This is a genomic window from Mycolicibacterium sichuanense, from assembly GCF_033741125.1.
Taxonomy (GTDB): domain Bacteria; phylum Actinomycetota; class Actinomycetes; order Mycobacteriales; family Mycobacteriaceae; genus Mycobacterium.
In genome coordinates this window covers 111457-224609 of the sequence record NZ_JAWQPU010000003.1, presented here as the reverse complement: position 1 = coordinate 224609, position 113153 = coordinate 111457, and the positions used below count along the sequence as shown (strand labels likewise).

The 113153-nt window shown below is 67.5% G+C and carries 115 protein-coding genes, 4 tRNA genes and 1 riboswitch (2 of these 120 only partly in view); of the genes, 59 read left to right on the top strand and 60 right to left on the bottom strand.

All coding sequences use genetic code 11. From position 1 onward, the window contains the following. Positions 1–929 carry the 3' portion of an NAD(P)-binding protein gene (locus SBI80_RS11480; protein WP_318974679.1) on the top strand. 442 nt of this gene lie to the left of the window's left edge, so 929 of the gene's 1371 nt are visible here — the last part of the coding sequence; its start codon lies off the left edge, out of view; it ends in the stop codon at positions 927–929. On the opposite strand, the gene SBI80_RS11475 is transcribed toward SBI80_RS11480, so the two are convergent. The 11 genes from SBI80_RS11475 to SBI80_RS11425 all read right to left on the bottom strand — a co-directional run bounded on the left by SBI80_RS11475 (position 869) and on the right by SBI80_RS11425 (position 13961). Then, a complete protein-coding gene (locus tag SBI80_RS11475; RefSeq protein WP_318974678.1) occupies positions 869–1306 on the bottom strand; it encodes a hypothetical protein in 438 nt (145 codons plus the stop codon). The genes SBI80_RS11480 and SBI80_RS11475 overlap by 61 nt on opposite strands. Positions 1307–1350: 44 nt before the next feature. After that, positions 1351–2805: a purine-cytosine permease family protein gene (locus SBI80_RS11470; RefSeq protein WP_318974675.1), complete on the bottom strand. Its 1455-nt coding sequence runs from the start codon at positions 2803–2805 to the stop codon at positions 1351–1353. Beyond that, entirely contained in the window at positions 2798–3670 is an 873-nt protein-coding gene (locus SBI80_RS11465) for a nitrilase-related carbon-nitrogen hydrolase (RefSeq protein WP_318974673.1), read from the bottom strand. Before SBI80_RS11465 ends, SBI80_RS11470 begins: the two co-directional genes overlap by 8 nt. Then, on the bottom strand, positions 3667–5025 hold the full coding sequence (gene hisD / locus SBI80_RS11460; RefSeq protein WP_318974671.1) for a histidinol dehydrogenase: 1359 nt from the start codon (positions 5023–5025) through the stop codon (positions 3667–3669). The genes SBI80_RS11465 and hisD overlap by 4 nt, the downstream gene beginning before the upstream one ends. Before the next feature lie 94 nt (positions 5026–5119). Next, a complete protein-coding gene (locus SBI80_RS11455) occupies positions 5120–6076 on the bottom strand; it encodes a LysR family transcriptional regulator (protein WP_318974669.1) in 957 nt (318 codons plus the stop codon). A gap of 4 nt (positions 6077–6080) precedes the next feature. Further along, a complete protein-coding gene (locus tag SBI80_RS11450; RefSeq protein WP_318974667.1) occupies positions 6081–7901 on the bottom strand; it encodes an ABC transporter ATP-binding protein in 1821 nt (606 codons plus the stop codon). Continuing rightward, a complete protein-coding gene (locus SBI80_RS11445) occupies positions 7898–9868 on the bottom strand; it encodes an ABC transporter ATP-binding protein (protein ID WP_318974666.1) in 1971 nt (656 codons plus the stop codon). The genes SBI80_RS11450 and SBI80_RS11445 overlap by 4 nt, the downstream gene beginning before the upstream one ends. After that, entirely contained in the window at positions 9855–11735 is a 1881-nt protein-coding gene (locus SBI80_RS11440; RefSeq protein ID WP_318974665.1) for an ABC transporter ATP-binding protein, read from the bottom strand. The genes SBI80_RS11445 and SBI80_RS11440 overlap by 14 nt, the downstream gene beginning before the upstream one ends. A 114-nt stretch (positions 11736–11849) precedes the next feature. After that, entirely contained in the window at positions 11850–12395 is a 546-nt protein-coding gene (locus tag SBI80_RS11435) for a chromate transporter (RefSeq protein ID WP_318974664.1), read from the bottom strand. Beyond that, on the bottom strand, positions 12392–12979 hold the full coding sequence (locus tag SBI80_RS11430) for a chromate transporter (protein WP_318974663.1): 588 nt from the start codon (positions 12977–12979) through the stop codon (positions 12392–12394). Before SBI80_RS11430 ends, SBI80_RS11435 begins: the two co-directional genes overlap by 4 nt. Beyond that, positions 12972–13961 carry a phospholipase D-like domain-containing protein gene (locus SBI80_RS11425; protein WP_318974661.1) on the bottom strand — a complete coding sequence of 330 codons (990 nt, stop codon included), beginning with the start codon at positions 13959–13961 and terminating at the stop codon, positions 12972–12974. The genes SBI80_RS11430 and SBI80_RS11425 overlap by 8 nt, the downstream gene beginning before the upstream one ends. 126 nt (positions 13962–14087) lie before the next feature. Between SBI80_RS11425 and prrA the strand changes: the two genes are divergently transcribed. Beyond that, positions 14088–14798, top strand: a complete 711-nt coding sequence (gene prrA, locus SBI80_RS11420) for a two-component system response regulator PrrA (protein ID WP_318974660.1) — start codon at positions 14088–14090, stop codon at positions 14796–14798. A 3-nt stretch (positions 14799–14801) separates the two neighbouring features. Further along, positions 14802–16148 (top strand): HAMP domain-containing sensor histidine kinase, encoded by a 1347-nt coding sequence (locus tag SBI80_RS11415; protein ID WP_318974659.1) that lies wholly within the window; start codon positions 14802–14804, stop codon positions 16146–16148. A 1-nt stretch (position 16149) separates the two neighbouring features. On the opposite strand, the gene arfA is transcribed toward SBI80_RS11415, so the two are convergent. Further along, the gene (gene arfA / locus SBI80_RS11410; protein ID WP_318974658.1) at positions 16150–17028 is read right to left on the bottom strand and encodes a channel-forming protein ArfA/OmpATb; all 879 of its coding nucleotides are present in this window, start codon (positions 17026–17028) and stop codon (positions 16150–16152) included. A gap of 2 nt (positions 17029–17030) precedes the next feature. Further along, entirely contained in the window at positions 17031–17393 is a 363-nt protein-coding gene (locus SBI80_RS11405; protein WP_318974656.1) for an FKBP-type peptidyl-prolyl cis-trans isomerase, read from the bottom strand. A 31-nt stretch (positions 17394–17424) separates the two neighbouring features. Between SBI80_RS11405 and SBI80_RS11400 the strand changes: the two genes are divergently transcribed. Next, complete coding sequence (locus SBI80_RS11400) at positions 17425–17685, top strand: DUF2630 family protein (protein WP_318974654.1); 261 nt, start codon at positions 17425–17427, stop codon at positions 17683–17685. Positions 17686–17702: 17 nt separating this feature from the next. Here SBI80_RS11400 and SBI80_RS11395 read toward each other — a convergent pair whose 3' ends face one another. The 7 genes from SBI80_RS11395 to pdxH form a co-directional block, all read right to left on the bottom strand. Continuing rightward, a complete protein-coding gene (locus SBI80_RS11395; RefSeq protein WP_318974652.1) occupies positions 17703–18122 on the bottom strand; it encodes a MarR family winged helix-turn-helix transcriptional regulator in 420 nt (139 codons plus the stop codon). Next, on the bottom strand, positions 18112–19569 hold the full coding sequence (locus SBI80_RS11390; protein ID WP_318974650.1) for an MFS transporter: 1458 nt from the start codon (positions 19567–19569) through the stop codon (positions 18112–18114). Before SBI80_RS11390 ends, SBI80_RS11395 begins: the two co-directional genes overlap by 11 nt. A gap of 73 nt (positions 19570–19642) precedes the next feature. Continuing rightward, entirely contained in the window at positions 19643–20956 is a 1314-nt protein-coding gene (locus SBI80_RS11385; RefSeq protein ID WP_318974648.1) for a citrate synthase, read from the bottom strand. Between the two features lie 62 nt (positions 20957–21018). Further along, positions 21019–21705 (bottom strand): TetR/AcrR family transcriptional regulator, encoded by a 687-nt coding sequence (locus tag SBI80_RS11380; RefSeq protein WP_318974647.1) that lies wholly within the window; start codon positions 21703–21705, stop codon positions 21019–21021. Continuing rightward, the gene (locus SBI80_RS11375; protein ID WP_318974645.1) at positions 21698–22375 is read right to left on the bottom strand and encodes a TetR/AcrR family transcriptional regulator; all 678 of its coding nucleotides are present in this window, start codon (positions 22373–22375) and stop codon (positions 21698–21700) included. Before SBI80_RS11375 ends, SBI80_RS11380 begins: the two co-directional genes overlap by 8 nt. Positions 22376–22419: 44 nt before the next feature. Then, complete coding sequence (locus tag SBI80_RS11370) at positions 22420–23679, bottom strand: MFS transporter (protein ID WP_318974644.1); 1260 nt, start codon at positions 23677–23679, stop codon at positions 22420–22422. A 2-nt stretch (positions 23680–23681) separates the two neighbouring features. Then, positions 23682–24341, bottom strand: coding sequence for a pyridoxamine 5'-phosphate oxidase (gene pdxH / locus SBI80_RS11365; RefSeq protein WP_318974642.1), 660 nt, complete (start codon positions 24339–24341; stop codon positions 23682–23684). Positions 24342–24424: 83 nt separating this feature from the next. Here pdxH and SBI80_RS11360 point away from each other — a divergent pair, with 83 nt between their 5' ends. Together SBI80_RS11360 and SBI80_RS11355 are read left to right on the top strand one after the other, a co-directional pair. Beyond that, positions 24425–25552, top strand: coding sequence for a citrate synthase 2 (locus SBI80_RS11360; protein ID WP_318974640.1), 1128 nt, complete (start codon positions 24425–24427; stop codon positions 25550–25552). Further along, on the top strand, positions 25549–26160 hold the full coding sequence (locus SBI80_RS11355) for a maleylpyruvate isomerase N-terminal domain-containing protein (protein ID WP_318974638.1): 612 nt from the start codon (positions 25549–25551) through the stop codon (positions 26158–26160). Before SBI80_RS11360 ends, SBI80_RS11355 begins: the two co-directional genes overlap by 4 nt. Positions 26161–26175: 15 nt before the next feature. Here SBI80_RS11355 and SBI80_RS11350 read toward each other — a convergent pair whose 3' ends face one another. Beyond that, positions 26176–27438, bottom strand: a complete 1263-nt coding sequence (locus SBI80_RS11350; protein ID WP_318974636.1) for an HNH endonuclease signature motif containing protein — start codon at positions 27436–27438, stop codon at positions 26176–26178. Positions 27439–27555: 117 nt separating this feature from the next. Between SBI80_RS11350 and SBI80_RS11345 the strand changes: the two genes are divergently transcribed. Then, the gene (locus SBI80_RS11345; protein WP_318974634.1) at positions 27556–28008 is read left to right on the top strand and encodes a VOC family protein; all 453 of its coding nucleotides are present in this window, start codon (positions 27556–27558) and stop codon (positions 28006–28008) included. A 12-nt stretch (positions 28009–28020) separates the two neighbouring features. On the opposite strand, the gene SBI80_RS11340 is transcribed toward SBI80_RS11345, so the two are convergent. Both SBI80_RS11340 and SBI80_RS11335 read right to left on the bottom strand, forming a co-directional pair. After that, positions 28021–29688 carry an FAD-dependent oxidoreductase gene (locus SBI80_RS11340; RefSeq protein WP_318974632.1) on the bottom strand — a complete coding sequence of 556 codons (1668 nt, stop codon included), beginning with the start codon at positions 29686–29688 and terminating at the stop codon, positions 28021–28023. A 9-nt stretch (positions 29689–29697) separates the two neighbouring features. Beyond that, entirely contained in the window at positions 29698–30726 is a 1029-nt protein-coding gene (locus SBI80_RS11335; RefSeq protein WP_318974631.1) for an AurF N-oxygenase family protein, read from the bottom strand. 219 nt (positions 30727–30945) lie between these two features. Between SBI80_RS11335 and serC the strand changes: the two genes are divergently transcribed. Together serC and sepH are read left to right on the top strand one after the other, a co-directional pair. Further along, positions 30946–32052 carry a phosphoserine transaminase gene (serC, locus tag SBI80_RS11330; RefSeq protein ID WP_318974630.1) on the top strand — a complete coding sequence of 369 codons (1107 nt, stop codon included), beginning with the start codon at positions 30946–30948 and terminating at the stop codon, positions 32050–32052. Between the two features lie 77 nt (positions 32053–32129). Beyond that, the gene (gene sepH / locus SBI80_RS11325; protein ID WP_318974629.1) at positions 32130–32924 is read left to right on the top strand and encodes a septation protein SepH; all 795 of its coding nucleotides are present in this window, start codon (positions 32130–32132) and stop codon (positions 32922–32924) included. A gap of 8 nt (positions 32925–32932) precedes the next feature. Here sepH and SBI80_RS11320 read toward each other — a convergent pair whose 3' ends face one another. Genes SBI80_RS11320 through SBI80_RS11310 form a run of 3 tightly spaced genes read right to left on the bottom strand, consistent with a single transcriptional unit; the run spans position 32933 to position 34525 of the window. Next, entirely contained in the window at positions 32933–33214 is a 282-nt protein-coding gene (locus SBI80_RS11320; protein WP_318974628.1) for a DUF2537 domain-containing protein, read from the bottom strand. Further along, a complete protein-coding gene (locus SBI80_RS11315) occupies positions 33211–34065 on the bottom strand; it encodes a TrmH family RNA methyltransferase (RefSeq protein WP_318974627.1) in 855 nt (284 codons plus the stop codon). The genes SBI80_RS11320 and SBI80_RS11315 overlap by 4 nt, the downstream gene beginning before the upstream one ends. 28 nt (positions 34066–34093) lie before the next feature. Further along, positions 34094–34525, bottom strand: a complete 432-nt coding sequence (locus SBI80_RS11310) for an Rv0880 family HTH-type transcriptional regulator (RefSeq protein ID WP_318974626.1) — start codon at positions 34523–34525, stop codon at positions 34094–34096. Between the two features lie 50 nt (positions 34526–34575). Here SBI80_RS11310 and SBI80_RS11305 point away from each other — a divergent pair, with 50 nt between their 5' ends. Then, positions 34576–34842, top strand: coding sequence for a DUF2530 domain-containing protein (locus SBI80_RS11305; protein ID WP_318974625.1), 267 nt, complete (start codon positions 34576–34578; stop codon positions 34840–34842). Positions 34843–34878: 36 nt separating this feature from the next. Next, complete coding sequence (locus SBI80_RS11300) at positions 34879–35331, top strand: SRPBCC family protein (protein ID WP_318974623.1); 453 nt, start codon at positions 34879–34881, stop codon at positions 35329–35331. Here the strand turns inward: SBI80_RS11300 and SBI80_RS11295 are convergent, their stop codons facing one another. Continuing rightward, positions 35332–36111: a DUF3027 domain-containing protein gene (locus SBI80_RS11295; RefSeq protein ID WP_318974621.1), complete on the bottom strand. Its 780-nt coding sequence runs from the start codon at positions 36109–36111 to the stop codon at positions 35332–35334. A 194-nt stretch (positions 36112–36305) separates the two neighbouring features. On the opposite strand from SBI80_RS11295, the gene SBI80_RS11290 reads away from it, so the two are divergent. Both SBI80_RS11290 and SBI80_RS11285 read left to right on the top strand, forming a co-directional pair. Beyond that, positions 36306–37850 carry an MFS transporter gene (locus tag SBI80_RS11290; RefSeq protein WP_318974619.1) on the top strand — a complete coding sequence of 515 codons (1545 nt, stop codon included), beginning with the start codon at positions 36306–36308 and terminating at the stop codon, positions 37848–37850. Further along, entirely contained in the window at positions 37850–38338 is a 489-nt protein-coding gene (locus tag SBI80_RS11285) for a DUF2771 domain-containing protein (protein WP_318974617.1), read from the top strand. The genes SBI80_RS11290 and SBI80_RS11285 overlap by 1 nt, the downstream gene beginning before the upstream one ends. 12 nt (positions 38339–38350) lie before the next feature. On the opposite strand, the gene SBI80_RS11280 is transcribed toward SBI80_RS11285, so the two are convergent. After that, positions 38351–39328, bottom strand: a complete 978-nt coding sequence (locus SBI80_RS11280) for a glutathione S-transferase family protein (protein ID WP_318974615.1) — start codon at positions 39326–39328, stop codon at positions 38351–38353. Positions 39329–39383: 55 nt separating this feature from the next. Further along, complete coding sequence (locus SBI80_RS11275; RefSeq protein WP_318974613.1) at positions 39384–39794, bottom strand: cold-shock protein; 411 nt, start codon at positions 39792–39794, stop codon at positions 39384–39386. A gap of 130 nt (positions 39795–39924) precedes the next feature. Here SBI80_RS11275 and SBI80_RS11270 point away from each other — a divergent pair, with 130 nt between their 5' ends. The 4 genes from SBI80_RS11270 to SBI80_RS11255 all read left to right on the top strand — a co-directional run bounded on the left by SBI80_RS11270 (position 39925) and on the right by SBI80_RS11255 (position 43321). After that, positions 39925–40314 carry a YccF domain-containing protein gene (locus SBI80_RS11270; RefSeq protein WP_318974611.1) on the top strand — a complete coding sequence of 130 codons (390 nt, stop codon included), beginning with the start codon at positions 39925–39927 and terminating at the stop codon, positions 40312–40314. Continuing rightward, positions 40311–41372, top strand: coding sequence for a GTP 3',8-cyclase MoaA (moaA, locus tag SBI80_RS11265; RefSeq protein WP_318974609.1), 1062 nt, complete (start codon positions 40311–40313; stop codon positions 41370–41372). The genes SBI80_RS11270 and moaA overlap by 4 nt, the downstream gene beginning before the upstream one ends. Before the next feature lies 1 nt (position 41373). Beyond that, complete coding sequence (locus SBI80_RS11260) at positions 41374–41646, top strand: MoaD/ThiS family protein (protein WP_318974608.1); 273 nt, start codon at positions 41374–41376, stop codon at positions 41644–41646. A 246-nt stretch (positions 41647–41892) separates the two neighbouring features. Further along, a riboswitch (cyclic di-AMP (ydaO/yuaA leader) is annotated at positions 41893–42067 on the top strand. A 9-nt stretch (positions 42068–42076) separates the two neighbouring features. Continuing rightward, positions 42077–43321, top strand: a complete 1245-nt coding sequence (locus tag SBI80_RS11255; RefSeq protein WP_318974606.1) for a transglycosylase family protein — start codon at positions 42077–42079, stop codon at positions 43319–43321. Here the strand turns inward: SBI80_RS11255 and SBI80_RS11250 are convergent. From SBI80_RS11250 to SBI80_RS11235, 4 genes are read right to left on the bottom strand one after another with little or no spacing between them, the layout of a single operon-like run. Then, positions 43318–43746: a molybdenum cofactor biosynthesis protein MoaE gene (locus tag SBI80_RS11250; RefSeq protein ID WP_318974604.1), complete on the bottom strand. Its 429-nt coding sequence runs from the start codon at positions 43744–43746 to the stop codon at positions 43318–43320. The genes SBI80_RS11255 and SBI80_RS11250 overlap by 4 nt on opposite strands. Continuing rightward, complete coding sequence (locus SBI80_RS11245; RefSeq protein WP_318974603.1) at positions 43743–44222, bottom strand: MogA/MoaB family molybdenum cofactor biosynthesis protein; 480 nt, start codon at positions 44220–44222, stop codon at positions 43743–43745. The genes SBI80_RS11250 and SBI80_RS11245 overlap by 4 nt, the downstream gene beginning before the upstream one ends. Next, positions 44219–44731: a cyclic pyranopterin monophosphate synthase MoaC gene (gene moaC, locus SBI80_RS11240; protein WP_318974602.1), complete on the bottom strand. Its 513-nt coding sequence runs from the start codon at positions 44729–44731 to the stop codon at positions 44219–44221. Before moaC ends, SBI80_RS11245 begins: the two co-directional genes overlap by 4 nt. Positions 44732–44733: 2 nt before the next feature. Continuing rightward, positions 44734–44925, bottom strand: a complete 192-nt coding sequence (locus SBI80_RS11235) for a hypothetical protein (RefSeq protein WP_318974601.1) — start codon at positions 44923–44925, stop codon at positions 44734–44736. A gap of 63 nt (positions 44926–44988) precedes the next feature. Here SBI80_RS11235 and SBI80_RS11230 point away from each other — a divergent pair, with 63 nt between their 5' ends. The 3 genes from SBI80_RS11230 to SBI80_RS11220 are packed head-to-tail and all read left to right on the top strand — an operon-like array spanning position 44989 to position 49275. Beyond that, on the top strand, positions 44989–47244 hold the full coding sequence (locus SBI80_RS11230) for a helicase-associated domain-containing protein (RefSeq protein WP_318974600.1): 2256 nt from the start codon (positions 44989–44991) through the stop codon (positions 47242–47244). Between the two features lie 31 nt (positions 47245–47275). After that, positions 47276–48925 (top strand): DNA repair helicase XPB, encoded by a 1650-nt coding sequence (locus SBI80_RS11225; RefSeq protein WP_318974599.1) that lies wholly within the window; start codon positions 47276–47278, stop codon positions 48923–48925. Next, positions 48922–49275, top strand: a complete 354-nt coding sequence (locus SBI80_RS11220) for a VOC family protein (RefSeq protein ID WP_318974597.1) — start codon at positions 48922–48924, stop codon at positions 49273–49275. Before SBI80_RS11225 ends, SBI80_RS11220 begins: the two co-directional genes overlap by 4 nt. Before the next feature lie 7 nt (positions 49276–49282). Here the strand turns inward: SBI80_RS11220 and SBI80_RS11215 are convergent, their stop codons facing one another. Next, positions 49283–58462, bottom strand: a complete 9180-nt coding sequence (locus SBI80_RS11215) for a cadherin-like domain-containing protein (protein ID WP_318974595.1) — start codon at positions 58460–58462, stop codon at positions 49283–49285. Here SBI80_RS11215 and SBI80_RS11210 point away from each other — a divergent pair. Further along, complete coding sequence (locus SBI80_RS11210; RefSeq protein WP_318974593.1) at positions 58446–59396, top strand: hypothetical protein; 951 nt, start codon at positions 58446–58448, stop codon at positions 59394–59396. The two genes, SBI80_RS11215 and SBI80_RS11210, sit on opposite strands and share 17 nt — an antisense overlap. Before the next feature lie 808 nt (positions 59397–60204). Here SBI80_RS11210 and SBI80_RS11205 read toward each other — a convergent pair. Next, positions 60205–61194, bottom strand: coding sequence for an LLM class F420-dependent oxidoreductase (locus tag SBI80_RS11205; RefSeq protein ID WP_318974591.1), 990 nt, complete (start codon positions 61192–61194; stop codon positions 60205–60207). 163 nt (positions 61195–61357) lie between these two features. Between SBI80_RS11205 and SBI80_RS11200 the strand changes: the two genes are divergently transcribed. Next, positions 61358–62089, top strand: a complete 732-nt coding sequence (locus SBI80_RS11200) for a GAF and ANTAR domain-containing protein (protein WP_318974589.1) — start codon at positions 61358–61360, stop codon at positions 62087–62089. Between the two features lie 93 nt (positions 62090–62182). Here SBI80_RS11200 and SBI80_RS11195 read toward each other — a convergent pair whose 3' ends face one another. The 3 genes from SBI80_RS11195 to SBI80_RS11185 form a co-directional block, all read right to left on the bottom strand. Further along, positions 62183–64330 (bottom strand): 3-hydroxyacyl-CoA dehydrogenase NAD-binding domain-containing protein, encoded by a 2148-nt coding sequence (locus SBI80_RS11195; RefSeq protein ID WP_318974587.1) that lies wholly within the window; start codon positions 64328–64330, stop codon positions 62183–62185. A gap of 11 nt (positions 64331–64341) precedes the next feature. Further along, entirely contained in the window at positions 64342–65553 is a 1212-nt protein-coding gene (locus SBI80_RS11190; RefSeq protein WP_318974585.1) for an acetyl-CoA C-acetyltransferase, read from the bottom strand. A gap of 210 nt (positions 65554–65763) precedes the next feature. Next, the gene (locus SBI80_RS11185) at positions 65764–66867 is read right to left on the bottom strand and encodes an oxidoreductase (RefSeq protein ID WP_318974584.1); all 1104 of its coding nucleotides are present in this window, start codon (positions 66865–66867) and stop codon (positions 65764–65766) included. Positions 66868–66922: 55 nt separating this feature from the next. Between SBI80_RS11185 and SBI80_RS11180 the strand changes: the two genes are divergently transcribed. Next, on the top strand, positions 66923–68092 hold the full coding sequence (locus SBI80_RS11180; protein WP_318974582.1) for a pyridoxal phosphate-dependent aminotransferase: 1170 nt from the start codon (positions 66923–66925) through the stop codon (positions 68090–68092). Here the strand turns inward: SBI80_RS11180 and SBI80_RS11175 are convergent, their stop codons facing one another. The 3 genes from SBI80_RS11175 to SBI80_RS11165 form a co-directional block, all read right to left on the bottom strand. Beyond that, the gene (locus SBI80_RS11175; RefSeq protein WP_318975219.1) at positions 68093–70099 is read right to left on the bottom strand and encodes a YhgE/Pip family protein; all 2007 of its coding nucleotides are present in this window, start codon (positions 70097–70099) and stop codon (positions 68093–68095) included. Between the two features lie 2 nt (positions 70100–70101). Beyond that, the gene (locus tag SBI80_RS11170) at positions 70102–70728 is read right to left on the bottom strand and encodes an ATP-binding cassette domain-containing protein (protein ID WP_318975218.1); all 627 of its coding nucleotides are present in this window, start codon (positions 70726–70728) and stop codon (positions 70102–70104) included. Between the two features lie 83 nt (positions 70729–70811). Continuing rightward, positions 70812–71720, bottom strand: coding sequence for an LLM class F420-dependent oxidoreductase (locus SBI80_RS11165; protein ID WP_318974580.1), 909 nt, complete (start codon positions 71718–71720; stop codon positions 70812–70814). An 87-nt stretch (positions 71721–71807) separates the two neighbouring features. Between SBI80_RS11165 and SBI80_RS11160 the strand changes: the two genes are divergently transcribed. Genes SBI80_RS11160 through SBI80_RS11145 form a run of 4 tightly spaced genes read left to right on the top strand, consistent with a single transcriptional unit; the run spans position 71808 to position 75328 of the window. Then, the gene (locus SBI80_RS11160) at positions 71808–72632 is read left to right on the top strand and encodes an ABC transporter ATP-binding protein (protein ID WP_318974578.1); all 825 of its coding nucleotides are present in this window, start codon (positions 71808–71810) and stop codon (positions 72630–72632) included. Continuing rightward, complete coding sequence (locus tag SBI80_RS11155; protein ID WP_318974576.1) at positions 72629–73393, top strand: ABC transporter permease; 765 nt, start codon at positions 72629–72631, stop codon at positions 73391–73393. Before SBI80_RS11160 ends, SBI80_RS11155 begins: the two co-directional genes overlap by 4 nt. Continuing rightward, positions 73390–74193: an ABC transporter permease gene (locus SBI80_RS11150; RefSeq protein WP_413232710.1), complete on the top strand. Its 804-nt coding sequence runs from the start codon at positions 73390–73392 to the stop codon at positions 74191–74193. The genes SBI80_RS11155 and SBI80_RS11150 overlap by 4 nt, the downstream gene beginning before the upstream one ends. 31 nt (positions 74194–74224) lie before the next feature. Then, complete coding sequence (locus tag SBI80_RS11145) at positions 74225–75328, top strand: ABC transporter substrate-binding protein (RefSeq protein WP_318974573.1); 1104 nt, start codon at positions 74225–74227, stop codon at positions 75326–75328. A 9-nt stretch (positions 75329–75337) separates the two neighbouring features. Here SBI80_RS11145 and SBI80_RS11140 read toward each other — a convergent pair whose 3' ends face one another. Beyond that, positions 75338–75778 (bottom strand): SRPBCC family protein, encoded by a 441-nt coding sequence (locus tag SBI80_RS11140; RefSeq protein WP_318974571.1) that lies wholly within the window; start codon positions 75776–75778, stop codon positions 75338–75340. Positions 75779–75915: 137 nt separating this feature from the next. Between SBI80_RS11140 and zwf the strand changes: the two genes are divergently transcribed. From zwf to SBI80_RS11125, 3 genes are read left to right on the top strand one after another with little or no spacing between them, the layout of a single operon-like run. After that, the gene (zwf, locus tag SBI80_RS11135; protein ID WP_318974570.1) at positions 75916–77436 is read left to right on the top strand and encodes a glucose-6-phosphate dehydrogenase; all 1521 of its coding nucleotides are present in this window, start codon (positions 75916–75918) and stop codon (positions 77434–77436) included. Positions 77437–77447: 11 nt separating this feature from the next. Beyond that, a complete protein-coding gene (locus SBI80_RS11130) occupies positions 77448–77801 on the top strand; it encodes a UBP-type zinc finger domain-containing protein (RefSeq protein ID WP_318974568.1) in 354 nt (117 codons plus the stop codon). Positions 77802–77807: 6 nt separating this feature from the next. Further along, the gene (locus SBI80_RS11125; RefSeq protein ID WP_318974566.1) at positions 77808–78887 is read left to right on the top strand and encodes a cation diffusion facilitator family transporter; all 1080 of its coding nucleotides are present in this window, start codon (positions 77808–77810) and stop codon (positions 78885–78887) included. Here SBI80_RS11125 and SBI80_RS11120 read toward each other — a convergent pair. The 5 genes from SBI80_RS11120 to SBI80_RS11100 all read right to left on the bottom strand — a co-directional run bounded on the left by SBI80_RS11120 (position 78884) and on the right by SBI80_RS11100 (position 81515). Continuing rightward, the gene (locus SBI80_RS11120) at positions 78884–80446 is read right to left on the bottom strand and encodes a phytoene desaturase family protein (RefSeq protein ID WP_318974565.1); all 1563 of its coding nucleotides are present in this window, start codon (positions 80444–80446) and stop codon (positions 78884–78886) included. The two genes, SBI80_RS11125 and SBI80_RS11120, sit on opposite strands and share 4 nt — an antisense overlap. A 51-nt stretch (positions 80447–80497) precedes the next feature. After that, complete coding sequence (locus tag SBI80_RS11115) at positions 80498–81103, bottom strand: TetR/AcrR family transcriptional regulator (protein ID WP_318974564.1); 606 nt, start codon at positions 81101–81103, stop codon at positions 80498–80500. A gap of 122 nt (positions 81104–81225) precedes the next feature. Then, a tRNA-Phe gene (locus tag SBI80_RS11110) sits at positions 81226–81302 on the bottom strand. A 31-nt stretch (positions 81303–81333) separates the two neighbouring features. Continuing rightward, positions 81334–81410, bottom strand: a tRNA-Asp gene (locus SBI80_RS11105). Positions 81411–81442: 32 nt separating this feature from the next. Further along, a tRNA-Glu gene (locus SBI80_RS11100) sits at positions 81443–81515 on the bottom strand. Between the two features lie 147 nt (positions 81516–81662). Between SBI80_RS11100 and SBI80_RS11095 the strand changes: the two genes are divergently transcribed. Further along, positions 81663–81738 (top strand) — tRNA-Lys (locus SBI80_RS11095). A gap of 21 nt (positions 81739–81759) precedes the next feature. On the opposite strand, the gene SBI80_RS11090 is transcribed toward SBI80_RS11095, so the two are convergent. Both SBI80_RS11090 and SBI80_RS11085 read right to left on the bottom strand, forming a co-directional pair. Further along, positions 81760–82932 (bottom strand): site-specific integrase, encoded by a 1173-nt coding sequence (locus tag SBI80_RS11090; RefSeq protein WP_318974563.1) that lies wholly within the window; start codon positions 82930–82932, stop codon positions 81760–81762. Then, complete coding sequence (locus SBI80_RS11085; RefSeq protein WP_318974561.1) at positions 82919–83506, bottom strand: helix-turn-helix domain-containing protein; 588 nt, start codon at positions 83504–83506, stop codon at positions 82919–82921. The genes SBI80_RS11090 and SBI80_RS11085 overlap by 14 nt, the downstream gene beginning before the upstream one ends. 308 nt (positions 83507–83814) lie before the next feature. Between SBI80_RS11085 and SBI80_RS11080 the strand changes: the two genes are divergently transcribed. The 14 genes from SBI80_RS11080 to SBI80_RS11015 all read left to right on the top strand — a co-directional run bounded on the left by SBI80_RS11080 (position 83815) and on the right by SBI80_RS11015 (position 90797). Then, positions 83815–84012 (top strand): helix-turn-helix domain-containing protein, encoded by a 198-nt coding sequence (locus SBI80_RS11080; protein ID WP_318974560.1) that lies wholly within the window; start codon positions 83815–83817, stop codon positions 84010–84012. A 101-nt stretch (positions 84013–84113) separates the two neighbouring features. Continuing rightward, a complete protein-coding gene (locus SBI80_RS11075; protein ID WP_318974559.1) occupies positions 84114–84599 on the top strand; it encodes a hypothetical protein in 486 nt (161 codons plus the stop codon). Beyond that, a complete protein-coding gene (locus SBI80_RS11070) occupies positions 84596–84802 on the top strand; it encodes a hypothetical protein (RefSeq protein ID WP_318974558.1) in 207 nt (68 codons plus the stop codon). The genes SBI80_RS11075 and SBI80_RS11070 overlap by 4 nt, the downstream gene beginning before the upstream one ends. Before the next feature lie 35 nt (positions 84803–84837). Beyond that, on the top strand, positions 84838–85122 hold the full coding sequence (locus tag SBI80_RS11065; protein WP_489685602.1) for a DUF2742 domain-containing protein: 285 nt from the start codon (positions 84838–84840) through the stop codon (positions 85120–85122). Then, positions 85119–85280, top strand: coding sequence for a hypothetical protein (locus tag SBI80_RS11060; protein WP_318974555.1), 162 nt, complete (start codon positions 85119–85121; stop codon positions 85278–85280). The genes SBI80_RS11065 and SBI80_RS11060 overlap by 4 nt, the downstream gene beginning before the upstream one ends. Further along, positions 85277–86713 (top strand): DUF3631 domain-containing protein, encoded by a 1437-nt coding sequence (locus tag SBI80_RS11055; RefSeq protein ID WP_318974553.1) that lies wholly within the window; start codon positions 85277–85279, stop codon positions 86711–86713. Before SBI80_RS11060 ends, SBI80_RS11055 begins: the two co-directional genes overlap by 4 nt. Further along, positions 86710–87045 carry a hypothetical protein gene (locus tag SBI80_RS11050; RefSeq protein WP_318974552.1) on the top strand — a complete coding sequence of 112 codons (336 nt, stop codon included), beginning with the start codon at positions 86710–86712 and terminating at the stop codon, positions 87043–87045. The genes SBI80_RS11055 and SBI80_RS11050 overlap by 4 nt, the downstream gene beginning before the upstream one ends. Beyond that, entirely contained in the window at positions 87042–87383 is a 342-nt protein-coding gene (locus SBI80_RS11045) for a hypothetical protein (protein ID WP_318974550.1), read from the top strand. The genes SBI80_RS11050 and SBI80_RS11045 overlap by 4 nt, the downstream gene beginning before the upstream one ends. After that, entirely contained in the window at positions 87380–87823 is a 444-nt protein-coding gene (locus SBI80_RS11040) for a hypothetical protein (protein WP_318974548.1), read from the top strand. Before SBI80_RS11045 ends, SBI80_RS11040 begins: the two co-directional genes overlap by 4 nt. A 146-nt stretch (positions 87824–87969) precedes the next feature. Beyond that, entirely contained in the window at positions 87970–88815 is an 846-nt protein-coding gene (locus tag SBI80_RS11035; protein WP_318974546.1) for a phage major capsid protein, read from the top strand. Beyond that, complete coding sequence (locus SBI80_RS11030; protein WP_318974545.1) at positions 88815–89030, top strand: hypothetical protein; 216 nt, start codon at positions 88815–88817, stop codon at positions 89028–89030. Before SBI80_RS11035 ends, SBI80_RS11030 begins: the two co-directional genes overlap by 1 nt. 147 nt (positions 89031–89177) lie before the next feature. Further along, entirely contained in the window at positions 89178–89516 is a 339-nt protein-coding gene (locus SBI80_RS11025) for an HNH endonuclease (RefSeq protein ID WP_318974542.1), read from the top strand. 367 nt (positions 89517–89883) lie between these two features. After that, entirely contained in the window at positions 89884–90339 is a 456-nt protein-coding gene (locus tag SBI80_RS11020) for a Panacea domain-containing protein (RefSeq protein ID WP_318974541.1), read from the top strand. 206 nt (positions 90340–90545) lie between these two features. Continuing rightward, on the top strand, positions 90546–90797 hold the full coding sequence (locus SBI80_RS11015) for a hypothetical protein (RefSeq protein WP_318974540.1): 252 nt from the start codon (positions 90546–90548) through the stop codon (positions 90795–90797). Between the two features lie 421 nt (positions 90798–91218). Here the strand turns inward: SBI80_RS11015 and SBI80_RS11010 are convergent, their stop codons facing one another. Further along, positions 91219–93030, bottom strand: coding sequence for a sensor domain-containing protein (locus SBI80_RS11010; RefSeq protein WP_318974538.1), 1812 nt, complete (start codon positions 93028–93030; stop codon positions 91219–91221). Between the two features lie 398 nt (positions 93031–93428). Here SBI80_RS11010 and SBI80_RS11005 point away from each other — a divergent pair, with 398 nt between their 5' ends. Further along, positions 93429–93938, top strand: a complete 510-nt coding sequence (locus tag SBI80_RS11005; protein WP_318974537.1) for a hypothetical protein — start codon at positions 93429–93431, stop codon at positions 93936–93938. 7 nt (positions 93939–93945) lie between these two features. Here SBI80_RS11005 and SBI80_RS11000 read toward each other — a convergent pair whose 3' ends face one another. Continuing rightward, positions 93946–94989 (bottom strand): oxygenase MpaB family protein, encoded by a 1044-nt coding sequence (locus tag SBI80_RS11000; protein ID WP_318974536.1) that lies wholly within the window; start codon positions 94987–94989, stop codon positions 93946–93948. 69 nt (positions 94990–95058) lie between these two features. Between SBI80_RS11000 and SBI80_RS10995 the strand changes: the two genes are divergently transcribed. Beyond that, on the top strand, positions 95059–95643 hold the full coding sequence (locus tag SBI80_RS10995; protein WP_318974535.1) for a TetR/AcrR family transcriptional regulator: 585 nt from the start codon (positions 95059–95061) through the stop codon (positions 95641–95643). On the opposite strand, the gene SBI80_RS10990 is transcribed toward SBI80_RS10995, so the two are convergent. Then, positions 95644–96093, bottom strand: coding sequence for a hypothetical protein (locus tag SBI80_RS10990; protein WP_318974534.1), 450 nt, complete (start codon positions 96091–96093; stop codon positions 95644–95646). Positions 96094–96219: 126 nt separating this feature from the next. Beyond that, positions 96220–96681 carry a hypothetical protein gene (locus SBI80_RS10985; protein WP_318974533.1) on the bottom strand — a complete coding sequence of 154 codons (462 nt, stop codon included), beginning with the start codon at positions 96679–96681 and terminating at the stop codon, positions 96220–96222. Between the two features lie 238 nt (positions 96682–96919). On the opposite strand from SBI80_RS10985, the gene SBI80_RS10980 reads away from it, so the two are divergent. The 4 genes from SBI80_RS10980 (at position 96920) to phoU (ending at position 102136) form a co-directional block, all read left to right on the top strand. Then, positions 96920–97924 (top strand): acyl-ACP desaturase, encoded by a 1005-nt coding sequence (locus SBI80_RS10980; protein ID WP_318974532.1) that lies wholly within the window; start codon positions 96920–96922, stop codon positions 97922–97924. Between the two features lie 62 nt (positions 97925–97986). After that, positions 97987–99120, top strand: a complete 1134-nt coding sequence (gene dusB, locus SBI80_RS10975) for a tRNA dihydrouridine synthase DusB (protein ID WP_318975216.1) — start codon at positions 97987–97989, stop codon at positions 99118–99120. 216 nt (positions 99121–99336) lie between these two features. Beyond that, a complete protein-coding gene (locus SBI80_RS10970; protein ID WP_318974531.1) occupies positions 99337–101376 on the top strand; it encodes an LCP family glycopolymer transferase in 2040 nt (679 codons plus the stop codon). 94 nt (positions 101377–101470) lie between these two features. Beyond that, the gene (gene phoU / locus SBI80_RS10965; protein WP_318974530.1) at positions 101471–102136 is read left to right on the top strand and encodes a phosphate signaling complex protein PhoU; all 666 of its coding nucleotides are present in this window, start codon (positions 101471–101473) and stop codon (positions 102134–102136) included. On the opposite strand, the gene SBI80_RS10960 is transcribed toward phoU, so the two are convergent. Beyond that, complete coding sequence (locus SBI80_RS10960; protein WP_318974529.1) at positions 102133–102648, bottom strand: MarR family winged helix-turn-helix transcriptional regulator; 516 nt, start codon at positions 102646–102648, stop codon at positions 102133–102135. The two genes, phoU and SBI80_RS10960, sit on opposite strands and share 4 nt — an antisense overlap. An 81-nt stretch (positions 102649–102729) precedes the next feature. On the opposite strand from SBI80_RS10960, the gene SBI80_RS10955 reads away from it, so the two are divergent. Then, complete coding sequence (locus SBI80_RS10955; protein WP_318974528.1) at positions 102730–103704, top strand: quinone oxidoreductase family protein; 975 nt, start codon at positions 102730–102732, stop codon at positions 103702–103704. Here SBI80_RS10955 and pstB read toward each other — a convergent pair. The 6 genes from pstB to SBI80_RS10925 form a co-directional block, all read right to left on the bottom strand. Next, positions 103701–104477: a phosphate ABC transporter ATP-binding protein PstB gene (pstB, locus tag SBI80_RS10950; RefSeq protein WP_318974527.1), complete on the bottom strand. Its 777-nt coding sequence runs from the start codon at positions 104475–104477 to the stop codon at positions 103701–103703. The two genes, SBI80_RS10955 and pstB, sit on opposite strands and share 4 nt — an antisense overlap. Before the next feature lie 25 nt (positions 104478–104502). Next, a complete protein-coding gene (gene pstA, locus SBI80_RS10945; protein ID WP_318974526.1) occupies positions 104503–105417 on the bottom strand; it encodes a phosphate ABC transporter permease PstA in 915 nt (304 codons plus the stop codon). After that, positions 105414–106463, bottom strand: coding sequence for a phosphate ABC transporter permease subunit PstC (pstC, locus tag SBI80_RS10940; RefSeq protein WP_318974525.1), 1050 nt, complete (start codon positions 106461–106463; stop codon positions 105414–105416). The genes pstA and pstC overlap by 4 nt, the downstream gene beginning before the upstream one ends. A 48-nt stretch (positions 106464–106511) precedes the next feature. Then, positions 106512–107654, bottom strand: coding sequence for a phosphate ABC transporter substrate-binding protein PstS (gene pstS, locus SBI80_RS10935; protein WP_318974524.1), 1143 nt, complete (start codon positions 107652–107654; stop codon positions 106512–106514). Positions 107655–107776: 122 nt separating this feature from the next. Next, positions 107777–108661, bottom strand: coding sequence for a mycothiol synthase (gene mshD / locus SBI80_RS10930; RefSeq protein WP_318974523.1), 885 nt, complete (start codon positions 108659–108661; stop codon positions 107777–107779). Next, on the bottom strand, positions 108658–109443 hold the full coding sequence (locus tag SBI80_RS10925; RefSeq protein ID WP_318974522.1) for a winged helix-turn-helix transcriptional regulator: 786 nt from the start codon (positions 109441–109443) through the stop codon (positions 108658–108660). Before SBI80_RS10925 ends, mshD begins: the two co-directional genes overlap by 4 nt. 185 nt (positions 109444–109628) lie before the next feature. Between SBI80_RS10925 and lmeA the strand changes: the two genes are divergently transcribed. From lmeA to SBI80_RS10895, 7 genes are all read left to right on the top strand, one after another. Next, on the top strand, positions 109629–110426 hold the full coding sequence (lmeA, locus tag SBI80_RS10920) for a mannan chain length control protein LmeA (RefSeq protein ID WP_318974521.1): 798 nt from the start codon (positions 109629–109631) through the stop codon (positions 110424–110426). Continuing rightward, the gene (locus SBI80_RS10915; protein ID WP_318974520.1) at positions 110423–110848 is read left to right on the top strand and encodes a thioredoxin family protein; all 426 of its coding nucleotides are present in this window, start codon (positions 110423–110425) and stop codon (positions 110846–110848) included. The genes lmeA and SBI80_RS10915 overlap by 4 nt, the downstream gene beginning before the upstream one ends. A 41-nt stretch (positions 110849–110889) precedes the next feature. Beyond that, a complete protein-coding gene (locus SBI80_RS28230) occupies positions 110890–110982 on the top strand; it encodes a putative leader peptide (protein ID WP_413232709.1) in 93 nt (30 codons plus the stop codon). A gap of 88 nt (positions 110983–111070) precedes the next feature. Then, a complete protein-coding gene (locus tag SBI80_RS10910) occupies positions 111071–111535 on the top strand; it encodes a DUF4395 domain-containing protein (RefSeq protein ID WP_318974519.1) in 465 nt (154 codons plus the stop codon). A gap of 36 nt (positions 111536–111571) precedes the next feature. Continuing rightward, entirely contained in the window at positions 111572–112405 is an 834-nt protein-coding gene (locus SBI80_RS10905; protein ID WP_318974518.1) for a sulfurtransferase, read from the top strand. A gap of 1 nt (position 112406) precedes the next feature. Continuing rightward, positions 112407–112709: a DUF1416 domain-containing protein gene (locus SBI80_RS10900; RefSeq protein ID WP_318974517.1), complete on the top strand. Its 303-nt coding sequence runs from the start codon at positions 112407–112409 to the stop codon at positions 112707–112709. A 209-nt stretch (positions 112710–112918) separates the two neighbouring features. Then, positions 112919–113153, top strand: the beginning of a protein-coding gene (locus tag SBI80_RS10895; RefSeq protein ID WP_318975214.1) for a heme-binding beta-barrel domain-containing protein. 398 nt of this gene lie beyond the right edge of the window; 235 of the gene's 633 nt are visible here — the first part of the coding sequence; it begins with the start codon at positions 112919–112921; the stop codon falls past the right edge of the window.

Here is a 113153-nt window from a genome sequence, read left to right as displayed (position 1 = left end):
TCGCGCCATCGATGCGGCCACCGCCGTACCACGTGGCGACGGGTGTGGACTGCGTGGCTCCGAACGCGTTGCCCACCAAGCCGTTTCGTGATCAATACGTCATCATCGGCGGCGGCAAGACGTCGATGGACTCCTGCCTGTGGCTGCTGCGCCACGGCATCGCACCCGAGCGGATCACCTGGGTCAAGCCCCGTGACTCCTGGCTACTGGACCGCGCGGCGGTGCAACCTGGCCGAGCGTTCGCCCGCCGCGTGCTGGCCGACCTGTCCGCGCAGTGGCGTGCCATCAGGGCCGCCGACGACGTCGACGACCTCTTCACCCGGCTCGGCGAACGCGGCTGCCTGCTGCGCATCGACGAGACGGTCAGACCCACCATGTATCGGTGCGCGATCGTCTCCCGCGACGAGCTCGCGAAGCTGCGGCTGATCGGCGACGTCGTCCGCATGGGTCGCGTCCAGGCGCTGGAACCGGGCCGCATCGTGCTCGACGGTGGCATCCGCGACACCGATCCGGGAGCCCTCTACGTCGACTGCACGGGCGACGGGATCGGCACCCGCGAGTCGACGCCGGTATTCGCCGGCGACCACATCACCCTGCAGTCCCTGCGCACGTGCCAGCCCACCTTCAGCGCCGCGTTCACCGCCCACGTCGAGGCGATGGGCCTCGACGACGACACCAGGAACGACTACTGCCGGCCGGTGCCCCACCCGACCCGTCCGCTGGACTGGGCAACCATGACGCTGCAGTCCAATCGCAACCAGCTGAGGTGGTTCGACGACCCCGAGCTGATGACCTGGCTCAGCGGGGCCCGCCTCAATGCCGCCAGCCACATGGGCGCCGGAGCCGACGACGCGCGTGACGCGCTACTTCAGATCGCGCCGCGGCTGGTCGAGGCCAACGCCAAGCTCGAGGCCCTGCTTCGGGTCTGAACCCACAGCACTGCGGCGGCGATGGCGGCCTCGACGATCGAGAGGCTGGTCGCCACCAGCATCAGCGTCGGCATCGGTCCGGCCCGCACGACCGAGGTCACGTCCACCACCTGGCCGTGGTGATGACCCGGCATCGACCAGTGCACCGCAACCATGCCGAGGTTCATCACCGCCACGACGCACCACGCCCGCAGCGAGCCGGCCATCCACAACTCCCGCGCGCAATACAGGCACGCCACCGCCATCACGATGACGAGCGTTGCGACGCCGACGTTCTCGACCGAGCCCACCATCAACCCATGCAGGACCGCCGAACCCACCGCGAGCGCCGCGCAGGCCCGTCGTCCAAGGGTGGAGGGCCAAGCGGCGGCGAACATGGAGTCAACTCTGGCACCAGTGCGCCGCCACCGCCACCCCTGCGTCAGGTCTCGACCGGCGCGGTCCGCCCCGAGAAGCTGACGGCTTCGATGCCGTGGTCACGGGAATCGGCTTCGGCCCTTGCGATTTCGGCGTTCAGGTCCAGCGATCGTGCCATCGCCACGTAGGCCACGGCCGAGGCCGCCAGCCCGACGAACAGTGCGATGTCGACCCCGCCCATCGCCGAGGCGATCGGACCCGTGTACCAGACCGTCACCACGAACGGGATCATCGCGACGATGCCGACGAGGTAGGCGACCAGCCCCCGCCAGCCCCAGGTGCCGTAGACGCCACCCTTGGGTACGAAGATCTCCCGGACCGCATAGTGACCGCGCCTCACGAAGTAGTAGTCGACCAGGTTGACCGACGTCCACGGCACCAGCAGGTACAGCAGAACTACCAGGAAGCTGCCGAAGTTGGCCAGGAATTCACCGGTGGACAGGATCGCGCCGAGCAAACCGGCCGCGGCGATCAGGCTGCAGGAGACGACCCGCAGCCGCCGCGTCGGACGCACGGCCCGGAACGAGTCGAGCATCGTGATCAACTCCAGCGACGCGGCGTAGATGTTCACGGTGATGACCGTGATGAGGCCCGGTAGCGCAGCCACCAGGAGCCAGGTGCCCGAACCGGGCAGCAGACCATTGGCGGCCTGGTTGACCGCATCCAGCGGAGAGGCTCCCGCGAATAGCGCGGCGACCAGGGCGCCGAGCGCCATCAACCACACCGCACCGACGAACACCCCGGCGTAGGTGTACCACAACGCCTTTCGCGGGCTCGTCTGCGGCGGCAGGTAGCGGGAGTAGTCCGACACGTACGGCGCCCACCCCAGGGCGTAGGCCGCCGCCGCCCCGAACTGCACCAGGAACGCCGCCCAGGTGAAGCCACCGAAGCCCAGCTGCCCGGCGGGGATCTGCGACCAGATCAGTGCCGCGACGGTGAACACGCCGAACGTCGCCAGGAACACCCACGTCAGCCAAGTCTGGAAGCGGTGGATCCAGTGATAGCCGTAGATGGCCAGCGCCAGGGCGAGCCCGGTGATCACCACGAACCACAGGTCGCGCAGGTCGGTTCCCGTGGTCAGGGTCAGGACGTCCGCGGCCAGGATCTGATTGAAGACGTTGAACCCCACGATGCTGAACACCACGACCGCGCAGATCACCACGACCCCGCGGTAGCCGAACTGGGCCCGCGACTGGATCATCTGCGGCAGCCCGAGCTGCGGCCCCTGCGCGGAGTGGAACGCCGTGAAGACCGTGCCGACCGCCGCCCCTGAGACGATGGCGAGCAGGGAGGTGAGCAGTGACGCCCCCAGTGCCGCACCGACCATGCCGGTCGCGAGCGTGGTCAGGTTGGCGTTGGACATGAACCACAGTGGAAACAGCGTGGCCGGTCTGCCCCGCCGTTCGTCCAGGGGGATCCAGTCGATCGACTTCGATTCGATCGCGGGCGTGTCAGACATGGATTTCTCGCTTCTCGCTCGTACTGCCGGATGACCGGGGCACGCCGCTGTCCCCGTCGATGATGTCGCCGTAGAGTTCCGGACGGCGATCTGCGAACAGATCATTGTGCGCACCAAGGGTTTTGTCGCGTGACAGCTCGACATCTGCACTGGCGGCCGTACCCCCACCGACGGTGGCGGCGATCCACCCGTCGGCATCGATGATGGCCGTGCCACCCGTCCATTCGACACCCCGCTCGCTGCCGTGCCGGTCGGCGATGACGATTGGCAGCCGCGACGATCGGGCCGACCCCATCGCCTGAATGGTCTCCGGCGGGTGCTCACCGTCGGGACGATTCACCAGGGGCCAGTTCACCGGCAGCGCCAATATCTCGGCACCTGCCAGCGCCAATCTGCGTGGTAGCTCCGGGAATTCGGCGTCGTAGCAGATGGCTACGCCGAGCCGGCCGAACGCGGTCTCCACGACCATCCCCGCCTCGGGCCCCGGCGTGAAGACCTCGTTCTCGGCACCCCACAGGTGTGCCTTGCGATAGCAGCCCAGCACCCCGGTGTCATCGAGTACCAGGGCCGAGTTGAACAACCGCTCGCCGTCGGTCTCGCAGAAGCCGAGCACCGCCACGGCGCCCGCCGGTACGGCGGCGGCCAACGCCGCCAGCCGCGGGTCGTCGGCCCGCATGGCCAGCGAACGGGCCTCGGCCGCATCACGAAACACGTAGCCGCTGGTCGCCAGCTCCGTGAAGACGACCAGATGCGGACCGTCTGGATCAAGGCCCTGCAACGCGGCACGGATGCGGGCGAGGTTGGTGTCCACCGCGCCGAACTCGATCTCGACCGTCACCGCGGAGACCCGCACCCTCGTACTCATCGCCCTCGATCGACCGCAGGGGTGCCGTCGAAGGCACCCGAGTGCCGCCCGATCTCGTCGATGCGAATGGTCGCGGTGGCTTCGTGAGCCGCCAGCCCCTCGAATGCGGAGATACGTTCGACCGCTGGTGCGAGCGCCGCCGTGGCGTCGCGGCCGGCCCGCTGATACGTCAGCGGCTTCAGGAAGCGGCCCACCGACAATCCGGCGTTGTAGCGGGCCGTCTTTCCAGTCGGCAGAACGTGATTGGGGCCGGCGATCCCCTTGTCGGAGTACGCCACGGTGCTCCACTTGCCCAGGAACAGCGAACCGTAGTTGCGCAGTTCCTTGAGGAAGTAGTCGTCGTCGGCGGTTTGCACCTCGAGATGCTCGGGACCGAGGACGTCGGCGACCGCCGCCGCCTGGGCCGCATCGGTCGCCACGATCACCGAGCCGAAGTCACGCCACGCCGCACCGGCGATCTCCCGGGTGGTCAACGTCGCCAGTTGCCGGTCGATGGCCTCGATGACGTTGCGGCCCAGTGCCTCCGACGTGGTGATCAACGCCGCCGGCGAGTTGGGCCCGTGCTCGGCCTGGCCGAGCAGGTCCGCGGCCACCCACTCCGGGTCGGCCGTCTCGTCGGCCAGCACCGCGACCTCCGACGGTCCGGCGAGCAGATCGATGCCGACCCTGCCGAACAGCTGGCGCTTGGCCTCGGTGACGTAGGCGTTGCCCGCACCGACGACCATGTCGACGGGGGCGTCGTCGAGCAGCCCGAATGCCATGGCGCCCAGGGCCTGCACCCCACCGATGGCGAACACACGGTCGGCGCGGGACAGGTACGCGCCGTAGAGCACCGCGGCGTGTGCCCCGTGCTCACCGGAGGGCGGCGTGCAGGCGAGCACCGTCGGGACGCCGGCCGCCTTGGCGACGCCGACGGTCATGAACGCGCTCGCCAGCAGGGGGAAGCGACCGGCGGGCAGGTACGCACCAACCCGCGCGACCGGGATGTACTGCACCCCGCCCGAAAGGCCTGGGGCGAGCTCGATCTCGAAGTCGGTCATCCGTTCCCGCTGAGCGACGGCGAACCGGTGGGTGCGCTCATGACCCAATTCGAGCGCCTCACGCACGTCGGCCGGCAGGGCGTCTCCGCTCTTGCGCAGGTCGGCCGCGGCCACCTCCAGGTCACCGGTCCAGCCGTCCAGGTCCCTGGCGTAGGCACGGACGGCATCGAGTCCACCGCGCTCGATGGTGCTCAGCATCTCCGAGACCCGCTCGACGACCTTCGGGTCGCGTTGCGCGGGCGGGCCGTCCACGGCGGGTCGCTTCAACCAGGTCAGCGGGCCGAGGGCGCGGGCCTCGGTAGGGGTTATCTGCATGACGGAGGACGCTAGGCCGGAATTCACCATAGGACTAGAGGGTGAGATCCTCATCCAACCATAGGGTTCTCCTATGCAAGGCCAACGGCCCAGGTCAGCGTCCTCTGCGTGCCACCCGCGGCAGCGAACCGTCGTCGTCGGGGACGCCCAGCTCGCGAATGGTGTCCTCGGCCAGCCGGGCGAACTCCCTGGTGGCGTTCGACAGCGGCCGCGCCCGGTGCTGCGCCAGCGCGATCACGTCGTAGAGCGGCTCGGCGAACGGCGCAGTGAACAGACCCCGAGGACAGGCCACGCTGTCGATCACCGCGCCGCTGGCGATGCTGTCGCCGACGCGGTTGGCCACCAGTTTGAGCGCCGACTCCACGTGCTCGAGCTCGATCATCGGCTCCAGCCGCAACCCTGCCAGCTGAGCGCGTTCGGCCAGCTGGCGCCGCGTCGGGTCCTTCCAGCCGTAGTGGGCGTCGTACAGCACCAGATCGGCCGCGGCGAACTGCGCGATGGTGACGGGCTCGGCGGTGCGTGCGGGATCGGCGCTGACGTAGAACACCTCGTCGCGCAGCAGCGGACGCACGGTCAGGTCTTCGTCGTCGATCGGCAGGATGAGGATGCCCGCCTCGATCTCCCCGGCCTGGATCGCCGCGGCGGTCTCGGCCGAGTTCTGCCCGACCAGCCGCACCCGCACCGCGGGGTAGCGCGAATGGAACGTCTGAACCAGACTCGACAGCAGGTAGTAGTCGGCATTGCGGGGCACGCCGAAGGTCGCGGTACCGCCGCCGAGCGAACCGAGCGCCCGCACGGCCCTGGTCCCCGTGTCGGTGGCCTGCACGACCTGTTCTGCATAGGGCAGCAGCTCCCACCCCGCGGCGGTGAGCGCCAGCCGGCGACTGCCGCGGACGAAGAGCTGCGCGGCCAGCTCGTCCTCCAGCCGGCGCACCAACTCCGAAATCGACGCCTGGGCAACGCCGAGCGCCTCTGCCGCCGCGGTGAACGAGCCGAGCCGGTGGGCCTCCAGGAATGCACGCAGCTGGTTGAGGGTCACGTTGACTGTCATGCGGTCAGGCCAGCGACTCGACCCACGCGCGATGCAGTGCCGCGTACCGGCCGTCGCCGAGGATCAACTCGTCGGGCGTCCCGTCCTCGACCACCCGGCCATGCTCGAGCACCAGGACCCGATCGGCAACCTCGACGGTGGACAGCCGGTGTGCGATCACCACCGCCGTCCGGTCGGCCAGCACGGTGGCCAACGCCCGCTGCACCAGGCGCTCACTGGGGATGTCGAGCGAGGACGTCGCCTCGTCGAGGATGAGGACGGCGGGGTCGGCGAGAAACGCCCGTGCGAAGGCGATCAGCTGACGCTGACCCGCGGACAACCGGCCGCCGCGCTTGGCGACGTCGGTGTCGTACCCGTCGATCAGGGCATCGATGAAGCGGTCGGCACCGACGGCCTGGGCAGCCGCGCGCACCTCGGCGTCGCCGGCATCCGGGCGGCCGAACCGGATGTTGTCGGCGATGGTGCCCTCGAACATGAAGTTCTCCTGGGTCACCATCACCACGTGCCGACGCAGCTCGGCTTGTGCCACGTCGCGAAGATCGACGCCATCTAGGGTGACGGCGCCCGAGGTGGGATCGTAGAACCGGGCGATCAGCTTGGCGATGGTGGTCTTGCCCGCGCCGGTGGTACCCACCAGCGCCACGGTCTGCCCCGCCGGCACGCGCAGGTCCAGGCCGGGCAGCACCGGCCGGCCGGGGACGTAGGAGAACTCGACCTCGCGAAACCCGATGTCGCCCTTGACGTTGCCCAGCTCGACTGGCCGGTCGGGATCCTGGATGCCCGGCGCCTCGGCGAGCACGCCGGCGATCTTCTCCAGGGTCGCCGCGGCCGACTGGAAGGTGTTGAAGAACTGCGAGATCTCCTGCATCGGCTCGAAGAAGATACGCAGGTACAGCAGGAAGGCGGTCAGCGTGCCGAGCGTCATCTCACCGTGCAGCACCCGGTAGCCGCCGTAGAGCAGCACGCCACCGGTCGTGACGTTGCCGACCAGGCGCACGCCCGGCATGAACACGGCCAGCAGCTTGAAGGCTCGCTCGTTGACGTCCTTGTAGTCGTCGGCGACGTCGGTGAAGATCTGCTGGTTGCGCGGTTCGCGCCGATAGGCCTGCACGGCCTTGATCCCGGTCATCGTCTCGACGAACTGCACGATCACCAGCGCCGCGCGCTCGCGCACCAGCTTGTACGTCTTGGCCGACTGCGTGCGAAACCACCACACCAGCACGACCAGGATCGGGAAGGCGCACAGGCACATCAGGCCCAGTCGCACGTCGAGGGTGACCAGCAGCACCGCGGTGCCAAGCAGCGTCAGGATCGCGGTGATGAGACCGTCGAACCCGGTCTGCAGCATGTCCTGGATGGCTTCGACGTCGTTGGTGGAGCGGGCCACCACCCGACCCGAGGTGTACCGATCGTGGAACGCCACGTCGAGGCGCTGGAAGTGCCGAAAGATCCTGCGCCGCAACTCCAGCAGCACCTCTTGACCGATCCGCCCGGAGCGCCGCAGGAAGAACATCCGGCTGACGGCCTGTAGGAGCACCACTCCGCACAGCGCACCGACGATCAGCAGCAGCTCGCGGGGTGACCCACCGTCGACGATCGGCGGGATGCCGTGGTCGATGCCGCGCTGTACCAGCAGCGGCAGCGACAGCCGCGCCGCGTTCTCCACGACGATGACGATGGACAGCAGCGCGACGACGGTGGCGTAGGGCCGCAACAGCGAACCCAGCAGCGCGCGTGCCTCGCGCCGCCGGGAGATCGACTCGTCGATCGGGAGGTCGTCGTCGTCGTTGCTGACGGCGCGACCCCGCCAGTCGATGGTGCTCATGACCGCTGCTCGGATTCCGAGGCGACGTAGTCGCGGTCCTCGTCGCGCGGACGCTCGAGGTACAGGTGGTCCAGCCGTTGGCGTTCCTCGTCGCGCTCCCAGTCGCAGTCGCGTTCGGTGCCGTCGTCGAACTCGTCGTCGGCGGCCAGCAGATACCGGTACTGCGGGGCGTCGGCCAGCAATTCGGCGTGGGTGCCCACCCGGGTGATGGTGCCGCCCTCGAGCAGCGCCACCCGGTCGGCGAGCAGCACCGTCGACGCCCGGTTGGCCACGATCACGCCCGTCACCGATTGCTCCTGCCCCGCGGCCCCGCGCGTCCGCAGCACCCGGCTCAGCGCCTCGGTGACCACGGCCTCGGTGTGCACGTCGAGCGCCGACAGCGTGTCGTCGAGCACCAGGATCGACGGTGCCGCGAGCAGCGCCCGAGCCAGCGAAAGCCGTTGACGCTGACCGCCGGACAGGCTCATGCCCTGCTCGCCGATGCGGGTGTCCAGACCGAACGGGAGGTCGTAGACGAACTGCGCCGCGGCGACCTCGACGGCCTTGGCGAGCTGCTCCTGCGTCGCATCCGGCCGGCCCAGCCGCAGATTCTCGGCCACCGACATGGAGAACAGCGTCGGATCCTCGAAGGCCGTCGCCACCGCCTGCCGCAACGCCGGCAGCGACAGGTCGCGGATGTCGTGCCCGTCGATCAGGATCGCACCCTCTGAGACGTCGTACAGCCGCGACAGCAGCGACACCAGCACCGACTTGCCCGACCCGGTCGCACCGACCAGCGCGAGCGTCTCACCCGCCTCGACGGTCAGGTCGAGATGGCGAAGGACCCACTCGTCGGAGTCGGGAAACCGGAAGCCGACGTCGACCAGTTCGAGGCGGCCACCGCGCGGCGTGACCTGCACGGGTCCGTCGGTGATCTCCCATGGTGCGTCGAAGATCTCGACCACCCGATTGGCCGCCGTCATGGCCTCCTGGGTCATCGACAGCAGAAAGCCCAGCGACGCGATCGGCCACACCAGCGACAGCATCATCGTGATGAACGCGACCAGCGTGCCCATGGTCACCAGGCCACTGCCCGCCGCGTAGGCGCCGAGGCCGAGCACGACGATGAGGCTCGCACTCGGAATGGCCTCCAACAGCGTCCAGAACTTCGCCGACACCCCGACCTTGGCGACCTCGGTGGCGAACAGGGCGGTCGCGCGCTGGTCGAATCGGTCGTACGCGTACTGCTCGCGACCGAACGACTTGACCACCCGGACGCCCAGCGCCTGCTCCTCGACGTGGGTGGCGACGTTGCCGGACTGGTCTTGCGCGGCCCGCGAGAGCTTGGTGAACTGGCGCTGGAAGTGCAGCACCGTCGCGGTGATCGGCGCGATCGACACCACGACCACGACACCCAGCGGCCAGTACATCACCAGCAGGATGCCCGTCACCACCACGATCTGAATGACGTTGAGCAACAAGAACAGTAGGCCGAACGACAGGAATTGGCGGATGGTGCTCAGATCGTTCATCACCCGCGACAGCAGCTGGCCCGACTGCCACTTGCCGTGAAACGACATCGGCAGGATCTGCAACCGCGCGTACAGGTCCTTGCGGATGTCGGCCTCGACCCCCATGGTGGCCCGCGAGACCAGCCAGCGCCGGACGAACCACAGCACCGCCTCCGACACCAGCAGGGCCATCGCGGCCGACCCCAGCACCCACAGCTGGCGCTGGTCCTGATGGCGCACCGGACCGTCGATCACGGCCCGGGTCATCAGCGGGATCGCCACGGTGGCCACCAGGCTGAGCAGCGCGGCGATCAGCATCGCCGTCCACCGCACGCGGTACGGCTTGAGATACGGCAGCAGCCGCAGGATGTCCGAGGAGGACCTGATCCGACGGGGCGGCGGAGCCAGCGCGGGTTCGGAGCGCAGCCCCGGCGTCGTCACGGTGCGGGCCGGCCCGCCCGCGTCACGCGGCGGCATCGCTGTCGCGGAACTGGGTTTCGTACAACTCCGTGTAGCGCCCATGGCGGGCCAGGAGCTGCCGGTGCGTACCGCGTTCGACGATCTGACCGTCCTCGACGACGAGGATCACGTCGGCCGCGCGGATCGTGGACAGCCGGTGGGCGATCACGATCGAGGTGCGTCCGTCCAGCGCCTCGGCCAGCGCCTGCTGCACGGCCGCCTCGGACTCGGAGTCCAGCGACGCCGTCGCCTCGTCCAGCACGACGACTCCCGAGCGGCCGAGCAGCAGCCGCGCAATCGTCAGCCGCTGGCGTTGGCCGCCGGAGAGCCGGTAGCCGCGCTCCCCCACCACGGTGTCCAGCCCGTCGGGCATGTCGGCCACGACCTCGGCCAGCCGCGCCCGGCGCAGGGCCTCCCAGATTTGGTCGTCCGATGCGCCGGGGGCCGCGAGCACGAGGTTGGCACGAATCGATTCGTGGAACAGGTGGCCGTCCTGGGTCACGACGCCGACCGTATCCTTCAGCGACGCGAACGACACGTCGCGTACGTCGATGCCGGACAGCCGCACCGCGCCGGAGTCGACGTCGTAGAGCCGCGCCGCCAACGAGGCGATGGTCGACTTTCCCGCCCCGGAGGATCCGACCAGCGCCACCATCTGACCCGGCAGCGCCGTGAACGAAACCCCGTGCAGCACTTCGTCACCGCCACGGTCATCCAACACGGCGACCTCCTCGAGGGAGGCGAGCGACACCTTGTCGGCCGCCGGGTAGGAGAACCGGACGTCATCGAAGTCGACCCGCACCGGTCCGTCGGGAACGGCCATCGCATCTGCCTTCTCCCGGATCAGCGGCACCAGGTCGAGCACCTCGAAGACCCGCTCGAAACTGACCAGCGCGCTGGCGATTTCGACGTGAGCGTTCGCCAACGCCGTCAGCGGCGCATAGAGCCGGGTCAGCAGCAGCGCGAGCGAGACGATCGCGCCGGCCTGCAGGTGCCCGCCGATGGCCAGCACGCCGCCAAGGCCGTACACCAGGGCCAGCGCGAGCGCCGACATCAGCGTCAGCGAGTTCATGAAGGTGGCCTGCAGCATCGAGGTCTTCACCCCGATGTCACGCACCCTTCCGGCCCGCGCGGCGAATTCCTCGGACTCGCGGGCAGGGTTGCCGAAGAGCTTCACCAGCGTGGCACCCGGAGCCGAGAAGCGTTCCGTCATCTGGGTATTCATCGTCGCGTCGTGGATCGCTGCCTCGCGGCTCAGCGCGGCCATGGTGCGGCCGATGCGTCGTGCTGGCAGCAGGAACAGCGGCGTAAGGACCAGAGACAGCACCGTGATCTGCCAGGAGATGCTGAGCATGACGCCGAGCGTCAGGGCCAGCGTCACCACATTGGACACCACCCCGGAGAGGGTGTCGGAGAACGCGCGCTGCGCGCCGATCACGTCGTTGCCGAGGCGGCTGACCAACGCGCCGGTGCGCGTGCGGGTGAAGAACGCCACCGGCATCCGCTGCACGTGGTCGAACACGGCCGAACGCAGATCGAGGATCAGACCTTCCCCGATCGTTGCCGACAACCATCGCGTCAGCAGGCCGACGCCAGCTTCGGCCAAGGCGACGAAGGCGATCACGGCCGCGATGACGACGACCGTCGCGGGACGCCCGCCATGCACGATGGCGTCGACCACCCGGCCCGCCAGCACCGGCGTCGACACCGCCAGCAGCGCTCCCACCACGCTGATCGCGACGAATCCGCCGAGCCTGCGATGGTGCCGCGCCGAGAAGGTCCAGATGCGCTCGAGCAGGGCACGGTTGGCCAGCGCACGGAGGTCACCCCCGCGCGCCGACTTCTGCCGGTACAGGGCCCGGCTCGCCGCGTATTCCATGCTCATGTGGTCACCGTAAAACCTCAACGATTGCTGAGGTCAAATCATTACCCCCGGCTCCCGGCTGCGAATTGGCCGCGGGAACCCCCGCTTGCTGCGGGTAACCGCGCCGAAACCGCCCTAAACGATCCCCAGGTAGCCGATCACTCCGGCGACCGCGACGATGACGAGCGGGTTGATCTTGGTGCGGACGAAGACCAGCGTGCAGGCCGCCGTCAGCAGGTATGCCCGCCAGTCATGGTCGGCGGCGCGGCTCATCACCAGAGACGACGCCAGGATCAGCCCGACCGTCAACGGCGCGAAACCCTTCTCGACGGCGATCCGCCAGCTCGACTGCTCGGCCTTCTCCCAGAACAACGTGATGGCATAGACCAGCGACGCAGCGGGGATCACCATGGCTACGGTGGCGACGACGCCCCCGAGAATGCCGCCGAGCACGCCCCCGACCGGTAGCCCGGCGGCGTAGCCGACCATGCCGACGATCAGGATGCTGGGACCCGGCGTCGTCTGCGAGATGGAGAACAGATCGGCGAACTGCGTATCGCTGAGCCAGTGGTGCTGGTGCACTGAGCGCAGGTGCATCTCGGGCAGTACCGCGTTGCCGCCACCGATCGACATCAGCGACAGCGAACCGAACAGCACGATCAGCTGCAGATAGGTGCTCACGAGCTGGCTTGCTGGCTGCGCCGCCGGGGCCACGCCCAGAGCAGGCCGAGCGGCGCGACGATCGCGAGGGTGCCGAGCAGGGGCCACCGCAACACGCCGTTGAGCACGAAGGCCGTGAGGAACAGCGCGACGGGAACCACGCCGGTCAGGCACTTCTGGCCGGTCTTGATCACCATCGCCAGGGTCAGCGCAACCGCCGCCGCCGACGCGCCGTGCAGCACCCCCTTGACCGCTGGCACCTCCTTGAACGTGAAGTACAGCCACGCCAGCGCCAGTACGATCCCCAGCGGCATCAGGCAGAGCCCGACGACGGCGGCAACGGCGCCCGGCACCGCCCGCATCTTGGTGCCGGTGAACACGGCCATGTTGACCTGATTGGCGCCGGGCAGGATCCGGCACATGGTCATCGCGGACAGGAACTCCGCCTCACCCATCCACTTCTTGTCGACGACCAGCACCTCCCGCGACCACGCGGACAGTCCACCGCCAAACGACGCGAGCGCGATGTGGTTGAAGGTCAGGGCCAGCTCGAACAGCGAGACCCGCTCCGGCGTCGGCGCAGCGGCCGGTCCGGATTCACTCATGGACCAGTTCGGGGTCGTGCGGGAAGTCGTCTTCGTGGTGACTTTCGGGATGCAGCGGGTCCGGCGGTTCGTAGGCGTGCGACAGTGCCCAGTCCTCGTCGAAGACCGCCTTCAATCGCGCAATGACCGCAGGATCGTCGACCGTGATGCCGAGCTCCCGGCGCAGGTCGAACGCGCTGCGGTCGATGTTCATCGAACCCACCAGCGCGCGTTCGCCGTCCACGATCAGCAGCTTGGCGTGCACGCGCAGGTTCTTCTGCTTGTGCACCTTGGCGCCGAATCGGCGCAGTGTGCGCAACGAAGCGAAGGTGTCGAGCACGTCCCACTCACTGATGCCGTGCTTGCCTCCGCACAGCACGTGCACCTTCACCCCGCGGTCGATCGCCGCCGCCAGGTGATCGGTGATCACCGCGTCGACGAACTTCGGGTGCTGGACGTCGATGCGTTGGGTGGCCGTGTCGATGAACCGCGCCATGTGCAGCCGCGAGTTCGAATTGCTCCACAGCAGACCCTCGTACGCGGCGGGCACCCAGTCGTCGTGGTTCCAGTCCGCCTCGAACACCTCGACGATCTGCGCGACGTGCACCGGATCGGAGACGATCACGCCGTAGTCCCTGGTGGCGGTGAAGTACTTCAGGCACATGTTGAAGGTCGCGACCAGCGCCGTCTGCCCGTCGACGACCATCGACTTCTCGTGGGTCACGTAGAACTTCGGATTGGCCCACTGCACGGCGATCCCGGCGGCGGAAAAGCGTTCGTAGGTCTCGTCGTTCGCCCGGTCACCACCGGAGCGCGCCGCGTTCAACATCACCCGGACCTCGACACCGGCCTGCTGGCGGTCCAGCACGGCTTCGATGAGGGTTTCGTCGGTGAAGGTGAACTGCTTGATCAGCAGTGACTTCCGCGCCGACGCGATGAAGTTCACGACGGGGGCGAGTCCGTCGTCCGGCTCGACGATCAACAGGGGCCCACTCGGCTGCACGAGAGTTGAAGCTAGCACTGCATACCACCCATCCGCTTTGCCAACGCGTAAATTTGCGCGGGCCAGTGCCCGCCGACAAGCACGCGCCTACCGCATCGGGGTACCGACATCAGGCAAGATGAGCCCATGGAGATGGGAGCCAGCGGTGCCGCGTCCCCCCGAGTACTCGTGGTGGACGACGATCCCGACGTGCTGGCCTCGCTGGAACGCGGGTTACGACTGTCGGGCTTCGACGTCTCGACCGCCGTCGACGGCGCCGAGGCGCTGCGCAGCGCCACCGAAACCCGGCCCGACGCGATCGTTCTCGACATCAACATGCCGGTTCTCGACGGCGTCAGCGTCGTCACTGCACTACGCGCCATGGACAACGACGTACCGGTCTGCGTGCTTTCGGCCCGCAGCTCGGTCGACGACCGGGTCGCCGGTCTGGAGGCGGGCGCCGACGACTACCTCGTCAAGCCGTTCGTGCTCGCCGAGTTGGTGGCCCGGGTCAAGGCCCTGCTGCGACGGCGCGGGGCGACGGCGACGTTCTCCTCGGAGACCATCTCCGTCGGGCCGCTCGAGGTCGACATCCCCGGCCGGCGCGCCCGGGTCAACGGAGTCGACGTCGACCTGACCAAGCGCGAATTCGACCTCCTCGCAGTGCTCGCCGAGCACAAGACCGCCGTGCTGTCGCGCGCCCAGCTGCTCGAGCTGGTGTGGGGTTACGACTTCGCCGCCGACACCAACGTCGTCGACGTGTTCATCGGGTACCTGCGCCGCAAGCTCGAGGCGGGCGGGGCACCCCGGCTGCTGCACACGGTCCGCGGCGTGGGATTCGTACTGAGGCAGCAGTAGGCCATGAACATCCTGTCGCGCGTGTTCCGGCGGACCCCCTCGCTGCGAACCCGCGTGGCCTTCGCGACGGCCATCGCGGCCGCCATCGTGGTCGGGATCGTCGGGGTGATCGTCTGGATCGGCATCACCAACGACCGCAAGGAGCGCCTCGACCGACGGCTCGACGAGGCAGCGGGGTTCGCCATCCCCTTCCTGCCCCGGGGCCTGGACCAGATTCCCAAGTCGCCCAACGACCAGGACGCCATCATCACGGTGCGGCGCGCCGGCGGGCAGGTCACCTCGAACTCCGACGTGACGCTGCCGGAGCTGCCCGCCGGGTACGCCGACACCACGATCGACGGGGTGCGCTACCGGGTGCGGACGGTGCAGCTGAACGGTCCCCAGGGGCCGATGACGGCCGCGGTCGGTGCCACCTACGACGCGACGATCGCCGACACCAACAACCTGCACCGCAGGGTGATCATGATCTGCTCGGGCGCGATCGGTGCGGCTGCGGTGGCGGGTTGGCTGCTGGCCGCCTTCGCGGTCCGGCCGCTGAAACGCCTTGCGCAGCAGACGCGCGCCATCGACGTCGGCGGTGAGGCCCCGGACATCGACGTGCGTGGCGCCACCGAGGCCGTCGAGATCGCCGACGCCGTCAACGGCATGGTGCAACGCATCTGGGAGGAGCAGGACCGCACCAAGGCCGCGCTGGTCTCGTCCCGTGACTTCGCCGCCGTCACGTCGCACGAGCTGCGCACCCCGCTGACCGCGATGCGCACCAACCTCGAGGTGCTCGCCACGCTGGACCTGGCCGAGGATCAGCGCAAGGAGGTGCTCGGCGACGTGATCCGCACCCAGACGCGCATCGAGTCGACGCTATGGGCCATCGAAAGGCTGGCCCAAGGCGAACTCTCGACCTCCGACGACCATGCGCCCGTCGACATCACCGAGCTCCTCGACCGGGCCGCGCACGACGCGATGCGGGTCTACCCCGATCTCGACGTCTCACTGGTGCCGGCGCCGACGGTGATCATCGTCGGCCTGCCCGCCGGTCTGCGACTTGCCGTCGACAACGCGATCGCCAACGCCGTCAAGCATGGTGGCGCGACCCGGGTGCAGCTGTCGGCGGTGAGCTCGCGCGCCGGGGTCGAGATCGCGATCGACGACGACGGCGTCGGCATCCCCGAGGAGGAGCGCACGGTGGTGTTCGCACGCTTCTCACGCGGGTCGACCGCGTCACACTCCGGTTCCGGGCTCGGCCTGGCCCTGGTGGCCCAGCAGGCCGAATTACACGGCGGCACAGCCTCATTGGAGGAGAGCCCACTGGGTGGGGCGCGGTTGCTGCTGCGCCTGCCCGGCCCGTCCTAGCTCAACCGACCACGATCTCGACGCGGCGATTCTTGGCGCGGCCGGCTGCCGTCGAGTCGTCCGCCACCGGGTTGGTGGCGCCGGCTCCGCGCGACGTCACCTCGGCGGCTGGGACGCCGGCCGACACCAGGGCGTCGGCCACGGACTGGGCGCGTCTGGCGCTCAGCGGGACGTTGATCGCGTCGCCGCCCGTGCCGTCGGTGTAGCCGACGACGGTGAGCTTGGCGCTCGGGCACGTCTTGACCTTCTCGGCGATCTGGCCGATCAGCCCCCTGGCATCGGGCGCCGGCGTCGACTGGTTGGTGGCGAAGCGGATCGGCGTCTGGAGTACCGCGGCGACGTCGGCACCGAGCGTGCCGCACGACGATCCGGCACCCGGAGCGCGAATCTGGTTGACCACGTTCACGTTTGGCCACGTCTGCGCCACCGCAGCCGCGGCGGCGTCTCGGTCGGCCGCTACCGAGGCCGTGCCCGTCAACGTCGCGGTGTCACCGGCGAGCACGACGGAGAATCCCTGAACTCCCATGGCCGAGCCGAACAGCGCCCCGAGGCCGCCGATGTCCGGCGCCCGGACTCCCGGCACGACGACGAGGTCGGCGACGATGACGGCTCCGGGCATTGCCTGCTTGATGGTGTCCGGCAGCGACGTCCGCATCGTCTCGTCTGGCACTTCCCCGCGCAGGCTGAAGCCGTTGCCGGTGCGGGCGATCGTCATGGCGCCGAACGGTGCCGCCGGCTGGGAGGCAGACGTGCTGGCCGGCGCGCTGGCCGGTGAAGTGCCCGACGGCGGAGTCAGGCTTGGCGTGGAACCGCAACCGCACAGCACCATCGGTGCGACCGTGACGACGGCCAGCCGCCATCGGATGCCCGCCGTTGGCATCCTCAGCGGACGTCGAGCAGGTCGATCACGAAGATCAACGTCTTGCCCGACAACCGGTGTCCCGATCCGGCGGGGCCGTAGGCCTTGGCCGGCGGGATCGTCAGCTTGCGGCGACCGCCGACCCGCATCCCCGGGATCCCGTCCTGCCATCCCTCGATGAGTCCGCGCAGCGGAAACTCGATGGACTCGTTGCGGTTCCAGGAGCTGTCGAATTCCTCGCCGGTGTCGTACTCGACGCCCACGTAGTGAACGGTGACGGTGCCGCCCGGCACGGCCTCGGCGCCGTCACCGACGACGACGTCGGTGATGACGAGGTCGTCGGGGGCAGGACCGTCTGGAAATTCGATCTCGGGTTTAGTTGCCACGGTTGACACCGTAGTCGGGCAGACTGGAGCCGTGACTACGGACTCGAACAAAGACGCCGACATCCTCGCCCAAGTCCATGAACTGGTCGCCGAGGAAAAGGAACTCCGGTCGAAGCTTCAGCATCGCGAGATCTCCGAGACCGAGGAGCATCGCCGGCTGCAGCGCCTCGAGGTCCAGCTCGACCAATGCTGGGACCTGCTGCGGCAGCGCCGCGCGCTGCGTGAGACGGGCCAGGATCCCGACCAGGCGACCGTCCGTCCCGAGAACGAGGTCGAGGGCTACTTGGGCTGAGGCATGACGGCAGGGGCCTAGCCTGCGGTGAGCTTGTCCAGGATCGCGGCCAGCTTCCGCAGCTCGTCGGGGGCCAGCGCCGCGAACGGAGGCGGCGCGGGATCCTCCACCGCATCGATCTCGGCGACCACCCGGCGGCCCTCGTCGGTCAGCGAGATGACCTTGCACCTGCGGTTGGTGGGATGCGCCGTCCGCACGACCAGGCCGCGGTCCTCGAGGTCGTTGACGGCGACGCTGGTGGCCGGTGCGTCCATCGTGGCGGCCTCGGCGATCTCCTTGGCCGTCATGGGCTGCCGCGCCAGCCGGCGCAGCACCCGCACCCTGCTGAACGGCAATCCCGTGGTGTCGATGACGTCGCGCTTCCAAGCGTCGCGGTTGTCGAACACCACCGCGGCCATGGTGCGCCACACGTCGTCGGCGAGGGGATCACCCGGCATGGACACTCACCTTCGGCTGCGCGCTGCCTGCGATCAGCGGGGCGAGCCGCTCGGCGGAGCGCAACGCCCGCTCCGAGGTGGAGAACAGGCCGATGCCCGAGATGACGACGCCGAGTCCGACGCAGACATACCAGAGCGGACGGGCCGAGTCCGCGAAGTCCGCGCCGGTCCGTGCCAGCGCCGCGCCTGCGATCGAACCGCACAGGGCCACACCGATGCTCACGCCGATCTGCCGGCTGGTCGACGTCACCGCCGACGCCGCGCCGGCCCGGTCCAGGGGCATGCCGCTGACGGCGGCGTTGGTGATGGGCGCGTTGACCATCGAGAAGCCGATGCCGAAGACGGCGAAGATCCCGAGCAGTCCCCACACGGGCGTGGTCTTGGTCAGCAGTGACAGCAGCGCCGAGGCGGCGGTGATCAGGACGCCGGCGATCAGTAGCGACGGCCGCGCGCCGAAACGGCCAACCATCCGTCCGGAGATCGGCGAGAAGACCAGCGCGCCAATGGCGATCGGGGCATAGATGAGCCCGGTGTGCATCGCGGAGTAACCGCGTTCGGACTGCAGGTACAGCGACATCATGAACAGGAACGCCCCCCACGCCGAGAACGCACAGATCGCGGTCAGCGTAGCGCCGGCGAACGGGATGCTGCGGAAGAAGCGCAGATCGATGAACGGGTCGTGCCGCCGGGACTCGAAGCGTAGGAAGGCAACGAAGGCGAGCACCGCGACGACGGCGACCGCGATCACACGGGGGTTGGTCCAGCCGTATTCCGGACCCTCGATGAGGGTGAACACGACGCCGAACAGGAACAGCACCGCCAGGCCCTGGCCGATCGGATCGATGTTGCGCATGGTCTTGGACTTGGTCTCCGGGACGAAGATCGCCGTGAGCACGACGGCCGCCGCGCAGATCGGCAGGTTGATCCAGAAGACCGCGCGCCAGCTCACCAGCTCGATCAGCAGACCACCGACGACGGGGCCAAGCGCCATCGAGATTCCGACCACCGCACCCCAGAAGCCCAGTGCCCTCGCTCGTTCGACACGCTCGGTGAAGACCTGCGAAATGATGGACAGAGCAACGGGATTGAGCATCGATCCGCCGACGGCCTGCAGCAGTCGCGCGATGATCAGCGTCTCGATGTTGGGTGCCAGGCTGCACAGCAGCGAGCCGACGGCGAACACCACCAACCCGATCTGGAACACGCGCCGGCGGCCGAACCGGTCACCCGTCGCACCCGACAGCATCAGCAGCGAGGCCAGCACCAGCGTGTAGACGTCGACGACCCACTGCAACTGCGAGGGCGAGGCGTGCAGGTCGGTGCGAATGCTGGGGATCGCGACGTTCACGATCGTCGCGTCCATCGACACGATCAGCAGACTCAGACAGCAGGACACCAGGATGATGACCTTGCGCCGGGGCGTGAGCGCATCGATGGTTGTATTCACACAACTATTGTGAACCCACAACCATTACCCATGCAAACGACTGTGGCGCAGCCGACGTTCGCGGAGGAAGCGGCTAGCGCTGACCCATGTCGGCGTAGTCGCGCTCGGTGTACCCGGTGTAGATCTGCCGCGGGCGACCGATCTTGCTTGGCGACTCGTGCATCTCACGCCAGTGCGTGATCCAGCCCGGCAGGCGGCCGAGGGCGAACAGCACGGTGAACATCCGCGTCGGGAAGCCCATCGCCCGGTAGATCACGCCGGTGTAGAAGTCGACGTTCGGGTACAGCTTGCGCTCGACGAAGAAGTCGTCGGTCAGCGCGACTTCCTCGAGCTGCTTCGCGATGTCCAGCAGCTCGTCGTTGACGCCGAGCTTGCCAAGGATCTTGTCGGCTTGCTCCTTGACGATGCGCGCCCGCGGGTCGTAGTTCTTGTACACGCGGTGCCCGAAGCCCATGAGCTTCACGCCCTCTTCGCGGTTCTTGACCTTCTTGACGAACGTGCTGACGTCGTCGTCGCCGGTGCGGATCTTCTCCAGCATCTCCAACACGGCCTGGTTGGCGCCGCCGTGCAGCGGACCCCACAGCGCGTTGATGCCGCCGGAGATCGACGTGAACAGGTTGGCCTGCGAAGAACCGACCAGGCGCACGGTCGACGTCGAGCAGTTCTGCTCGTGGTCGGCGTGCAGGATCAGCAGCAGGTCCAGCGCGCGGACGATCTCGGGGTCGACCTCGTAGGGCTCGGCGGGGAACCCGAACGTCATCCGCAGGAAGTTCTCGACCAGCGTCAGTGAATTGTCAGGGTAGAGGAACGGCTGGCCGACCGACTTCTTGTAGGCGTACGCGGCGATCGTCGGCAGCTTGGCCAGCAACCGGATCGTGGAGAGCTCGACCTGGTCCTTCTCCAGCGGATCGACCGAATCCGGGTAGTACGCCGAGAGGGCGTTGACCGCGCTGGAGAGCACCGGCATCGGATGCGCGTTGCGGGGGAAGCCGTCGAAGAACCGCTTGAGGTCCTCGTGCAGCAAGGTGTGCCGCTGGATCTGGGTGGTGAACTTCTCGAGCTGATCGGCCGTCGGCAGCTCGCCGTAGATCAACAGATAGCTGACCTCGATGAAGGTGGACTTCTCCGCGAGCTGCTCGATGGGGTAGCCGCGGTAGCGCAGGATGCCGGCGTCGCCGTCGATGTAGCAGATGGAGCTCTTCGTCGACGACGTGTTGACGAAGCCACCGTCGAAGGTGGTGTAACCGGTCTTGGCCAGCAGCGAGCCCAGTGCGATGCCGTCGGATCCCTCCGTCGCCTTCACGATCTCCAGGTCGATCTCGCCCCCCGGGTAACGGAGGGTGGCGACCTCGTCCGAATCCTGGCGGGAACTGGAGTCTTCGGGCACGTTAACCCCTTCTACGGTTTGTCGGCCGGAGCGAGCTGTCCGTCACTAGTGGAAGGTAGTCGCTATCGGTTTCCGGCGCTCGTGGGGGGTTGCCCGTCGAGGGCTCCACCGACCGCCGCCAACGGCACCCAGGTGTGGCGGAACAGTTCCACCGTCGCGGCCAGCCGCTCGCAGATGACCTCGGGTTCGAACGGGTCGTTGCCCGGCTGGCCAAGCCCGGCGAACGAGTCGGCGAAGATGACCGCCCAGACGTCGGTCGCCAGCGTGACGGCGCGATCCCCCGCCGGAACGCCCATCCGGCGCGCCATCACCCGCATCGTGGCCTGGTTGGTGACGTCATGCCGAAGCGCCAGCGCCGACGCCCGGTAGGACACCGAGGCGTTGATGATCTGGATCAGCATCGCCAGACGGCGGAACCCCGGCGTCTCGTACCCGTTCCGACTGTCCAAGACGTCCACCGATGCGGCCAGCAGATCGTCGTAGACGGTGCCGCCCGGGGGCAGCCGGTCCATCGCCTCGGCGATCAGGTCGTCGAGGTCATCGGTGATGGCGGCCACCACCGCCTGCTTGGTAGGAAAGTAGCGGTTGAACGTCCGCGGCGAGACGTCGGCAGCCGCGGCGATCTGCTCGACGGTGGTGTTGTCGTAGCCGCGCTCCAAGCACAGCTCGGCGGCGGCCTCGATGAGCGACACCCGGGTGCGGAGCTTCTTGCGCTCCCTCAGACCCCGAGGCGGGAACGTATTAGGCATACACCGGCTCGTAGTCGTCGCCTGTGGGCGGACCCTGCAGGTCGGAGGTCATCGCGGCGACCTGCTTGGACGCCTCGTTGATCCGGTCGACCATGATGTTCGGCCCCAACCGGACGGTCTTGGTGTTCGCGATCAGGTCACCGCACGCGTTGACGATGGTGGCCGAGAAGAGCATGGTCGCCAACTGCACGCGCCGGTTGTCGACGGGCACCCCCATCCGCTTGGCCAGCACCGCCGCCGTCACGTCGTGCCGGAACTCCGAGGCGGCGCGCTTCAACGCCTCGGAGGCGTTGAAGACGCGCTGCATGAGCACGATGCGTTCAGAGCTGAGCCGACCCGGCTGCCGCTCCGCGACGCGGGTGAGGAACGCCACGTGCGCGCGCCGCATCGCCTCGATCGGACCCACGTGCGACGGCACGGCCTCCAGTTCGACGGCGACCCCCTCGGAGTAGTCCTCCAGCAGGGTCAGGAACACTGCGTCCTTGGTCGGGAAGTAGCGGCTGAACGTTCGGGGCGAGACACCGGCCGACGCGGCGATCTGCTCGACGGTGGTCTGTTCGTAACCCCGATCGAGGCAGAGTTCCACCGCAGCGTCGACGAGCACGGCACGCGTCCGGAGTTTCTTGCGTTCGCGCAGACCAGGCGGCGAGCCGCTCGACACGTCGATCACGAGACGATGTTAACTCCGGCGTGGCCAGGAAACCTGCAGCCTCGTCAGGTTCGGTATCGGACGAACGCGGGCACCAGCAACGCCGCGATCACCACCCCGACGACCACCAGCGCACCTCCACCGGCGGCGGCCACCGTGGTACCGACGACTGCCGCCGATGCGCCATGCACGGCGTCGGCGAGCCGTGGACCACCCGCGACGACGACGGTGAAGACGCCCTGGAGGCGACCTCGCAGCTCATCGGAGGCGGCCTGCTGCAGGATCGTGGACCGGAACGCCGAGGACACCATGTCGGCGGCACCGCCGATGGCAAGGAACGCCAGCGCCACCCAAAGCAACGCGTTGGCCCGGCCACCCGCAAAGCCGGCCGCCAGCCCGAAGCCGACCATGGCGACCCCCCACACCACGATGGCGACCACCACCGCGAAGCCCTGCCGCCTGATGCGTGGCAGCCAACCCGAGAAGACCCCGCCCGCAACGGCGCCGACGGCGATGGCCGCCGACAGAAACGCCATGGCGGTGCCGCCCTCGACGGGCCCGCCGAAGCTCTGGTGCGCCATCTCCGGGAACAGCGCCCGAGGCATGCCGAAGATCATGGCGATCAGGTCGACCACGAAGGACATCAACACGACGCGGTTGCCTGCCAGATAGCGGAAGCCGTCGAGGACGGCCGCGAAACCCCACTTCGAGGTGCCCTCCGCGAGGCCGGTCGGGGGCATCTTGGCCAGCCGAATCGTCGCCCAGATCGGCGCCACGCACGTCAGGGCATCGATGGCGTAGAGCGTCGACAGGTCGACGAAGTGCAGCAGGACGCCGGCCAGCAACGGCCCCACGATGGCGCCGAACTGCATTACCGTCATGTTCAGCGAGTTGGCGGCGGGCAACTGCTCGTACGGCAGCATCCGCGGAATCGCCGCCGAGCGCGTCGGGCTGTTGATCGCGAAGAAGGCCTGCTGAACCGAGAGCAGGCACAGCACCACCCACACGTCGTTCAGGCCGAGGGCGGCCTGCACCCACAGCAGGATCGAGGACACCGCTAGCCCAACGGACGCGATGATCAACAGCAGCCGGCGATCCATCGCGTCGGCCCAGGCACCGCCCCACAACCCGAAGACCACCAGCGGCACCAGCGCGAAGAGGCCGGCCAAACCCACGTAGGCGGAGCTCTGGGTCAGCGCGTAGAGCTGAACGGGGACGGCGAAGATCGTGAGGTTGGCACCAATGACCGTGACGATGCCCGACAGCCACAGCCTGCGGAAATCCGGCGTCCGCAGCGGTGTGGTGTCGGCGAAGACCCCCGCCACCCTCAGGGCTGCAGTCGCTCGACGACCGGTCCCGCCACGCGGATCCGGTTGTGCACGCGATTCTCGCGACCCTGCCAGAACTCGACCGACTCGGGTGCGATCACGTAACCACCCCAGTTCGGCGGTACCGGCACCTCGGCGACACCGGTGAACCGCTCGGTGACCTCTGCGAGCTGACCGAGCAGCGCCTCGCGCGAGGCGACCGGCTGCGACTGGTGCGACGCCCACGCGCCCAGCTGCGAACCGCGCGGCCGCTTGGCCCAGTAGCTGGCCGTCACCTCGGGTGCCACCTTCGTCACCGGGCCGCGGACGTGGACCTGGCGACCCAGCGCGAACCACGGAAAGGTCGCCGACGCATACGGCGTGGTAGCCAGGTGCTCACCCTTGGCGGAGCCGTAATTGGTGTAGAAGGTGATGCCCGATTCGTCCACGCCCTTGCACAACACGGTGCGGGTATCGGGTCTTCCTCGGGCGTCGACCGTGCCGACGACGATGGCGTTGGGCTCGGCGATCCCGGCGCGTTCGGCATCGGCCAACCAGCTGCGCAACAGGACGATCCAGCCGTCGGCCACCCAATCGGCGTCGAGATCCGCACTGCCGTCCTTCTCCGGGGACCCGTATTCCACCCGCATGCGCGCCAGGTGTTCGTCACTCGAACTCACGCGGCAAACGCTACGCCCGGCAGGCCAGGGTTGGGTTACCGACCGGTAGCGGTCGACGGTGGCCGTGGTGCGAGAATCTGCTCATGACCGACGCGTCCAACATTCCCGAGGGATTCGTAGAGGGGCTCGAAGGCGTCGTGGCCTTCACCAGCGAGATCGCCGAGCCAGACAAGGATGGCGGCGCACTGCGTTACCGCGGCGTCGACATCGAGGATCTGGTGGCTCACCACGTCACGTTCGGTGACGTCTGGTCGTTGCTCGTGGACGGCAAGTTCGGCCGGGGTCTGACGCCCGCCGAACCCTTCCCACTGCCCATCCACACCGGTGACGTCCGCGTCGACGTCCAGGCCGGACTGGCCATGCTCGCCCCGATCTGGGGTTACCAGCCACTGCTCGACATCGACGACGAGACCGCGCGCAATCAGCTGGCGCGGGCATCGGTGATGGCACTGTCCTACGTCGCGCAGTCGGCCCGCGGCATTCATCAGCCCGCGGTTCCGCAGCGCAACATCGACGAATGTGCCACCGTGACAGAGCGTTTCATGACGCGCTGGAAGGGTGACCCCGACCCGCGACACGTCGAAGCCATCGACGCGTACTGGGTGTCCGCGGCCGAGCACGGCATGAACGCCTCCACCTTCACCGCCCGGGTCATCGCCTCGACGGGGGCCGACGTCGCGGCCTCGCTGTCGGGAGCCGTCGGCGCCATGAGCGGTCCGCTGCACGGCGGTGCGCCCGCCCGCGTGCTGCCGATGATCGAGGAGGTCGAGCGCTCCGGTGACGCCCGCAGCGTCGTCAAGTCGATACTCGACCGCAAGGACAAGCTGATGGGCTTCGGCCACCGCGTCTACCGGGCGGAGGATCCGCGAGCCCGGGTGCTGCGCGCGACGGCCGAGCGACTGGCTGCGCCCCGCTTCGAAGTGGCGGCCGCCCTCGAGCAGGCCGCGCTCGCCGAGTTGCGCGAGCGCCGCCCCGACCGGGCGATCGAGACGAACGTGGAATTCTGGGCCGCGGTGATGCTCGACTTCGCCGACGTCCCCCCGAAGATGATGCCCGCCATGTTCACGTGCGGCCGCACCGCCGGGTGGTGCGCGCACATCCTCGAACAGAAGCGGCTCGGCAAGCTGGTTCGGCCCGCGGCCATCTACGTCGGGCCGGCGCCGCGCAGCCCGGAGTCGGTCGAGGGTTGGGACCAGATCACGACGTCGTGACCACCAGGACGACCTTCCTCTCGGCGGCCAAGGCGTTCGCCGAACTGGTCCATGTCATCCCCGAATCAGCTTGGGACGGACCGGGTCTCGGCGAGTGGGACCTGCGGGCACTGGTCGGGCACGCGTCGCGCTCGCTGACCACCGTCAGCACCTACCTGAGGACTCCGGCCGAGCAGGAGGACGTCACCAGCGCGGCCGACTACTACGCCCGGATCCGTGATTACGCATCGAGCGCGGGCTCGGCGGCCATCGTCGAACGCGGGCGCCAGGCCGGTCGCGATCTCGGGGAACGGCCCGCGGTTGCCGTCGACGCGCTACTCGATCGGGTGGTCGCCGACCTCGCCGAGGTCGATGATCCACTGATCGAGGTGATCGGCGGCCTCGGCATCCGGTTGGAGAACTACCTGCCGACGCGGGTGTTCGAACTCGCCGTGCACGGTCTGGACATCATCGGTGCCGCCGGGCTGGACGCCGCGATGCCCGACGAGGTGGTGACGGAGGCGACGACGCTGGCCGCCCAGATCGCCGCGTCGTCCGGTGCGGGCGCGCCGGTGCTGCTGGCGCTGACCGGGCGCACGGGACTGCCCGCGGGGTTCTCGGTCGTCTAGCCGGGCTCGGTCGTCTCAATTGGCTTCTCGCCGTGGTGGTTCGTAGGGGTCGTACCACCACCAGTCGGCGCGTTCCCCGAGCGGGCCGGTGCACGGCGGGACATCCGGCGGAGGTGTGGTCGGCGGGCGGGCCAGCGAGGCGTTGGTCAACGGGGTGCCCTCGGCGTCGGTGACGATCAGGTCGTCGGCGGTGCCGGCGATCGTGATGCCGCCCCGGTGGTGCAGCCGGTGGTGGTAGGGGCAGACGAGAACGAGGTTCTCCAGCTCGGTGGGGCCGCCGTCCTCCCAGTGCCGCACGTGATGAGCATGCAACCCGCGGGTGGCCCCGCACCCGGGGACCACACAACAGCGGTCGCGGTGTTCCAGGGCTCGGCGTAGGCGGCGGCTAGCCTGGCGGGTCTCGCGTCCCGCACCGATGACCCGGCCGTGGCGTTCGAACCAGACCTCACACGTGGTGTCACAGAGCAGCATCCGGCGTTCGTCGTCGGAGAGCAGTGACCCCAGATGCCAGGCCGCCGAACGGTTCTCCACGTCAAGGTGCACGACTACGGTGGTGCGTTGCCCGTGTGGACGGTGGGCCACGTCGGTGTCCCAGCCGGCCTGCACCACACCCAGGAACGCATCGACCCGATCCGGGAACGGCGGCACCCGCACGTCATCCCCGCCGGCATCGCGGTCGTCTTCATCGTCGCTGCCGTCGCCGTGGTCGCGTCTCCACTGCGCGATCAACGCGTCGTGGTGCGACTGCACCGCGGCATCGAACACCGCCGCCTCAGAAGGTGGCAGGGTGATCCGCCACGTCGTACCGCGGTCGCCTTCCCTGCGGACGAAGGAGCGCTCCGGCTCGGGCTTGGGTCCCAAATCCGGGCGGGGTTCCAGCTTCACCGCGGTCCGCAGCTGGGTGACCGTCGCGACCACGGCCAGCTCGGCGTAGTGATCGTCGGAGCCCGATGCCGCCCCGGCGGCGATGACCCCGATCTGATCCAGCGAGAGGCGGCCCTGGACGGTGGCTTCGGCCAGGCGGGGGAATTCGTGCAGCCGGCGCGCCACCGTCACCAGGTTCGCCGCGTTGTGCGGGGAGATGCCCAGCTTCCACGCCACCAGCGCAGGCACCGAGCGCGCGCCGGTGGAGCCCCAGATGGCGTCGCGGTCGATCTCGGCGGCGATCTGCGCCAGCCGGCCGTCGATGGCGTTGCGTTGCCCGGCGAGTTCCTCCATCTCGGCGAACAGCACCTCCAACCGCTCCTGAGGAGCCAAAGAGGTTGCCGCCGTGGACATGACTCCATCACAGCACGAGCCACCGACAACACCGGCCGGCGCCAAACGAGCCGTCCGATGAGTTTCGGTGGCGACCCCGGTCCACACTGGTGACCAACCCCCATCGAAAGGATCGCCATGGCCATCGAAGACGTCCAACCGTCCCTGTCCCCACACCTCGTCGTGGACGACGCCGCCGCGGCGATCGACTTCTACGTCAAGGCCTTCGGTGCCACCGAGCTGGGCCGGGTGCCCCATCCCGACGGGCGCCTCGTCCACGCCGCGTTGACGCTCAATGGATCGACCGTGATGCTCGCCGACGACTTCCCGGACTTCAACGACGGGAAGTCGAGCACGCCCAAGGCCTTGGGCGGCACGCCGATCACCATCCACCTGCAGGTCCCAGACGTCGAAGCGTCCTTTCAGCGCGCACTCGACGCGGGCGCAGAGGTCGTCGCGCCCTTGGCGGACCAATTCTGGGGTGACCGCTACGGCGTGCTGCGGGACCCGTTCGGCCACCAGTGGTCCCTCGGGCAGCCGGTGCGCGAGGTCAGCATGGAGGAGATCGCCGCGGCCATGGCGAGCCAATAGCTGCGGCAGTCGCTAGCGGCGCAACCCCGCGAGCAGGCGCTCCCCGAGCGACGGCGCCGGGGCAGTGGCAGTGGCAGCCGCGGCGAGCATGTCGGGGATAGCGACGAACTTGTCGCGCGGCCGCTTCTCTCCGCCGCGGGCGACCTCCGCCCGGTCGATGGCACGCCAGCCGGCCGCGTCCACCACCTCGGGCTGCCGGGCCCTGACGAGTTTCGTCAGCGCCGATTGACTTCCCCGCGGATCGGGCAGCACCCCGTCGTTGTAGTCGTCTACCAGATGTCGCACCGTCTCGGCCGCGCACGACTTGTTGGTGCCGATGAAGCCGGTGGGCCCCCGCTTGATCCACCCGGCCACGTAGGCGCCGCGCAGACCCACGACCCGGCCACCCTCATTGGGGACGACGGCAGCGCTCTCGTCGAACGGCAAGTCACGAATCGCCTTGCCGCGGTAGCCAATCGAGGTAAGTACCATGCCTGCCTCGAGGCGTTCGACGTCGTCGGTGCCCGTGACCGTGAACTCGATGCCCTCGACCCGCTGATCGCCGAGCAGTCGACGGGGGGTCAACCCGTAGGCCAGCCGGATGCGGGGACGAGTCGCCGGCGTCGTCGCGACCGCGAGCTTGGCCAGCACCTCGAGCTTGTTGCGGGTCAGCGGGTCCGACTCGGAGAGGAGGTCTTGCAATACCCGGTCGTGATCCCGCGCCGACAGCACCACCTCGTGCGTTGCGTTCAGACCGATGAGCTCGGGCAGGGTGAACGCCGATGCCGCCGGGCCCCGTCGGGCCGCCACCACGACCTCGCGTACCCGCGACTCGCGCAGGGCCGCCAGTGCGTGATCGGAGACATCGGTACGGGCCAGGTCGTCCGGGTCGGTGGTGAGCACCCGCGCGACGTCGAGGGCCACGTTGCCGTTGCCGACGATGACGATGCGCTCGGAGCCGAGATCCACCGGCAGGCCCACGAAGTCGGGGTGGCCGTTGATCCAGGCCACCACCTCGGTCGCGGTGCCGGTACCCGTCAGATCCATCCCCTCGATGTCGAGACGACGGTCGTTGGGAGCACCGACCGCATAGAGGACGGCGTGGTGATGCTCGGCCAGTTCGGCGTGCGAGACGTGTTCGCCGACCTCGACGTTGAGGAAGAACGTGAACCCCCGCAGGTCCGCCACGCGGTCGAAGAGCTTGGTGACGCGCTTGGTGGACTGATGATCGGGCGCCACCCCGGACCGCACCAAACCATATGGCGTCGGCAGCTTCTCGAAGACGTTGACCCGCACGCCCTGCTGGGTCAGCAGTTCGTCGGCGGCATACATCGCCGCGGGCCCCGACCCGACGATCGCCACGGTCAGCGGGCCGCTCGCCCGGCGGTGCACCATCGGCGCCTCGAGCACCGGCGCCAGCTTCGAGGTCGGCGGCAGTTTGCCCTCGCGCTTGGGATAGAACGCCGCGTTGAGTTCGACGAACACCTGCTGCTTCTCGTCGAGCTTGCTGTCGGGCGCAATCGCACCGACGGGACACGCGCTGACGCACGCACCGCAGTCGACGCAGGCGACCGGATCGATGTACAGCATCTCGGCCGTGGCGAACCCCGGCTCATCCGGCGACGGATGAATGCAGTTGACCGGGCACGCGTAGACACAGGACCCGTCGCTGCAACACGACTGGGTGATGACGTGGGGCATCGTCGTGACCTAGGCGGCACTCACCAGGTGCTGACGCTGCGGCTCGCTGCGGTAACGGCTGGCCTTGCCGTAGATCCTGCAGATCCGCCAGACCAGCTTGGCGACGGGGTTCATCAAACCCGTTTCCTCGCAAAGCATCCGGACGTCGCCGAACATGTCGCGCAGCATCTGACGCGACTCGGGTGACTTGAAGAAGATCTCCTTGCGGACCGACCGCGGGATGTCGAATTCCTTCCAGAAGGCACGGGGCGGCACGATGATCGCCGAGCACAGGACCCGCATGACGACAGGCACGTAGATCGACAGCCAGAAGCGCTTGCGACGCGACAGTGTGGGGACCCGCTTGTGCAGGTATTCGTGCGCGAAGGAGATGTGCCGCGCCTCCTCGGCGACGTGGATCGCCATGACGCGCTCCATGATCGGATGCAGTGCCTTGCCCTCGCGCAGCACGTTCTTCTGCGTGTGGTCGATGGGCTCCTCGCCGGCGAGGATGCCGAACCAGAAGGGGATCGGCAGCGGGCCGGCGACCAACGGAATCGTTGGTTGAACCCACTTCAGGAGCGTCGGCATGCCCGGGACGTCGGCGCCGATGCGGTTGACCATCTCCTGGAACATCAGCGTGTGGTTGCACTCCTCGACGGCCTCGTGCAGACAGTAGCGATACTCCGGTGAGCCGTTGGGCGTCCAGAACGCGTACTCCATCAGGCCGCGAATGAGGATCGATTCGAAGTGCAACCCCACCTTGGCCACGTTGGCCTGCCGCCACATGCCGATCTCGATCTGCTTCTCAACGGGCTGGGCGCGGTACCACTCGTGCTTGCCGATCGGATCGGTCATCGGCAGAATCCAGCGCTCGTCGTTGGGCACGACGGCGAACTCCGGCGAGTCCCAGTCGATGTCGGTGAACGGATTGAAGTTGCGTCGCACCGAGCCCTCGGACAGCGTCTTGAGCGTCTCGACATACTGGGTGTCGTCGAAGACGTCCATGTTCTTGCGCCAGCGTCGGATGATGCGCGTACGTGCAGTCTTGACAGCCACTCGAAGCCTCCCAGCGGGTTTACATTCGTATGCTTGCTGTCCAGTAACAGTACCCGTGGTCCCAGTAATTAACCAGGGACTTTCCTGAGATGTGCCTCAGCGGGGTTATCCGCATCACATGTGAACCAGCTCACAGTCGAATGGCCTGCCCCCCACTCGAACACCCGCGGCGCCTCCTGCCGATCGGCCCGTCCACCGGCTTCACTACGCTGGGGAGCCATGGCCGAACTCGAAATCCCCGCCGACCTCAAGCCCGCCGACGGACGGTTCGGGTCCGGGCCGTCGAAGGTGCGCCCCGAGCAACTGCAGGCGCTGCTGGACTCCAGCCACCTGTTCGGCACCTCGCACCGCCAAGCGCCGGTGAAGAACCTCGTCGGCCGCGTCCGCGACGGGATCCGCGACCTCTTCTCCGTGCCCGACGGCTACGAGGTCATCCTCGGCAACGGTGGGTCGACGGCCTTCTGGGACGCCGCCGCGTTTGGTTTGATCGACGAGCGCTCGCTGCACCTCACGTTCGGCGAGTTCAGCGCCAAGTTCGCGTCCGCCGTGGCCGCCAATCCCTTCGTCGGTGACCCGATCATCGTCAAGGCCGATCCGGGCAGCGCGCCGCAGCCGCAGTCCGACCCGTCGGTCGACGTCGTGGCGTGGGCGCACAACGAGACCTCGACGGGTGTCGCCGTGCCGATCCAGCGCCCGGCAGGTGACGCCCTGGTGGTCATCGACGCGACCTCGGCGGCCGGCGGCCTGCCGGTTGACATCGCCGACACCGATGCCTACTACTTCGCCCCGCAGAAGAACTTCGCCTCCGACGGTGGACTGTGGTTCGCCATCACGAGCCCGGCCGCGCTGGCCCGGGTCGAACGCATCGCGGCTGCAGGTCGCTGGGTCCCCGACTTCTTGTCACTGCCCATCGCCATCGACAACAGCCTGAAGAACCAGACCTACAACACCCCGGCGATCGGCACCCTGGTGCTGATGGCCAACCAGCTCGACTGGCTGAACGGCAACGGCGGCCTCGACTGGGCGGTCAAGCGCACGGCCGACTCGTCCCAGCGGCTGTACTCGTGGGCCGAGGCGACCAGCTACACCACCCCGTTCGTCGCCGACCCCGCGTTGCGTTCGCAAGTGGTGGGCACCATCGACTTCAGCGACGAGGTGGACGCCGCTGCCGTGGCCAAGACACTGCGGGCCAACGGCATCGTCGACACCGAGCCATACCGCAAGCTGGGCCGCAACCAGCTTCGGGTGGCGATGTTCCCGGCCGTCGAACCCGACGACGTGAGCGCCCTGACCGCGTGCGTGGACTGGGTCGTCGAGCGTCTCTGACACCGCCAGCGTGTCAGCCCGGTTACGGGCCGATAACGAAGTAGGGTGGGCCGTTGAGCCGCCCTAGGAGGTCGCACATGCGGGAACTGAAGGTCGTCGGACTCGACTTCAACGAGACCGGGGCCGGCACGCGCATCATCTGCGAGCGGGTCGACTCCGGCGAGAAGTTCGTCCTCCGTCCCGATGATCGCCTGCGCGCCGCCCTCAACGGCGATCGCGCTGCCGCCATGCCCCCTCAAGTCGATGTCGAGGTTCCGAACGTGCTGACGCCCAAGGAAATCCAAGCCAGGATCCGCGCCGGCGCATCCGTCGAACAGGTGGCCAGCGCGGCAGGCGTCGAAATCAGCCGCGTCGAACGTTTCGCCCATCCCGTGCTGCTGGAACGCTCGCGCGCCGCGGAACTTGCGACCGCATCGCATCCGGTGCTCGCCGACGGCCCGGCCGTCCTCACCCTGCTCGAGACGGTGACGACGGCGCTCGTCGCGCGTGGACTCGACCCCGACGCCACGTCGTGGGACGCCTGGCGCAACGAGGACGGACGCTGGACCGTGCAGCTGTCGTGGAAGGCCGGCCGGTCCGACAACGTCGCGCACTTCCGCTTCGTCCCCGGCGCCCACGGTGGCACCGCAACGGCCTTCGACGACGCGGCAGCCGAGCTGATCGATCCCGAGTTCGACCGGCCGCCGCTACGCTCCGTGACGCCGGTGCCGACGCTGGATCTGTCCTTGCCCGAGCCCGTGCCGGCCGTCGAGGTAACCGCCGAGCCAGAGCCGACCAAGCCCGCGCCCAAGCCCCGCACCCGCAAGCGCAAGCCCGAAGTGCCCGGCTGGGAGGACGTCCTCCTCGGCGTGCGTTCCGGCACCCAGCCCTGACTAGGCGATCAACCCAGGACGCCCCCGAGGGCCATCGCGAGCAGCGCCAGCCATCCGATCGCCACTCCCAGGCCGCTGCCGAGCACGAACCAGCGCCACACCGGTCGGGCCCGCCACCCCCACACCGTTGGTGCGAGCCCTCCGACGGCTACCAGGTTGAGCCCGACGGCGAGCAGTGGATTGACCCGGGTCAAACCCATGCTGAGCACGATGATGGCGCCTGCCGTCACCGCGGCGACGAAGGCGGCCACCGTCAGCCCGGTGCCCCAGGGCGTGGCGTCGTCGTTCACTGGCTCAACCCTTCCCCGGTCACCGCGCGTCCGACCTCCGCGCCGAGCCTAGCTCGCTCGTAGAAGGCAAGGGCCGCAGCGGTAGCCACGTTCAACGAGTCCGTTCCCCGCGACATCGGGATCCGCACCCGCACGTCACTGGCCCGCATCGTCCGCTCGTCGAGCCCCGGGCCCTCGGCCCCGACCAGGATCGCCACCCGGTCCTCGACCAGCGTCGCCATCGCCGCGGCCAGCGTGCGGGCGGCCGGGTTGGGGGTCATCGCGAGGACGCGAAATCCGCTGTCTCGCAATACTTCCAGATCCGCAGGCCAATGGGCGGACCAGGCGTAGGGCACCAGCAGGGCGTGTCCCATCGATACCCTCACCGCGCGACGGTAGAGCGGATCGGCGCACCCGAGACCGAACACGATCGCGTCGACGTCGAGACCGGCCGCGTTGCGGAACACCGAACCGAGGTTCTCGTGATCGTTGACGCCCTCGAGCACCGCGATGGTGCGCGCCCCGTCGAGCACCTGCGCCAGCGACGACTCGGGCGGCCGGGGCGCTGCGGCCAGCACCCCGCGGTTGAGATGAAAGCCGATGACCGCGGCCATCACCTCCGCGCTGGCCCGGTAGAACGGGGCATCGGACACGTCGAGGTCGCTGCCCAGCTCGCCGAGCCGGCGGTCGGTACCGAGGAAGGCCCGCGGCCGAAAGCGCGACGCCAGCATCCGCTGAACCACCAGCACGCCCTCGGCGATGACGAGACCCTTGCCGCTGGGCAGGTCCGGCCTGCGGTCGATGCTGTTGAGATCGCGAAAGTCGTCGAGCCGCGGATCGGCGGGATCGTCGACGTCGATGATCAGCGCCATGCCCACGTCACCAACGGGACGGCGCGGCTCAACTTCCTTCGTCCACGATCGCGGACATCAGCTCGGCGGCCTCCACGAGCGTCTTGCGCTGCGCGGGCGCGAACGCCGCCAGCCGCTGCTGCAGCCACTCCTGGCTGGCGCGACGTTCGACGTCGAGCAGCTCCTGCCCGGAGCGCGACACCGACACCAGCACCTGGCGGCCGTCGTCGGGGTGCGCGCCCCGGTCGACGAAACCCAGCTCGGCCAGCGACGCGATCACCCTCGTCATCGACGGCGGTCGGACCCGCTCGCGCAGGGCGAGCGCTCCCGGTGTCATCGGGCCCTCCTTGGCCAGCGTCGCCAGCGCGGACATCTGCGAAAGGGACACCGGAGAGTCGGGCCGCCGGAACCGCAACTGCCGCGCCAACCGCACGACGGCCAACGAAAGATCGCTGGCCAGGCGTGCGTCGGGGTCGGTCACGACGCAAACAGTACCGATACCGCTGTCCGAATCCACTAGGTTGGTCCGCAATGGACGCCACGCCCCCGCCGCATGACGATCCGCCGGTAGCGCCGGCGCTGCCGGAAGTCCTGCTCCGGCCGTGGCCGGTCATCTACGTGATCGCCGCGGGCTGGCTAATCGCCGCGGTGTTGGCCTTCACCGTGCCAGGGCTGCACGACTGGCGCCCAGTGACGGTGGCCGGGCTCGGCGTCGGCGTGTTGGGCACGTCGATCTTCCTGTGGCAACGTAGTGCCGTGCGCCGCGGTGCACGTGGTGCGCAGAGCGGCCTCCAGTGAGATGACTTCAGCGACGAAGACGAAGGAGTAGCAGTCATGGCCGAGGCCCTGTTGCAGGCCCAGATCGACATCGACGCATCGCCGGAGCGGGTGTGGTCACTGGTGTCCGATTTCGAGCTGATGCCGAAGTGGAGCCCGCAGTGCCGGCTCATGAAGGCCTTCGGTCCGCTGCGCCCCGGGACCAGGACCATCAACGTCAACCGTCGCAAGCTGCTGCTGTGGCCGACGACCTGCCGGGTCATCGAGGTCATCCCGCAGCGGAAGTTGGCGTTCCGCGTCAACGAGAACAACACCGTCTGGACCTACGAGCTGGAGTCGACCGATACCGGAACCCGCCTAATCGAGAGCCGGCACGCCGAGAACGGGGTGAAGCCGGTGTCGAATCTCCTGGTCAACGCCGTGATGGGTGGCGTGCCGAGCTTCGAGCGGGAGTTGGTCGACGGGATGAACGCCTCGCTGCGCCGCATCAAGGCCGCCGCCGAGGGCTAGTCAGCCCTCCGGCTGGGTCAGGTCGAGCACACCGTCGTCGTACGGGTCGAACATTGGCGAGCCGATGGTCGCCGGCTGTGGGGTGTCGGAGTGCGCACCGCAGCCGTACTCCCCCGCGACGACGTGCCCGTCGGCCGACATCTCGTTGGCGCAGACGCCGAACAGCGTGCCAAGCGAACCGGCCAGCGACAGGTAGTAGGCGCAGTCACGGCACACCTTGCGGGTGGCCCGCGCCATCGCCGAACCGGGGCCGTAGTCCCCGTCGTACCAGCGTTCGGCGGCCTCCATCCGGCCCAACTGGCTGAGCACCTGGCGCTTGCCGAAGCCGACCTCGGCGGCGAGTTCGTCGAGCTCCTCATCACCCGAGGACAGATAGCCCGGGACCAACCGCGGGTCGTCGACCGGGGTGGCGAGCAGGTCACCGGGGCTCAGGTCACCCGGCTGCACGCGGTCCTGCCACGGCACCCACTGGGGCGCCAGGAGTGCCGTCGGACCGGGCACCAGGACGACCTCGCTGATCGTGGCGTGGTCGGCCCCGGGGTACGCCGCGACCACCACGGCCCACTGCCACCCCTGGTAACCCGGCATGCTGGCGAGGAACCGGTGGGTGGCTGCGTAGGGATCGTCGAAGTCGACGCCGAGGTATTCGCCGACCAAACCCTGTGCGTCGCCGCCCTCGAATTCGAGGATCGCGGTGCGCGCAGCGTCGACCGCTGCCGCCAGCACGGCGGTCAGATCCGACTCTGGGGCCTGCTCGGCCGGTTCGATCATGCTGTCCATCGCGCTCAATACTGCCTGACGACCCCAGAGCAAAGCCACACCGGCCGCCCTGCGGGCGACGGTCGGTCCGATGGGGAACAATCAGTGACGTGACCGGATCGCGGCGTGACCCCCCATCGGGGCCCGATGAGTTCCGTGACCGCGGCTACCATCCGCCCCGTCCCCCGGCCGATCATCGCGGGGAGCATCCCGGCATGGCCAACTACCCCAGCGGCCCGACCGGTCCGACGCGGCAGTCGAGTGCCAACCGCTGGCTGCCGCCCATCGAGGAGGGACGTCGCAGCTACGAGTCGGCGTCGCAACCCGGTGGCGTCGGGCAGTCCGCCGGCCGGCCTCGGGGCCCCGCCGAGCGCGGCCGCGAGATGGGCTCCAAGATGTACGGCCTGTTCCAGAAGGCCGCGACCGCCGACGGTGCCGACAAGTCGGGGCTGACGGCGCTGACCTACCCCGTGATGGCGAACTTCGCGGCCGACTCGGCGATGGCCGTCGCGCTGGCCAACACGCTGTTCTTCGCGGCGGCCTCGGGTGAGAGCAAGAGCAAGGTGGCGCTGTACCTGCTCATCACCATTGCGCCGTTCGCCGTCATCGCCCCACTGATCGGCCCGGCACTCGACCGGCTGCAACACGGCCGCCGCGTCGCGCTGGCCATGTCATTCGCCGGGCGGACGGCGCTGGCCGTGGTCCTCATCGCGAACTACGACGCGGCGACGGGCAGCTTTCCGCCCTGGGTCCTCTACCCGTGCGCGCTCGGAATGATGGTTCTCTCGAAGTCCTTCAGCGTGCTGCGCAGCGCGATGACTCCTCGCGTGCTGCCGCCCACCATCGACCTCGTCCGGGTGAACTCCCGCCTGACCATGTTCGGATTGCTCGGCGGCACCATTGCCGGAGGCGCCGTCGCGGCCGGGGTCGAGTACGTTTTCGGGCTCTTCCACCTGCCCGGTGCGCTGTACGTGACCGTCGCCGTGACCGTGGTTGGGGCGGGACTGTCGATGCGCATCCCCAGGTGGGTCGAGGTCACCGAGGGCGAGGTGCCCACCACGCTGAGCTACCACGGCACCGACGAGCACTTCCGCCGTCCAAGTCCGGAGGTCACCTCCAAGACACGACAACCGTTGGGCCGCAACATCATCACCTCACTGTGGGGGAACTGCACCATCAAGGCGATGGTCGGCTTCCTGTTCCTGTACCCGGCGTTCGTCGCCAAGTCCCACGACGCCAGCGGCTGGGAACAGCTGCGAATCCTCGGCCTGATCGGCGCCGCAGCGGGCATCGGCAACTTCGTCGGCAACTTCACCGCCGCGCGCCTGCAGCTCGGCAATCCGTCGCGGCTGGTGGTGCGCGCGGCGACCGCGGTGACGGTGATGGCGCTGGCGACGGCGGTGTTCGGCAACCTGTACGTCGCCGCCCTGGCCACACTGGTGACGTCGGGGGCAAGCGCGATCGCGAAGGCCTCGTTGGACGCCTCGCTGCAGGACGACCTGCCCGAGCAGTCGCGCGCATCGGCGTTCGGGCGCTCGGAGTCGTTGCTGCAGCTGGCGTGGGTCGCTGGCGGTGCGATGGGCGTGTTGATCTACACCGACCTGTGGGCCGGCTTCACCGGGATCACCGCGGTGCTCATCCTGGGTCTGGCACAGACGCTGGTCAGCGAGGGCGGCGACTCGCTGATCCCTGGCCTGGGTGGCAACCGCCCGGTGTTCGCCGAGCAAGAGAATCGCAGTACGGCATCGGCGGTGCGGTAGTGAAGCGCGTGATCGTGATCCTCGCCGCGGTGGCCGTGGTGGCCTCGCTGGCCACCGGCGTGCTCGTCTGGCAGCTCAGCCGCACCCCTGCCCCGAAGCATCCCGAGATCAGCGCCTACACGCACGGCCAACTGGTGCGGGTCGGGCCGTATCGCTTCTGCGACGTCTTCGAGATCACCGAATGCGACGTGCCGAAGACCGTCGGAGAGCTCGACGTCACCTCCCGCGACCCGGTGCAACTGTCGGTCCCGCCCGCCATCGCCAGGGCGCCGTGGGTGTTGATCCGCGCCTACGAGGGAGGGGCCGAGCCCACCGTCGACGAGTTCCGCCCCGACACCAAACTCGCCGTGACCATCCCCACCGTCGATCCCCGGCGAGGGCGGCTCACCGGCATCGCGGTCCAGTTGCCGACGCTGGTGCGCGACGAGCAGAACAACGAGTTCCCGTGGCCGCACGCGGAATGGTCGGTTGCCACCGTCTGGCCCTAGACCAAGTCTGACCTAGCCCTCTCGTGGCGGGCCCGGCGGGGTGCCATCGCCGAATGGTCTGCCGCCCAGCGCTTCTCGGCCGTGGGGTGTCGTCCAGTTGGACAGATCCGGCCCCTTGGGCACGATTCCGGTCGGGTTGATGTCGGAATGCACGATGTAGTAGTGCTGCTTGATCTGGCCGAAGTCGACGGTGTCGCCGAAGCCCGGCGTCTGGAAGAGATCCCGCGCGTAGGCCCACAGCACCGGCATCTCGGCGAGCTTCTGCCGGTTGCACTTGAAGTGGCCGTGGTACACGGGATCGAAGCGCGCCAGCGTGGTGAACAGCCGAACGTCGGCCTCGGTGATCGTGCCCCCCACCAGGAAGCGTTGGGAGGCAAGCCTTTCCGAGAGCCAGTCCAGCGCTGTGAACAGCCTGTCGTAGGCGGCCTCGTAGGCGGATTGCGAACCGGCGAATCCGCAGCGATACACCCCGTTGTTGACCTCGGTGTAGATCCGCTTGGCGACCTCGTCGATCTCGGCCCGCAGCGGTTCGGGGTAGAGCTGCGGAGCACCGGGTCGGTGGTAGGCCACCCACTCGGTGGACAGGTCCAGCGTCATCTGCGGAAAGTCGTTGGTGACCACCGCACCCGTCGGGACGTCGACGATCGCGGGCACCGTGATGCCCTTGGGGTAATCCGGGAACCGCTTGAAGTAGGCGTCCTGCAACCGAGGGATCTTCAGCACGGGGTCGAGACCGCCAGGATCGAGGTCGAACGTCCAGCTGCGCTCGTCATGCGTCGGTCCGCAAAAGCCAATGGACAGAACGTCCTCCAAGCCCAGCAGCCGACGCACGATGATCGCGCGGTTGGCCCAGGGGCAAGCCCGGGCCACCACCAGCCGGTACCGGCCCGGCTCGACCGGATAGCCGTCGCGGCCGTCAGCCGTGATGCGCGTCTCGATGTACTTGGTGTCGCGGTTGAACTCGCCCGCTGGGGCTACGTAGGAGGCCACGGGTCCATTGTTCCCCCGGGGCGGGAAGTCAAGCACCCGTTCCCGCGGAGCCGAACTACGCGTCGAGCTCCTGGGCGACTGCCTTGACGACCTCGGAGATCCGGCGCGCCGTCTTGCGGTCGGGGTAGCGGCCCTTGCGCAGCTCGGGCTGCACCGAACCCTCCAGCAGGGTGATCATGTCCTCGACCATGCCGTGCAGTTCGTCGGGAGTGTGCTTGTGCTCGGGCGCGGACGCCTCGCGACGGGCCCGGGCGACGCTCGGCGGCGGCTCGATCACCTTGAGGCTCAACGCCTGCGGACCCCGGCGGCCGGCGGCAATGCCGAACTCGACCTTCTGACCGGCCTTGAGCTCCGCAACCCCGGCAGGCAGCGCAGAAGAGCCCACGTAGACGTCCTCGCCGTCCTCCTGGGACACGAAGCCGAAGCCCTTCTCGGCGCTGTACCACTTCACCTTGCCGGTCGGCACTTGTCTCACCCGCTCGTCTCGCAATGAACGCGTCCCGCCGATGCAGGACGCGAATGTTTTCGATCCTACAAGTCCACGGCGATGACCTCAGCCTGCGGTCAGTAGTCTGGGAATCCCCGTTGGAGGAAAGATGCGCCTGATCCTGAACATCGTCTGGTTGATCTTCGGTGGCCTATGGCTGGCGCTCGGCTACTTCCTGGCTGGCATTCTGTGCTTCATCCTCATCGTCACCATCCCGTTCGGCTTCGCCGCCTTCCGCATCGGCATGTACGCCCTGTGGCCGTTCGGCCAGACCGTCGTCGACAAGCCGGGACCGCGTCCCGGCGCACTGATCGGCAACGTGATCTGGGTGGTCCTGTTCGGCATCTGGCTGGCCATCGGTCACGTGCTGAGCGCGATCGCGATGGCCATCACGATCATCGGCATTCCCCTTGCGCTGGCCAACCTCAAGCTGATTCCGGTGTCGTTGTTCCCGTTGGGCAAGGAGATCGTGCCGTCGAATCAGGGAGCGTTCCCATGACGGTGACCGCGCTCGGGCTGCCCGCCATCCGGACGGTGGCGCCGCTGGCCGGCGCCGCGCCCGCAAGCGGGCCGCTGCTGGACACCTACGGCAGGGCCGCGACGGATCTGCGGGTGTCGCTCACCGACCGGTGCAACCTGCGGTGCACCTACTGCATGCCGGCCGAGGGTCTGGACTGGCTGCCCGGGGACGATCTGCTGCGCCCCGACGAGCTATCGCGCCTGCTCACGATCGCCGTCACCCGCCTCGGCATCACCAACGTCCGCTTCACCGGCGGCGAGCCGCTGGTCTCGTCCAAGCTCGAGGGCGCCATCGCCGCGGCCACCGCGCTGGCACCGCGGCCACAGACGTCGGTCACCACCAACGGCATCGGGTTGGCCCGTCGCGCCGCCGGCCTCAAGGCCGCCGGCCTGGACCGGGTGAACGTCTCGCTGGACACCGTGGATGCTGCCCGCTTCGCCAGGATCACCCGTCGTGACCGGCTCGGCGACGTGGTCGAGGGTCTTGCGGCCGCGGCCGACGCCGGCCTGACACCGGTCAAGGTCAACGCCGTGCTGGATCCGGTGACCGGTCTCGACGATGCGCCTGCGCTGCTGGCCTTCTGTCTCGACCATGGCTACCAGCTGCGCATCATCGAGCAGATGCCGCTCGACGCCGGGCATCACTGGAGTCGCGATCGGACCATCGACGCCCAGCAGATCCTCACCGCCCTGCGCCGCGACTTCGACCTGACCCCCGACCCGGCCCCCCGTGGCTCGGCGCCGGCCGAGCTATGGCAGGTCGACGGTGGACCGGCAACCGTGGGAGTGATCGCCTCGGTGTCGCACGCCTTCTGTGGCGCCTGCGACCGCACGCGCCTGACCGCCGACGGACAAGTTCGCAGCTGCCTGTTCTCCCGCGAGGAGACCGATCTGCGGCGCCTGATGCGACGTGGGGCCGACGACGACGCCATCGAGGCGGCCTGGCGCGCGGCGATGTGGGCCAAGCCGGCGGGTCACGGCATCAACGATCCGGGCTTCGTGCAGCCGGACCGCCCGATGAGCGCGATCGGGGGCTGAGGTGACGGCACAGACGATCCCCGTGACCGTGCGGTACTACGCCGCGGCGCGCGCGGCGGCCGGAGTGGAGACCGAGACGGTCGCGGTCGTCGCGGGAGCCACGGTGACCGATTTGGTGGCGGAGCTACGCACCAGGGATCAGCAGCTGGCCGTCGTCCTCCAGCGGTGCTCGTTCCTATGCGATGGAGTCGCCGTACGCGATCTGCACGGAACCCAGAAGCCGCTCACAACAAACCAGACCGTGGATGTATTACCGCCCTTCGCGGGCGGATGAGCGTGATTTGCGTCACATCACGAAAAGATTACAAAGTGTCACACGCGCTGATCACCGCCAAGATCGCCTGGGTAAACGTCCCGCCGTGCTGCCGTTTTAAGGTCCTCACAATATTTGCTGAAGAGGGAAACGCCGGTACCCGCCTGAAGTGACGGGAGTCGAAGTACCCGTTACGGTCTGATTCCAAGCCACTCGACCCTAATCAGTGGCCCGCCATGCCTAGTTACGCCGAGCTCCATCCGTTGGGCATGGTCAGGACCTACCTCAGGGATGGAGGCGGGGGACCCACCGGTCCACCGATTCATAGGGACCAGGAACCGCAAGGTTCCTTGGGGTGAAGCCGAAGCCGCGAGGCGGAGGCCGGGCGACCTCTCAAGCCCGAACCCGACAGCTGACCTCGTAGGCGTGGACGAGAGGACCTTCTACACCTATGAGTGGACGGCATCGCAAGACCACTACATCGGCCAAGAGTGTCGCCAAGATCGCCTTCACCGGAGCGGTTCTGGGTAGTGGCGGCCTGGCGCTCGCGGGGCACGCAGCCGCGGCGACCGACGGCGAATGGGACCGGGTAGCCGGCTGTGAATCCGGCGGAAACTGGGCCATCAACACCGGCAACGGATACCAGGGCGGGCTGCAGTTCTCGCAGAGCACCTGGTCCTCGCACGGCGGTGGCGAGTACGCCCCCGCTGCGCACCTGGCGACCAAGGACGAGCAGATCGCCGTCGCCGAACGCGTGCTGGCCACTCAGGGCCGCGGCGCCTGGCCCGTGTGTGGCACCGGCCTCTCCAGCGCCACCCCCCGCAACGTCGTCGCCGACTCCGCGCCGCTCGACAACCCCGAGCTCGGAGGCAACGTTCCTCCGCCCCCACCGGCCGACCCGCCGCTGGACGCCCCGGCCCCGGTCGACGCAGCCCCGCTCGACGCGCCGCTGCCCCCGCCGCCCGCCGATCCGATCGCGCCCCCGCCGCCCGCAGATGCGGTGAACGTGTCCCTGGACGCCCCTGCACCGCCCCCGCCGGCCGATCCCATACTCCCGCCGCCGGATGCCGCGGCACCGCTGGACGCCCCCGTGGCCGCTCCGGCCCCCCAGGACGTTCCCGCCCCGCCGGTCGTCGAGGCCGCCGACTGGGACGTCACCCCGCAGGGCCCGGCCCCCGCCGACCAGCCCCAGGCGTGGGCACTGCACGGCGCACCGCTCCCGCTCGATCCGGTCCTGCCGCCGGCTCCGGCTCCCTCAGCGGACCCCGCCGCACCCGTCCCCGTCGCGGCTCCCGCTCCCGACCCGCTGGCACCGCTGAACGGCGTCAACGTTCCGGCGCCCGCCTACAACGCCGCCAACCAGCTGGTATCCGGGGAGATCCCGACGCCGCCGAACGGCATCCCGCACCTCGCCAGCCCGGACGCCCCGCCTCCCGGTTCGACCATGGATCCCAATGCGGCCGGCCCGGGTGACAGCCCGAACGTCAGCTACCTGAAGGATCTGTGGCAGGCCGTCCAGAACCACGACATCAGCGGCAAGGAAGCCCTGGTCATGGGTCTGGCCCAGCGCGGCATGGACACCCCGATCCCCGGTCAGGCTCCCGGCCCCAACGTGCCCGTCACCCCGGGCGACGCCCCGGCCCCGGCACCCGCCGATCCGGCACTGCTGCCGGCGGCACCCGCCCCGACCGCCTAGGCCGAACCGACCCATTCGTCGGAGCCATCGGCGAATAGCTGGTGCTTCCACACCGGTAGGCGGGCCTTCACCGTGTCGACCAACAGGGCGCACGTCGCGAAGGCCGCCTGCCGGTGGTCTGCCGCCACCGCCGCGACCAATGCGGCATCGCCAACGCTCAATGTGCCTATGCGGTGACTGACGGCGATCGCCCGCACTCCCTCGACGGTCTGCGCGATCTCGTCCGCCACCTCGGCGAGCGTCTGCTGGGCCGTCGGGTGCGCCGAGTACTCCAGTCGGGTCACCGAGCGTCCACCGTCGTGGTCGCGCACTACGCCGACGAACCCGACGACGGCGCCCGCCGCGCGATGACCAACTAGTGCCTCGTGTGCGGCGAGGTCGATGACCTCCTCAGTGACCTCGGCGCGCAGAACCTCGGCGCTCATTTGTCGTGGTCCCGGCCGCCGAGTTGATCCAGCGCGTGCTCCAGGACGTCGGCCAATACGGCCAGCCCGTCCTTGACGCCCCCTGGCGATCCGGGCAGGTTGACGATCAACGTCCCGTCGCGCACTCCGCACACCCCGCGCGACAGCACCGAGGTGGGCACGTGCGGTAGGCCGGAGCGCCGGATGGCATCGGCCAACCCCGGGATCTGGAAGTCGACGATGTTGGCAGTGGCCTCGGGGGTGCCGTCGGTCGGTGAGATCCCCGTCCCACCGGAGGTGAGGATTAGGTCGACCTTCTCGCCGACGGCCAAGAACAGCGCCCGGCTGACGGCGATGCCGTCGGTCACCACCGCCGGGGCCGGCACCTCGTAACCGCGCTCGGTCAGCCAGTTCACGATCACCGGTCCGGTGCGGTCGTCGTACACCCCGGTCGCTGCGCGGGTCGAGGCGATGATCACCCGTGCCGTCCGCGTCATCGATCCTCGCCCATCGGTAGTCCTCGCTCTTCGCGCTCCCAGGTACCCGTCTTGCCGCCGTCCTTGCGCACCACCGCGATGCCGTCGATGGTGGCGGCCGGGTCGACGGCCTTGAGCATGTCGTAGAGCGTGAGCGCCGCGACGCTGACGGCGGTCAGCGCCTCCATCTCGACCCCGGTGCGGTCGGTGGTGCGCACCGTCGCCCTGATCGCGACTTCGGCTGTGCCAACCTCGAATGCGACGTCGACCCCCGTGAGCGCCAGCTGATGGCAGAGCGGGATCAGGTCACTGGTGCGCTTGGCCGCGAGGATGCCCGCGATGCGGGCGGTGGCCAGGGCATCACCCTTGGGCAGACCGCCGGCGGCGATCATCTCGACGACGTCGGCACGGGTGCGAACCGTGCCCGTCGCCACGGCGGTGCGCTTGGTGGCGTCCTTGGCCGTCACGTCCACCATGTGGGCGGCGCCCGATTCGTCCAGGTGCGACAGCCGATCGGGGCGGGCCGTCACGGCTACTTGTTGATGACGGTGACCGGGTGCGTGTAGGGCAGGTCTTCTGCCGGCAGCGGAAACGTCAGGTCGCCGAACGGGGACAGTGCACCGGTACGGTCGGCGGCAAGCTCGCTGACGGCGTGCTCGTCGCCTTCGTGGACCGGCCAGCCGTTGTCGACGTAGCCCTTCTTGTGCGGTTTCTTGTCAGCCACGCCTCACATTGTGGCAGGCGTGCCGGGTGCTGGCGAGACCGGCGCTGGCTAGGCTGGTAAGCAATGTCCGAATCAGCTCCCGTGGTGCCGTTGGGTGCATGGCTGGCGGAGCTGACCGACGATCAGCTCGTCCGGCTGCTGGAGTTGCGTCCCGACCTAGCCCAACCGCCTCCGGGATCCATCGCTGCGCTGGCCGCCAGGGCCCAGTCGCGGCAATCGGTGAAGGCCGCGACGGACGGGCTCGACTTCCTTGCGCTGGTGGTCCTCGACGCCTTGCTGGTCCTGCGGGCCGACGGTGGCGGAGTGCCGGTCAGCAAACTGACCGCACTGATCGGCAACCGTGCGAGGCCCGAGGACGTCGACGCCGCTCTCGACGCGCTTCGCGCCAGGGCGCTTGCCTGGGGTGACAGCGCCGTGCGCATCGCACCCGAGTCGGCGGTGGGGCTGCCCTGGCATCCCGGCCAGGTCACCCTGGAGGCCGCCGGCCTGGACGCCGACCGCATCGTCGAACTGCTGGCCGACGTGGACGAATCACAGCGCGAACTCCTCGAGCGGCTGGTCGACGGTTCGCCGATCGGACGCACCCGCGACGCGGCGCCCGGAACCCCTCCCGAACGCCCCGTGCAGCGCCTGCTGGCCGCCGGGTTGTTGCGACAGGTCGACGAGGACACCGTCATCCTGCCGCGCCTGGTCGGTCAGGTGATGCGCGGTGAGCAGCCGGGGCCGGTCGGGCTGGCGCCGCCCCACCCCGAGGTGAGCACGACGTCGGTCGCCGACGTCGACGCCGCAGCGGCGGGATCGGCGATCGACCTGCTACGCGAGGTGGACGTGGTGCTGGAGTACCTGTCCAACTCCCCGATCCCCGAGCTGCGCAGCGGCGGTCTGGGAATCCGTGAACTCAAGCGCCTGTCCAAGGGCACCGGCGTCGACGAGGACCGGCTGGCACTCATCCTGGAGATCGCATCGGCGGCGGGGTTGATCGCGGCCGGCGTTCCCGAGCCCGATCCGCTGGACGGGACGGGTCCGTATTGGGCACCGACGCTGGCCGCCGATCGCTTCTTCGAGTCGACGACCGCGGTGCGCTGGTATGCAATGGCCTCGGCGTGGCTGGACGTGCCCGCCCGGCCCGGCCTGGTCGGCGAGCGTGGTCCGGACGGCAAGCCCTACGCCGCCCTCTCGGATGCGCTGTACTCGACGGCGGCGCCGTTGGACCGGCGGTTGCTCCTCGCGACGCTCGCCGAGCTGCCGCCCGGCACCGGGGTGGACGCCGCGGGAGCGTCGGGCGCCATGACCTGGCGACGGCCCCGGTGGTCGGCGCGTCTGCAACTCAAGCCGGTGACGGCCCTAATGGCGGAGGCGCACGCCCTCGGAGTGATCGGCCGCGGTGCGATCGCCTCGCCGAGCCGCCTGCTACTGACCTCCGAGCCACAGGACGCCGTCGTCGCGGCGATGACCAAGGTGTTGCCCGCCCCGATCGACTACTTCCTGCTGCAGGCCGACCTGACCGTCGTGGTGCCAGGTCCGCTGGATCGCGTTCTGGCCGAACAACTCTCGGCGGTCGCGACGGTCGAGTCGGCGGGCGCGGCGATGGTCTACCGGATCAGCGAGCAGACGGTCCGGCGTGCCCTGGATACCGGGCAGACGGCCAGCGAGCTCCACACGCTGTTCACCAAGCACTCCAAGACCCCGGTACCGCAGGGTCTGACGTACCTCATCGACGACGTGGCACGTCGCCACGGTCAGTTGCGGGTCGGCATGGCGGCGTCGTTCGTACGCTGCGAGGACCCCGCCCTGCTGGCCCAGGCCGTGTCGTCACCGGCGCTGGAGCGGTTGGACGTGCGGGCGCTCGCGCCGACCGTCGCGGTGTCCCAATCTCCCATCGCCGAGGTTCTCGCGGCGCTGCGCACCGCCGGCTTCGCACCCGCTGCCGAGGATTCGTCGGGGACCATCGTCGACATTCGGTCCCGCGGCGCGCGGGTGCCGACCCCCGGCCGCCGTCGGGGCTACCGGCCGCCTCAGGGGCCGACGTCGACGACGCTTGGGGCCATCGTCGCAGTGCTGCGCAAGGTGGCGGGCGGCCCGAACGACGGCAGCCGGCTCGATCCGGCCGAGGCCATGGCCCAGTTGCACGGTGCGGCACATCGCCAGGAGTCCGTCGTGATCGGCTACGTCGACCCGGCCGGCGTCGCCACCCAGCGGGTGGTCGCCCCGATCAACGTCCGCGGCGGCCAGCTGACCGCCTACGATCCCGCGGCAGGACGGGTCAGGGACTTCGCGATCCACCGCGTGACGTCGGTCGTGTCGGCCGACCCGGGATAATGGGTGAGATGACTCCCGGAGTGAGAAGCGCATGACTGACGGCCCGCTGATCGTGCAGTCCGACAAGACGGTGCTGCTCGAGGTCGACCACGAGCTCGCCGGGGCGGCGCGGGCGGCCATCGCCCCGTTCGCCGAGCTCGAGCGTGCACCCGAGCACATCCACACCTACCGCATCACTCCACTGGCGCTGTGGAACGCCCGGGCCGCCGGTCACGACGCCGAGCAGGTGGTGGACGCGCTGGTCTCGTTCTCCCGCTACTCGGTGCCACAGCCGCTGCTGGTCGACATCGTCGACACCATGGCCCGCTACGGGCGACTGCAATTGGTGAAGAGCCCCGTGCACGGCCTGGTGCTGGTGAGCCTGGACCGCGCGGTCCTCGAAGAGGTGCTGCGCAACAAGAAGATCGCCCCGATGCTGGGTGCCCGCATCGACGACGACACGATCATCGTGCACGCCAGCGAGCGCGGTCACATCAAGCAGATGCTGCTCAAGATCGGATGGCCGGCCGAGGATCTCGCCGGCTACGTCGACGGCGAGGCGCATCCGATCGTCCTCGATCAGGACGGTTGGGAGCTGCGCGACTACCAGGAGATGGCCGCTGACTCGTTCTGGGCGGGCGGTTCTGGTGTGGTCGTCCTGCCGTGCGGTGCGGGCAAGACGATCGTCGGCGCCGCCGCCATGGCCAAGGCCGGCGCGACCACGCTGATCCTCGTCACCAACACGGTGGCGGGCCGGCAGTGGAAGCGCGAGCTGATTGCCCGTACGTCGCTGACCGAGGAGGAGATCGGCGAGTACTCCGGTGAGCGCAAGGAGATCCGCCCGGTCACGATCGCGACGTACCAGGTGATCACCCGTCGCACGAAAGGCGAGTACAAGCACCTGGAGCTGTTCGACAGCCGCGACTGGGGCTTGATCATCTATGACGAGGTGCACCTGCTGCCGGCCCCCGTGTTCCGGATGACGGCCGACCTGCAGTCCCGCCGCCGCCTCGGGTTGACGGCCACGCTGATCCGCGAGGACGGCCGCGAGGGCGACGTCTTCAGCCTGATCGGACCGAAGCGGTACGACGCGCCATGGAAGGACATCGAGGCACAGGGGTGGATCGCGCCCGCCGAGTGCATCGAGGTCCGAGTGACGATGACCGAGAACGAGCGCATGCTCTACGCGACGGCCGAACCGGAGGAGCGCTACAAGCTGTGCTCGACGGCGCACACCAAGGTCGCCGTCGTGAAGTCGATACTGGCCAAGCATCCCGGTGAGCCCACCCTGGTCATCGGCGCGTACCTCGATCAGCTCGACGAATTGGGCCGCGAATTGGACGCCCCCGTCATCCAGGGATCGACCAAGACCGCCGAACGCGAGACGCTGTTCCAAGCGTTTCGCACCGGTGAGATCCAGACGCTGGTGGTTTCCAAGGTGGCCAACTTCTCCATTGATCTGCCGGAAGCCAGTGTGGCCGTACAGGTTTCCGGAACCTTCGGATCGCGCCAGGAGGAGGCACAGCGGCTCGGCCGGCTGCTGCGACCGAAGGCCGACGGTGGTGGCGCGGTTTTCTACTCAGTCGTGTCGCGCGACAGTCTGGACGCCGAGTACGCCGCGCATCGGCAACGGTTCCTCGCCGAGCAGGGGTACGGCTACATCATCAAGGATGCCGACGATCTGCTCGGTCCGGCGATATGACCGTCCGGCGGGTGGTGCCCAACCTCACCGTCGACGATCTGAACGGCGCGCGTGACGCCTACGTCGCCGCGCTCGGCCTGACCGAGGTGATGAACCACGGCTGGATCCTCACCCTCGCCGGCGATGTCGACCGCGGCCGCCAAATCAGCTTGATGACGCAGGATCTCACCGCGCCGGTCAATCCCCATCTATCGGTGGAGGTCGACGACGTCGACGCCGCCCACGATGCGGCCGTCGCCGCCGGACTGCGCATCGTCCACCCGCTGTCCGACGAGGACTGGGGGGTGCGACGGTTCTTCTTCGAGGACGCGTCGGGCAACGTCGTGAACGTGCTCAGTCACCGCGGCTGACGGGCGGTCACAATCCGATCACCGTCATCAGGATGAGCACCGAACCGGTCAGCCCCTGCTGGTCGGTGACGGCCACCGAGAACGTCCTGGCCGCAGAGACCAGGGTCGACGAGCTGGTGGCGAAGGACACCGTCCGCAACACCGCCTGGTACTGGGCCGCAGTCGCACTGCCGGTCAGTGTCAGAACGCCGGTGGTGGAGTTGTAGGTGCCGGTGATGCCGTTGCCCGGGGTGAACGTGATGCTGTCGCCCGACGCCTTGCCCAACGTGATCGTCACCGTCGCGCCAGACATGAACGTCGAGTTGTCGACGACCGCCAGTCCCGCGTCCAGCACCTTCGCCCCGGAGCCGGACGTGTACACCAGTGACGTGAGCAGGGTGCTGCTGACCACCGGTGCGGTGTTGGCCCCCACCGTCACCGTCAGCGGCACCGAGACACTTGATGCACCAAGGCCATCGGTGACGACCATGGATACCGTGCGCACCCCGAGCAGACCGGCGGTCGGCGTTGCGAAAGTCACCGAGCGCAGTGCGGTCTCATACTGGTCGACGGTGCCCGTGCCCGAGAGTGTCAGCACGCCGGTCGTACTGTTGTACGTGCCGGTGATCGAGCTGCCACCGGGCTGGGTGAAGCTCAGGGCGTCACCGGTTTGCCTGCCGAGTCCGATCGTGACCGTCGCGCCGGAGATGGTCGTGGAATCTTCGAGGATCGTCACGGCGCCGTCGAGTACGGCGGGTGCGTTGCCGACGGTATAGGGCACGGTGTTGATCAGTGAGCTGACCACCACGGGCGCCACGTTCACCGGCAGCGCGAGCACGGCCACGGTCAACGGCAGCGACACGCTGGACGCGCCTTGGAAGTCGGTCACGACGATCGACACCGTCTTGAGGGCTGCTGCCGCAGAGGAACCCGTCGCGAACGTCACCGATCGCAGGGCCTGCTGGTAGTTGGCGACGGTGGCGGTGCCGCTGAGGGCGAGGACCCCGGTGCTGGCGTTGTAGTTGCCCGTGATGCCGTTGCCCTGGGTGAAGGCCAGGGCATCGCCGGTGGCGAACCCACCGGTGATCGACACCTGCGCACCTGACAGGAAGGTCGAGTCCACGTCGGTCACCAACAGCAATTGATCCAGCTTCACGGGAGCAGAACCGGCAGTGTAGGAGACGGCCGACACCAGCGACGTCACCACCAGCGGTGGCACGTTGACCGGGGCCGCCAGCACGGTGACTGCGAGCGGAGCCGAAATACTCTGAGTTCCATTCGCATCGGTGACGACGATCGAGACGGTCTTGATGGCCGCGAGCGCGGAGGACGCCGTCGAGAAGGTCACCGACCGCAGCGCCTGTTGATACTGCGCGACGGTGGCCGAGCCGCTTAGGGTCAACACACCGGTGCCGGAATCATAGTTCCCGGTGATGCCATTGGCATTGGCGAACGCCAACGTGTCCCCTGTGGCGAATCCCGTCGTGACGGAGACCTTGGCACCGGAGATCGTGGCCGAGTCGACGTCGGTGACGGTAATCCCCGAGTCCAATGTGGTGGCGGCACTTCCGGCGGTGTACGACAGATTCGCCAGCGAGGTGGTGACCAACGGAGGAACGTTCACGGGCAGCGCGGTCACCGTCACCGCGACTGTCGCCGGAATGCTCGGCGCGGTGCCATCGGTGACGACCACCGACACGGTCTTGATGGCGGCCAACGCCGCCGGGGTGGTCGAGAAGGTCACCGACTGCAGTGCCGCCTGATACTGGGCGACGGTCCCGGTGCCGGTGAGCGTCAGGACTCCCGCGGCAGCGTCGTACGTACCGGAGATCGGGCTCGCGCCCTGCGTATATGCCAATGTGTCTGTGCTCGAAACGAATCCACCGCCGATCGAAACGGTCGCCCCCGTGAGGTTGGGCGAGTCGATGTCCACCACCGACAGTGCGGGATCGACTGCGATCGCCGAACTTCCGGCGGTGTAGCTGCGCACGCCCGACGTCGTCACCAGTGGGGGGACATTGGTCGCCGCCGGCAGCGAGGCGACCGTGACGGCGATCGCACCCGGCAGGCTGTTCACTCCGTCGGAGGTCACCACGATCGAGACGGTCTTCACCCCCGCCGTCGCCGTGGAAGCGAACGTCACCGAGCGAAGGGCCGCTTGGTAATTCGACAATGACGTGCTGCCGGTCAGGGTCAGCACACCGGTGCTGCTATTGAAGGTACCCGTGATGAGCCCCGTGTTGGTGAAACCGAGAGTGTCCGCCCCGGCGCTGTAGGTCAGGGGGTCGAAGGACACCGTCGCGCCGCTGGCGGTGGTGGAGTCGACGTCGACCAACGACACGTTCGCATCCAGCACCACTGGGGTGCCGTTGCCGGTGTACAACTTGACCGGGGTGGTCCCGACCGCACCGGGTGCACTCGCCGTCGCCGGCAGCGAGGCGACCGTGACGGCGATCGCACCCGGCAGGCTATTCACTCCGTCGGAGGTCACCACGATCGAGACGGTCTTGAGGCCCGGCGCGGCGGTCGAGGCGAACGTCACCGACCGAAGGGCTGCTTGGTAATTCGACAATGACGTGCTGCCGGTCAGGGTCAGCACACCGGTAATGACGTCGAAGCTGCCGGTGATCCCGCCGGTGTTAGTGAAACCGAGAGTGTCCGCCCCGGCGCTATAGGTCAACGGATCGAACGACACCGTCGCACCGCTGGCGGTGGTGGAGTCGACGTCGACCAACGAGACGTTCGCATCCAGCACCACCGGGGTGCCATTACCGGTGTACAACTTGACCGGGGTGGTCCCGACCGCACCTGGCGCACTGGCGGAGACCGGCAGCGAGGCGACCGTGACCGCGATGGCGCCGGGCAGGCTGTTCACCGCATCGGAGGTCACCACGATCGACACGGTCTTGAGGCCCGGCGCGGCGGTCGAGGCGAACGTCACCGACCGCAACGCCGCCTGATAATCCGCGAGCGAAGCATTGCCGCTCAAGGTGAGAACGCCCGTCGTCGAGTTGAAACTACCGGTGATCGAACCGGTGTCGGTGAAGCCCAGAGAGTCGGTTCCCGAGCTGTAGGTCAGGGGGTCGAAGGACACCGTGGCGCCGGTGGCGGTGGTGGAGTCGACGTCGACCAACGAGACGTTCGCATCCAACACCACCGGGGTGCCGTTGCCGGTGTACAACTTCACCGGGCTGGTCCCGACCGCACCGGGTGCACTCGCCGCCGCCGGCAGCGAGGCGACCGTGACGGCGATGGCGCCGGGCAGGCTATTCACCGCGTCGGACGTCACCACGATCGAGAGAGTCTTGAGGCCTGGCGCGGCGGTCGAAGCGAACGTCACCGACCGCAACGCCGCCTGATAATCCGCCAACGAGGCAGCACCCGTCAGCGTCAACACACCAGTGGTGGGGTCGAAGCTGCCGGTGATCGCGCTAGTGTCGGTGAAGCCCAGAGAGTCGGTTCCCGAGCTAAATGTCAGCGGATCGAAGGACACCGTGGCCTTCGTCGCCGAAGATGAATCCGCATCCGCCAGAGTCACATTGGCATCCAGCACCACCGACGAACCACTACCCGTGTACAACTTCGCCGGCGTCGTCACCACCAAACCCGGAGTGTTCGACACGACTGGCAAACCAACCACCGTCACCGCGATCGCGCCCGGGACACTGTTGACGGCATCCGAGGTGACGACGATCGAGACCGTCTTCACCCCCGCCGTCGCCGTCGAGGCGAACGTCACCGACCGCAACGCCGCCTGATAATCCGCCAACGAGGCAGCACCCGTCAGCGTCAACACACCCGTCGTCGAGTTGAAACTACCGGTGATCGCGCTAGTGTCGGTGAAGCCCAGAGAGTCGGTTCCCGAGCTGAATGTCAACGGGTCGAAGGACACCGTGGCCTTCGTCGCCGAAGATGAATCCGCATCCGCCAGAGTCACATTGGCATCCAGCACCACCGACGAACCATTACCCGTGTACAACTTCGCCGGCGTCGTCACCACCAGCCCTGGACCGTTGGTCACCACCGGCAACGCCGCCACCGTCACCGCGATCGCGCCCGGGACACTGTTGACGGCATCCGAGGTGACGACGATCGAGACCGTCTTCACCCCCGCCGTCGCCGTCGAGGCGAACGTCACCGAACGCAACGCCGCCTGATAATCCGCCAACGAGGCAGCACCCGTCAGCGTCAACACACCCGTGGCGCTATCGAATGCTCCGGCGATCCCGCTAGTGTCGGTGAAGCCCAGAGAGTCGGTTCCCGAGCTGTAGGTCAGCGGATCGAAGGACACCGTGGCCTTCGTCGCGCTCGTCGAATCCGCATCAGCCAGAGTCACATTGGCATCCAGCACCACCGACGAACCATTACCCGTGTACAACTTCGCCGGCGTCGTCACCACCAGCCCTGGACCGTTGGTCACCACCGGCAACGCCGCCACCGTCACCGCAATGAGGCCCGGCACGCTGCTCACCCCGTCAGAGGTCACCACGACCGAGACCGTCTTGAGGCCCACCGTCGCCGTGGAGGCGAACGTCACCGAACGAAGAGCTGCTTGGTAATTCGACAATGAGGTATTGCCGGTGAGGGTCAGCACACCAGTGCTGGCGTCGAAGCTGCCGGTGATCCCGCCGGTGTTAGTGAAGCCGAGGGTGTCCGCCCCGGAGGTGTAGGTCAGGGGGTCGAAGGACACCGTCGCGCCGGTGGCGGTGGTGGAGTCGACGTCCACCAGGGACACGTTCGCATCCAGCGCCACCGGAGTGCCATTGCCGGTGTACAACTTCGCCGGCGTCGTCACCACCAAACCCGGAGTGTTCGACACGACTGGCAAACCAACCACCGTCACCGCGATCGCGCCCGGGACACTGTTGACGGCATCCGAGGTGACGACGATCGAGACCGTCTTCACCCCCGCCGTCGCCGTCGAGGCGAACGTCACCGACCGCAACGCCGCCTGATAATCCGCCAACGAGGCAGCACCCGTCAGCGTCAACACACCCGTCGTCGAGTTGAAACTACCGGTGATCGCGCTAGTGTCGGTGAAGCCCAGAGAGTCGGTTCCCGAGCTGTAGGTCAGCGGATCGAAGGATACCGTGGCCTTCGTCGCGCTCGTCGAATCTGCATCCGCCAGAGTCACATTGGCATCCAGCACCACCGACGAACCATTACCCGTGTACAACTTCGCCGGCGTGGTCACCACCAGCCCTGGACCGTTGGTCACCACCGGCAACGCCGCCACCGTCACCGCGATCGCGCCCGGGACACTGTTGACGGCATCCGAGGTGACGACGATCGAGACCGTCTTCACCCCCGCCGTCGCCGTCGAGGCGAACGTCACCGAACGCAACGCCGCCTGATAATCCGCCAACGAGGCAGCACCCGTCAGCGTCAACACACCCGTGGCGCTATCGAATGCTCCGGTGATCGAACCGGTGTCGGTGAAGCCCAGAGAGTCGGTTCCCGAGCTAAATGTCAGCGGATCGAAGGACACCGTGGCCTTCGTCGCCGAAGATGAATCCGCATCCGCCAGAGTCACATTGGCATCCAGCACCACCGACGAACCATTACCCGTGTACAACTTCGCCGGCGTCGTCACCACCAGCCCTGGACCATTGGTCACCACCGGCAACGCCGCCACCGTCACCGCAATGAGGCCCGGCAGGCTATTCACCCCGTCAGAGGTCACCACGACTGAGACCGTCTTCACCCCCGCCGTCGCCGTGGAGGCGAACGTCACCGAGCGAAGGGCCGCTTGGTAGTTGGCCAGCGAGGTGTTCCCGGTGAGGGTCAGCACACCGGTGCTGCTATTGAAGCTGCCCGTGATGAGCCCCGTGTTGGTGAAACCGAGAGTGTCCGCCCCGGCGCTGTAGGTCAGCGGGTCGAAGGACACCGTCGCGCCGGTGGCCGTGGTGGAGTCGACGTCGACCAACGACACGTTCGCATCCAGCACCACCGGGGTGCCGTTGCCGGTGTACAACTTCACCGGCGTCGTGCCGACCGCACCGGGTGCACTCGCCGCCGCCGGCAGCGAGGCGACCGTGACGGCGATCGCACCCGGCAGGCTATTCACTCCGTCAGAGGTCACCACGATCGAGACGGTCTTGAGGCCCACCGTCGCCGTGGAGGCGAACGTCACCGACCCAAGGGCTGCTTGGTAATTCGACAATGAGGTATTGCCGGTGAGGGTCAGCACACCAGTGCTGGCGTCGAAGCTGCCGGTGATCCCGCCGGTGTTGGTGAAGCCGAGGGTGTCCGCCCCGGAGGTGTAGGTCAGGGGGTCGAAGGACATCGTCGCGCCGGTGGCGGTGGTGGAGTCGACGTCCACCAGGGACACGTTCGCATCCAGCACCACCGGGGTGCCGTTGCCGGTGTACAACTTGACCGGCGTCGTGCCGACCGCACCGGGCGCACTCGCCGACACCGGCAACGCCGCCACCGTGACCGCGATGGCGCCGGGCAGGCTGTTCACCGCGTCGGAGGTCACCACGATCGAGACCGTCTTCACCCCCACCGTCGCCGTCGAGGCGAACGTCACCGAACGCAACGCCGCCTGATAATCCGCCAACGAGGCAGCACCCGTCAGCGTCAGCACACCTGTGGCGCTATCGAATGCTCCGGCGATCCCGCCGGTGTTGGTGAAGCCCAGCACATCCGCGCCGTTGGCGTAGGTCAGCGGATCGAAGGACACCGTGGCCTTCGTCGCGCTCGTCGAATCCGCATCAGCCAGAGTCACATTGGCATCCAGCACCACCGACGAACCATTACCCGTGTACAACTTCGCCGGCGTCGTCACCACCAAACCCGGACCGTTGGTCACCACCGGCAATGCCGCCACCGTCACCGCAATGAGGCCCGGGACACTGGTCACCCCGTCAGACGTCACCACGACCGACACCGTCTTCACCCCCACCGTCGCCGTCGAGGCGAACGTCACCGACCGCAACGCCGCCTGATACTGAGCGAGGGACGCGTTTCCGGTCAACGTCAGCACACCCGTAGTCGAGTTGAAACTACCGGTGATCGCGCTGGTGTCGGTGAAACCCAGAGAGTCGGTTCCCGAGCTGAATGTCAGCGGATCGAAGGACACCGTGGCCCTCGTCGCCGAAGATGAATCCGCATCCGCCAGAGTCACATTGGCATCCAGCACCACCGACGAACCATTACCCGTGTACAACTTCGCCGGCGTCGTCACCACCAAACCCGGACCATTGGTCACCACCGGCAACGCCGCCACCGTCACCGCAATGAGGCCCGGCACGCTGCTCACCCCGTCAGAGGTCACCACGACCGAGACGGTCTTCACCCCCACCGTCGCCGTCGAGGCGAACGTCACCGACCGCAACGCCGCCTGATAATCCGCCAACGATGCCGTACCACTCAACGTCAGAACCCCGGTGGTCGAGTCGAACATTCCGGTGATCACACCAGAACCGTTGTACGCCAGGGAATCCTTGGTCGCGTCATAAGTCAGCGGGTTCAGCGAGATCGTCGCCCCAGTGGCAGAGGACGAATCCGCGTCGATCACCGTGACGTTGGCGTCCAGGACCACCGGTGAACCACCCGAGGTGTAAAGCTTGGCCGGTGTCGTCACCACCAGCCCAGGAGCGTTCGTCACCACCGGCAACGCCGCCACGGTCACGCCAATCACGCCGGGCAAACTGGCCACCGTATCGGAGGTCACGACGATCGAGACCGTCTTCAGACCTACCGCCGCGGTCGAGGCGAACGTCACCGACCGAAGCGCCTCCTGATACTGCGCCAACGAAGCAGCACCCGATAGCGTCAGCACACCGGTGGCCGAATCGAACACCCCGGTGATGGCACCAGAACCGTTGTAGGCCAACACATCCTTGGTCGGATCATAGGTCGACGAATCGAACGACACCGTCGCCTTCGTCGCCGACGTCGAATCCACGTCGACCACCGTGACATTGGCGTCCAACACCACCGGCACCCCACCCGAGGTGTACAGCTTCACCGGCGTCGTTCCGATGACGGCGGGCACACTGGCCAGTACGGGGAGCGCCGCCACTGTGATCGCGATGAGCCCGGGAATTCCCGCCACACCGTCGGCCGTAACCGCGATCGAGACCGTCTTCAGACCCACCGCCGCGGTCGAGGCGAACGTCACCGACCGAAGCGCCTCCTGATACTGCGCCAACGAAGCAGCACCCGATAGCGTCAGCACACCGGTGGCCGAATCGAACACCCCGGTGATGGCACCAGAACCGTTGTAGGCCAACACATCCTTGGTCGGATCATAGGTCGACGAATCGAAGGACACCGTCGCCTTCGTCGCCGACGTCGAATCCACGTCGACCACCGTGACATTGGCGTCCAACACCACCGGCACCCCACCCGAGGTGTACAGCTTCACCGGCGTCGTCGCGACAACCGAGGGGACGTTGCCGGGCAGGCCCGACACCACCACCGTCACCAATCCTGGCACGCTGTCGACCTGGTCGGCCGTCACGACGATGGAAACCGCGCGCGTTCCCACCAGGTCGTCGGCGGTCGAGGCGAACGTGACGGCGCGCAGCGCATTCTGGTACTGCGCCATCGTCGCCGTACCCGTCAACGTCAAGACACCGGTCGCGGCATCGAAGCTGCCGGTGATCGGGCCGCCGCTCGCCGGCGAATAGACCAGCGAATCGGTCAACGCGTCGTAGCCGACACTGATCTTGACTGTCGCCTTGGTTGCCGTCGTCGAGTCCGTATCGACGACGGTGACAAGCGGGTCCAGGGTCTTGGGACCATCACCGGCGGTGTACAGCAGCACTCCCGACGTCGCGATCACCGACGGCACGCTGCCCGGCAGGAGCGTCCCCACCACCGCCACCTGCACCGTCTTGACGATGGTGTCTGGCTGGGCGATGCCGATGCACCGGGCGATGTGTTCGAAGAAGCCCTGCACCAGGCCCAGTAGACCCCCGACGTGCAGACCGGAATCGTCGATCGCAACCTGGAACGTATCGGTGATCCCCGCGGCGGGAACGGCGGCGTTGGGGGTGTAGGTGTAGGTGCCGTCCGAGGCGAGTGTCACCGTGCCGTAGGCGCCCTGGCGGGTCACGGTGGCCGAGAGCGGATCACCATTCGGGTCGCTGGCATTGAGCTGTCCGGTCACCACCCCCGTCAGGGACTGGCCGACGTTCTGGACCGGGCTCGCGGTCGGGCTCTGGTTGAAGAAGGTGTGTGTGAGTTCCCGTCTCACCCAGGCCAATACCGTCCACAGCAGCGGCATCTGCGCGGGCGCCGCCGGACCCGGTGCCAAGAACGGGGTCAACAATGCCCCCACGAATCCGCTGAAGGCGTTCACGATCGTGCCGGGCACCGCCAGGAGCGCGGAGAGCGGATCGGTCGGGGGTGCCGGTGCCAGCTGCGCGCTCAGTGCGTTCGGCGTGACCGACGCGGCAGCCACCGGTGCCGCGTCGTCGGCGGCGACCGACCGAGCCTGCACCGAGACCTCGGGCGGCGCCGACGTCCGGCTGGCGCTGGGCGTCGATGTCACGGCATCGACGGCAGCTGGCTTGGGGACCGCACCGTGCGTGTCGCCGGTGCCGGTGGAGGGGCTCGGCGACGGGTTCGCCGGGATCGCGACGACCTCCGCGACTGTCGATGACCCCTCCGGTGTGGCCGGAATCGGTGCCGCCGCCGTCGGCACCGGCGTGGGAGTTGCGGTGGCGGTGGGCCCACTACTCGTCACCTCTTGGGCGGGGGCAGCAGTGCCCGAGGTGTCCGACTGGGCGGCGGCGGGCGCGCTCGTCGCGTCGGAGGTGCCGTACGTGGACGTGTGCGCCCCACCGGAGCTGCTGACGTTCATCTTCGGGACACCGTCACCATTGGCAGCGGACGTCTGGCCGCTCGACGACGAAGACGAAGCCGACGACGGCGGCTCCTGCGTGGTCGCGGCACCGCTAGGGATCGTCGTGGTCGAACTCGTCGTCGTGGTCGAGCTGGTCGCCGTGGTCGAGCTGGTGGTGGCGCCGGTGGCGGTGTGGGTTGCCGACGGTCCCGGTGCCGTCGACGCAGACCCATCTGAGTCGGAATCCGTGCTAGCCCACGCCATCCCGGGGGTCGTCGCCAGCGCCATTCCGACACCCAGCGACACAGCGAGTGCGCCCACGCGGCCGATGTACATGGCATAGCTGGTCGTGGTCTTGATGGCGTGCCGAGGACCGCTGCCGTCCCTGGTGCGATCGGTGGCGTTCGCAACGGCCCAGATGGCGGGCACGGCGACAGCCCCGACGCGCCCCGCCCGGTGCTTGGAAGTATTTGCGCGCATTCGATCGCCTCCGGGTGCCCATGGCGCGCGCCAGTGCCTCGTCACCCTTGGAGTCGGTGTGAAGACGCCGCGAACCTATGACTTGATTTGCCTGTCAGGTGCCATCGAGCGAACGACGACCACGCCCGACACTCGATCGTCGAAGCTGCTCGTCCATGCCCGCCGCTCCCTACCGCCGACCTCGATGTGGTTGCTAAGCGAGGCTCGTCGCCGCCCACTTTCGCGAGCGTAAGCGAATTAACCTCATGGAAACCAGTTTTCACCAGCACCTATCGCGGGATGTTTGCATATGCAACTAGTATGCAAACGCAGCGACCTTACGCTCGCGTCAACTTTCCTGCTGAATACGCCTCGCCACCCGCGTTCAGTTAACTTACGCGACTGCAAATTGGTGTCCGAAACCGACGAAATGCGCGCGTCACCCGTCGCGGTGCAAAATGATTCAGTTATTGATCGAGTTTTGGTGGCAACTGCTGTTCCCGACCCCCGAGTCCACTGCACGGAGGTTTGCGACTCAAACGGTCGACGCGCACCCTCGCGGCTCGATTCACCACGAATTGGCAACATTGAGACCGAATGGCGAACACCCGTCGAAGGTCACGACGACTCGACACGAAACGCCGCCGCCGAGACCACCAGCCACGCAGCAACGGCGCTTTGCTGACGCAGATCTACTGGAACGCGGGAATGACTTCTTGCTCGAACAACTCGATGCCCGAGCGATCGTAGGCAGCCTCGGGGAAGTACAGGATCGCGTATTCACACCCGAGGTCGCGCATCCGGCTCAGTCGCTCGATGATCTGCTCCGGCGTGCCGGTCGCCGAATCCGGCGACGTGGCATTGGCGAGCATGGCTTCTACCGAATCCGGGTTCGCCTTGGCGATCAGCCGTGCGCGAATTCGCTCGACGCGCTCGGACACCTCGGCCTCGGTGGACGCGACGACCGCGTTGAAGTTCGCCGACCTGGTGATGGCTCCGTAGTCGGTGCCGACGTCGGCGCAGTGTCCCTCGAGCACCTTGGATTTGTGGGCAAAGCCCTCGGGCTCGGAGGTGAAGTTGGTGTACTGCGCATACTTGGCGGCGATCTTCAGGGTTACCTTCTCGCCTCCCCCCGCGATCCACAGCGGAATACCGCCCTGCTGCAACGGTTTCGGCGCGACGATCGCGTCGTCGACCTGATAGTGCTTGCCCTGGAAGCTCACCCTGCCGTCGCGCCATGCGTCGCGCATGATCTGCACGCCTTCATCCAACCGGGCCAGCCGCACTCCCGCCGACGGGAAGCCGTATCCGTAGGCCAACCACTCGTGTTCGTACCAACCGCCACCGATTCCCATCTGGACCCGCCCACTGGAGATGGCGTCGACGGTGGCCGCCACCTTGGCCAGGTAGACCGGATTGCGGTAACTCATGGCCGTGCACATCTGACCCAGCTTGATCCGCGACGTCGTCGCGGCGTAGGCCGACATCAGCGTCCACGCCTCGTGGGTGGCCTCGTCGGTCGGCACCGGGACCGTGTGGAAGTGGTCATACACCCAAAGCGAGTCCCACGGCCCGGCCTCGGCGTGGGCGGCCAGATCCCGCATCACCCCCCAATGGCTCGCGGTGGGAATGTCCACCAGATCGAGTCGCCAGCCTTGCGGAATGAACAGCCCAAAGCGCATGCTCTCGACTCTAGGCGAGGGGCACCTCCGACGTCGGTGGTCCACGTATCCGCAGTCGACGAGGCACGCCAGCCGATACGGGGCGGGCGCCCGACACCTTGGACTCCAAGTGCCCGACGTTCCCGGCCCCTCCGTGCGACGATTCTCGCGGAAGGGTCACGTGATGGATCGCTACGAACGGCTGGCCAACGCATTCGTCGGCTTGGCGGACACACTGGTGGCGGACTATGACGTCATCGAGTTGGCGCAGCAGCTGATCGACGACGCGATGGCGTTGTTGCCCATCTCCGCTGCGGGCATCCTGCTTGGCGACGCGAGCGGCACACTGCACGTGTTCGCCTCCAGCAGTGAACAGTCGCGGCTTCTCGAGCTGCTGCAGGTGGAGGCCGACGTGGGGCCGTGCCTCGATGCGTACCGCACCGGGTCAGCGGTCCTGGTCGACGACCTCGACTCCAGGGCGGCGCAGTGGCCCGCCTTCAGTCAGCGGGCGGCCGAGTACGGCTACCGTGCGGTGAGCGCCCTGCCGCTTCGGTTGCGGACGGAGCGGGTCGGCGCGCTGAACCTCTTCCTGGCGGAGAAGGGTTCACTGGCGGACTCGGACCTAGCGGTCGGCCAGGCCCTGGCCGACGTCGCGACGATCGGCATTCTGCACCAACGCATCCTGTCCCGCTCCGAGGTGGTCAACCAGCAATTGCAGACGGCGCTGAACACCCGGCTGATCATCGAGCAGGCCAAGGGCGTGCTGTCCGAACGAGGCAACCTCGACATGGACCGTGCCTTCAACCTGCTGCGCGCCCACGCCCGCCGAACGAATCGCCGGCTCGCCGAACTTGCCCGCAGCGTGGTCGACGGCGCCGACACCATCGACATCCTGCGGCCCGTTGCGCGACGCTGAGTTCACCCCGATCGACTCTGGCTCGACTGGTTCTCGCAAACCGCAGAATCCCCCGAAGCCATTGCGGCTCCGAGGGATTCCTTCACGTCGGGTTTAGCTGGTCAGCGACGCCGGCGGGTTGAATCGCTCGCCGTACTTGGCGGCCAGCTCCTTGGCCCGGGCCACGAAGGCCTCCTTGCCAACGCCGGCCGGTCCCTCGTAGCCGACGATGTACTGCGCCGAGCCACCGGTCCACGGCGGGAAGCCGATGCCCATGATCGAGCCGATGTTGGCGTCGGCGGTGGTCTTGAGCACACCCTCGTCGAAGCACTTCTGGGTCTCCAGTGCCTCGGCGAACAGCATCCGGTCGATCATGTCCTGCAACGGAATCTCGGCGGTACCCGAGTTGAAGGTCTCCGACAGGCCCGACCACAGGCCGGTTCGCTTGCCGTCGACGTACTCGTAGAAACCGGCACCCTTCAAGCGCGACGGACGACCGATCTCGATCATCTTCTCCACGACCGCCTCGGCCGGGTGCGCCTCGTAGGTGCCACCGGCATCCTCGACGCCCTTGCGCGAAGCCACCGCGATCTTGTGCATCAGCTCGAGGTTGAGTTCGTCGGACAGCTGCAGCGGCGGCGCCGGGTAGCCCGCCTGCGAACCGGCCTGCTCGATGCTGGCCGGTGCCACACCCTCGCCCAGCATCGCCAGAGCCTCGTTGATGAACGTGCCGATGACGCGGCTGGTGAAGAAACCGCGGCTGTCGTTGACGACGATCGGGGTCTTACCGATGGCCAGCGTGTAGTCGAACACCCGGGCCAACGCCTCGTCAGAGGTCTTCTCGCCACGGATGATCTCCACCAGCGGCATCTTGTCGACCGGAGAGAAGAAGTGGATGCCGATGAAGTCGTCCTGGCGCTTGACGCCGGTGGCCAGTTCGGTGATCGGCAGCGTCGAGGTGTTCGATCCCAGCAGGGCGTTGGGCTCGACGATGTCCTCGATCTCCTGGAACACCTTGTGCTTCAACTCGACCGACTCGAAGACGGCCTCGATGACGAAGTCGACGCCGGCGAAGTCGTTCGGGTCGGCCGACGGCGTGATCCGAGCCAGTAGCGCGTCACTCTTCTCCTGGGTGGTGCGACCCCGCTCGAGCGCCTTGGCCTCGAGCTTCTCCGAGTAGGCCTTGCCCTTCTCGGCCGCTTCGATGCTGACGTCCTTGAGTACGACGTCGAACCCGGCCTTGGCCGAGACGTAGGCGATGCCCGCACCCATCATGCCCGCGCCGAGCACGCCGATCTTGGTGATCGGGGTCTTGCCGATGCCGTCGGGGCGCGATCCGCCCGAGTTGATCGACTGCAGATCCAGGAAGAACGCCTGGATCATGTTCTTGGCGACCTGACCGGTGACCAGCGAGGTGAAGTAGCGGCTCTCGATTCGGGTCGCGGTGTCGAAGTCGACCTGGGCGCCCTCGACGGCCGCGTCCAGGATGGCCCGCGGCGCGGGCATCGGCGCACCCTTGAGCTGCTTCTTCAGCAGCGCAGGGAACGACGGCAGGATGCCCGCCAGGCCCGGGGACGACGGGGTGCCACCGGGCATCTTGTAGCCCTTGGCATCCCAGGGCTGCGTGTGGGCCTCGGGGTTGGCCTTGATCCACGCCTTGGCTGCCGGGATCAGCTCCTCGACGGAGCCGACCAGATCGTCGACCAGACCGATCTCCTTCGCCTTGCCGGGCTTGAAGCGGGTGCCCTGGCTCAGCACCTCCATGAAGGCCTTCTGGATGCCGAACATGCGCACCGTGCGGGCGACGCCGCCACCGCCGGGCAGCAGGCCGAGGGTGACCTCGGGCAGCCCGATCTGCACGCCCTTGACGTCGGCGGCGATGCGGTGGTGACACGCCAGCGCGATCTCCAGACCGCCACCGAGCGCGGCGCCGTTGATCGCGGCGACGACCGGCTTGCCCAGCGTCTCCAGCGCGCGCAGGTCACGCTTGATGTCCTCGACCTCGGCGAATGCCTCACCGGCGTTCTCCGGACCGATCTTGATCATGCCCTTGAGGTCACCGCCGGCGAAGAAGGTCTTCTTCGCGCTGGCGATGACGACGCCGGTGATCGAGTCCTTCTCCGCGACGAGGCGTTCGACCGCGTCGTGCATCGACTGCTTGTAGTGCTCGTTCATCACGTTCGCCGACCCGGTGGGGTCGTCGAGGGTGAGGGTGACGATGCCGTCGGAATCCTTGTCCCACTGAATGGTGTTCTCGGCCATGGTCTTTGCTCCTACACTCGCTCGATGATGGTGGCCACGCCCATGCCGCCGCCGATGCAGAGCGTGATCAGGGCGCGTCGCGCGTTGCGCCGCTCCAGCTCGTCGACCATGGTTCCGGTGATCATGGCGCCGGTGGCGCCCAGCGGGTGGCCCATCGCGATGGCGCCACCGTTGACGTTGAGCTTCTCGTCGGGGATGTTCAGATCCTTCTGGAACTTCAGCACCACCGAGGCGAAGGCTTCGTTCAGCTCGAACAGATCGATGTCGTCGACCGTGAGGCCGGCGCGGTCGAGCACCTTGCGGGTGGCCGGCGTCGGGCCGGTCAGCATGATGACCGGATCCGAACCACTGGTCGCGGTGGCCACGATGCGAGCCCGCGGGGTCAGGCCCTGCGAGACGCCCGCACTCTCGGAGCCGACGAGCACCAGCGCGGCGCCGTCCACGATGCCGGAGCTGTTACCGCCGGTGTGGACGTGGTCGATCTTCTCGACGAAGTGGTACTTCTGCAGCGCCACGTCGTCGAATCCGCCCATCGCGCCGAGACCCTCGAACGCCGGCTTCAGCTTGCCGAGGCTCTCCAGGGTGGTACCGGGGCGCATGTGCTCGTCGTGATCGAGGATGACCAGACCGTTCTGATCCTTGACCGGCACGACGGACTTGGCGAAGTAGCCGCCCGACCACGCAGCCGCGGCACGCTCCTGCGAACGCACGGCGTAGGCGTCGACGTCCTCACGGGAGAAGCCCTCGATGGTGGCGATCAGGTCGGCGCCGATGCCCTGCGGCACGAAGCCCACGCGGTAGTTGGTCTCCGGGTCCAGCGCCCAGGCGCCGCCGTCGGAGCCCATCGGCACGCGGCTCATCGACTCGACGCCACCGGCGAGCACCAGGTCGTCCCAGCCGGACCGCACCTTCTGCGCGGCGGTGTTGACGGCCTCCAGGCCGGAGGCGCAGAAGCGGTTGAGCTGGAAGCCGCCGGTGGTCTCGGGCAGCTTGGCCACCAGGCCGGCGGTGCGGGCGATGTCGCCGCCCTGATCGCCGACGGGCGAGACCACGCCGAGGATCAGGTCGCTGATCAGGTTCTCGTCCAGGTCGGGATGACGGCTGCGCAGCTCGTCGATGAGGCCGACCACCAGGTTCACGGGCTTGACCTCATTGAGGGCGCCGCCGCGCTGCTTGCCGCGAGGGGTGCGAATGGCCTCGTAGATGAAGGCTTCTTCGGACATGTTTGACTCCAGGTCCTCGTTGATGTGTTGGTGAGGATCCGTCCGCACAGGCGAAATGCCGGCGTGGAGGTCGATCCCCGCGTCAGCGAGCCTATCAGCCTCGCCCAACCGCTTGGTTGGGGCTGCTCAGCGATCCAAACGGCGAACGCGACGTGGCTGCGGGAATCGGAGGATTCCTCGCAGCCACGTCGCGTTCGGCGGGATCGTCGGTCAGACGGATTCGCGCTCCAGCTCGGCCAGCGTCGGGTAGTCGACGTAGCCGGCGGCCCCCGGCGCGTAGAAGGTGGCGACGTCCGGCTCGTTGAGCTCGGCGCCCAGCAGCAGACGGTCGATCAGATCGGGGTTGGCCAGATATGCGCGTCCCACGGCCGCGGCGCTGATCGCACCCATCGAGGTGAAGCTCTCCAACTGGCAGAAGTCGGTGTCGATCTCGCGCCCGGTGTTGAGCACGAACGTCCCCGCCCATAGCGCGCGGATGGTGCCGAAGTGCTCGTTCGTGGGGTCCATCAGCACGTGCAGGTAGGCGATGTCCAACGGCGCGATCCGCTCCAGCAGGGCCTCGTAGGTGCCGACGACGTCGATCTCGCTGATGTCACCCGCGGTGTTCCCTGGAGAGATCCGCACTCCGACCCGACCCGCACCCACCTCGGCGACGACGGCCTCGACGACCTCGGCCGTCAGCCGGGCCCGGTTCTCCGGCGAACCGCCGTACGCGTCGGTCCGCTGGTTGACGACGTCGCTCTGAAACTGGTGTAGCAGATAGCCGTTCGCGGCGTGGATCTCCACACCGTCGGAGCCCGCGTCCACCGCCCGTCGCGCCGCGGAGCGGAACTGCTCGACGATGCCGGGCAGTTCCTCGACCTCGAGCGCCCGCGGCGTGGGCAGCGGCTTCTTGCCCGTCGGGGTGTGCGTGGTGAGGTTGGCGGCGATCGCCGAGGGCGCGACCGATTGGGTGCCGCTGATGTCGGGGTGACCCATCCGGCCGACGTGCCACAGCTGCATGAAGATGCGGCCGTTCTCGGCGTGTACCGCGGCGGCGACCTCGGCCCACTTGCGCTCGTGGGCGTCGGTGTGGACACCGGGGGTGTTCAGGTAGGCCCCGCCGGCGGTGGCCGAGACCGAGGTGGCCTCGGTGATGATGAGACCTGCTGCAGCACGCTGGGCGTAGTACTGCGCGGCCAAGTCGGACGGGGTGCCATCGGCCTGGGCTCGCGACCGCGTCAGCGGCGCCATGAACAGCCGGTTCCCGGCGACGGTGTCACCGATCCGAACGGATTGGAGGAGAGCTGCATCGGCCGCGAGCGTGAAGGTCATGCCGCGGTCAGCGCCGCGAGGGGCCGGTTCATTCCCGGCGATAGGCTCGACGGTCATGACGGTCTCACGCCTGCGGCCCTACGCGGTCACGATCTTCGCCGAGATGTCGGCGCTGGCCGCGCGAATCGGCGCGGTGAATCTCGGCCAGGGCTTCCCCGACGAGGACGGTCCGGCGGCGATGTTGAAGACCGCGGAGAACGCCGTCGCCGACGGCGTCAACCAGTACCCACCGGGACCGGGCATCGCGCCGCTGCGGCAGGCGATCGCCGCGCAGCGTCAGCGCCGATTCGGCGTCACCTACGACCCCGACACCGAGGTCCTGGTGACCGTCGGTGCCACCGAGGCGATTGCGGCGTCGGTCATCGGCCTCGTCGAGCCGGGTTCGGAGGTGTTGCTCGTCGAGCCCTTCTACGACTCCTACTCCCCCGTGATCGCGATGGCGGGGTGCCACCGCGTGGCAGTGCCGATGGTTCCCGACGGCCGGGGCTTCACCATCGACGTGGATGCGCTGCGCGACGCCATCACGCCGCGTACCCGCGCCCTAATCGTGAACACGCCCCACAACCCGACGGGCATGGTGGCGAGCGACGCAGAACTGGCCGCGATCGCCGCGCTCGCCGTTCGCCATGACCTGCTGGTGATCACCGACGAGGTGTACGAGGCGCTGACGTTCGACGGGCGTCGGCACCTGCCACTGGCGTCCTACCCCGGGATGGCCGAGCGCACCATCACCATCTCCAGTGCGGCGAAGATGTTCAACGTCACCGGCTGGAAGATCGGCTGGGCGTGCGGACCCGCCGACCTGATTGCCGGGGTGCGCGCGGCCAAGCAGTTCCTGACCTACGTCGGTGGCGCACCCTTCCAGCCCGCCGTCGCCGAGGCGCTCGACACCGAGGATGCGTGGGTGGCCGCACTGCGAGAATCGTTCCAGGCCAAGCGCAACCGACTATCCGGCGCATTGACCGACATCGGTTTCGACGTCCTCGACAGCTTCGGAACGTACTTCCTGTGCGCCGATCCTCGTCCGCTTGGCTACACCGACAGCACCACGTTCTGCGCGGAACTACCCGAGCGCGCCGGCGTTGCCGCCATCCCGATGTCGGCCTTCTGCGATCCGGACTCGGCCCACATCGGTCAGTGGAATCACCTGGTGCGCTTCGCCTTCTGCAAGCGCGACGACACCATGGAAGAGGCCATCACCAGACTGCAGGTGCTCAAGGCCTGATCACACCTCGATCGGCGGGTGCAGTCGCTCGATGGTGTACTGCCGGTTTCGTCGTGCGGCCAGTGCGCTGGCCGTCAGCGACGCCGCCAGCACACCGACGAGCACGACGATCGCCACCCACAGCCTGGTTTCCACGCCGCCCACCGTCAGCTCGCGCAAACCGTTGACCGCATACGTCATTGGATCGAACGGATGAATGATCTGGAACGGCTTGGCGGTGGTCTCCACTGGGTAGATGCCGCCGGAGGACACCAGCTGAAACATCAGGAATGCCAGGGTGACGACCCGGCCGACCGCGACGCCGAACACCGCGTTGAACGCCTGGATCATCGCTAGGAACGTCGCGGCTACCAGGAACAGGAATGCGATGGTGCCGGCCGTGTACTTCGCGTGCAGGCCCACTCCGAAGTGCACGACGGCGTACATGATCGCCACCTGGCAGGCCACCACGACCAGCGCCGGCCAGTAGGACGCCAGCACCACGCGCAGCGCTCCCAGCCCGCCGACGATGGGCCGGGCCTGCAACGGCGTCAACAACATCCAGATGATCAAGGTGCCGATGAACAGGGCTAGCGGAAGGAAGAACGGCGCGAAACCGGTGCCGAAGGTGGGCGCCTCGTTGGCCACGTGCTGCTGCACGCCCACCGGGCTCGCCACGGTCCGCGCCACGGCATCGCGCTGCTGGTCGCTCCAGCTGGGAACCTGCGCAGCGCCCTCGTCGAGCCCGGTCGCCAGTTGCTTGGACCCGTCGCTCAATTTCTGGGTGCCCGCCGCGAGCTGATCGGCACCACCGGCCAGCTGACGACCGCCGTCGGCCAGCTTCACCAGCCCGGCATCGAGTTTGGTTGCGCCGGAATCCAACTGAGCGGCACCGTCACGCAGCTTGATCACGTCCGCCTTCAGCTGGCCGTTCAAGGTCTGGGTGAGCAGCTGGCGCGTCTGGCTGCGCGGGTCACCGAACTCGTTCTGCAGTCGCTGGGCTCCGTCGCGAAGCCGCAGCAAGCCGTCGTCCGTCGTCGGGTCGACACCATGGGAGTTTAGCAATCGCTGCGCTCCGCTCAGCACCTCGCCGAGGCCGCGCGCCGACGGGTCCGGGTTGGCCTGCAAGCCGCCGATCACCTGGTCGACGATCCCGGCCGCCAACTCGTGGTTCACGTTCAGCGCGGCGATGCGATCGGTGGCCGTAGCCACACCGCCGCTGATCTGCGCGGCCAGCGCGGCGACGTCGTCGGGGTTCAGGCCGAGCCGCTGCACCCTGTCCAGGGTGTCGATCAGGGGCGTGGTGGCCTGGCCGATGCCCGTCGACAACTGGTGCGCGCCCGCCGCGAGGGCGGCCGAGCCATTGCGCGCGGTGACCAATCCGCCAGCGAGAGTGTCTGCCCCACTTGCCAGTTGGTGGGCTCCATCGTTGGCGCTCGTCAATCCGGCCGACAGTTGGTCGGCTCCGGTGGCTGCCCGCTTGATGCCCTGGCCCGAATCGGTGAGACCTATCAGCACCTTGCCGACCACCTGCTCGCCGACTCGGGCGCTCACCTGGTTGAGGATCTCTCGCGAGGCGTTCTGCCCGATCACCGAGGCGAGGTAGTTGTTCGCGTCGTCGAAGTCGAACTGCAGCTGCGCCTGGTGCGGGTCGGGCGTCGCCGCCGATGCAATGGCCTCGCTGAAGTCCTCTGGCAGGGTGATCGAGAAGTAGTACGTACCGTCGGCGACGGCCTTGGCGGCACTGTCTGCCGACATCTCGTGCAAGTCGAGCTGCCCCGATTGGAGCAACGCCCGCGCCACCTCGTCGCCGGCGCGCACCTGCTGCCCCTGGACCACCGCACCGCGGTCGGCGTTGACCAGCGCGACCGGCACCTTGTCGACGGCCGCGAACGGATTCCAGAACGCCCACAGGTACATCGCGCCGTATAGCAGGGGCAACAGGATGATGGTGAGCAGCGCCACCCGCGGCATGGTGCCGCGCGAATAGCGCTTGAGATCGGTTCCCAGCGACAACCCGGCAAGCATCGTCACACCTCGCTCTTCTGGTTCACCGGCAATTGGAGGCCGACGCCGAGGCCGTCGGGGACGGGGTTGGCACAAGCGGTGACGACTGTCTGACGGTGCCCGAGCTCGACGAGGCGGCGCACCAACTCGGCGCGGGGCGCGTCCTGCGCCACCTGGTCGAGACTGCCGACCACCAACAGTGGCGGCGGGTCCGTGTTGGCCAGCGCGATGCGCAGTAGCAGCGCTTGCAGCTCGCCGAGTTCGTCGACGTAAGCGCTCAATTCGGGCAGGGGCAGCGCACCGAACACCGGGCCACACACGCGGGTCAGATCAGCGGCGTCGGCCCGTCGCACCAGGCGGTACCACGGCGCGTCCCACCGCATCTTCTCGGTGACCAGGTCCCCGACGGTGACCGACTCGAAGACGGCGTCGAGTTGCTGCACTCCGGCCAGCGCGCTGCGGGCGAAGATGGTCCGAACGTCGGTTTCGCCGAGGACGTCGAGGGTGCCGCTCATCGGCTTCATCCGGCCGGCAAGCGTCATCAGCAGCGCGGTCCTCCCGGACCCTGGGGACGCCTGCAGCACGGTCAGACCGCCACGCGGGATCTGCAGGTCGAGAGGGCCGTACACCGGACCCCATGGGCCGCGCATCGTAATGGCCTTGGCCACGATCGCGGGCGGCTGCTCTTCGACGCTGTCCGGCTCGACCACCGTGTCATCCAAGCACGTGACGCTCAGATCGACGCGGCGACTTCCCAAAGGCGTTCGGGATCAGTGGAGTCCGAGCGAAGGGAGCTCAGCACCAGGTCGGTGGCACCCGCGTCGACGTACCGGCGCAGCTGCGCGCGCACGTCCTGGGCCGGTCCCACCGCGGCGATGTCACCGGCATGCTCGACCCCCTCGCGCTCGATCACCTTCGCATACGACGGAATGGTCTCGTAGAACGTGAGTTCCTCGGTGGCAAGGTTTCTCGCCGCCTCGGAATCGTCGGACACCACCACGGGTACCGCCGCGATGACCTTCGGCGCAGGCCGTCCGGTCGCGGCCGCGGTGATGGTGGGCACGATGAAGTCCGACAGCGTGCGCGGGCCCGCTAGATAGGGCAGCGTGCCGTCGGCCAGCTCACCGGTGACCCGCAGCGCCTTGGGACCCATGGCCGCGACGTACACCGGGACGGGCGTGCCGCCGGGGACCGCGACCGGCCATTCGGGGTTCGCGGTGAACTCCTCGCCGCGAAAGTCGACGGCGCCGGTGTCGAAGATCGACCTCAGCACCTCGAGGTGTTCGCGCAGCCGGCCCACCGGGTTTGGCCACTTCTTCCCGAACGCCTGCTCCTCTGGACCGTGGGAGCCGAGCCCCAGGCCCAGGCTGAAATGGCCGTGCGCGGCCGCTTGGGCGGTCTGCGCCTGGCCCGCGACGACGAGCGGATGCCGCGGGTTGATCGGGACGACGAACGTGCCGACTCCCAGGCCGGGGACGGCGGCGCCGATCAGGCCGGCCAGGGAGATGGCGTCGTAGTCGAAACGCTGGGCCAGCCAGATTTGGCGGACGCCGATCTCGGCGGCCCGGCGGGCCTGGGCGATGACGTCGTCGACGACGTTGGTGGCGGACGCGCGGGGATTGAGGACTACTCCAGTGGACATGACCGGCACAACCGGCCCCGACTGGTTGGGCATTCCCTTTCGCTCGGCGTGCGCATATTGCGGTGCCGTGCCCATACTGGGCCGACCATGACAGATGCGGCGACGAGCACTCCGGCGAGCAAGGCGCCCCACCCGACCGGGATCGACATCACGGCGCTGAGCAAGACCTTCACGACGGGACGTCGCTCGGTGCCTGCGCTCGGGTCGGTCGATCTGCACACCGCCAAGGACTCGTTCGTGACCCTGCTCGGCCCGTCCGGATGCGGCAAGTCGACCGTGCTGCGCATCCTGGCCGGCCTCGAGGACCCCACCAGCGGATCGGCGTTGATCAACGGGGAGTCGCCCACCGAGCTGCGAAGCCGTCACGAGCTCGGCATCGCCTTCCAGGATTCGGCCCTGCTGCCGTGGCGCAGCGTGGTGTCCAATGTCAGGCTCCCGCTGCAGGTGGCAGGGTTGCCGAACGATCCGACGCTGATCGCGGATCTGGTCAAGCTGGTCGGTCTGGAGGGTTTCGAGAAGGCCAAGCCGGCCCAGCTCTCGGGTGGCATGCGCCAGCGGGTGTCGATCGCGCGGGCACTGGTGGTCAAGCCGACGGTGCTGCTACTCGACGAACCCTTCGGCGCACTCGACGACATGACCAGGCAGCGTCTGAACCTCGAGCTGCTGCGCATCTGGACCGAGAAGCCCGCCACGACCCTGATGGTCACCCACGGCATCGCCGAGGCGGTGTTCCTGTCCGACGTCGTCGCGGTGATGACCCCGCGTCCGGGCCGCATCCTCGAGGTCGTGCCGATCGAACTGCCGCGGCCGCGAACGCCGGACATCATGCGCTCACCGGAGTTCCACCGGATTCACGACTATCTCACCGAGTTGCTGTTCTCCCCCGCCGACGGCGCCCAAGGGATCGCGTGACTCGTCGACCGGCGTGGGTCGGTGGTGCGGTCGGCATCGTCGGCCTGCTGCTGCTCTGGTGGCTGCTTGGCGCGCTGGGTGCAGCGGGCGGCACGATCCCCACGCCCGCAGCGGTCCTCACGGGGATGGCGCGCGACGGGCTCGCGCTCTACGGGCCGAACTTCGCCGTGACGTCACGCGGCGCAGTGCAGGGATTCCTGTGGGGCAACGGCCTGGCCATCGCACTCGCCGTGCTGGTGGTCCTGATCCCGCCCATCGAATCGCTGGCCACGCAGCTGGCCATCCTGAGCTATTGCACACCCCTGCTGGCGCTCGGTCCGATCATCCTGGTGGTCTTCGGCGGACGGGCGCCGACGATCTTCCTCGCGGCGATGTACTGCTTCTTCACCACCATGGTGGGCACGCTGAGCGGGCTGCGGTCGGCGGACCGGACCAGCCTGGACCTGGTGCGGGCCTACGGCGGCGGGCGGTGGCAGCAGTTCATCAGGGTGCGTCTCATCTCGGCGGCTCCGAATACCCTTGCCGCGCTGCGGATCGCCGCACCATCGGCGGTGCTCGGGGCCATCCTCGGCGAGTACCTCGGCGGCGTCGACAGCGGCATCGGGGTCGCCCTCACCGCCGCACAGACCGCATACGACGTGCCCCGCACGTGGGGACTGGCGATCGCGGCCGCGGCGATGGCGGGCCTCGGCTACGCCATCGTCGCGGTAGTTGGCAGACTCCTGCTGCCGTGGACCTCGGCTCGGGCGGGCCGGCGATGACCTCGACCCTGCGGCGCATCGGCCGCTTCCTCGGTCCCCTGGCGATCGCGATGGCCCTGCTCTTCGCGCTCTGGTATCTGTTCCTGGCGGTGTTTCCCGAGGTCGGCCCCCGGGTCGGCAAGTCGCCGACCGACGTCTGGCACTACCTGTTCACCGCCCCAACCAGCCACACCGCAAGGGCCAATCTGTGGGACAACCTGCAGATCACGCTGCGGGATGCCGCGATCGGCTTCACCGCCGGCATCGGCGCCGCGATCATCGTCGCCGCAGCCTTCGTCCTGTTCGCCAGCCTCGAGCACACCCTGTTGCCGATCGCGGTGCTCCTGCGTTCGGTGCCGCTGGTCGCGATGACGCCTGTGATCGTGCTCGTCTTCGGGCGCGGACTGGCCGGTGTGGCGGTGATGGCCGGCATCGTCGTCTTCTTCCCGGCCCTGGTGATGGTCATGGCGGGTCTGCGCGAGGCACCGCGGCAGGCCCGCGAGCTCGTCGAGGCCTACGGCGGCAACCGGTGGACGACGCTGTATCTGGTCGCAATTCCGTCGGCGCTGCCGTCGCTGTTCGCCGCCGCGCGAATCTCGGTGCCGGGAGCCCTGATCGGCGCGCTGATCGGTGAATGGCTAGGCAGTGGTGAGGGTTTGGGCTCGAGCCTGATCAAGGCGATCCCCCGCTACCAGTACAACGAACTGTGGGCGTCGGTCGCCGTCGTCACGATCGTGTCGATCCTGCTGTACGCCGTCGTGGGTGTCCTGGAGAGCCTGGTGCTGGCCCGCTTCGGCCCCGACGCCGGCAGGACGTCCTGACAATCGTGGCCCCGGCGCTTAGTCTTCGACGATGACGAACGCGCACGCGTGGAGCACGATGACACCTGCCGCTCTCCCGCGCCGAGGGTTCCTCCGCACCGCCGCGCTGGCCGGTTTCGCCCTCGGCGGAGCAGGATTGGCGTCCGCGTGCGGTGGTGGCGGCTCCTCCGGACAGTCGAGCAAGAGCCCGTCGGATGGCTCCAGGTTCGGAACCGTTGCGGTGCAACTGTCCTGGATCAAGAACATCGAGTTCGCCGGTGAGTACTTCGCGCTGGACAAGGGCTACTACAAGGATGCCGGCTTCGGCCAGGTCGACCTCGTCGCGGGAGGCGCGGCGGGCACCGGTGTCGAGGCCGGCCTCGACACCGGCAAGATCTGGATCGGGATGTCGGCACCCCAGCTCACCGCGCCCGCGGTGCTCAACGGGCTGCCGGCAAAGATCGTCGGTGCGACCTACCAGAAGAACCCGTTCGCCATCGTCAGCTCGGCGGCCAAGCCCATCATCACGCCGCAGGACATGGTGGGCAGGAAGATCGGCGTCCAGGACAGCAATCAGCTGGTCTTCGGCGCCCTGCTCGACGCCAACGGCATCGACGCGAAGTCGATCACGGTGGTGCCGGCTCAATTCGACCCGACCCCGCTGGCCAACGGCGAGGTCGACGGCTGGGTCAGTTACGTGACCAATGAGCCGATCACGTTGGCCGCCAAGGGGTTTGCCAACCACGCGATGCTCTTCGCCGACTACAAGCTGCCCTTGGTCGCCGAGACGTTCACCGTCAAGCAGGACACCATCGACAACGAGCGCGACAAGCTCAAGGCGTTCCTGCTGGCCGAGATCAGGGGCTGGAAGGACGCCGTCGCGGATCCGGCCGAATCGGCCCGGCTGGCCGCCCAGGTCTACGGCAAGGACCAGAATCTGGACGTCGCCGAACAGATCGAGGAGGCGAAGGCCCAGGTCGGGCTGGTGGTCAGCGAGGACACCAAGACCAACGGGCTGTTCACCATGACCAAGAGTCTGATCGACGAGAACATCGCCGCGCTCAAGGCCGCCAAACTCGACATCGCCGCCGCCGATCTGTTCGACCTGTCGGTGCTCGAAGAGGTCTATACCGAGCATCCCGACCTGCGGATCTGACGAAGGCGCCTACCCCTTCTTGACCTTGTGCACCTGCTTGCGGAGTCCGTCGGTGGCGGATTCGAGGCCGCCCTTCATCGCTCGCTTCATCACGAAACCGGGGATGGGAACCGCCGGGTCGACGGTTATCTCGAACCGCACCTTGGTCTTGTCGCCGTCCGGGGTCAGCGTGTAGGTGGCGTCCTGGGTCTTGAGTTGGCCCGAGCTCACCAGCACCCAGCTGACGGTGAGGTCGTTCCAGGTGTAGTCGACGACCTGCTCGTCGGAGATGCCCATCGTCTTCAGCTTCAGCTTGACTCGGTGCGGCCTGCCGTTCTCGTCGGTGTCGACGATCTCGGCTCCCTGGTGCTGTGAGGACCAGTCCGGTGCCGACGTCACGTCGGCGATCACGTCGAGGACTTGTTCGGGGGTGGCGTCGATGACCACTTCGCGCGAATCGGTGATTGCCATGCCCGTGAGAGTAGCCAGCGCGAGCCACCCGCCGAACCCTTTCCGGACGCTTTCACCGGCTTGCCTGCCGATCATCCGTCATCGGCCGCATTCGGCTCCGTCCTGCGCCGTTCACCCGGGAGTGACAGCATCGACCCGTGGCCCCGACCTACCCAGAGACGAACACCTCCGAGAACGCGCAGACCATCGCCTACCCGGCGGATGGCGCGCGCCCGCACCGTCGCGACGTCGACGCACTCGCACCCCATGTGATCGTGTTGTTCGGCGCGACGGGCGACCTCGCCAAGCGCAAGCTGCTTCCCGGCATGGCCTATCTGGTGCAGTCGGCGTTGGCGCCGGAGATCCGCGTCGTGGGCACGTCGCTGGAGAGCCTCACCGACGACGAGTTCCGCTCGATCACGAAGGAGGCCGTCGACGCGTTCGGCACCCACAAGTTGACCGACGAGCAGTGGGCGAGCTTCGCCAAGCGGATCACCTACGTGCCGCAGGGCGACGGGCCTCAGGCCCTTGCCGCGGCGGTCGCGGCAGCCGAAGCCGAGCTGGGCCCCGAAGTGCGCCGACTGCACTATCTCTCGGTGCCGCCGAAGGCTGCTCGGGCCGTGATCACGATGCTGCGCGACGCAAATCTGGTCGAGCGGTCCCGGGTGGTGATGGAGAAGCCGTTCGGCACCGACCTGGCCAGCGCCATCGAGCTCAATGACTTCGTGCACCAGACCTTCCGGGAACGGCAGATCTTCCGCATCGACCACTTCCTCGGCAAGGAGGCGGCTCAGAACATCCTGGCCTTCCGCTTCGCCAACGGCCTCTTCGAACCGATCTGGAACCGCAACTTCATCGATCACATCCAGATCGACATCCCCGAGACGCTGGGACTCGACCAGCGGGCCAACTTCTACGAGAGCACCGGCGCCTTCAAGGACATGGTCGTCACGCATCTGCTGCAGGTGATGGCCTTCGTGGTGATGGAACCGCCGACGGCCCTGGAGCCCCGCGCCATCAGCGAGGAGAAGAACAAGGTCTTCCGGTCGATGCTGCCCATCGACCGCAACGACGTGGTCCGCGGCCAGTACACCGGGTACCGCAGCGAGAACGGCGTGGCGCGCGACTCCGACACCGAGACCTTCATCGCGCTCAAGGTCGGCATCGACAACTGGCGGTGGGCGGGGGTACCCGTGTACCTGCGCACCGGCAAGCGGATGGCCGAGGGCATGCGCATCATCTCGATCGCGTTCAAGGAAGCGCCGCGGACGATGTTCCCGGCCGGCTCGGGCGTCGGCTCTCAGGGACCCGACCACCTGACCTTCGACCTGGCCGACGCCTCGAAGGTGTCGCTGTCCTTCTACGGCAAGCGCCCAGGACCCGGGATGAAGCTGGACAAGATGTCGATGCAGTTCTCCACCCAGGAGACCGAGTCGCTCGGTGACGTATTGGAGGCGTACGAGCGGTTGATCCTCGACGCGATGCGCGGTGACCACACCCTGTTCACCACCGCCGAGGGCATCGAATCCCTCTGGGAGCGTTCGGCGCAACTGCTGGACGACCCGCCGCCGGTGAAGTCCTACCAGCCGGGCACCTGGGGGCCGAACGCCATCCACCAGCTGATCGCGCCCAACGCCTGGCGGCTGCCCTTCGAACGGGTGTGGCGCGAGAAGAAGTAGGCTCGACCTCCATGAGTGATTCGGTGGATCCCAGCGTCCCCCCGAGCGGCACCGGCTGCGTCGAATGCGAGGCCGCCGGCGGGTGGTGGGTACATCTGCGGCGGTGCACGGCGTGCGGGCACATCGGCTGCTGTGATGACTCGCTGGCCCGCCACGCCGCCGCGCACTGGCGCTCGACGGGACACCCGATCATCCGCTCGTTCGAACCCGGCGAGGACTGGTTCTGGAATTACGAGGACAACCAGTACTACGACGGTCCCGAACTCGCGCCGCCGGAAAGCCATCCGGTCTCCCAGACCGTACCGGGTCCGCATGAGCGCGTGCCGAAGGACTGGATGGCACGACTGCAGCGCCGAGGCGACTGACCGGCGGTGGTGAAGGCCGGAGGCGACAGTACCGTCACCGTGCTGGTCGCGTTCGGCGCGAACCTGGCGGTGGCCCTGGCGAAGAGCTTTGCAGCCGCAGTATCCGGATCGGCGTCGATGACCGCCGAGGCTGCCCATTCGTGGGCCGACACCGGCAACGAGATCTTCCTGCTGATCGCCAATCGGCGCAGCGTCCGGGAGGCCGACGAGCACCGGCCGCTCGGCTACGGACGCGAAGCGTACGTGTGGTCACTGCTGGCCGCGGTCGGCCTGTTCGTCGTCGGCGCCGCGCTGTCGGTCTGGCGTGGCGTCACCGAGCTGCTGCACGGTGACTCAGCCGCCGAGGACTACCGGATCGCCTATCTGGTGCTGGCGATCGCGTTCGTCCTGGAGGGCGCATCACTGTTGCAATCCTGGCGCCAATTGAGCAGGGACGCCGATACTTTCGAGAGTGACGTACTCCAGTACGCGTTCGAGACCTCGGACCCGACGGTGCGCGCGGTGTTCGCCGAGGACAGCGCGGCACTGATCGGCATCGCCATCGCGTTCGTGGGCATCCTGCTGCACCAACTCACCGGCGACGTGGTCTGGGACGCCCTCGGGTCGATCCTGGTCGGGGTGGTGCTGGGCGTGGTGGCGGTGGTGCTGATCAACCGCAACCGCATCTTCCTCACCGGGGAGGCCGGTCCGGTGCGACTGCAGAACGCCCTCGCCGAAGAGCTGGCAAGCTATCCCGAGGTTGCCTCGGTGCGCTTCCTGCGCCCTGAATTCATCGGCCCCAAGCAGATTTTCGTCATCGCCAGCGTCGACCTGGTCGGTGATGCCGTGGAGTCCTCCATCGCCCGCACCCTGCGCACCCTCGAACATCGCTTCGAGGATGCGGTGCCCGAGATCACCGAGGCCGTGCTCACGGTTTCCGAGCCCGACGAACCGGGTAACTCGCCCTCCGTGAGCACAGAACCCAAGACCAGCGAATCCGACTCGGGCCCCGAGGGTGCCGAGGACGTCCAGAGCGATCCCGCCAAGGGTGCCGAGGACCGGACCGATTGGTCCGACGAGGGCGGCGCAACCCCCGACGAGGACTAGCGCGCGTCGGCGATCGCCTGCGTCGCCGCGTCGTAGCCGGGGATGAACGTGATCCCGGGTCCACCGTGGCAGCCGGCGCTGCCCAGGTAGAGGCCCTCGACGGGGATGGGCTGACCGGGAAAGCCCTTGGGCCCAGGCCTGTTGGGGCCCATCTGTTCGGGATGGATGAGGCCGTGACAATAGTCCCCGCCCGGCGCGCCGAACATCGTGCCCATGTGCCGTGGAGTGAACGTGGTGTGCCGAATGATCTTCGATTCGAAGTCCGGTGCGACGCGGGCGATCTTCTCGATCACCCGGCGGCCCATCTGCACCTTCAGATCGCCGTAGGACGCCTTGTCGTACGTGATCGGGAACCACATCGAGAAGGCCGACATCGCGTGCTTGCCGGGAGGCGCCAAACCGGGGTCGTGAACCGATGGGAATTGCGTGGCCACCGCCGGGTCGGCAGGCACGATCCCGCACCGGCTGTCCTCCCACTGCCGCTGCAGCTCCTCGGGTGTGCTGAACAGGCCGATGGCCGACTGCATCCCGGGGTCGTTGAGCATGTCGTACGGTGCGGCGAAGGTGGGCATCCCGTCCAGCGCGAAGTGCATCTGCAGGTAGCTGCCACGGTGGTCGACGCGGGCGAACCGATCGCGCACCTCCGACGGCAGGACATTCGGGTCCATCAACTTCGTCACGGTCAGGTCGGGCGCCAGACCGGACACGACGACCGGCGCCGCGATGGTGGAGCCGTCCACCAGTCGCACGCCGGCCACCCTGCCGTCGGTCACCACGATCTGCTCGACGGTGCTGCGCAACCTCAGCTCGCCGCCGCCGGCGGTCAGCAGGTCGACGAGATGCGCGGTGAGAGAACCAATTCCACCCCGCAGCTTCTTCATCAAGGTGGCGTTCTCGTCGGGCATCGCCAGGCCGAATGCCAGGGCAGCCGCGCTTCCCGGCGTCTCCGGACCGCGATAGGTGGTGTTGACGGCCAGGAACGCGAGCATCCCACGCAGGGCGCCATGCTTCTCGGCGTCGGGGAGGTACCGGTTCAACACGTCGGTGACCGAACCGAACAGCATGTCACTGACGGCCGAGCGCTCGAATTCATTGTGCGCACAAGCGAACATCTCGTCGAACGTCTTGGCGGGCACGCCTGCCTCGAACCGACCGAGCGCACGCGTCGGCGCCTGACTCCAGGCCATCAGCCCCGCCATGCCGTTGACCGCCTCGGCGCCGTGTACGTCGTTCAGGTGGTTGAGCAACCGCAGCGGGTCGGTGTAGTAGACGACGGGCTCGTCACCGATGCCCCGCAGCGAGACCGACATGACGTCGAGGTCGACGGTCGGCAGCGCATCCAGCCCCAGTTCGTGGCTCACGCGCGCCGAGGTGGGGAACTGCAGCGAGCCGGCGATCTCGAACCGGTACCCGTCGAATAGCTCCACGGTGGAAGCCATTCCACCCGCGTAGGTCTTGGCCTCCAGACACAGCGTGTGCAGGCCGGCCCGCTGCAGGAGAGCCGCGGCAGCCAGCCCGTTGTGACCCGCACCGATGACGATCGCGTCGTACTGCGCCATCGCCCGAGGCTGACACGGTGACCGAGTTTTGTCAATATTGACGAAACTTAGTTAGTGTTCGCCGCCGATGCCGGTCGCGACCGTCTCCAAAGCCGTTCGGCACAGCCGGGCGAGCTCGGGGAGGGACCGCTGCTCGTCGACCATCCAGACCTCCATCGCCCCGAACACCGCAGCGGCGATGCACCGGGCGGTGACGGTCACCCGCAGGCGGCCGTCGGTCCCGCGCTGCGGTTCGTGCTCGCGGATCAGGTACTCCTCGACGGCCTCGGCGAAATCGGCCTCCACCTGGCGGATGTGGCGCACGATGCGGTCCGCGTCGAGTTCCCTGGCGCGCAACTCGGCGATCTTGGGCACGGCCTCGGCGTCGCACGGAGCGGCCATCACCGCCGAGTGCACGGCGTCGATCAGCGACTCGTCGGGTCCGCGATCGGCGAGCGCCTTGCGGAACCACTCCAGGCCGGCGTCGTAGTCGACGAATAGCAGATCGTGCTTCGAGGTGAAGTGGCGATAGAAGGTGCGCAGGGAGACCCCGGCGTCGGCGGCGATCTGTTCGGCGGAGGTGTCCTCGACCCCCTGGGCGAGGAACCGCACCAGCGCAGCCTGCCGCAGCGCCTCGCGCGTGCGCTCGCTACGCGCCGTCTGCGCGGGCCGCACCATGTGAGTAAGTTACCCGCCGGCGGGTCGGTTGCCACGTCGCGGTGCGGCCGGCACATCGCGCGTGCATCCGGTCCCGGGATGGAATGCGACGGCCGCCGCGCGGGCGCCCGATGCGTTTCTCGTGGTGGCCAGGGCCGGGATCGAACCGGCGACCTTCCGCTTTTCAGGCGGACGCTCGTACCAACTGAGCTACCTGGCCGGGACGGCACTGACTATCTCGCGTCGCCGTATGGCGACCCTGACGGGACTCGAACCCGCGACCTCCGCCGTGACAGGGCGGCGCGCTAACCAACTGCGCCACAGGGCCTTGCTCTACAACTCCCTTGCGGGCGCTGCGTGTACCCCCAACGGGATTCGAACCCGTGCTACCGCCGTGAAAGGGCGGCGTCCTAGGCCACTAGACGATGGGGGCCTAATCCGAATCACTCCGGGGTACTCACATCGCGCACGCGCTGGGAGCTTCGATAGCTTAGGGTACGGACCCCCAATTCCTCAAACCTGCACCATGGGCCGCTCCCGTGCCAGTGCGCGGCACGGGGCAAGTATCCTGATCGTCCGCGCCCCTATAGCTCAGTTGGTAGAGCTACGGACTTTTAATCCGCAGGTCCCAGGTTCGAGCCCTGGTGGGGGCACCAAAAGGACCATCTAACCGACGTTTATTCGACGGAAATATTCCGGTCCAGGAGGTCCGCAACCTCGCTGTGGATCTTCCCGCGACGCATGTAGGTGTCCATCGTCATCGACACCCTGGAGTGACCCAACTGGTCAGCACCCACCCGAGCTGACATGCCGGCGTCGTCGATCATCGTCGCCACCGACTTCCTGAAACTGTGGCTGGTGACGTCGGGGACGCCGAGATCTCCCCGCACTTTCCGCCACTGCTTGTTGAAGTTGTCGGGGTCACGGCTGGTGCCGACCGACGACGGGAAGATCATCTTCTGCTCACCCCAGAAGTCTCGGCCGCGCCGTTCTTGAAGAACGGCGACCGCGAAGGCTGGGAGCGGAACGGTTCGCGCCGAGGAGACAGTCTTACCACTGTCCAGCCGCCTCAGCCCCTCCCCCGGCACCCGCACCACCTTCCCGGCCACGACGATCGTGCCGCGCTTCTCGTCGTAGTTCTCCCATAGAAGTGCGAGAAGTTCCGATCGCCTCAAGCCAGTTGCAATGAGCATGATGATCGGGTCGACGAGGTCCGCCTTCTGACATTCCTCCGAGGCTCTGATCTTGGCAATGAGCGCGCGTAGCTGATCGACGTCAAGGGCTGGCGCACCCTTTGGCCGGCGGTCGGACTCGATTCGGGACACCTGTGCAATTGGGTTGGAGCCCAGTACATCGTCGAGCACGGCAATCTGGAGCGCTCCCCGCAAAAGTGTCCGACCGTGGCGGGCCATGTTCGCGCCGTGGGCCTTCTTCATTGACCTGATGACAGAGTTCATCCGTCCGGGCGTGGCTTCCCCGACTCGCACAGACTCCGAGAACTTCAGCAGCTTGCGCGCCGCGCTTCGGTATGTGGTCAGTGTGGCCGGTGACTTTCCGGCGTCCTCGAGGAGAGCAAGGTGCTGATCGATCAGCACCGAAATCTTCGTGTCGAGCGACACCTCCCCCGACACTCCCGGGGGCCTTCGATCCTTCAGTGACTCAATGAGTAGGTCCTCGGCAGCGCGGCCGTTGTCGTCATTCTTGCCCGACGATCCCCGGCGCTCAACCGTGCGTGTAACACCATCAGCATCGCGGAACCGGCAGCGCGCCAACCACAGTCCGCCGCCCAGATTGGTGCGGGTGATCTTTCCGCGCTCGCCGATTCTCAGCGGCGGCCTACCTCGCGCCATAGCCGTTCTTCTCTATGTGGTCGGCCAAGAGCTTCACGTAAGTGTTGACTCGGTCGAGCTGGTCCCGCAAATACTCGGCCATCAGTGCGGGCTCTCGGATCTGATTGATTTCACTCGGCCCGTCGATCGCTCCGGCAACGGCCGACCGAAGTACCGACAGCTCCTGCATCTCGGGGCGCATGTCGGTGCGGTGCTTCAACTTCCGCCACTCGGACGCGGTTTCGAAAAACTGCTCGGTGTAGGCCGAATTGGTCGGATGCGGCGGCCACGGCGAGTTCCCGCCGATCCACGACTCCAACCAGGCCCAAGGAATCGGGTCGATGTTCTCGGCGATCTCCAACTGGCTCCCGTCGTTGGGCGTCAGAAGATCAATCACGCTGGTGTTCAGAGCAACTGAGAAAATCAGCAGCTCGGCCGCTGACACCTTCCTCTTTCCACGTTCCACTTCCGACACCGTGGCCACCGACATCGGCGCCCCCAGGTCGCGCAATCGCGCCGATAGGTCCCGCCCGGTCATCTCTCGCGTTCGTCTGGCGCGCTCGATGTTCGTGCCGATCGTCTCCGTTACGTCCACCCCGTCAGACTACCGCTCGCCTTCCGGAAAACCCGGAATCGTGTCCGGTCTTGACAGAACGAGAACAATCCAGTCAGACTATGGATAAGCCAGAATCGGTTCTGTGATTTACAGAGTCGACGTCGGCGAGATCCGAGTGCAGGAGGAAGTCAGACGCCGATCGGGCGCCGGACAGCATTCCCTCGAATCTCCCGCCGGGGCAGCTCGTCGATGTTTGAGAACTACATAGAGAGACCGGGCCGGTAGCGCAGCCCTGTCTGCAATTCCTCTGTTCAACAACGACTGTCGCGATAGGAGGTGAATTCGTAATGACAGAACCACCAGTGCAGTGGCTCACCCGAGCCGAGGTCGCGCAGCGGCTACGAGTGCCCGTCAAGACCCTGGCGATGTGGGCCAGCGGGAAGAAGGGTCCGCCCTACGCGATCTTCGGAAAACACGCCAGATACTCGCTCTCCCAACTCGTCGAGTGGGAGCAAGCGCAGTTCGTCGGCAACGACGTGGCATGAACCGCACCAAAAAAGACGGCTCCGGGGCCGCAATCCCCAGAGCCGTCAGTTTCTAGCACCACCAAACCAACCCGCATGTCACAACTGATTGGAACACCATCATGACTGCACGCAAGCCGAAGAGCAACACCGCCGTCGTGGCGTCATCGGCCGAACTGGCTCCCGTCGAACTCGACCCACCGTCACCCGCGGTCACTCGCTGGATCGAACTCACCGAAAAGGATGTCGTCGTCGACCACGGCGGCGACGCCTCCAAGGTCATTCCCATGCCCCGGCCCGCGTGGTCCGAGCCGTACCGCGACGTCATCGGCCGGTCATGGGCCACCTCCTACTACTGCTCCGAATTCGCAAACATCGCAATCAGGCAAGGAACCTTCGGAGAGAACGACGGAGAGTCGCTCAATCCGGCCAAGATTCAGGTGCGCGCGAAGCTGTGTGGCGACAGCAGCAAGTGGGTCGGCCTCACCCTGCGTGCGATGAACGATGACGAATGGCATACCGCCGGCCTAGGCATAAGGCCCCAGGAAGCAGTCGAGCTCGCCAACGCGCTGCTCGCCGCCGTCGCCATCCTGGACGGTGAACAGTGAAAACCACGACCGCAGCCGACGACCAAGTGTTCGCCGCCCGCTGGGAGATCGACAACGCCCGAGGACATCTCGACACCGCCGCCTGCCAGATCTCCGACGCGGTCGGTTACCTCGACGATGCCCGTCGCGCCCGCGCAGCGGAGATCTTGGACCGCGTCAGCGCCGCACTCGTAGAACTCGACCGACTCCGGAGGGCGCTGTGACCGGCTCCATCGGAACTCGGTTCGACTGGTGGCCGGTGCACCTCTACGTCGAATCGAAAGTGCTAACGGCGTTAGGCAGTTCGCCGACGCCTGGAACGTTGCCGTGGGTCGATCTCGACGACGACGACCCGGCCAAGACCGACGCCGTCCTGCAAGCCGGGGTCTGGTGGGCCGTCGCCGAGGATGCCCACCAGGAGGCGTTGGTCCAGGCGTCTCAGGACGTCGCCGGAGCCGTTGACTGCCAATCCATTGCACGCGGAGTCAAACGGCAGGAATGGCGTCGAACCGCCGGCGTCTACATCCCGAGGGAGGTCGCGTGAACGCCTACGTCCGCGGATACCGAACCGCTGCCAAGCACCTCCTGGCACTCGGGTTGCTGCCCGCCCCGTGCCGCGAGGAGATGCAAGAGCTGTGGGCGAACAACACCGAGGACCGCGCCCTGGTCCGATACATCAGCGAAAGGTGGGAAACCGCGTGACTCAAGACCGGACGGTAGCCGCCCCAACTGGGGCGGCCACCCCCGGCGCCCAGATTCTCGACTCCGTCTGGAACTGGTTGCGCCGCTTCATCGCCGTACCCGACGATCGCGATCTCCTGCTACTCACGCTGTGGATCATCAGCACACACCTCGCCGTCGAGCTCTACACATCACCGCGGTTGCTGATTGACTCCACCATGCCCGGCTCGGGGAAGACCACGGTCCTGGATCACCTCAACAGGCTGGCGTGGAAAGCCGTTCAGGCAGCATCACTGTCCTCCCCGGCACTTCTGGTCCGCATGCTGGAACATGGCGTCCGCACCGTCCTCATCGACGAGGTCGACCGCTCCCTCTCACCCAACAAGCCCGGTGTGGAAGACCTGATCGGCATTCTGAATTCCGGCTACCGCCGAGGTGCCACTCGACCGGTCCTAGTGCCAGAGAAGGGTGGCGGCTGGCTGGTCCGAGAGATGCCGACGTTCGCACCTGTCGCAATGGCAGGCAACAGCCCTCGTCTACCCGACGACACCTTGTCCCGGTCGATCCGCATCTTGCTCATGCCAGACATCGACGGCACGATCGAGGACTCCGACTGGGAGGTCCTCGACCCCGAAGCCGAGGCACTCCACGATCAGATCTGCAGCTTCGCCGACTGTGTTCGCGGAGACATGGCAAGCTTGGTCGTCGACTTGCCAGCGTCTTGCGTGGGGCGCGCAAAGGAGAAGTGGCGCCCACTCAAGCGGGTCGCCGTCGCCGCCGGAGGACGATGGCCGGCTATCGCCGACGAGCTCATTGCCCGCAGCCTGAACGAGGACGCCGACGAGAAGGAAGCCGGCCTGCGTACCCTGCCCCCCGGCATGGTGCTGATGACCGATCTGCACACCATCTGGCCCGAGGAAGACTTCGTTCCGACCAAGGATCTAGTTTCCAAACTGGTACTGCACAACCCCGAATATTGGGGCGCGGGCAGCTCCTACGGCAAACCACTCACCGACACACGGCTCGGACGGATGGTCGCCCAAGCATCGAAGATCACCTCAGCACGCCCAGGTGGGCGGGGACCGCGTGGCTACCACCGCACCGAGTTCGACCAGGTTTGGCACCGGCTCGGCATAGGCCGTTCTGAACCCGGTGCACCCGGTTATCCCGGTGCACCCGGTGCAGACAATAACCAGGTGCACCGGCTTAACCAGGTGCACCGGGTTGAAACCGACTCCCCAGATGAACCTGGTGAACCCGGTATAAACCAGCCGTCACCAGCATCGATGCCTCAGCGACCGGCATACGCCAAGCCGGTGCGCGAACCCCGCGAACGCACGCGCGGTAAGTATCGAGCCCCCACCGGACCCGGTCGCTGCGACACCTGCGGCTGGCACACCGCCACCCAAGGCCACGACCTCGGATGCTCGTCAGCAAATAAGGCATCGGCATGACTACCCGCCGTGTCATCTTCCCCGAGCCCGGGTTTTGGACCCGCAACCAACCACCGAAAGGCATCACCATGACCAATCCCCCGATCGGCAACCCCGACAACCCGCTGACCAAACGGGCCTCGGTGGACGCCGTTCTCCTAGCGCAGGCGTTCCTCCGCGACGATGACACCGGTGCCGGAGTCATCATGAAGAACAGCGACCCCTACAGCGTGGCACTGCAGTTGTGCGGGTTCCTCTTTGCCACGTTCCGCCAATTTGACGTTGACCCGGAGGAACGCCTCGCCATCTGGCTCGACGCCACCCGCGAACAGACCGGGGAGGCAGAGCAGTGACTCTCACCCTGCCGCCGCAGCAGCCCCAGCCCGACCCTCGGGGCTGGTTGGTCTTCACCGCCCTGCTGCCCGACGACTTGCAGCGCGCCGAGGATTCGACGCAGCATGCCGACTTCCACCCCGTGGGCGTGAAGTGGTCCACCGACTACGACGCCGCAATCGACGTCGCGGTCGACTACTTCACCCGCCCCGCCACCGACGCCGAACGGACGTTGCTCACCGCACTGGGGTACGCGGTCCCCGCCGACCTCGCCACCCGCGTGAGCTTCCCGTCACCGCTCGTTCGCCGACGCCGATGGCTGGCACTGGAAACCCAACAGGAGAACCGATCAGCATGACCGAACCCACCGCACCCGAAGCTGCCGACGAAACCGCAGCACCCACCGACGGCGACAAACCGCCCGCCGCGCCCGAGGGTGAGCCGACCCCGAACTCCGAGGCCGCCCGCTACCGCGTCGAACGCAACGAGCTTCGCGCCGAACGCGACGCGCTATCGGAACGCCTCACGGGGTATCAGAAACGCGAATGCGAAGCCGCCGTTGCCAACCTGCTCGACGTCCCCGCCGATCTCTGGGAGATCGGACAAGCTGACGTGACCGTCTTCTACGACGATGACGGCAACCTCAACCACGACGAACTCCTCGCCGCCGCAGGGGCACTCATCGAACAACGCCCCCGCCTGGGGCGCACGCAGGGACCACGTCACCAGAACTTCGGCCAGTACGCGCCAGCACCGCCAGGCAAGTTGGGCTGGGAATCCGTCGTCAAAGGGCAGTAGACTGGACGGTGGAGTTCGGAAAGACGGTAGGACCGAACCGAACTCCACCGCTCGAGTCAGAGGCTCAGCCGCACCAACTCCAGGTGAGTACGCGGAACATCACGTAATCCGTTGCACAACATGCGCGCTCACCATTGGAGTAACTCATGGCATCAACCACCACCGGCTTCGCGCCGATCCTCACCCCCGCCCAGGTCGGCGGACTGGTCATTCAGCCCCTCATCGCGCAGTCCATCGCGGGCAACGTACTGACCCCGATCCCCATCTCCACACACTCCTACCGCGTCCCCCTGGTCACCGCCGACCCGGCCGCATCATGGACCGCCGAAGGTGCCGAGATCACCGCCACCGACGCCACATTGGACGAACTGGACATCACCCCGTCCAAACTCGCCGCCCTGTCGGTCATCAGCCGCGAACTCGCCGACGACTCCACCCCCCAAGCCGCCGAAGCCGTCGGCCAAGGCATCGTCCGCGACCTCGTCCGCAAGGTCGACGCCGCCCTCTTCGCCGCGACCACCACCAACGGACCCGGCGGTCTCGCCGGCCTCTCGGGCATCACCACCGTCTCCGCCGGCACCTCCTACGCCAACGTCGACGCCTTCAGCGATGCCCTCTACACCAGCGCCACCCACAACGGCCAGATCACCGCCTGGGTCACCAACCCCGCCACCGCGCAGACCCTCGCCAAGGTCAAGCAATACACCTCCGGATCGTCGAACGTGCCACTGCTCGGGCCCGACCCGACCGTCCCCGGACAACGCCAGATCCTCGGCGTCCCGCTGCTCACCTCACCCGGTGTGCCGACCACCAACAACGTCGTATGGGGCATCCCGAAGGACTACGCGTACTTCATCATCCGCCAGGACGCACAAGTCGAATCGGACCGCAGCGTGTTCTTCACCTCCGACCGAGTCGCCATCCGAGCCACCCTGCGGGTGGGCTTCGGCTTCCCCAACCCGGCGGCCATCGTCAAGATCGCGACCTCCTGATGCCCGCCCGCAAGCGCACCGCGCCCACCCCCACCACATCAGGCGTCGTCACCGTGACGGTCGTCGAACCCCACCTCGTCTACCACGACGGAGAACAACGAGGCGGAACCATCCACGGCGTCCCGGCCGATACGGCAGCCCACTGGCAGAAACACGGATGGGCCACCATCACCGCGGCCGTCGACACCGCACCCACCGACGCCACCACCGAATAGACCAGCGGCGGCCAAGGGCGTCAAACCGGACGGTTTCGCAACCTTTCTAGCCGGCAAGCACGCGCCACGACGGACCGACTGATACCCGGACCCGAGCACGTAGCTGCGCCCCGCCGCCGCACCCACCAACAGGAGACACGACACTCGATGTCCCAAGCACCACACAGCGGATGGAATGACCTCGCCAACCGCACCGCCTCCAGCAAGCACACCGGCACACGCGCCTTCCAAAAACTCGCCACCACGATCAAGCAACGCGACCACTACCAGTGCCAGATCAACGTCACCGGCATCTGCACCTCCTACGGCGACACCGTCGACCACATCATCCCGATATCGGAACGACCCGACCTCGCCGACGAACCGACCAACCTCCGCGCCGCATGCCGCGCCTGCAACGAGCACAAGGGACGCGCAGAAGATCGGCGTCCATCACGCCGGCCGAGCGTCCAACGCCAGCCTGAGCGCCATCCAGGGCTGCTGTGACCCCCGGGCCTACCACCCCCCACGCCGGGGTGCGCGGAAGCCTAAACGGCTCTGCGGTTCGGGCTCCGTACGACTCTGGGGGTTTTCAACCGCACGCCCGTTGTGGAGCGACTAGGAAGGTTCGACGCTGATGAGAGCACGTTCCACGCCCTGGCGCGTGGTCATGATTCCGTGCGGTTGGTGCGGGAAATACGTCCGGGAACGGCCATCTGGCCGCGAACGCCGCTGGTGCTCGGACGCCTGCAGGATGAAGTCCTACCGGGCACACAAGCGGTCCACCACGGAATCCAGGGTGCAATGTCGTACGTTGGAGGTATACATCGATGGCTGATGGCGGAATTTCGGTTCTGATAGGGGGTTGACCAAAATGGCTGATGTTCGCGACGTTGCGCGCTACATCCTGCACAAGCGCGCCCCCATGTCGGCGATGAAGCTGCAGAAGCTGGTGTACTACTCGCAGGGCTGGCACTTGGCTTTCGACGGCGAACCGCTCTACGACTCCGCTATCGAAGCATGGGCAAATGGGCCGGTGGTTCGGGACCTCTATCGGATGCACCGGGGGCTGTTTCACCTCGGGGAGGCCACCCTTGGTACCTACGATCCCGCCTCGTTGAAGCCAAGTGAAGTAGAGACGATCGACGCCGTCCTTCAGGCCTATGGGGATCTAGATGCCAATCAGCTGAGCAATCTGACGCACACAGAGGCGCCCTGGATCGAGGCGCGCAGCGGGGCGCCAGCTGGAAGACGCAGTGACGCGGAAATCGGCCTTGCCAGCATGCAGGAGTTCTTCGACGCCCTGCTTTCGGTACCCCCGCCCAACTAGTGCCGAAACACGTACCGAGGCCGCATCTACAGGCGCCGGCGATCCCCAAGTGGGTTCCGAGGCCACGAACGTTCGAGCCCCCCAGCAGCGATGGTGGCTTGCGAGTACGGTTCAACGCCGTTGATGTTGGTGGTCCGTGGTGCCTGAGTTCAATTGAATCCGAGCACCATGCTGACTTGTTGAATCGGCTGCGATCGTTTGAGTCAATGAGTGTTGCAGAGCTTTTCGCCCCCGGCAGCGAAGAAGGCAAGCGATATCCGGCCCAGGAACTTCCCAATGTCGACGCGATTTCTCGGCTGGTCGAACTCGAACTTGATGATCAAACCGAGATAGCGCGATTGCGGATCAGCGGCAAGCGTCGCCTGTACGGATTTCTAGCTGAGGGCGGTCAGGATTTCTACGTTCTGTGGTGGGACCCCAATCACGAAATCTGGCCATCTACTCCGCGTAACACTTGACTGCGTCGCCAGCGAGCGCACTCACAGCTCTGTCCGGGGCCGCCCTTAGCTGGATCTCTGGACGGGCAAGTCGTCGCCGCGACCTTCGTCGGCGAGCGCAAGCGCGATCTGCTGTACGCCAAATGCTAGGAAGTGGATCGCGGTCGCCAGTTCGCGAACGTCTGGATCAGCGTGCGATTTCAGGTCCACCACTTTCGACGTCGCAGTCTGGCATTTCTGGATGCCCTCTTGAACGAGCTCTAGTCGGCTACTCAAGTTGACCACGTTCCCCCTTTGTCGAAAACCCGCTTCTACACAAGCGTAGTTGCCAACCGCTTATTCGACGTTTACACCCGAGATCCGATGAGAATCGACGGGTACCTACGCTATCGGAGATGCCGTCAAGAACCTGCCTGATCAGCAGGTTTAGGTCACAGTGGGATCAGTCGAGTCGGTATACCCAGTAATCCGCAGGTCCCAGGTTCGAGCCCTGGTGGGGGCACCACGCGACGTCGGGCCGGTCCACTTCGGAGTGCGACGGCCCGAGCAGCGACCGGGTGGGTGCCCGAACCCGACCATCCCCCGATCTCTTGCTCCGGTACATGTCCTGATCGGCCCGCGACAGGAGTTCCCGGGCCGTCACCCGGGCGCCGCGCGCGGTGCCGACGCTGGCGACGATGCGAATGTCGTGGCCGCCGATGCAGAACGGTTCGGCGAGTACGGCACGGATGCCGTCGGCGACGTCATCGAGTTCGCCGTCATCGGCCAGGTTCTCGTGAATGATCACGAACTCGTCCCCGCCAAGGCGCACGGCGGTGTCGGTGTGCCGGGCGATGCGCATCAGCCTGATGCCGACCTCGCGCAGCAACGCGTCTCCCGCGTCGTGCCCGAACGTGTCGTTGACCTTCTTGAAGTCGTCGAGATCGATGAACAGCACCCCGACGTCGGTACCGGTTCGCCGTGCCGACGCCAGCGCCCGGGTGAGGCGCGCTTCGAGAACGGTCCGATTCGGAAGTCCGGTCAGCGAATCGGTCAACGCCGCCTTCTCCAGCTGCGCGGCGACTTCCTTGCGCGCGGTGATGTCTTGCATTTGCTCCATCACATGGGTGAACCGGCCGGAGGCATCGGGTAGCGCCACGATCGTCCGCAGGCACCACACCGTCGTGCCATCGGAGCGGCGGAACTGCTGTTCGCTCTCGTAGTGAGTGCACCTGCCCGCTTCCACGGCGAGCAGCGCCGGTCCCCTGACGGGGTCGACGGCGAACTGGTGAAGGTGGTGGCCCACCAGTTCGTCGGCGCTGCGACCGAGGAACCGACACAGTGCGGGATTCACCCGCACCAACGGGCCGTCGACGGCACGGACCGCCAACGCGACGGTGGAGTGCTCCATCGCCGCCTCGAACAGACGCACGGCGGAATCGCGGGCCCGTTCGGCCACGACACGGTCGGTGACGTCGCGCCGGGTGGTGATCATCTGGGGTGCGGTGCCCCCGGCGCCCGTCACCACGTCGGCGGTCGTTTCGATCCATCGGTAGGCTCCGTCGGCGTAGCGCATCCGAACCGTCAGTGGCCCCGGCGAGACGCCGCTGTCGATCATCGACCGCCGCCACTGCTCGACGGTGGCCAGGTCCTCGGGATGAACGAGGTCGGTGTCGCGGACGCCGATCAGCTCGTCGGGCTTCATGCCCAGTACTGTGCGTGAAGCCGGCGATGCCCACAGGAAGGTGGAGTCCGCGAGCAGTTGCCAGGCGACCAGGTCCGAACTGTGCTCGGCGATCATCCGGAAGATGCGTTCGGAATCGGCCAACTCCAGTGCGCGGAGTCGCTCTCCCCGGACCGGGCGGAAGGCCACCACCACCCAGGGCGCAGTCCCGTCCGTGCTGGCGAGGGGCACTGCGGTGACCTCGATCCAGACGTAGCGGCCTGGCGCATCGCTACCTGGCCGGTGCACGCCCATGATCGAGCGCCGGACCGGTACGCCAGCGCGCAGCGCTCGCATCGCGGGATGCTGGTCGCCCGACATCGGTCGGCCGAACTCGTCGACGGCGGCCCACCGCGGATCTTGGGAGGTGCGCCCGCGCATCTGATCGAACGACAGACCGAGGATGCGCTGGGCCTGCGACGAAGCCGCCACGAGTTCGCCGTCCGCGCTCTGGACCGCCACCCCCGTGTCCGGGGACAGCCCGGTCAGACCGGCCGCGGCGGTCATGGCGTCGATCGACCGATGGTCGACGCCGGGCGGGACGATCCGCACCGGCAACCTCCTCCCGACTAACCTCCTTTGACTATTGACGGTAACGGCAATAGCGCAGGTGGGCTCGGAGTCTCAGGGCACCGTCACATTTGCGACGGCGAGCGCGCAGCCCAGCGGGTGTTGAAATCATCGTCATCTCGACGACCGCACCGAGCATGGAATCAAGACCGGCGAGAGTCCACGCCGAGCCGCTGCCCTCGGCGCGCAACGTCCACGTCATGCCCACCGACACGAATCACGTTGCGGCCCAATGGTCATCGACCCCGCTTACGCGCAGGACTCCGACGACGAACGGGATGGCGCGACCACGACCCCCTTGAGGTCACGAGTTTTCATACCCCTGGACTGGGTTCTCCGTAGCCCGCCCTACGGACGAAATCGCGGTTACCCTTTCCGCCATGAGATTGGTCGTGGCAGTCCTGGCAGCGCTTCTGGCGTCGATGGCGTGCGCGGCCTGTGGCACCTCGCACGGCGCGTCGGGCTCATCGGTCCTGCGGACCGCGGCGGCCTACCCCACCGCGACCGAGGGCGGTGCCCCCGTCACCCTGGGCGCGGCCACCGTCGCCGCCCAGGAGAACATCGACCGATTCACCGCGGGCGACTTCGCGGGAGTCTGGGAACACATGGCCCAGGACGTCCGCGAGGGCATCAGCCAGGCCGACTTCGTCACCTTCTACCAGACCTGCAAGAAGCCGGGACCACGCCTGGCGGTCACCGGCGTCAACCTCGAACCGGACGGGCAGGCCATCGTCCGCATGGTCAGCCATGGCGTCGAACGCTCGAGATTCATGGTCTACGAGGACGGCGCCTGGAACATGCAGGCCACCGACGACTTCGCCGCCCATCTCGGGCAACCCGTGCAGCAGATCATCGCCGAGGAGAAGGCCGCCGGGCTCTGCGGGAAGTGACGCGTCGTCAGACCTTGGGGCAGTAGTGCATCGGATTGTCCCGCTCGTCGAGTGGCGGCAGGTTGCGCGCCGGCGTCTCGGGCAGCGGCGCGTCGGTGGAAGCGCGCCCGGTGACCCGATCCCACCCGGCCCGGGCCCGCGGGTGCATGCGGCGACGCGGCGGCAGCAGCATGAATGCCACGTGGACCAGCTGGCCGAGCCGCCGGTGCAACCACTCGTCACGCCGGGACCACGTATAGCCCATCAAGTCCCGAATCGGTGGGTCGTACAGGCCCACGGTGAACCAGACGAAGAACGGGGCCACGATCCGTCGCTGCAGGCGCCACATCCAGTCGGGCATCCTCTCGGCCCACGGCGGCTTGGGCAGCTCGGACAGATCCAACACGGCCCTCGCGGCGAAGTTGTCCTCCAGTACCTCGGTGCACATGTGGCGCCAGTACTCCTGAAAGTCCTCCCAGGTCTTCGGCACCGGACGCATGCTCATCCCGTACATGCGGTACCACTGAACGTGCTCGTCGAACAGCTGACGCTTCTCGGCCTCGGTGATGCCGCCGCACAACCGCTCCGCCACGATGAGGGTCCCGACGAAGAACGTGGAATGCGCCCAGTAGAAGACGTCGGGGTTGAGCGCGTGATACCGACGGCCTTGCGCGTCAACGCCTTTGATGCCGGTGTGGTACTCCCGGACCTCGGCGCCCGTGCGCGGTGCGCGATCGGTGTCGAAGACGACCCCCCCGATCGGGTACAGCGACCGCAGCAGCCGCGGCCAGCGTTCGCGGAAGAACGTGGAGTGCTCCTCGACCGCGGCGCCTAGCTGCGGATGCATGTTCTGCATCGACCCGGCCCACGGCCCCTGCAGCAGCCCCCGCCAATCGCCGAAGTACTTCCACGTCAACGAGTCGGGTCCAAGCGGAGTCGGTGGCGCGTCGTACCCGCCAGGTGCCACGGGGCAGCCGGAGTCGATCATCCGCTCGCCCGGCTCCTGGCTCGCGGCGGCCAGCGGCTGCGCTCCGCTGGTCACCGGACACGCCTCGGACGTATCTTGAGTCACTGGTGACCTTCCCTGGGGACCGACGAACATTTCTGACTACGAACGTTGTCAACAGAGCTTAGGAGCGAAGTGCCTTCCGGTCAACGACGGGGCCGCTGGACAGGCGTGCCCCTGCAGGATCGCCAGACGCTCAGACGCGACGAACTCATCGCGGCTGGAGTGAACCTCCTTGGCGGACAGGACGGTTCGGCGCTGACCGTGCGCGGCGTGTGTCGGGTCGCCGGACTCACCGAGCGCTACTTCTACGAGAGCTTCGACGACAGGGACGAGTTCGTCCGCGCCGTCTACGACCACGTGTGCAGCACCGCGATGACGGCGCTGACGTCCTCGACGACGCCGCGGGATGCCGTCGAGAGGTTCGTCGCCCTGATGGTCGACGATCCGGTACGCGGACGCGTCCTGCTGATCGCACCCGAGCGCGAACCGGTCCTGACCAAGTCCGGCGCCGAGTGGATGCCCAGCTTCATCGAGCTGCTGCAGCACAAGCTGACACGCATCACCGACCCCGTCACTCAGGCAATGGCGGCGACGGGTCTGGTCGGCGCGTTGACGGCGCTGTTCACGGCCTACCTCGACGGCAGACTGGCGGCCACCCGTGAGCAGTTCATCGACTATTGCGTCGACATGCTGCTCGGGCGGGTGTCAAGCCACTAGCTACGCCTTTGGCGCGCCGGGCGTCTGGTCGGTGCCGGCGAGCTGATCGGCCTCGTTCTGCTGGGCAGCGGCCTGGGCCGCAGCCGCGTCGGCGGCGGCCTTGGCCGTCCGGCCCTCCTCGCTGCCGACCGACGCACCCGGCGAGGTGGCCGTGGCGTACCCGCCGTTGCAGTTCAAGTAGAACTGCACGGTGTTGGAGACGTGGGAACCGTCGTTCGCGCTGGCGAAGGGCGCGTTCTGCGAGCGTTCGACGATGCAGTCGTCCTGGCTGAGCTTGTCGCCGAACCGGGCCGCCACGACGACGGTCTGGTTGGACTTGCTCGCCGCTGCAGACGCATCGGAATACTTCTGGCCGGCGTAATCGTCCGCGGACGCGACGGCGCCGCCGAGCAGCGCCGAGACGGCCAGCGCGCCAATGGCGCCGGAACCAACAACGATGAGCTTCTTCACGTAATAGCCCTACCTGTCCGCGGAGTCACAATGGCTTGCTCGCGGGATAGTACCGCTGGGCCATCGACTACGCAGCACACTCGTGGCAGCTGCTCAGTGAGCGAAGAGCTAGGGGTAACGCGGGGTTTACTCGCCGGCCTGCTGAGCGTCGGTGGCAGCGAGTTGCCCGTCCTCGGCCTGCTGCGCGGCGGCGGCCTGCTGGGCTTCCTGCTGCTGCTTTGCTGCCAGATCGGCCTGGTAGATCTTCTGCCCCTCGGGGCTTTGCAGCGAGAATCCCGGCCACAGCGCGGTCGAGTACTTCGCGTAGCAGTTCAGGTTGACGTTGACCTTGCCGCCGGACTGGTTGCCGAACCCGTCGAGGCCAGCCGCGGGCGTGGCGCTCGTCACGATGCAGCTGTCCCAATCCTTGCGATCCCCAACGGTGGTGGCGACGACCGGCGTCTTACCCTGTTGGCTCAGCGCGGCCTTGGCATCCTTGTAGGTTTGCCCGACGACGCCGTCATCAGCCGACGCGATTCCTCCGCCAAGGGCGATGGCCACCGCGGAAGCGCCAAGAACACCGGCGCCGGCAACGAGGATCTTCTTCACTGGTGAGGAGCCTTTCGTCATCGCTTGGGCGCAACGCCGGCGAAGGGGGTTAGCCAAGGAGGGTTTACGGTGCGGCCGATACTACCCTTTCCTCGCGGTTTCCTGTGAGGCGAATGACCCTGACGAGCGCGACACTCCCGGAGGGGAGAACTTGATGTCACCGCGAGACACAGATATATTTCGTGCAACCAACGGGAACAGATAACTGCGAGGCTTCACCGCACGAGGAGGACTAGCCATGTCGAGCGAGTTGACCGACCTGCAGCTGCTACACGAACTCGAACCGGTCGTGGAGCAGAACATCAACCGACACATGCGGATGCGCAAGGACTGGAATCCGCACGACTACATCCCATGGTCGGACGGCAAGAACTACTACGCACTCGGCGGTCAGGACTGGGATCCCGAACAGTCCAAGCTCTCCGAGGTCGCCCAGGTGTCGATGCTGCAGAACCTCCTCACCGAGGACAACCTGCCGTCGTATCACCGCGAGATCGCGATGAACTTCAGCATGGACGGCCCGTGGGGCTACTGGGTCAACCGCTGGACGGCGGAGGAGAACCGGCACGGCATCGCCCTGCGGGACTACCTCGTCGTCACCCGCGCCATCGACCCCATCGAGCTCGAGGAGCTGCGCCTCGAGCAGGTCACCCGCGGCTTCAGCCCGGGCCAGGGCCAGCAGGGTGACATGTTCGCCGAGAGCCTGTTCGACTCCGTCATCTACGTGACGTTCCAGGAGCTGGCCACCCGCGTGTCGCACCGCAACACCGGCAAGGCATGCAACGAGACCGTCGCCGACCAGCTGCTGCAGCGCGTGTCGGCCGACGAGAACCTGCACATGATCTTCTACCGCGACGTCAGCGCCGCCGGCCTGGACTTCGCGCCCAACCAGGCGATGAAGTCGCTGCACCGGGTGCTGCGCAACTTCAAGATGCCCGGGTACACCGTGCCCGAGTTCCGTCGCAAGGCCGTGGTCATCGCCGTCGGCGGCGTCTACGACCCGCGCATCCACCTCGACGACGTCGTGATGCCGGTGCTGAAGAAGTGGCGCATCTTCGAGCGCGAGGACTTCACCGGCGAGGCCGCCGAGATGCGCGACGACCTCGGAAAGCTCGTCGAAGAGCTCGAGGACACGTGCCAGAAGTTCGAGGTCGCCAAGGAGCGCCGCCTCGAGCGCGAGCAGAAGATGGCCGAGAAGAAGGCCATGAAGAACCTGCTGGTGTCATCATCGGCAGCGTCCTAGCCCCAGCTCGGCACGTCGAATCCGCCGCGCCAGGCACAGCTGGCGCGGCGGATCGGCGAGTGCTGCGCATCGGGCCCTTCGAGCTGCGCAGTCCGGTGGTGCTCGCCCCGATGGCCGGCGTCACCAACGTCGCGTTCCGCACCCTGTGCCGAGAACTCGAACTGGCCCGCGCCGGCACCGTCAGCGGGCTCTACGTGTGCGAGATGGTGACCGCCCGCGCGCTCGTCGAGCGCAACGAGGCCACGCTGCACATGACCACGTTCGGGCCCGACGAGTCACCTCGCTCGCTGCAGCTCTACACCGTGGATCCGGCCACCACCTACGCCGCGGCGAAGATGATCGTCGACGAGGACCTGGCCGACCACATCGACATGAACTTCGGTTGCCCCGTTCCCAAGGTGACCAGGCGCGGTGGCGGTGCGGCGCTGCCGTACAAGCGCAAGTTGTTCGGCCAGATCGTGGCGGCCGCCGTCCGCGCCACCGCGGGCACCGGCATTCCCGTCACCGTCAAGTTCCGGATCGGCATCGACGACGAGCACCACACCCACCTAGACGCCGGCCGGATCGCCGCCGAGGAGGGCGCGGCGGCTGTCGCCCTACACGCCCGTACCGCTGCGCAGCGCTACTCGGGCAGCGCCGACTGGAGCCGCATCGCCGAGCTCAAGCAGCACGTCACCAGCGTCCCGGTGTTGGGCAACGGCGACATCTTCGACGCCGGTGACGCGATCGAGATGATGAACGTCACCGGCTGCGACGGCGTGGTCATCGGACGCGGATGTCTCGGGCGTCCGTGGTTGTTCGCCGAACTCTCCGCCGCGTTCACCGGCAACCCCTGCCCCACGCCCCCGACGCTGGGTGAGGTGGCCGCCATCGCGCGGCGCCACGGAGAGCTGCTGGCCGACCACTTCGGCGAGGACAAGGGCATGCGCGACATTCGCAAGCACGTCGCCTGGTACCTGCACGGATTCCCCGCCGGAGCCGAGCTGCGACGGGCGCTGGCGCTGGTCAAGACGCTCGCCGAACTCGACGACCTGCTGTCGCAGCTGGACCCCGACGTGCCGTTCCCCGCGGCGGCCGAGGGCCCGCGAGGGAGGCAGGGCTCGCCGGGCTCGGTCACTCTGCCCGAGGGATGGCTGAATGATCCCGACGATTGCACGGTGCCCGCGGGAGCGGACGTCATGCATTCTGGTGGCTAACTCGTCACGGTTCGGAGACGGTGTCGAGACGTCATCGAGACTGCACTGACGCTCGCGCGGACTGGCTCCGACTGGGGTTGTCTCAGTACGATGAGAGACCACTACGACGGGCTCCGACTGGCGGAGTTCGTGACGTGCTGCTACAAGAACAAGCAGCATCGAAGATCCCAGGCGCGCGTGGGCGCGGCGTTCCCGACAGTCGGAGGCCGGTAGGACATGAGTGACGGCGACAACGCCGCCCCCGGTCGCCGTTCACCGGGGACACCCGACGACGACTCCGAATCCAGCCCCGACGGCACGTCCACGCCCGACAACCATTGGCTTACCCGATCGTCACGACCAGCGCTAGGCGCCGCGCCGTGGGAACGGGCACGAGCTTCGACCGATGTCCCGGTCTCCGGCCCGGCACCCGGCGACCAGCCCGCGCCCACCGCCGACGAGGACGCCTCCGAGGCTCCCACCGGCAACCACACCGACGGGGTCACCGTCGCCGATCTGATCGCCAAGATCGCCGGATCCTCCGGGGAGCTGCCCCGCCGGCGCGAGAAGCCCGCACCCGAACCCGACACCGAAGTCATTCCCGTCGTGCCCGCGCACGCCTCGGAGCTCCCCGTCCTGACCGGGTTGAGCAAGGAGCTGGCACTGCCTGAGAGGGTGGGCGCCGACCCCGAGCCGGTGCCGGCCGCCCCGCGCCGCGGCCGCCGGACGGCCATGGTGATGGGCCGCGTTGCGGCAGCACTCATCGCCGTCTTCGCCCTGGCCTCGACCGGCGCCGCCTGGCAGTGGCAGACGTCCAAGAACAACAGCCTCAACAAGGTGGCCGCGCTCGACCCCAACTCGCGCGACATCGTCGATCCCGGCGCCCAGTTCGGCGACGAGAACTTCCTCATCGTCGGCACCGACAGCCGCCTCGGTCAGAACGCCGACATGGGCGCGGGTACGACGGACGACGCAGCGGGTGCGCGGTCGGACACGATCATGCTCGTCAACATCCCGGCGAACCGGAAACGCGTCGTGGCCGTGTCGTTCCCCCGTGATCTGTCGATCACGCCGATGCAGTGCGAGCACTGGGACCCGACCACCTTCGCCTACGGACCGGCCACCGACCCCGACTCCCCCGTCTACGGCATGGACAAGGTCTACACCGAGACCAAGCTGAACTCTGCCTACGCCGTCGGCGGCCCCAAGTGCCTGGTCAAGGTCATCCAGAAGCTGTCCGGCCTGTCGGTCAACCGTTTCATGGCCGTCGACTTCAACGGCTTCGCCAAGATGGTCGACGCCCTGGGCGGCGTCGAGGTATGCAGCACCACGCCCCTGGAGGACTACGAGCTCGGCACGGTGCTGGCCAATGCGGGAAGGCAAATCGTCGACGGGCACACCGCCCTGCAGTACGTGCGCGCCAGGCAGGTCACCACCGAGACCAACGGTGACTACGGCCGCATCAGGCGCCAGCAGCTGTTCCTGTCGTCGCTGTTGCGCTCGCTGATCTCCAAGGACACGTTCTTCTCGCTCAACAAACTCAACGACGTCGTGAACCTGTTCATCAACGACAGCTACGTCGACAACATCCAGACCAAGGATCTCGTCGACCTCGGCCAGTCGGTGCAGGGCGTGAACGCCGGGCGCATCACGTTCGTCACCGTGCCGACGGTGGGTTATGCCGACGAGTACGGCAACGAGGTCCCCCGCGCCGACGACATGCGTGCACTGTTCGACGCGATCATCAACGACGATCCCCTGCCCGAGGAGCGCAACGCCGACAACACGCCGGTGCCGCAGACGCCCGAGGCCGCCAGCGCGGCCCCGGCTGCGCCGGACGCCAACGGCGAGCTCGTCGACGCGGTCACCACCAGTCCCGGTGACATCACCGTGCGGGTATCCAACTCGACCGGGGCGAACGGGCTGGCGTCGACCGCCGCCACCGAGCTCGCGCAGCACGGCTTCAACGTGGACACGCCGGACGACTATCCGGGACCGCTGGGCTCCACGACGGTCTTCTTCTCGGAGGGCAACGAGCAGGCCGCCGCGACCGTGGCTTCGTCGTTCGCCAATCCCGGCGTCCCGTCCATCGAACGGGTCTCCGGCATGGGCAACGTCATCCGGGTGGTGCTCGGCTCGGACTTCAGCAAGGTCAACCCACCCTCGCCCAGCGGCTCCTCGGTGCAGGTCCACGTGGTACACGACCGCAGCGGGACGACCACGCATTTGCCAGAGGATCTGACGGTCACCAACGCCGCCGACACCACCTGCGAGTGACCGCCGCCGGGTCGGCGTCACGGCAGGTGGCATTCACCTTTCGTTCACCCGCGTGATCGTGACGATCGAGGTCACCAGCCCGTAGTCTTGGGACATGCGTACCGCCTACCACGAGCAACTGGCTGCCCTGACAGACCAGCTCGCTGACATGTGCGGCCTTGCCGGCGTTGCCATGGAGCGCGCGACCCAGGCCCTCTTGCAGGCCGATCTGGTACTGGCCGAGCAAGTCATCTCCGACCACGAACACATCGCTGCCGCAAGCTTGCGCGCCGAGGAAGCCGCCTTCGTACTGCTGGCGCTGCAGGCTCCCGTCGCCGGGGACCTGCGCGCCATCGTCAGCTCCATTCAGATCGTCGCCGACGTCGACCGGATGGGCGCGTTGGCACTGCACGTCGCCAAGATCGCTCGCCGTCGTCACCCGCAGCACGCCCTGCCCGAGGAAGTCAACGGCTACTTCGCCGAAATGGGAAGGGTCGCAGTCGATCTCGGCAACAGTGCGCGTGAGGTGCTGGCCACCAGGGATCCGGAGAAGGCAGCGCGCATCCGCGAAGAGGACGACGCGATGGATGACCTCCACCGGCACCTGTTCTCGGTGCTGATGGATCGCGAGTGGAAGCACGGCGTCACCGCAGCCGTCGACGTCACGCTGCTGAGCCGCTACTACGAGCGGTTCGCCGACCATGCCGTCGAGGTGGCGCGACGGGTGATCTTCCAGGTCACCGGCAGCTTTCCCGACGACGAAGTCATCTCCGCCTCCTAGCGGGACAACCGGACGCCAACGCGCTTGGCCGCGAGCAGGTCTCTCAGCACCGTCTCGATCACCCGAAGGTCCGCGACGGCATAGTCGCGCAGGAAGTCCTGCAGGCCGAGTGCCATCTCGTCGTGCAGTTCGCGGTGCGCGGCGACCACCCGTTCGCCGTCCGCGGTGAGGGCCAGCTGAATCTCCTTGCGATTGCCGGGCACCGGCGAGCGCACTACCAGGTTCGCCTCCACCAGGCGTTGCACGTGCTTGGAAACCGTGCCCTTGAGCCGTCCCGACCGCGCCGCCAGGCCGATTAGGCCGGTCGGACCGTCGGCGATGGCGTCGAGCAGGTGCATCGACAGCGCCGGTAGTGCATGGACCGCGGCCGCCACTCGCGGCGGGCAGCGCTCGGCGATGAACTCACGCTCGGCATCACCCTCACCGGCGCCACCCATCTCGATGCCGAACTTGTCCCCGACGGCGCCGACCAGGCGATCGATGTCCGCTATCAGCGCCGACTTGGTTTTCATGGAAACCATCTTGCCATCGACGACGCGGGCTCGTACATTGTTTCTATAGAAACCATTTCCGTAGAAACATGGGAGCGCACGATGAAGGCAGCCGTGGTCGAACAGTTCGGCCAGACCCCGATCTACACCGACCGGCCCGAGCCATTGGCCCGAGACGGGGCCGTGATCGCCTCCGTCGAGGCATCCGCGGTGACCAATCTGACCCGCGGGTTGATGTCGGGAAGACACTACGCCAGCAAGGAGATTCAGCTGCCGGCCATTCCCGGATTCGACGGCGTGGCCAGGCTGGACGACGGCAGACGCATCTACACCGGCGCGCTGGCACCGTACGGGATGATGGCCGAACGGGCCCTCGTCGACCCCGCGGGCGGGATCGAGGTACCCGAGCACGTCGATTCGGTGAGTGCCGCGGCCATCCCGAACCCCGGCATGTCGGCGTGGATGTCACTGAACTACGGCGCCGCCCTGCAACCGGGTGCCCACGTCCTGGTACTTGGGGCCACCGGCGTGACCGGCTCGATGGCCGCCCAGCTGGCCAAGGCCGAGTTCGGGGCGGGACGAGTCGTCGTCGCGGGCCGCGACACCGGCCGGCTCGACTGGTTGCGCACGGTCGGCGCCGACGATGCGATCGCCATGACCACCGAGGATCTGGGTGCCCGAGTGGCCGCCTTGCACACCGAGCGACCATTCGACGCGGTACTGGACTACCTGTGGGGCGCGCCGGCCGAAGCGGCCCTCACCGGGCTGGTCGAGAGTCATCCCTCGACACACTTCCACGCGACGCGCTTCGTCCAGATCGGCTCGATGGCTGGGCCGACGATCACCCTGCCAGCAGGCGCCCTGCGCGGAACCGCAATTACGTTGTCCGGCATCGGAATCGGCAGTGTGCCACCGGAGGTGATGGCCCGTGCCCGCACCGAGGCACTCCCCCGGCTCTTCGACATGGTGGCCAGCGGCGCACTGCAGCTGCGCACCCAGGCCCGTCCGCTGGCCGACGTCGCCGAGGCGTGGACGTCACCCGAGCCGTCGGGAACCCGGGTGGTGCTGACTCCCTAGCCGAAGCGGCCCGAGATGTAGTCCTCGGTGGCCTTCTGGGTCGGGTTGGAGAAGATCTTCTCGGTGTCGTCGATCTCGATGAGCCGGCCCGGCTTGCCCGTCGCCTCCAGATTGAAGAACGCCGTCTGATCGCTGACGCGAGCCGCCTGCTGCATATTGTGGGTGACGATGACGATGGTGAAGTCCTGCTTCAACTCGGCGATGAGATCCTCGATCGCCAACGTGGAGATGGGGTCGAGCGCCGAGCAGGGCTCGTCCATCAGCAGGACGTCGGGCTGCACCGCGATGGCCCGGGCGATGCACAGTCGCTGCTGCTGACCACCGGACAGGCCGCCACCCGGCTTGTCCAGCCGGTCCTTGACCTCGTTCCACAGGTTGGCACCCTTGAGCGAGCGCTCGGCGACTTCGTCGAGGGTCTTCTTGCTCTGCCGGCCCTGCAATTTCAACCCGGCGACCACGTTGTCACGAATCGACATGGTGGGGAACGGGTTCGGCCGCTGGAACACCATGCCGATGGTCTTGCGAACGCCGACCGGATCGACCCCGGCACCGTAGATGTCTTCGCCGTCGAGTAGCACCGAGCCCTCGACGCGAGCGCCGGGGATCACCTCGTGCATGCGGTTGAGCGTGCGCAGGACGGTGGACTTGCCGCAGCCCGACGGGCCGATGAACGCCGTCACGCTGCGCGGCTGCACCGACAGCGCGACGTCGGCCACCGCATGGAACGACCCGTAGTAGATGTTGACGTCTTTGAGATCGAGGCGCTTGGCCACGGGAAGCTCCGCTTCTGCTAAATGACTAAATCTTCTTGGGGGAAAAGATCTTCGAGACGACGCGCGCCGCGACGTTGAGGATGGCGATCAGCAGCACCAACGTCAGTGCGGCACCCCACAGGCGATCGGTGGGAATCGGGCTCGCGCCGGCACCGGCCGAGATCTGGTCGTACATCATGCCGGGTAGCGAGCCCATGAAGCCGCCGAACATGTCGAAGTTGATGGACGCCGCATAGCCGACCAGGATCAGCAGCGGGGCCGTCTCACCCATCACCCGGGCCAGCGCCAGCATGACGCCGGTGACGATGCCCGACAATGCGGTCGGGATGACGATGCGCACGATGGTCTTCCACTTCGGCACGCCGAGCGCGTAACTCGCCTCGCGCAGATCCATCGGCACGATCCGCAGCATCTCCTCGGTGGCCCGCACGATGACCGGAATCATCAACAGCACCAAGGCCAGCGAGACCGCGAAGCCCGAACGCTCGAAGCCCAGCGTGGCCACCCAGAGCGCGTAGATGAACAGCGCGGCCACGATCGAGGGCACACCGGTGAGGATGTCGACCATGAAGGTGGTGATCTTGCCGAGTCGGGTACCGCCGCCGTACTCGACGAGGTAGACCGCGACCATCACGCCGATCGGGATCGAGATGAGCGAGCACACCAGCCCCTGCAGCAGCGTGCCCATGATCGCGTGGTAGACGCCGCCGCCAGGGGAGAACGCCGTCGTCCCGGCCTGCGAGTTGGTGAACCACACCGGGGAGGTGACCGCGGCGAGGCCCTTGCTGATGACCGAGTACAGCACCCAGATCAAGGGAATCAACGCGATCAGCACCGAGGCCGAGACCAGAACGGTGGCAACGCTGTTGGTCAGCTTTCGGCGGGCGCTGACGCCCTGGAACGTCGGCGCCTTGACCGGTTGGTCGAGTGTGGCCGTCATGACTTTGCGCCCCTTCCGGCGACCGCGGCGCGGGCCGCCGAGTTCACCACGAACGTGAGGATGAACAGCACCAGGCCGGCGGCAATGTAGGCACCCGCCTTGTACTGATCGTTGAACTCGCTGGCGGCAGAGGCGATCTTGCTGGCGAAGGTGTATCCACCGTCGAACAGCGACCACCCGAACGCGGACTGCGTGCCACGCAGGATGATCAGCAGCGCGATGGTCTCACCGAGCGCACGACCCAGGCCGAGCATCGCGCCGCTGATGTAACCGGAGAGCCCGAACGGCAGCACCGTCGTCCGGACGACCTCCCACCGCGTGGCGCCCAGCGCGAGAGCGGCCTCGATCTGGCCGCGTGGCGTCTGGACGAACACCTCGCGGGCCACCGCGGTGATGATCGGCAGGATCATCACCGCCAGCACGATGCCCGCCGTGAAGATGGTGCCGCCACCAGCCACCGAGGCGTTGCCCGTCTTGAACAGGAATAGCCAGTCCAAGTTCTGGTTGAGCCACAGCGCGAACGGCTTGAGCACCGGCGCCAGGACGTACAGACCCCACACGCCGTAGACGATCGACGGCACGGCCGCCAGCAGGTCGACGACGTAGCCGAGCGGTCCCGCCAGCCGACGAGGCGAGTACTGGGTGAGGAAGATGGCGATGCCGAGCGCCACCGGCATCGCCAGCACCAGGGCGAACAACGAGACGAACACGGTGACCTGGAGCAGGTCGAGGATGCCGAACTTCATCGACGCCGTGTTCGTGGTGACCCAGTTGCCGCCGTAGGTGAAGAAGTTCGCCTCGTTGCGGTTGAGTGCGGGCACCGCGCGCCACAGGAGGAAGACCCCGATCGCCGCAATCAGGACGACGATCAGGATGCCCGCGCCCTCGGCGAGTCCGCCGAAGATGCGGTCACCCAGACGTACCTTCGCCCCCCGCGAGGGGTTGGTGGAGATGGGCTCCGGAGTCGGGACGGGCGAAGCGATTACTTCACCCGATCCCGCACCGGTTGGGTTCGGTGTCGTCACTGTCATCCCGTTGTCGGTCATCGGTTCCAGAACCCATCCTCACCGCGTTGGTGGCGGTACGCCAGCCAACTATGCAATTGCGTCGACGGACTTGAGCAGGCGCTGCTTGAAGGAGTCGGGCAGCGGAACGAAGCCGGCGGCCGAGAGGTTGGCCTGGCCCTGGTTGGCAGCCACCGAGAGGAACGACTTCACCGCAGCGGCGGTGTCGGCGTCGTAGCCCTTGGAGCACACGATCTCGTAGGTGGCCAGCATCAGCGGGTAGGCGCCGGCTTCCTTGGACGCGTACAGCGCGTTCAGATCGAGCGTCAGGTCCATGCCCTCGGCCTTGAACTTGGCGTCGCCGACTGCCTTGGCGGTCGTCTCGTCGGTCAACTCGACGGGGCCGGCGCCGCTGTCGATCTGGGCGAACGGAAGGTTCGCCGCCTTGGCCGGGCTCTTCTCGACGTAGCCGATCGCGCCAGGGGTGGCCTGGACGGCCTGCACGACGCCGGAGGACTTCTGAGCGCCTTCGCCGGCACCGCCCTGGAATTCCTTGCCCGCACCCTTGGTCCACGTCTGCGGGGCAGCGGCGGTCAGGTACTTCTGGAAGTTGTCGGTGGTGCCCGACGAGTCCGACCGGTAGATCGGCGTGATCTTGGTGTCGGGGAGGGTGGCGCCGCTGTTGAGGGCGGCGATTGCCGGGTCGTTCCACGTGGTGATCGCACCGGTGAAGATCTTGGCGAGCACGTCGGCGTTGACGACGAGCTTGTCGACGCCCTCGAGGTTGTAGGCCATCGCGACGGGGCCGAACACCAGCGGCAGGTTCCACGCCGGGTTGCCGCCACAGCGTGCGGCGGCCGGGGCGGTCTGATCGGCGGAGAGAGCCGAATCGGAGCCGGCGAAGTCCACCTGCTTGGCGATGAACTGCGTGACACCCGCACCCGAGCCGGTCGGGTTGTAGGACAGTGCCTTGCCCGCGCAGACCTGGCCCCACGCCTTGTTGAACTCGGCGATGGCGTTCTGCTGAGCGGTCGAGCCCTCGGCGGTGAGCGCGTTCTTGCCGCCACAGTCCGCGGCGGCCGACGAGGAGGAGGACCCCGAGGCGCTGCTCGAAGACGTTCCGGAGTTGTTGTCGCTGCCGCACGCGGTCATGGTCATCGTGGCGACGGCCGCCACCGACAACAGCGTGATTGCCGGGGTGCCGAGCACCTTGCCAAAGCGATTGAGCTTCACTGATCCCACTTTCGATTCGTCTGCCTCAGGACTCCACGGCAACGTATGCGGCGCTAGTGGACGGATCGCTGACGAAAGATGAACGAGCGGTGAACAGCCTCAGCGATTTCACAGCTGAGGGGCTAACGGCGGGTGTACGCCACGTCCGCGATGAACACTTCGAAACCCAGGCGTTCATACGTCTTCATGGCGGCAGAGTTATCTGCCTCGACGTAAAGACTGACAGCGGCGTCGGGCCCGAGGCGCGCCGCGAGGTGGTGCAGACCGACCAGGGTCAGGGCCTTGCCGAGTCCGCGGCCCTGCGCGCTCGGGTCGACGCCGACGACGTAGACCTCGCCGAGGGAGGGGCCGTGAATCTTGGTCCAGTGGAAGCCCAGCAATTGCCCGGTGGTGGCGTCGAAGGCCAAGAACAGCCCGTCGGCGTCGAACCAGGGCTCCGCGCGCCGCTCGGCGATCTCCGCCTCGGTCCAGCCGCCCTGCTCGGGGTGCCAGGAGAAGGCGGCGTTGTTGACCCGCAGCAGTTCGGCGTCGTCGCTGGGCCCCACATAGGTCCGCAGCGCAACGTCGGCGGGCAGCTGCGTGGATGGGAGACCGTCGAGTGGCCGGCGCATCTGGAGCAGCTCGCGGGCAGCGACCAGGTCGAGCGCGGCGGCCGTGGCCCGCGCAGGTTCGAGATTGCCGTGAGCCCACACCCTGGCCTGGGCCCCGCCCTCGGCGAGCCCGGCCCGGATGAGCGCCGAACCGATTCCCCGTCGGCGGGCGTCGGGGCGGACGGCCGCCTCGGCCATGGCGGGAGCATCGTCGGTCGCCGGGGTGAGATTTAGGTAGCCGACGAGACCGTCGTCCTGCTCGGCGACCAGATGCCTGGTCCGGTCGCCGGAGAGCGCCCGCAGCACCTGGTCACCAACCGGGGGCGTCCCGTCGTGCTCTGTCACGGCTTCCAGCAGAGCCAGGATGCGACGTTGTTCGTCATCCGAAAGAGCTGTCCGCCAACGGCTTTCGGTCACTGCGCGCGAAGCGGGTCGCCCACCGTGCCCGGCAGACCCGCCGGCTCGTCGTCGTAGGCATCGATGTCGTCGAGGTCGTCACCGAGGTCGGAGTCCGGTGCGGGCGGGCGGCCGCGGGCGGGGCGAACGGCCTTGTATCCGACGTTGCGGACGGTGCCGATCAACGATTCGTACTCGGGGCCGAGCTTGGCCCGCAGCCGCCGCACGTGCACGTCCACGGTGCGGGTGCCGCCGAAGAAGTCGTAACCCCAGACCTCCTGCAGCAGCTGCGCGCGGGTGAACACCCGGCCCGCGTGCTGAGCCAGGTACTTCAGTAGCTCGAACTCCTTGTACGTCAGGTCCAGCGGGCGGCCGCGCAGCCGCGCCGTGTACGTGCCCTCGTCGATGACGAGTTCGCCAAGACTGACCTTGCCTGCACTCTCCTGGTCGGCGGCACCGCCGCGGCGTCCGACCAGCAGTCGCAACCTGGCGTCGATCTCGGCCGGTCCGGTGCTGGGCAACAGGATCTCGTCGAGACCCCATTCGACGTTCACGGCCACCAGGCCGCCTTCGTTGACGACCGCGACGACGGGCACCGACGTGCCGGTGGTTCCCAGCAGTCGGCACAGCCCGCGAGCCGCGGCAAGATCGGTTCGGGCGTCGACGATCGCCACGTCCGCGGTGCCCGCCTCGAGAAGAGAGGACACCTCGGTCGGTGCGGACCGCACGCTGTGCGCCAGAAGCGCCAACGACGGCAGTACCGACTCGGGGTGCGGGTCGACGGTCAGTAGCAAAAGATCCAACAGGCCCTCCAGCGCATCCCGGGAAGATCACCCGACGACATCTGCATCGACAAGTCCGGGCAATCTCCCAGATTCATGGCTGACACGCCGCCGTTACCGGCCACGCTGGCATAACGATAGCGTGCTAGCTGCGAATTAGCCGCGCTGAGCGCTGGCTCGCGATCCCGGTAGGCCAGAATGTGCGGGTGCGCAAGCTGCTGATCGGACTGGCCGCCGGGGTGACGACGGTGGCCGTCGGGATCGTCGGCGCCGATTTCGGCACCGCCATCTACGCCGAGTTCCACTGGGCTCGGACCATCCGCGCGGCCAACCACCTACCCTTCGACCCCTGGGTCGGCATCCTGGGGTTCCCGTTCACCACGCAGGCGATGCGCCACGAATACAAGGAAGTGGAGATTCGCGCCGCGGGTGTCGACCACCCGGTTGTCGGCAAGGTCTCCCTGGAGGCGACGCTGCATCACGTCGGGCTGACCGAGACGTCCTGGCTGATCGGCCCAGGGGCCAAGCTGCCGATCGGCAAGCTGGAGAGCCGCATCATCGTCGACTCCACTCACGTGGGCCGGTTCATGGGCATCAAGGATCTGCTCGTAGAGGCTCCGTCGAGGGAGACCAACGACGCCACCGGCGGCACCACCGAGTCCGGGATCTCCGAGAGCCGCGGGCTGGTGTTCACCGGCACCCCGATCGCGGCCGGCTTCCACCATCGGGTCAGCGTGGCGGTCGACCTGTCGATACCTCCGGACGATGACACCACCCTCGTCTTCACTGCCACCGGCGTCCTCACCGGAGCCGGCACGGCCGACGAACCCGTGCCGGATGACCAGAAGGCGGCTGTGCTCGCCGCGTTCGACACCAAGATGCCGGGGATGAAGCTGCCGTTCGCGATCTCTCCGACCCACGAGGGCGCGCGCGGCTCCGACATCATCATCGAGGGCATCACGACGGGAGTAACCGTCGGCCCGGATGGGTTCAGACAGTCATGAGCTCCTCACTGCCGGTCGTCCTCGGGGTGCTGGTTGCCGCGCTCGCGGTGGCGTTCGTCATCGGTCGCCTGATGACCCGCCGGCGCGGCATCCTGCGCAGCACGCCGGCGACTCCGGCCGGCGTCGATGCCGCCGAGCTGGGGTTACCGCCGGGTCGGCCGGCGATCGTGCACTTCAGCGCCGTCTGGTGTGGTCCGTGTGCGGGCGTCCGCCGGGTGGTCGACCAGGTGTGTGCCGAGCTACCCGAAGTCGCACACGTCGAGATCGACATGGACGACGATCCGGCCGCCGCGCGCCGGCTCTCGGTGCTGTCGCTGCCGACCACCTTCGTCTTCGACCGCGATGGCCGGCAACGCCACCGCACCTCGGGGGTGCCCAAGGCCGCTGACCTGCGCTCCGCCCTCGAACCGCTGTTGGGCTGACGGCTTCGTCTTTTGGAGCGGACTTGGGTAAGCTGACCGGCGTGTCCCCCCGCCTCGAGCTTCTGCTCACCAAGCGTCGCGCAGTCGATCTGTGCCGCGTTGCGGGTTGTCGTTGTCGTTGTCGTTGCTGCTGAGTAGCTGAGCGTTTCTTCGCGCCGCCTCGGAGCAGCCCTTTCTGGCATGCCCCACGCCCAGACACCTCGATGACAGCAGGAGAGACTCGTGCCCAACCAGCCCACTGAACCAGACCAGGTCGACGTCCGCGGACCGCGTTTCGCCGCCTGGGTCACCACGGCGGTCATCGTCGCCACACTCGTCACCTCCGCCTTCAGCTCGGCCGCCGCGGCCGTGCTGCTGGGTCTGCAGACCGCGGTGTTCGCGATCGGAGCCGTCGGCGGGCCCCGCAAGCACCCCTACGGTCGGATCTTCGCGGCGTTCGTCGCCCCTCGACTCGGCCCGGTTACCGAGAAGGAGCCAGTTCCGCCGCTGAAGTTCGCACAGCTGGTCGGGTTCGTCTTCGCACTCCTCGGCACGGTCGGGTTCGCCACCGGGTTGGTCACCGTCGGTCTGGTCCTGACCGCCTTCGCCCTGGTGGCAGCATTCCTCAACGCGGCCTTCGGCATCTGCCTGGGCTGCCAGCTCTACCCGCTCGTCGCACGTCTCCGCAGCACTCCCACCACGGCCTGACCGCCGCCCGTCCACACTTACGAAGGGATCTCATCCATGGCACGCTCCGACGTCCTGGTCACTGCAGAATGGGCCGAGAGCAATCTCGACACCCCCGGCATCGTCTTCGTCGAAGTAGACGAGGACACCAGCGCCTACGAGGGCGGCCACATCGCCGGCGCCGTCCGACTTGACTGGAAGACCGAGCTGCAGGATCAGGTCAAGCGCGACTTCGTCGACCAGCAGCAGTTCTCGAAGCTGCTGTCGGACAAGGGCATCGGCAACGACGACACCGTCGTGCTGTACGGCGGCAACAACAATTGGTTCGCCGCCTACGCCTACTGGTACTTCAAGCTCTACGGCCACCAGGACGTCAAGCTCCTCGACGGCGGCCGCAAGAAGTGGGAACTCGACTCCCGCCCCCTGACCACCGAGGTCAAGGACCGCCCGGCGACCTCCTACAACGCCAAGGCCCCCAACAACGACATCCGCGCCTTCCGCGACGAGGTCATCGCGGCCATCGGCGAGAAGAACCTCGTCGACGTCCGCTCCCCCGACGAGTTCTCCGGCAAGATCCTGGCGCCCGCGCACCTGCCTCAGGAGCAGAGCCAGCGTGCCGGACACATCCCCAGCGCCATCAACGTCCCGTGGAGCAAGGCAGCCAACGAAGACGGCACCTTCAAGTCCGACGAAGACCTGGCCAAGCTGTACGCCGAGGCCGGCCTGGACGGCGAGAAGGAGACCATCGCCTACTGCCGCATCGGTGAGCGTTCCTCGCACACCTGGTTCGTGCTGCAGGAGCTGCTGGGACACCAGAACGTCAAGAACTACGACGGCAGTTGGACTGAATACGGCTCCCTGGTGGGCGCCCCGATCGAATTGGGAAGTTGACATGTGCTCTGCACCGAAGCAAGGACTGACTCTGCCCTCCAGCGTTGACCTGGAGAAGGAGACGGTCATCACCGGCCGCGTCGTCGACGGGTCCGGGCAGACCGTCGGAGGGGCGTTCGTGCGTCTGCTCGACGCCTCCGACGAATTCACCGCCGAGGTCGTCGCATCGGCGACGGGTGACTTCCGGTTCTTCGCAGCCCCCGGCACGTGGACGCTGCGCGCCCTGTCGCCCGCGGGCAACGGCGATGCCAGCATCGCGCCGGCGGGTGCGGGCATCCACGAGGTCGACGTCAAGGTCGCGTAGCGACCATGCGGCGAGCGGTGCCCCGACGCGTCGGGGCACCGCCGAGGAACTAGACTCGACACCGTGGTGCTCTTCTTCGAGATCCTGCTCGTCGCGGCGGTCGTCGTCATCACCTGGTTCGCCCTCTACGCGGTGTACCGGCTGATCACCGACGAATTGTGACGGCAGACGACAACCCCGCCGATACCAATGCGGGAGCGAGTTCGGTCATTCCTGGATCGGCCGACCGCGCCGTAGCGGCGGCCATCGAGCGCGCCAAGGTCACGGCCGCGCGCAACCTTCCGGCGTTCGACGATCTGCCGATCCCCGCCGACACCGCCAATCTCCGCGAGGGCGTCAGCCTCAACGACGCACTGCTCGCCCTGCTGCCGCTCGTCGGCGTGTGGCGCGGTGAGGGCACCGGGCGCGGCGCCAACGGCGACTACCCCTTCGGCCAGCAGATCA

Bases quoted from the DNA above. Each gene is read 5' to 3' on its own strand.
- SBI80_RS11130 (WP_318974568.1), top strand. From the start codon at position 77,448: ATGAGTGATTCGGTGGATCCCAGCGTCCCCCCGAGCGGCACCGGCTGC.
- SBI80_RS11350 (WP_318974636.1), bottom strand. From the start codon at position 27,438: ATGTCCACGGCGGCAACCTCTTTGGCTCCTCAGGAGCGGTTGGAGGTG.
- SBI80_RS11120 (WP_318974565.1), bottom strand. From the start codon at position 80,446: ATGGCGCAGTACGACGCGATCGTCATCGGTGCGGGTCACAACGGGCTG.
- SBI80_RS11255 (WP_318974606.1), top strand. From the start codon at position 42,077: ATGAGTGGACGGCATCGCAAGACCACTACATCGGCCAAGAGTGTCGCC.
- SBI80_RS11190 (WP_318974585.1), bottom strand. From the start codon at position 65,553: ATGTCCGAAGAAGCCTTCATCTACGAGGCCATTCGCACCCCTCGCGGC.
- SBI80_RS11115 (WP_318974564.1), bottom strand. From the start codon at position 81,103: ATGGTGCGGCCCGCGCAGACGGCGCGTAGCGAGCGCACGCGCGAGGCG.
- SBI80_RS11030 (WP_318974545.1), top strand. From the start codon at position 88,815: ATGCCCGCCCGCAAGCGCACCGCGCCCACCCCCACCACATCAGGCGTC.
- SBI80_RS11050 (WP_318974552.1), top strand. From the start codon at position 86,710: ATGACTACCCGCCGTGTCATCTTCCCCGAGCCCGGGTTTTGGACCCGC.
- SBI80_RS11445 (WP_318974666.1), bottom strand. From the start codon at position 9,868: ATGCCGCCGCGTGACGCGGGCGGGCCGGCCCGCACCGTGACGACGCCG.
- SBI80_RS11470 (WP_318974675.1), bottom strand. From the start codon at position 2,805: ATGTCTGACACGCCCGCGATCGAATCGAAGTCGATCGACTGGATCCCC.
- SBI80_RS11315 (WP_318974627.1), bottom strand. From the start codon at position 34,065: ATGGCGCTGATCATCGACGTCGACGATCCCGCCGATCCGCGGCTCGAC.
- SBI80_RS11140 (WP_318974571.1), bottom strand. From the start codon at position 75,778: ATGGCAATCACCGATTCGCGCGAAGTGGTCATCGACGCCACCCCCGAA.
- SBI80_RS11465 (WP_318974673.1), bottom strand. From the start codon at position 3,670: ATGAGTACGAGGGTGCGGGTCTCCGCGGTGACGGTCGAGATCGAGTTC.
- SBI80_RS11160 (WP_318974578.1), top strand. From the start codon at position 71,808: ATGACAGATGCGGCGACGAGCACTCCGGCGAGCAAGGCGCCCCACCCG.
- SBI80_RS10970 (WP_318974531.1), top strand. From the start codon at position 99,337: ATGAGTGACGGCGACAACGCCGCCCCCGGTCGCCGTTCACCGGGGACA.
- SBI80_RS11300 (WP_318974623.1), top strand. From the start codon at position 34,879: ATGGCCGAGGCCCTGTTGCAGGCCCAGATCGACATCGACGCATCGCCG.
- SBI80_RS11250 (WP_318974604.1), bottom strand. From the start codon at position 43,746: ATGAGCGCCGAGGTTCTGCGCGCCGAGGTCACTGAGGAGGTCATCGAC.
- serC (WP_318974630.1), top strand. From the start codon at position 30,946: ATGGCCGAACTCGAAATCCCCGCCGACCTCAAGCCCGCCGACGGACGG.
- SBI80_RS11270 (WP_318974611.1), top strand. From the start codon at position 39,925: ATGCGCCTGATCCTGAACATCGTCTGGTTGATCTTCGGTGGCCTATGG.
- SBI80_RS11075 (WP_318974559.1), top strand. From the start codon at position 84,114: ATGACTGCACGCAAGCCGAAGAGCAACACCGCCGTCGTGGCGTCATCG.
- SBI80_RS11195 (WP_318974587.1), bottom strand. From the start codon at position 64,330: ATGGCCGAGAACACCATTCAGTGGGACAAGGATTCCGACGGCATCGTC.
- sepH (WP_318974629.1), top strand. From the start codon at position 32,130: ATGCGGGAACTGAAGGTCGTCGGACTCGACTTCAACGAGACCGGGGCC.
- SBI80_RS11150 (WP_413232710.1), top strand. From the start codon at position 73,390: ATGACCTCGACCCTGCGGCGCATCGGCCGCTTCCTCGGTCCCCTGGCG.
- SBI80_RS10915 (WP_318974520.1), top strand. From the start codon at position 110,423: ATGAGCTCCTCACTGCCGGTCGTCCTCGGGGTGCTGGTTGCCGCGCTC.
- pstA (WP_318974526.1), bottom strand. From the start codon at position 105,417: ATGACGGCCACACTCGACCAACCGGTCAAGGCGCCGACGTTCCAGGGC.
- SBI80_RS11020 (WP_318974541.1), top strand. From the start codon at position 89,884: ATGGCTGATGTTCGCGACGTTGCGCGCTACATCCTGCACAAGCGCGCC.
- SBI80_RS11395 (WP_318974652.1), bottom strand. From the start codon at position 18,122: ATGCCGGGTGATCCCCTCGCCGACGACGTGTGGCGCACCATGGCCGCG.
- SBI80_RS11035 (WP_318974546.1), top strand. From the start codon at position 87,970: ATGGCATCAACCACCACCGGCTTCGCGCCGATCCTCACCCCCGCCCAG.
- SBI80_RS11090 (WP_318974563.1), bottom strand. From the start codon at position 82,932: ATGGCGCGAGGTAGGCCGCCGCTGAGAATCGGCGAGCGCGGAAAGATC.
- SBI80_RS10980 (WP_318974532.1), top strand. From the start codon at position 96,920: ATGTCGAGCGAGTTGACCGACCTGCAGCTGCTACACGAACTCGAACCG.
- SBI80_RS11220 (WP_318974597.1), top strand. From the start codon at position 48,922: ATGACCGTCCGGCGGGTGGTGCCCAACCTCACCGTCGACGATCTGAAC.
- SBI80_RS11165 (WP_318974580.1), bottom strand. From the start codon at position 71,720: ATGTCCACTGGAGTAGTCCTCAATCCCCGCGCGTCCGCCACCAACGTC.
- SBI80_RS11340 (WP_318974632.1), bottom strand. From the start codon at position 29,688: ATGCCCCACGTCATCACCCAGTCGTGTTGCAGCGACGGGTCCTGTGTC.
- SBI80_RS11015 (WP_318974540.1), top strand. From the start codon at position 90,546: ATGAGTGTTGCAGAGCTTTTCGCCCCCGGCAGCGAAGAAGGCAAGCGA.
- SBI80_RS11225 (WP_318974599.1), top strand. From the start codon at position 47,276: ATGACTGACGGCCCGCTGATCGTGCAGTCCGACAAGACGGTGCTGCTC.
- SBI80_RS11360 (WP_318974640.1), top strand. From the start codon at position 24,425: ATGACCGACGCGTCCAACATTCCCGAGGGATTCGTAGAGGGGCTCGAA.
- SBI80_RS11230 (WP_318974600.1), top strand. From the start codon at position 44,989: ATGTCCGAATCAGCTCCCGTGGTGCCGTTGGGTGCATGGCTGGCGGAG.
- SBI80_RS11440 (WP_318974665.1), bottom strand. From the start codon at position 11,735: ATGAGCATGGAATACGCGGCGAGCCGGGCCCTGTACCGGCAGAAGTCG.
- SBI80_RS11175 (WP_318975219.1), bottom strand. From the start codon at position 70,099: ATGCTTGCCGGGTTGTCGCTGGGAACCGATCTCAAGCGCTATTCGCGC.
- SBI80_RS11295 (WP_318974621.1), bottom strand. From the start codon at position 36,111: ATGGACAGCATGATCGAACCGGCCGAGCAGGCCCCAGAGTCGGATCTG.
- SBI80_RS11415 (WP_318974659.1), top strand. From the start codon at position 14,802: ATGAACATCCTGTCGCGCGTGTTCCGGCGGACCCCCTCGCTGCGAACC.
- SBI80_RS11040 (WP_318974548.1), top strand. From the start codon at position 87,380: ATGACCGAACCCACCGCACCCGAAGCTGCCGACGAAACCGCAGCACCC.
- SBI80_RS11305 (WP_318974625.1), top strand. From the start codon at position 34,576: ATGGACGCCACGCCCCCGCCGCATGACGATCCGCCGGTAGCGCCGGCG.
- SBI80_RS11345 (WP_318974634.1), top strand. From the start codon at position 27,556: ATGGCCATCGAAGACGTCCAACCGTCCCTGTCCCCACACCTCGTCGTG.
- SBI80_RS11430 (WP_318974663.1), bottom strand. From the start codon at position 12,979: ATGAGTGAATCCGGACCGGCCGCTGCGCCGACGCCGGAGCGGGTCTCG.
- SBI80_RS11025 (WP_318974542.1), top strand. From the start codon at position 89,178: ATGTCCCAAGCACCACACAGCGGATGGAATGACCTCGCCAACCGCACC.
- SBI80_RS11180 (WP_318974582.1), top strand. From the start codon at position 66,923: ATGACGGTCTCACGCCTGCGGCCCTACGCGGTCACGATCTTCGCCGAG.
- arfA (WP_318974658.1), bottom strand. From the start codon at position 17,028: ATGCCAACGGCGGGCATCCGATGGCGGCTGGCCGTCGTCACGGTCGCA.
- SBI80_RS11005 (WP_318974537.1), top strand. From the start codon at position 93,429: ATGAGATTGGTCGTGGCAGTCCTGGCAGCGCTTCTGGCGTCGATGGCG.
- SBI80_RS11145 (WP_318974573.1), top strand. From the start codon at position 74,225: ATGACGAACGCGCACGCGTGGAGCACGATGACACCTGCCGCTCTCCCG.
- pstC (WP_318974525.1), bottom strand. From the start codon at position 106,463: ATGACCGACAACGGGATGACAGTGACGACACCGAACCCAACCGGTGCG.
- SBI80_RS11245 (WP_318974603.1), bottom strand. From the start codon at position 44,222: ATGACGCGGACGGCACGGGTGATCATCGCCTCGACCCGCGCAGCGACC.
- prrA (WP_318974660.1), top strand. From the start codon at position 14,088: ATGGAGATGGGAGCCAGCGGTGCCGCGTCCCCCCGAGTACTCGTGGTG.
- SBI80_RS11200 (WP_318974589.1), top strand. From the start codon at position 61,358: ATGGATCGCTACGAACGGCTGGCCAACGCATTCGTCGGCTTGGCGGAC.
- SBI80_RS11170 (WP_318975218.1), bottom strand. From the start codon at position 70,728: ATGCGCGGCCCATGGGGTCCGGTGTACGGCCCTCTCGACCTGCAGATC.
- SBI80_RS11205 (WP_318974591.1), bottom strand. From the start codon at position 61,194: ATGCGCTTTGGGCTGTTCATTCCGCAAGGCTGGCGACTCGATCTGGTG.
- SBI80_RS10905 (WP_318974518.1), top strand. From the start codon at position 111,572: ATGGCACGCTCCGACGTCCTGGTCACTGCAGAATGGGCCGAGAGCAAT.
- SBI80_RS10955 (WP_318974528.1), top strand. From the start codon at position 102,730: ATGAAGGCAGCCGTGGTCGAACAGTTCGGCCAGACCCCGATCTACACC.
- SBI80_RS10960 (WP_318974529.1), bottom strand. From the start codon at position 102,648: ATGAAAACCAAGTCGGCGCTGATAGCGGACATCGATCGCCTGGTCGGC.
- hisD (WP_318974671.1), bottom strand. From the start codon at position 5,025: ATGCAGATAACCCCTACCGAGGCCCGCGCCCTCGGCCCGCTGACCTGG.
- SBI80_RS10900 (WP_318974517.1), top strand. From the start codon at position 112,407: ATGTGCTCTGCACCGAAGCAAGGACTGACTCTGCCCTCCAGCGTTGAC.
- SBI80_RS11450 (WP_318974667.1), bottom strand. From the start codon at position 7,901: ATGAGCACCATCGACTGGCGGGGTCGCGCCGTCAGCAACGACGACGAC.
- SBI80_RS11455 (WP_318974669.1), bottom strand. From the start codon at position 6,076: ATGACAGTCAACGTGACCCTCAACCAGCTGCGTGCATTCCTGGAGGCC.
- moaA (WP_318974609.1), top strand. From the start codon at position 40,311: ATGACGGTGACCGCGCTCGGGCTGCCCGCCATCCGGACGGTGGCGCCG.
- SBI80_RS11475 (WP_318974678.1), bottom strand. From the start codon at position 1,306: ATGTTCGCCGCCGCTTGGCCCTCCACCCTTGGACGACGGGCCTGCGCG.
- SBI80_RS11185 (WP_318974584.1), bottom strand. From the start codon at position 66,867: ATGACCTTCACGCTCGCGGCCGATGCAGCTCTCCTCCAATCCGTTCGG.
- phoU (WP_318974530.1), top strand. From the start codon at position 101,471: ATGCGTACCGCCTACCACGAGCAACTGGCTGCCCTGACAGACCAGCTC.
- SBI80_RS11380 (WP_318974647.1), bottom strand. From the start codon at position 21,705: ATGCCTAATACGTTCCCGCCTCGGGGTCTGAGGGAGCGCAAGAAGCTC.
- SBI80_RS11080 (WP_318974560.1), top strand. From the start codon at position 83,815: ATGACAGAACCACCAGTGCAGTGGCTCACCCGAGCCGAGGTCGCGCAG.
- SBI80_RS11290 (WP_318974619.1), top strand. From the start codon at position 36,306: ATGGCCAACTACCCCAGCGGCCCGACCGGTCCGACGCGGCAGTCGAGT.